Source organism: Pseudomonas sp. Larv2_ips, from assembly GCF_963879675.1.
Taxonomy (GTDB): domain Bacteria; phylum Pseudomonadota; class Gammaproteobacteria; order Pseudomonadales; family Pseudomonadaceae; genus Aquipseudomonas.
Genome location: NZ_CAWOAW010000014.1, coordinates 780,480 through 895,822, shown reverse-complemented (window position 1 = coordinate 895,822; position 115,343 = coordinate 780,480). Strand labels below are relative to the sequence as shown.

Annotated in this window: 102 protein-coding genes and 3 pseudogenes; 52 read left to right on the top strand and 53 right to left on the bottom strand. The window is 61.0% G+C overall.

All coding sequences use genetic code 11. The annotated features are described in order from the left end of the window. Positions 1-3: 3 nt before the first annotated feature. A complete protein-coding gene (gene greB / locus AACV02_RS10590; protein WP_083360479.1) occupies positions 4-477 on the bottom strand; it encodes a transcription elongation factor GreB in 474 nt (157 codons plus the stop codon). A 130-nt stretch (positions 478-607) separates the two neighbouring features. Then, a complete protein-coding gene (locus AACV02_RS10585) occupies positions 608-1,606 on the bottom strand; it encodes a hypothetical protein (protein ID WP_119739472.1) in 999 nt (332 codons plus the stop codon). Positions 1,607-1,846: 240 nt separating this feature from the next. Here AACV02_RS10585 and AACV02_RS10580 point away from each other — a divergent pair, with 240 nt between their 5' ends. Genes AACV02_RS10580 through AACV02_RS10570 form a run of 3 tightly spaced genes read left to right on the top strand, consistent with a single transcriptional unit; the run spans position 1,847 to position 5,256 of the window. Further along, positions 1,847-2,773 (top strand): ABC transporter ATP-binding protein, encoded by a 927-nt coding sequence (locus tag AACV02_RS10580; protein WP_119739470.1) that lies wholly within the window; start codon positions 1,847-1,849, stop codon positions 2,771-2,773. Further along, positions 2,770-3,495: an ABC transporter permease gene (locus tag AACV02_RS10575; RefSeq protein ID WP_119739468.1), complete on the top strand. Its 726-nt coding sequence runs from the start codon at positions 2,770-2,772 to the stop codon at positions 3,493-3,495. Before AACV02_RS10580 ends, AACV02_RS10575 begins: the two co-directional genes overlap by 4 nt. A 15-nt stretch (positions 3,496-3,510) precedes the next feature. Beyond that, positions 3,511-5,256, top strand: coding sequence for a Gldg family protein (locus tag AACV02_RS10570; protein ID WP_119739466.1), 1,746 nt, complete (start codon positions 3,511-3,513; stop codon positions 5,254-5,256). A 4-nt stretch (positions 5,257-5,260) separates the two neighbouring features. On the opposite strand, the gene AACV02_RS10565 is transcribed toward AACV02_RS10570, so the two are convergent. The 3 genes from AACV02_RS10565 to AACV02_RS10555 form a co-directional block, all read right to left on the bottom strand. After that, on the bottom strand, positions 5,261-5,569 hold the full coding sequence (locus tag AACV02_RS10565) for a hypothetical protein (protein ID WP_106576838.1): 309 nt from the start codon (positions 5,567-5,569) through the stop codon (positions 5,261-5,263). Positions 5,570-5,827: 258 nt separating this feature from the next. Further along, positions 5,828-6,262, bottom strand: coding sequence for a DoxX family protein (locus tag AACV02_RS10560; RefSeq protein WP_106576839.1), 435 nt, complete (start codon positions 6,260-6,262; stop codon positions 5,828-5,830). A gap of 103 nt (positions 6,263-6,365) precedes the next feature. Continuing rightward, positions 6,366-7,787 (bottom strand): transglycosylase SLT domain-containing protein, encoded by a 1,422-nt coding sequence (locus AACV02_RS10555; RefSeq protein ID WP_119739464.1) that lies wholly within the window; start codon positions 7,785-7,787, stop codon positions 6,366-6,368. Between the two features lie 236 nt (positions 7,788-8,023). Here AACV02_RS10555 and AACV02_RS10550 point away from each other — a divergent pair, with 236 nt between their 5' ends. The 4 genes from AACV02_RS10550 to AACV02_RS10535 all read left to right on the top strand — a co-directional run bounded on the left by AACV02_RS10550 (position 8,024) and on the right by AACV02_RS10535 (position 15,797). Next, positions 8,024-8,830, top strand: coding sequence for a TatD family hydrolase (locus AACV02_RS10550; RefSeq protein ID WP_119739462.1), 807 nt, complete (start codon positions 8,024-8,026; stop codon positions 8,828-8,830). Positions 8,831-8,926: 96 nt separating this feature from the next. Next, complete coding sequence (locus AACV02_RS10545) at positions 8,927-10,408, top strand: methyl-accepting chemotaxis protein (protein WP_119739460.1); 1,482 nt, start codon at positions 8,927-8,929, stop codon at positions 10,406-10,408. 234 nt (positions 10,409-10,642) lie between these two features. Then, positions 10,643-15,433: an RHS repeat-associated core domain-containing protein gene (locus tag AACV02_RS10540; protein ID WP_119739458.1), complete on the top strand. Its 4,791-nt coding sequence runs from the start codon at positions 10,643-10,645 to the stop codon at positions 15,431-15,433. A gap of 16 nt (positions 15,434-15,449) precedes the next feature. Beyond that, positions 15,450-15,797: a hypothetical protein gene (locus AACV02_RS10535; RefSeq protein WP_119740786.1), complete on the top strand. Its 348-nt coding sequence runs from the start codon at positions 15,450-15,452 to the stop codon at positions 15,795-15,797. Positions 15,798-15,924: 127 nt separating this feature from the next. Here the strand turns inward: AACV02_RS10535 and hemB are convergent, their stop codons facing one another. From hemB to AACV02_RS10520, 3 genes are all read right to left on the bottom strand, one after another. After that, positions 15,925-16,899, bottom strand: a complete 975-nt coding sequence (hemB, locus tag AACV02_RS10530) for a porphobilinogen synthase (protein ID WP_119739456.1) — start codon at positions 16,897-16,899, stop codon at positions 15,925-15,927. Positions 16,900-17,015: 116 nt separating this feature from the next. Further along, entirely contained in the window at positions 17,016-17,858 is an 843-nt protein-coding gene (locus tag AACV02_RS10525) for a PhzF family phenazine biosynthesis protein (RefSeq protein ID WP_119739454.1), read from the bottom strand. A gap of 17 nt (positions 17,859-17,875) precedes the next feature. Next, positions 17,876-18,574, bottom strand: coding sequence for a glutathione S-transferase N-terminal domain-containing protein (locus AACV02_RS10520; RefSeq protein ID WP_119739452.1), 699 nt, complete (start codon positions 18,572-18,574; stop codon positions 17,876-17,878). A 251-nt stretch (positions 18,575-18,825) separates the two neighbouring features. Here AACV02_RS10520 and AACV02_RS10515 point away from each other — a divergent pair, with 251 nt between their 5' ends. Then, positions 18,826-19,527 (top strand): histidine phosphatase family protein, encoded by a 702-nt coding sequence (locus AACV02_RS10515; protein ID WP_119739450.1) that lies wholly within the window; start codon positions 18,826-18,828, stop codon positions 19,525-19,527. A 58-nt stretch (positions 19,528-19,585) separates the two neighbouring features. Continuing rightward, complete coding sequence (locus AACV02_RS10510) at positions 19,586-20,641, top strand: permease (RefSeq protein WP_106580111.1); 1,056 nt, start codon at positions 19,586-19,588, stop codon at positions 20,639-20,641. Between the two features lie 129 nt (positions 20,642-20,770). Here AACV02_RS10510 and mnmH read toward each other — a convergent pair whose 3' ends face one another. The 4 genes from mnmH to AACV02_RS10490 form a co-directional block, all read right to left on the bottom strand. Further along, the gene (mnmH, locus tag AACV02_RS10505; RefSeq protein WP_119739448.1) at positions 20,771-21,874 is read right to left on the bottom strand and encodes a tRNA 2-selenouridine(34) synthase MnmH; all 1,104 of its coding nucleotides are present in this window, start codon (positions 21,872-21,874) and stop codon (positions 20,771-20,773) included. Next, positions 21,874-22,908 carry a selenide, water dikinase SelD gene (selD, locus tag AACV02_RS10500; protein ID WP_119739446.1) on the bottom strand — a complete coding sequence of 345 codons (1,035 nt, stop codon included), beginning with the start codon at positions 22,906-22,908 and terminating at the stop codon, positions 21,874-21,876. Before selD ends, mnmH begins: the two co-directional genes overlap by 1 nt. A 95-nt stretch (positions 22,909-23,003) precedes the next feature. Next, positions 23,004-23,753 carry a TerC family protein gene (locus AACV02_RS10495; protein ID WP_106580101.1) on the bottom strand — a complete coding sequence of 250 codons (750 nt, stop codon included), beginning with the start codon at positions 23,751-23,753 and terminating at the stop codon, positions 23,004-23,006. Positions 23,754-23,781: 28 nt separating this feature from the next. Further along, positions 23,782-24,033, bottom strand: a complete 252-nt coding sequence (locus tag AACV02_RS10490; protein ID WP_119739444.1) for a hypothetical protein — start codon at positions 24,031-24,033, stop codon at positions 23,782-23,784. 134 nt (positions 24,034-24,167) lie between these two features. Here AACV02_RS10490 and nhaR point away from each other — a divergent pair, with 134 nt between their 5' ends. Beyond that, entirely contained in the window at positions 24,168-25,070 is a 903-nt protein-coding gene (gene nhaR, locus AACV02_RS10485; RefSeq protein ID WP_119739441.1) for a transcriptional activator NhaR, read from the top strand. Between the two features lie 4 nt (positions 25,071-25,074). Here nhaR and AACV02_RS10480 read toward each other — a convergent pair whose 3' ends face one another. After that, positions 25,075-26,232, bottom strand: a complete 1,158-nt coding sequence (locus tag AACV02_RS10480; RefSeq protein WP_119739439.1) for an MFS transporter — start codon at positions 26,230-26,232, stop codon at positions 25,075-25,077. A gap of 239 nt (positions 26,233-26,471) precedes the next feature. Here AACV02_RS10480 and sstT point away from each other — a divergent pair, with 239 nt between their 5' ends. Beyond that, on the top strand, positions 26,472-27,692 hold the full coding sequence (sstT, locus tag AACV02_RS10475; RefSeq protein WP_106580097.1) for a serine/threonine transporter SstT: 1,221 nt from the start codon (positions 26,472-26,474) through the stop codon (positions 27,690-27,692). A gap of 63 nt (positions 27,693-27,755) precedes the next feature. Here sstT and AACV02_RS10470 read toward each other — a convergent pair whose 3' ends face one another. Then, on the bottom strand, positions 27,756-28,265 hold the full coding sequence (locus AACV02_RS10470) for a DUF1993 domain-containing protein (protein ID WP_053255427.1): 510 nt from the start codon (positions 28,263-28,265) through the stop codon (positions 27,756-27,758). Between the two features lie 125 nt (positions 28,266-28,390). On the opposite strand from AACV02_RS10470, the gene AACV02_RS10465 reads away from it, so the two are divergent. Continuing rightward, on the top strand, positions 28,391-29,041 hold the full coding sequence (locus AACV02_RS10465; protein ID WP_106580096.1) for a YceH family protein: 651 nt from the start codon (positions 28,391-28,393) through the stop codon (positions 29,039-29,041). 120 nt (positions 29,042-29,161) lie between these two features. Here AACV02_RS10465 and AACV02_RS10460 read toward each other — a convergent pair whose 3' ends face one another. Next, complete coding sequence (locus AACV02_RS10460) at positions 29,162-29,980, bottom strand: shikimate 5-dehydrogenase (protein ID WP_119739437.1); 819 nt, start codon at positions 29,978-29,980, stop codon at positions 29,162-29,164. Positions 29,981-30,136: 156 nt separating this feature from the next. Between AACV02_RS10460 and AACV02_RS10455 the strand changes: the two genes are divergently transcribed. The 3 genes from AACV02_RS10455 to AACV02_RS10445 all read left to right on the top strand — a co-directional run bounded on the left by AACV02_RS10455 (position 30,137) and on the right by AACV02_RS10445 (position 31,193). After that, complete coding sequence (locus AACV02_RS10455; RefSeq protein ID WP_053255424.1) at positions 30,137-30,490, top strand: hypothetical protein; 354 nt, start codon at positions 30,137-30,139, stop codon at positions 30,488-30,490. A 234-nt stretch (positions 30,491-30,724) separates the two neighbouring features. Next, positions 30,725-30,919, top strand: coding sequence for a hypothetical protein (locus AACV02_RS10450; protein ID WP_106580094.1), 195 nt, complete (start codon positions 30,725-30,727; stop codon positions 30,917-30,919). A gap of 91 nt (positions 30,920-31,010) precedes the next feature. Next, the gene (locus tag AACV02_RS10445; RefSeq protein WP_106580093.1) at positions 31,011-31,193 is read left to right on the top strand and encodes a hypothetical protein; all 183 of its coding nucleotides are present in this window, start codon (positions 31,011-31,013) and stop codon (positions 31,191-31,193) included. A 19-nt stretch (positions 31,194-31,212) separates the two neighbouring features. Here the strand turns inward: AACV02_RS10445 and AACV02_RS10440 are convergent, their stop codons facing one another. Both AACV02_RS10440 and AACV02_RS10435 read right to left on the bottom strand, forming a co-directional pair. Further along, complete coding sequence (locus AACV02_RS10440; RefSeq protein ID WP_106580092.1) at positions 31,213-32,280, bottom strand: AI-2E family transporter; 1,068 nt, start codon at positions 32,278-32,280, stop codon at positions 31,213-31,215. 107 nt (positions 32,281-32,387) lie between these two features. Then, a pseudogene (locus tag AACV02_RS10435) lies at positions 32,388-32,846 on the bottom strand (thioredoxin family protein); the annotation flags it as partial. Between the two features lie 262 nt (positions 32,847-33,108). Here AACV02_RS10435 and trhP point away from each other — a divergent pair. Continuing rightward, the gene (gene trhP / locus AACV02_RS10430; RefSeq protein ID WP_119739433.1) at positions 33,109-34,422 is read left to right on the top strand and encodes a prephenate-dependent tRNA uridine(34) hydroxylase TrhP; all 1,314 of its coding nucleotides are present in this window, start codon (positions 33,109-33,111) and stop codon (positions 34,420-34,422) included. On the opposite strand, the gene AACV02_RS10425 is transcribed toward trhP, so the two are convergent. From AACV02_RS10425 to AACV02_RS10405, 6 genes and pseudogenes are all read right to left on the bottom strand, one after another. After that, on the bottom strand, positions 34,419-35,627 hold the full coding sequence (locus AACV02_RS10425; protein WP_119739430.1) for a pyridoxal phosphate-dependent aminotransferase: 1,209 nt from the start codon (positions 35,625-35,627) through the stop codon (positions 34,419-34,421). The genes trhP and AACV02_RS10425 overlap by 4 nt on opposite strands. Further along, positions 35,624-36,283, bottom strand: coding sequence for an RraA family protein (locus AACV02_RS10420; RefSeq protein WP_119739428.1), 660 nt, complete (start codon positions 36,281-36,283; stop codon positions 35,624-35,626). Before AACV02_RS10420 ends, AACV02_RS10425 begins: the two co-directional genes overlap by 4 nt. After that, the gene (locus AACV02_RS10415; protein ID WP_119739426.1) at positions 36,280-36,948 is read right to left on the bottom strand and encodes an RraA family protein; all 669 of its coding nucleotides are present in this window, start codon (positions 36,946-36,948) and stop codon (positions 36,280-36,282) included. Before AACV02_RS10415 ends, AACV02_RS10420 begins: the two co-directional genes overlap by 4 nt. A 103-nt stretch (positions 36,949-37,051) precedes the next feature. Next, positions 37,052-37,807, bottom strand: a complete 756-nt coding sequence (locus AACV02_RS30915; RefSeq protein ID WP_370004746.1) for a methyl-accepting chemotaxis protein — start codon at positions 37,805-37,807, stop codon at positions 37,052-37,054. Positions 37,808-37,909: 102 nt separating this feature from the next. Next, positions 37,910-38,731, bottom strand: a pseudogene (locus AACV02_RS30910) (cache domain-containing protein); the annotation flags it as partial. A gap of 102 nt (positions 38,732-38,833) precedes the next feature. Next, entirely contained in the window at positions 38,834-40,153 is a 1,320-nt protein-coding gene (locus AACV02_RS10405) for a Na+/H+ antiporter family protein (protein WP_164487975.1), read from the bottom strand. A gap of 245 nt (positions 40,154-40,398) precedes the next feature. On the opposite strand from AACV02_RS10405, the pseudogene AACV02_RS30905 reads away from it, so the two are divergent. Both AACV02_RS30905 and AACV02_RS30900 read left to right on the top strand, forming a co-directional pair. Then, positions 40,399-41,688, top strand: a pseudogene (locus AACV02_RS30905) (HAMP domain-containing protein); the annotation flags it as partial. 102 nt (positions 41,689-41,790) lie between these two features. Further along, positions 41,791-42,546, top strand: coding sequence for a methyl-accepting chemotaxis protein (locus tag AACV02_RS30900; protein ID WP_370004744.1), 756 nt, complete (start codon positions 41,791-41,793; stop codon positions 42,544-42,546). Positions 42,547-42,693: 147 nt separating this feature from the next. Here the strand turns inward: AACV02_RS30900 and AACV02_RS10395 are convergent, their stop codons facing one another. The 4 genes from AACV02_RS10395 to AACV02_RS10380 are packed head-to-tail and all read right to left on the bottom strand — an operon-like array spanning position 42,694 to position 45,294. After that, complete coding sequence (locus AACV02_RS10395) at positions 42,694-44,013, bottom strand: sensor histidine kinase (protein ID WP_119739418.1); 1,320 nt, start codon at positions 44,011-44,013, stop codon at positions 42,694-42,696. Beyond that, positions 44,010-44,678, bottom strand: coding sequence for a response regulator transcription factor (locus tag AACV02_RS10390; protein ID WP_106580083.1), 669 nt, complete (start codon positions 44,676-44,678; stop codon positions 44,010-44,012). The genes AACV02_RS10395 and AACV02_RS10390 overlap by 4 nt, the downstream gene beginning before the upstream one ends. Then, complete coding sequence (locus AACV02_RS10385) at positions 44,678-44,992, bottom strand: PepSY domain-containing protein (RefSeq protein WP_106580082.1); 315 nt, start codon at positions 44,990-44,992, stop codon at positions 44,678-44,680. The genes AACV02_RS10390 and AACV02_RS10385 overlap by 1 nt, the downstream gene beginning before the upstream one ends. Next, a complete protein-coding gene (locus AACV02_RS10380; protein ID WP_119739416.1) occupies positions 44,992-45,294 on the bottom strand; it encodes a PepSY domain-containing protein in 303 nt (100 codons plus the stop codon). Before AACV02_RS10380 ends, AACV02_RS10385 begins: the two co-directional genes overlap by 1 nt. A 160-nt stretch (positions 45,295-45,454) precedes the next feature. Here AACV02_RS10380 and AACV02_RS10375 point away from each other — a divergent pair, with 160 nt between their 5' ends. From AACV02_RS10375 to codA, 8 genes are all read left to right on the top strand, one after another. Further along, positions 45,455-46,534 (top strand): hypothetical protein, encoded by a 1,080-nt coding sequence (locus tag AACV02_RS10375; protein WP_106580080.1) that lies wholly within the window; start codon positions 45,455-45,457, stop codon positions 46,532-46,534. A 76-nt stretch (positions 46,535-46,610) separates the two neighbouring features. Further along, positions 46,611-46,967, top strand: coding sequence for a 6-carboxytetrahydropterin synthase QueD (gene queD, locus AACV02_RS10370; protein ID WP_017736453.1), 357 nt, complete (start codon positions 46,611-46,613; stop codon positions 46,965-46,967). A 126-nt stretch (positions 46,968-47,093) separates the two neighbouring features. Next, positions 47,094-47,468: a hypothetical protein gene (locus tag AACV02_RS10365; RefSeq protein ID WP_106580079.1), complete on the top strand. Its 375-nt coding sequence runs from the start codon at positions 47,094-47,096 to the stop codon at positions 47,466-47,468. Further along, positions 47,465-47,662 (top strand): helix-turn-helix transcriptional regulator, encoded by a 198-nt coding sequence (locus AACV02_RS10360; RefSeq protein ID WP_106580078.1) that lies wholly within the window; start codon positions 47,465-47,467, stop codon positions 47,660-47,662. Before AACV02_RS10365 ends, AACV02_RS10360 begins: the two co-directional genes overlap by 4 nt. A 26-nt stretch (positions 47,663-47,688) precedes the next feature. Continuing rightward, positions 47,689-48,129, top strand: coding sequence for a GNAT family N-acetyltransferase (locus AACV02_RS10355; RefSeq protein WP_119739414.1), 441 nt, complete (start codon positions 47,689-47,691; stop codon positions 48,127-48,129). Between the two features lie 200 nt (positions 48,130-48,329). Further along, positions 48,330-49,598 (top strand): cytosine permease, encoded by a 1,269-nt coding sequence (gene codB, locus AACV02_RS10350; protein WP_106580076.1) that lies wholly within the window; start codon positions 48,330-48,332, stop codon positions 49,596-49,598. Next, positions 49,595-50,812, top strand: a complete 1,218-nt coding sequence (locus tag AACV02_RS10345; protein WP_119739412.1) for a PucR family transcriptional regulator — start codon at positions 49,595-49,597, stop codon at positions 50,810-50,812. Before codB ends, AACV02_RS10345 begins: the two co-directional genes overlap by 4 nt. A 27-nt stretch (positions 50,813-50,839) precedes the next feature. Continuing rightward, positions 50,840-52,075, top strand: coding sequence for a cytosine deaminase (codA, locus tag AACV02_RS10340; RefSeq protein WP_106580074.1), 1,236 nt, complete (start codon positions 50,840-50,842; stop codon positions 52,073-52,075). 9 nt (positions 52,076-52,084) lie between these two features. On the opposite strand, the gene AACV02_RS10335 is transcribed toward codA, so the two are convergent. From AACV02_RS10335 to AACV02_RS10315, 5 genes are all read right to left on the bottom strand, one after another. Beyond that, on the bottom strand, positions 52,085-54,241 hold the full coding sequence (locus AACV02_RS10335) for a lipase family protein (protein WP_119739410.1): 2,157 nt from the start codon (positions 54,239-54,241) through the stop codon (positions 52,085-52,087). Between the two features lie 14 nt (positions 54,242-54,255). Further along, positions 54,256-55,038 carry a hypothetical protein gene (locus AACV02_RS10330; RefSeq protein ID WP_119739408.1) on the bottom strand — a complete coding sequence of 261 codons (783 nt, stop codon included), beginning with the start codon at positions 55,036-55,038 and terminating at the stop codon, positions 54,256-54,258. Next, positions 55,031-55,867, bottom strand: coding sequence for a DUF4123 domain-containing protein (locus AACV02_RS10325; RefSeq protein ID WP_119739406.1), 837 nt, complete (start codon positions 55,865-55,867; stop codon positions 55,031-55,033). The genes AACV02_RS10330 and AACV02_RS10325 overlap by 8 nt, the downstream gene beginning before the upstream one ends. Then, positions 55,867-57,885 (bottom strand): type VI secretion system Vgr family protein, encoded by a 2,019-nt coding sequence (locus tag AACV02_RS10320; RefSeq protein ID WP_119739404.1) that lies wholly within the window; start codon positions 57,883-57,885, stop codon positions 55,867-55,869. The genes AACV02_RS10325 and AACV02_RS10320 overlap by 1 nt, the downstream gene beginning before the upstream one ends. A 301-nt stretch (positions 57,886-58,186) precedes the next feature. Further along, positions 58,187-59,173, bottom strand: a complete 987-nt coding sequence (locus tag AACV02_RS10315) for a diaminopimelate epimerase (RefSeq protein ID WP_119739401.1) — start codon at positions 59,171-59,173, stop codon at positions 58,187-58,189. Between the two features lie 182 nt (positions 59,174-59,355). Here AACV02_RS10315 and AACV02_RS10310 point away from each other — a divergent pair, with 182 nt between their 5' ends. After that, a complete protein-coding gene (locus AACV02_RS10310) occupies positions 59,356-60,507 on the top strand; it encodes an MFS transporter (RefSeq protein WP_119739399.1) in 1,152 nt (383 codons plus the stop codon). Positions 60,508-60,533: 26 nt separating this feature from the next. Here AACV02_RS10310 and AACV02_RS10305 read toward each other — a convergent pair whose 3' ends face one another. The 11 genes from AACV02_RS10305 to AACV02_RS10255 all read right to left on the bottom strand — a co-directional run bounded on the left by AACV02_RS10305 (position 60,534) and on the right by AACV02_RS10255 (position 72,185). Continuing rightward, complete coding sequence (locus tag AACV02_RS10305) at positions 60,534-61,079, bottom strand: type III secretion effector protein (RefSeq protein ID WP_119739397.1); 546 nt, start codon at positions 61,077-61,079, stop codon at positions 60,534-60,536. 1 nt (position 61,080) lies between these two features. Beyond that, positions 61,081-61,416: a hypothetical protein gene (locus tag AACV02_RS10300; RefSeq protein ID WP_119739395.1), complete on the bottom strand. Its 336-nt coding sequence runs from the start codon at positions 61,414-61,416 to the stop codon at positions 61,081-61,083. Positions 61,417-61,619: 203 nt separating this feature from the next. Beyond that, on the bottom strand, positions 61,620-62,027 hold the full coding sequence (locus tag AACV02_RS10295; RefSeq protein ID WP_119739393.1) for a type III secretion protein: 408 nt from the start codon (positions 62,025-62,027) through the stop codon (positions 61,620-61,622). A gap of 38 nt (positions 62,028-62,065) precedes the next feature. Further along, a complete protein-coding gene (locus AACV02_RS10290) occupies positions 62,066-63,007 on the bottom strand; it encodes a hypothetical protein (RefSeq protein ID WP_157986828.1) in 942 nt (313 codons plus the stop codon). 161 nt (positions 63,008-63,168) lie between these two features. After that, positions 63,169-65,574 (bottom strand): TonB-dependent siderophore receptor, encoded by a 2,406-nt coding sequence (locus AACV02_RS10285; RefSeq protein ID WP_119739389.1) that lies wholly within the window; start codon positions 65,572-65,574, stop codon positions 63,169-63,171. Between the two features lie 97 nt (positions 65,575-65,671). Continuing rightward, the gene (locus tag AACV02_RS10280; protein ID WP_119739387.1) at positions 65,672-66,625 is read right to left on the bottom strand and encodes a FecR family protein; all 954 of its coding nucleotides are present in this window, start codon (positions 66,623-66,625) and stop codon (positions 65,672-65,674) included. A 23-nt stretch (positions 66,626-66,648) separates the two neighbouring features. Further along, positions 66,649-67,149, bottom strand: a complete 501-nt coding sequence (locus tag AACV02_RS10275; protein WP_119739385.1) for a sigma-70 family RNA polymerase sigma factor — start codon at positions 67,147-67,149, stop codon at positions 66,649-66,651. Positions 67,150-67,241: 92 nt separating this feature from the next. Beyond that, a complete protein-coding gene (locus tag AACV02_RS10270; protein WP_106580061.1) occupies positions 67,242-68,762 on the bottom strand; it encodes a DHA2 family efflux MFS transporter permease subunit in 1,521 nt (506 codons plus the stop codon). Next, complete coding sequence (locus AACV02_RS10265; protein ID WP_119739383.1) at positions 68,752-69,879, bottom strand: HlyD family secretion protein; 1,128 nt, start codon at positions 69,877-69,879, stop codon at positions 68,752-68,754. Before AACV02_RS10265 ends, AACV02_RS10270 begins: the two co-directional genes overlap by 11 nt. Further along, entirely contained in the window at positions 69,876-71,327 is a 1,452-nt protein-coding gene (locus tag AACV02_RS10260; protein WP_119739381.1) for an efflux transporter outer membrane subunit, read from the bottom strand. The genes AACV02_RS10265 and AACV02_RS10260 overlap by 4 nt, the downstream gene beginning before the upstream one ends. Positions 71,328-71,435: 108 nt before the next feature. After that, positions 71,436-72,185 (bottom strand): AraC family transcriptional regulator, encoded by a 750-nt coding sequence (locus AACV02_RS10255; protein WP_119739379.1) that lies wholly within the window; start codon positions 72,183-72,185, stop codon positions 71,436-71,438. Between the two features lie 157 nt (positions 72,186-72,342). Here AACV02_RS10255 and AACV02_RS10250 point away from each other — a divergent pair, with 157 nt between their 5' ends. From AACV02_RS10250 to AACV02_RS10230, 5 genes are all read left to right on the top strand, one after another. Further along, positions 72,343-73,143, top strand: coding sequence for a glucose 1-dehydrogenase (locus AACV02_RS10250; RefSeq protein ID WP_119739377.1), 801 nt, complete (start codon positions 72,343-72,345; stop codon positions 73,141-73,143). Beyond that, positions 73,136-74,962 carry a glycoside hydrolase family 15 protein gene (locus tag AACV02_RS10245; protein ID WP_119739375.1) on the top strand — a complete coding sequence of 609 codons (1,827 nt, stop codon included), beginning with the start codon at positions 73,136-73,138 and terminating at the stop codon, positions 74,960-74,962. Before AACV02_RS10250 ends, AACV02_RS10245 begins: the two co-directional genes overlap by 8 nt. Positions 74,963-75,207: 245 nt before the next feature. Further along, on the top strand, positions 75,208-75,687 hold the full coding sequence (locus AACV02_RS10240; RefSeq protein ID WP_119739373.1) for a cysteine hydrolase family protein: 480 nt from the start codon (positions 75,208-75,210) through the stop codon (positions 75,685-75,687). Further along, entirely contained in the window at positions 75,684-76,244 is a 561-nt protein-coding gene (locus AACV02_RS10235; protein ID WP_119739371.1) for a GNAT family N-acetyltransferase, read from the top strand. The genes AACV02_RS10240 and AACV02_RS10235 overlap by 4 nt, the downstream gene beginning before the upstream one ends. A 308-nt stretch (positions 76,245-76,552) precedes the next feature. Further along, the gene (locus AACV02_RS10230; protein WP_119739369.1) at positions 76,553-77,458 is read left to right on the top strand and encodes an alpha/beta fold hydrolase; all 906 of its coding nucleotides are present in this window, start codon (positions 76,553-76,555) and stop codon (positions 77,456-77,458) included. Between the two features lie 3 nt (positions 77,459-77,461). On the opposite strand, the gene AACV02_RS10225 is transcribed toward AACV02_RS10230, so the two are convergent. Further along, positions 77,462-79,672 carry an ATP-binding protein gene (locus AACV02_RS10225; protein WP_119739367.1) on the bottom strand — a complete coding sequence of 737 codons (2,211 nt, stop codon included), beginning with the start codon at positions 79,670-79,672 and terminating at the stop codon, positions 77,462-77,464. Positions 79,673-79,782: 110 nt separating this feature from the next. Beyond that, positions 79,783-80,751: a GlxA family transcriptional regulator gene (locus AACV02_RS10220; protein ID WP_119739365.1), complete on the bottom strand. Its 969-nt coding sequence runs from the start codon at positions 80,749-80,751 to the stop codon at positions 79,783-79,785. A 90-nt stretch (positions 80,752-80,841) separates the two neighbouring features. On the opposite strand from AACV02_RS10220, the gene inhA reads away from it, so the two are divergent. Continuing rightward, on the top strand, positions 80,842-81,522 hold the full coding sequence (gene inhA / locus AACV02_RS10215; protein ID WP_119739363.1) for an isonitrile hydratase: 681 nt from the start codon (positions 80,842-80,844) through the stop codon (positions 81,520-81,522). A 9-nt stretch (positions 81,523-81,531) separates the two neighbouring features. Here inhA and AACV02_RS10210 read toward each other — a convergent pair whose 3' ends face one another. After that, positions 81,532-82,161, bottom strand: coding sequence for a LysE family translocator (locus tag AACV02_RS10210; RefSeq protein WP_119739361.1), 630 nt, complete (start codon positions 82,159-82,161; stop codon positions 81,532-81,534). Positions 82,162-82,333: 172 nt separating this feature from the next. Here AACV02_RS10210 and AACV02_RS10205 point away from each other — a divergent pair, with 172 nt between their 5' ends. The 15 genes from AACV02_RS10205 (at position 82,334) to AACV02_RS10135 (ending at position 102,186) form a co-directional block, all read left to right on the top strand. Then, positions 82,334-82,849 (top strand): sigma-70 family RNA polymerase sigma factor, encoded by a 516-nt coding sequence (locus AACV02_RS10205; protein ID WP_119739359.1) that lies wholly within the window; start codon positions 82,334-82,336, stop codon positions 82,847-82,849. Then, positions 82,836-83,786 carry a FecR domain-containing protein gene (locus AACV02_RS10200; protein WP_119739357.1) on the top strand — a complete coding sequence of 317 codons (951 nt, stop codon included), beginning with the start codon at positions 82,836-82,838 and terminating at the stop codon, positions 83,784-83,786. Before AACV02_RS10205 ends, AACV02_RS10200 begins: the two co-directional genes overlap by 14 nt. Positions 83,787-83,891: 105 nt before the next feature. Beyond that, entirely contained in the window at positions 83,892-86,378 is a 2,487-nt protein-coding gene (locus AACV02_RS10195; protein WP_119739355.1) for a TonB-dependent siderophore receptor, read from the top strand. Between the two features lie 435 nt (positions 86,379-86,813). After that, positions 86,814-88,253, top strand: a complete 1,440-nt coding sequence (locus AACV02_RS10190; RefSeq protein WP_106580043.1) for an undecaprenyl-phosphate glucose phosphotransferase — start codon at positions 86,814-86,816, stop codon at positions 88,251-88,253. Then, positions 88,253-89,713, top strand: a complete 1,461-nt coding sequence (locus tag AACV02_RS10185; RefSeq protein WP_119739353.1) for a mannose-1-phosphate guanylyltransferase/mannose-6-phosphate isomerase — start codon at positions 88,253-88,255, stop codon at positions 89,711-89,713. Before AACV02_RS10190 ends, AACV02_RS10185 begins: the two co-directional genes overlap by 1 nt. A gap of 1 nt (position 89,714) precedes the next feature. Next, complete coding sequence (locus tag AACV02_RS10180) at positions 89,715-90,626, top strand: glycosyltransferase family 2 protein (RefSeq protein ID WP_106580041.1); 912 nt, start codon at positions 89,715-89,717, stop codon at positions 90,624-90,626. A gap of 29 nt (positions 90,627-90,655) precedes the next feature. Next, entirely contained in the window at positions 90,656-91,432 is a 777-nt protein-coding gene (locus AACV02_RS10175; RefSeq protein ID WP_106580040.1) for a polysaccharide biosynthesis/export family protein, read from the top strand. A 14-nt stretch (positions 91,433-91,446) separates the two neighbouring features. Beyond that, complete coding sequence (locus AACV02_RS10170; RefSeq protein WP_119739351.1) at positions 91,447-93,438, top strand: GumC family protein; 1,992 nt, start codon at positions 91,447-91,449, stop codon at positions 93,436-93,438. After that, complete coding sequence (locus tag AACV02_RS10165) at positions 93,438-94,628, top strand: glycosyltransferase (protein ID WP_106580038.1); 1,191 nt, start codon at positions 93,438-93,440, stop codon at positions 94,626-94,628. The genes AACV02_RS10170 and AACV02_RS10165 overlap by 1 nt, the downstream gene beginning before the upstream one ends. Then, positions 94,618-95,946 carry a cellulase family glycosylhydrolase gene (locus AACV02_RS10160; protein WP_119739349.1) on the top strand — a complete coding sequence of 443 codons (1,329 nt, stop codon included), beginning with the start codon at positions 94,618-94,620 and terminating at the stop codon, positions 95,944-95,946. The genes AACV02_RS10165 and AACV02_RS10160 overlap by 11 nt, the downstream gene beginning before the upstream one ends. An 8-nt stretch (positions 95,947-95,954) precedes the next feature. Beyond that, positions 95,955-97,172, top strand: a complete 1,218-nt coding sequence (locus AACV02_RS10155; RefSeq protein ID WP_106580036.1) for a glycosyltransferase family 4 protein — start codon at positions 95,955-95,957, stop codon at positions 97,170-97,172. Then, positions 97,163-98,266 carry a glycosyltransferase family 4 protein gene (locus AACV02_RS10150; protein WP_119739347.1) on the top strand — a complete coding sequence of 368 codons (1,104 nt, stop codon included), beginning with the start codon at positions 97,163-97,165 and terminating at the stop codon, positions 98,264-98,266. Before AACV02_RS10155 ends, AACV02_RS10150 begins: the two co-directional genes overlap by 10 nt. Then, the gene (locus AACV02_RS10145) at positions 98,263-99,696 is read left to right on the top strand and encodes an O-antigen ligase family protein (protein ID WP_119739345.1); all 1,434 of its coding nucleotides are present in this window, start codon (positions 98,263-98,265) and stop codon (positions 99,694-99,696) included. Before AACV02_RS10150 ends, AACV02_RS10145 begins: the two co-directional genes overlap by 4 nt. 2 nt (positions 99,697-99,698) lie before the next feature. Continuing rightward, positions 99,699-101,108, top strand: coding sequence for a murein biosynthesis integral membrane protein MurJ (gene murJ, locus AACV02_RS10140; RefSeq protein ID WP_119739343.1), 1,410 nt, complete (start codon positions 99,699-99,701; stop codon positions 101,106-101,108). Positions 101,109-101,130: 22 nt separating this feature from the next. Beyond that, on the top strand, positions 101,131-102,186 hold the full coding sequence (locus tag AACV02_RS10135) for an acyltransferase family protein (RefSeq protein WP_119739340.1): 1,056 nt from the start codon (positions 101,131-101,133) through the stop codon (positions 102,184-102,186). Between the two features lie 108 nt (positions 102,187-102,294). Here AACV02_RS10135 and AACV02_RS10130 read toward each other — a convergent pair whose 3' ends face one another. The 4 genes from AACV02_RS10130 to AACV02_RS10115 all read right to left on the bottom strand — a co-directional run bounded on the left by AACV02_RS10130 (position 102,295) and on the right by AACV02_RS10115 (position 106,693). After that, on the bottom strand, positions 102,295-102,873 hold the full coding sequence (locus AACV02_RS10130; RefSeq protein ID WP_119739337.1) for a DUF4174 domain-containing protein: 579 nt from the start codon (positions 102,871-102,873) through the stop codon (positions 102,295-102,297). A gap of 164 nt (positions 102,874-103,037) precedes the next feature. Beyond that, positions 103,038-103,670: a glutathione S-transferase N-terminal domain-containing protein gene (locus AACV02_RS10125; protein ID WP_106580030.1), complete on the bottom strand. Its 633-nt coding sequence runs from the start codon at positions 103,668-103,670 to the stop codon at positions 103,038-103,040. Between the two features lie 13 nt (positions 103,671-103,683). Next, the gene (locus tag AACV02_RS10120; RefSeq protein WP_106580029.1) at positions 103,684-104,262 is read right to left on the bottom strand and encodes a GNAT family N-acetyltransferase; all 579 of its coding nucleotides are present in this window, start codon (positions 104,260-104,262) and stop codon (positions 103,684-103,686) included. A 73-nt stretch (positions 104,263-104,335) separates the two neighbouring features. Continuing rightward, entirely contained in the window at positions 104,336-106,693 is a 2,358-nt protein-coding gene (locus AACV02_RS10115) for a DNA polymerase II (RefSeq protein ID WP_119739334.1), read from the bottom strand. Between the two features lie 217 nt (positions 106,694-106,910). On the opposite strand from AACV02_RS10115, the gene AACV02_RS10110 reads away from it, so the two are divergent. After that, positions 106,911-109,148 (top strand): TonB-dependent receptor, encoded by a 2,238-nt coding sequence (locus AACV02_RS10110; RefSeq protein WP_119739332.1) that lies wholly within the window; start codon positions 106,911-106,913, stop codon positions 109,146-109,148. An 85-nt stretch (positions 109,149-109,233) separates the two neighbouring features. Further along, positions 109,234-109,821 (top strand): hypothetical protein, encoded by a 588-nt coding sequence (locus AACV02_RS10105; protein WP_119739330.1) that lies wholly within the window; start codon positions 109,234-109,236, stop codon positions 109,819-109,821. Between the two features lie 39 nt (positions 109,822-109,860). Here the strand turns inward: AACV02_RS10105 and AACV02_RS10100 are convergent, their stop codons facing one another. Next, entirely contained in the window at positions 109,861-110,328 is a 468-nt protein-coding gene (locus tag AACV02_RS10100) for an SRPBCC family protein (RefSeq protein WP_119739328.1), read from the bottom strand. A 100-nt stretch (positions 110,329-110,428) separates the two neighbouring features. Between AACV02_RS10100 and AACV02_RS10095 the strand changes: the two genes are divergently transcribed. Further along, positions 110,429-110,830: a GFA family protein gene (locus tag AACV02_RS10095; RefSeq protein WP_119739325.1), complete on the top strand. Its 402-nt coding sequence runs from the start codon at positions 110,429-110,431 to the stop codon at positions 110,828-110,830. A gap of 1 nt (position 110,831) precedes the next feature. Here AACV02_RS10095 and mrdA read toward each other — a convergent pair whose 3' ends face one another. Beyond that, positions 110,832-112,724 (bottom strand): penicillin-binding protein 2, encoded by a 1,893-nt coding sequence (gene mrdA / locus AACV02_RS10090; RefSeq protein WP_106580023.1) that lies wholly within the window; start codon positions 112,722-112,724, stop codon positions 110,832-110,834. A 134-nt stretch (positions 112,725-112,858) separates the two neighbouring features. Continuing rightward, positions 112,859-114,274 (bottom strand): aldehyde dehydrogenase family protein, encoded by a 1,416-nt coding sequence (locus AACV02_RS10085; protein WP_119739323.1) that lies wholly within the window; start codon positions 114,272-114,274, stop codon positions 112,859-112,861. Positions 114,275-114,377: 103 nt separating this feature from the next. Between AACV02_RS10085 and AACV02_RS10080 the strand changes: the two genes are divergently transcribed. Then, the gene (locus tag AACV02_RS10080; RefSeq protein ID WP_119739321.1) at positions 114,378-115,268 is read left to right on the top strand and encodes a LysR family transcriptional regulator; all 891 of its coding nucleotides are present in this window, start codon (positions 114,378-114,380) and stop codon (positions 115,266-115,268) included. Positions 115,269-115,343: the final 75 nt, after the last annotated feature.

Genomic DNA, 115,343 nt, shown 5'->3' with positions numbered 1-115,343 from the left:
CGTTTATTTCACATACTCGATACCGGTAATCCACCAGCACACCTCGCCGGTCGGGGTTTGCACGATGGCCTCATCGTCGACTTCCTTACGGAGCAACGCCCGGGCCATCGGTGAGTCGATGGAGATGTAGTCCATGCGCTCATAAATCTCGTCATAGCCAACGATACGAAAACGCTTGGTCTCGCCCTGCTCGTTTTCGATATCAACCCAGGCGCCGAAGAATACCTTGCCTTCCTGCTCAGGCATGTATTCCACCACGCGCATATCTTCCAGCCGCTTGCGCAAGTAGCGCACCCGCCGGTCAATTTCGCGCAGCAGCTTCTTGTTGTACTGGTAGTCCGCGTTTTCGCTGCGATCCCCCAGAGACGCCGCCCAGGTCACTTTACGCGTGGTGTCCGGACGTTTTTCACGCCACAGATAATCCAGCTCTTTTTTTAGCGCCTCATGACCTTCTTTGGTAATCAGCTTGGTACTCAAACGCTTGCATCCCCAGACAATGTCCAATGGTGCCGAAACGCCACAGCATCATGCCTTGGCGTCGACTGGCAGGGGTGATGATAAATGAACTATGAAAAGTAGCCAGATCAGCAAGCACATTGCTTCAACTCTAGCCTTCCAGGGTTTGATCCAGTTCAAGCAGCACACCCTGCAACCGCTGTCGCATACCCGACACCTGCGACATCGCCAGCGCCAGCTTCTGGGCTTTCTGGCTGACGTATGCTTGCTGCTCCTGCAATTGCGTCGCGTGCTGCTCCAGCTCACGATCCTTTTCATCCAGTTCGCCCTGCTTTTGTTGCAGCCGGGCCTGCCACTGCTCAAGCACTTTTTCTCGCTCAATGACCGCGTTTTTTTGTTGCGTCAGGTCCTGGGCGACCTTGGCAAGATTGGTCAGCGTGCTGTCCAGCTCAGGCATCAATGCATGTTCCATTTCAACGGAGCGCTGCACTGGCGCGGGTTCACTCGGTGCCAGTTGAGCCGGCTGCGCAACGGGCTCTGCCAGCGCTACCTTCTGCGCAGTTGCGACGGGGATATCCAACGCCTCAGCAACCACAGGCTCAAGCACCGGCGGCTCGACGGGCGTGGGTGGGCTTGAAGTTCTGGCGGGCGGGATCATTTGTGACGAGAAGCGAATGGACGGCACGATCAAGGAAGCACTTTCGATCGCAGGCAAGACAGGCGCAGACATGCCCAAGGTAATCACCTTCATTACCAATGCCTTCTTGATGATCATCGAATGATGATCCTCCGGTCTGGCCGGCGGTAATTTGCAGCCTTTCAAATCAATGAAATGGAAAGCGATCGAACTGTCGTTCACTGCGCTGGCTTTAGTGCCGGAGGCTGCCGCGGCCATCAGGATTTGCTTGAAGACTTGCATAGCCACTTGCAGGTCTTCCTTGGACTCGACACTGCCCAGAAAATGCCGGTCGAGTTTTTTCCGTAACGCGGCGATGTAAACCCTGGAGTTGCCCGGCTCAGTCTCTTCATCAAGGCTATAGACGAGAAAGTTGCAGTCGATCTGGGCAACAGCAAACCCGCAGAGCAGCGCACCGTTAACCGGCGCGTCCTGGCCACTGCGTTCTAGAACAAGAGTACGTAGAAGCATCATGATAATCAGGTCTCGTTACAAAAGAGCAAACCTTACATAAACGCCAGATAAAGAATCCGACCGTTAACCATTCTCGAAACAGCGCAATTGTTTCAGTAAGTTATCCGGCTTGACGTAGGACTTTTCTTATAACTTCGCCCGCGCGTTCCCAAGCGTATTGATTAAACGTAACCTTTTTAACGCTCAACTATCCACGACGCGCACGTCCCATACGCTCAGCCAAACTTAATCGGTAAAAAAATGCTCGAGATAAGCAGCCTGACTAAGCACTTGGGCAAAAGCAAAGTAATCAACAACTTCTCATTGTTTGCTCAGCGCCGGGAATGTATTGGTCTGTTCGGGGAAGACGGCGCCGGCAAAACAACCTTGCTGAACTTGATCGCCGGCATCGCCAATCCCTCCTCCGGGTCCATCACCGTCCATGGGTTCAACACCCAGACCCATCCACTTCAAGCACGCAAAGTCCTCGGCTATCAGCTCCAGGCCGGGCTCAGCCATCAGACGATGTCCGTTAAAGGCTTTCTCAACTTCATTGCCGACGTTCGAGGGTTCAGCGGCGCTGAAAAACGCAGCCGGGTGGATCGAGCAGCCATGCGCCTGGAATTGTCGCGTGTGCTCAACGTTCCTGTCGGTGCGCTTTGCGTAGGTTTGAAGCGCAAGGTAGCCATCGCGCAAGCCATCCTGCATACACCCAGCCTGCTTCTGCTGGATGAACCGACCGAGGGTCTGGCGCCGAATCAACGGATCAAATTCAGAACACTGGTCCAGTCCCTGACCGAAGAAATGGCGGTGATTATCGCCTCCCGGCATTGCGACGAGCTGGCCAGCCTATGCACGCGGGCACTGGTTATCGCGCGCGGCCAGTTGGTGGCTGACACGCCGCTGCCCGAGTTTCAGCGCAAATCCCGACACTACCGGGCCGTCACCCTGGCCGCAGAAACCCCGCTGGATTTACTCGCATTGGCCGTCTTACCCGGCGTCGCCGGCATAGAAGAAGACCGGCATACACCCGGCACCGTGACCGTTCTGGCCCTGCCCGGTCACAGCATCTATCCCCATATCAACGCACTTATCGCCCATCGCGGCTGGAACATCACGTCATTGAAACTGGAAACAGGGCGCCTGAACGAAGTCGTTCGCCATTTGAGTCATGAGGTATCTCTTTGAAACTGCTGCCGGTGATTTTCAAGCGTCAACTCGTCAGCTATGCCCGTACGCCAGGCACGTACCTGAGTGTTGCTGCGTTTGTACTGCTGTGCGCGGCACTGGGGTTGAATACGAGCCCATGGCTCGAAGAAGGCGGTGCTGATTTACAGGTGTTTTTCCAGTTACACCTTTGGCTCTACCTGCTGCTGATTCCAAGCTTGTCAACGCAGCTGTGGTCGGACGAACATAACCCTGGCATGCGCAACATGATGAAAACGCTGCCCATCACGACCGTCGAACGGGTGTTGGGGAAATTTCTGGCCGCATGGGTCGTGTGTGGCATTGCCTTGGCCCTGACTTTCCCTTTGGTGGTTGTCGCCAACTACCTGGGCGCTGCGGACAACGCCGTTATCACCTCACAATTTCTGGCGAGCGGGTTGCTCGCGGGAAGTTATCTATCGGTGGGATGCTTTATTTGCGCACTGACTCATCGGCGCATCGTTATTTTCCTACTTTCGCTCGGTTTGCTGCTTACAGTCAGCATGCTTTCTTCAGCACTGGATGCCCTTGAGCACCAGGCGCCTATTTGGGTGGTAGACAGTCTGATCGCGCTTGACCCGATCTTACGCTTCGGCACTCTCGACAACGGCAAACTGACACTCCATGACAGCCTGTACTTCGTCAGCATGATCCTTGCCTTTCTTGCGGCAACAGCAGTCACACTCAATTACAAAACCCGTTGAGAAGGAAAGCACCGCATGCGATCCGCTATTCGCACGGGTATGACACTTACGGTCATATCATTACTCTTTCTGGCCTTTAATCTGGTCTGGGTAAACAACCTTCCCGATATCCGTTGGGACTTTTCACAACACAAAATCCATACGTTGTCGCCGCAGGCCCGGCAACTGCTCGCCTCACTTGAGGAACCACTGGATTTGTATTACTTCAACTCACGCCATGATCCGCGAAAAAGCCAAGCGTTGAAACGCTATGGCGAACGGGTCGGAGACCTGCTTGAGGAGTTCGAAAAAGCCGCCAGGGGCAGGATTAACTTGCACGTTATTGATCCGGGGCCTTATTCAGAAGAGGCCTATAAAGCGGGCCTGTTCGGGCTGGACGACACACACGGGTTTCTCGGTCTGATAGGTGTGCGCGCAGGCCAGGCTGCACAACGTATCGACGCATTCAACCTGGATGACGAACCGATGCTCGAATATGAAATAAGCCACTTGATCTACACACTGGGGCACCCAGCGCCACCCGTTATTGGCGTGCTGACAGGGTTGGCGTTGAACGAGTCCGGCGGGCTGTTACTGGCGAAAATGCATCAGCACTTCACCCTCGAAAGCCTGGAAGCGAACATTCCCCAAGTGCCTGAATCGATCGGGACGCTGATGGTCGTCCACCCGCGCGCACTGCCAGAGCGAACCCTGTACGCGATCGAACAGTTTGTCCTCAGGGGCGGAAAACTGATGATCTTTCTCGACCCACTGAGCGAGAGCATGTCAGATGCCGCGCCGGCAAATCCCATGCTGGACGGCCTGCTTGCCGCATGGGGTGTACAGATGCCGGCGGACAAGCTGCTGATGGATAATCTCTACGCCTCGTCGGCGTCCCCCGGCGCTGGCAAGCCTACCGTCTTCCATCCGGCCAGGTTGAGCCTGCCGCGCCAGGCGATGACGGCGCACGACGTCAGCGCGTGGAAACTGGATACGGTGATTGTCTCGAGCAGTGGCGCACTTTCTCGCATCAGGAAAAGCCGCACGCTGCTCACCCCGCTGCTGCAAAGCTCCACGCAGTCTGCGCTATTGGACGCTGCGCGCTTTGCATCAACCACCGCACTCGACTCACTGATCGAACAACCGTCTGCTGTCGGCCAACGCCAGGTGATAGCGGCTCGCCTCAGCGGCCCCGCCTATTCCGCATTTCCAGACGGTGTCGACGGGCAGTCTGCTGGTTTGCAAAAGGCCGCAGACATTCAGGTGGTGGTGGTCGCCGACACTGATTTACTCATGGACTCTGTCATCAGCTCGGCCGCCAACAGCAACGTTACGTTTATCTTGAATACCTTGGATAACCTGGCGGCTCCTGATGTTCTCGCGAGCATTCAGCCCCGTGCAACGGCCAGCCAATCGCCCAACCCGCTTTCAGACATGCGCGAAGTCGCTGCACAGGCCTACGCCCAAAAGGCGGGGGAACTTGAACGACGGCTTGAGCGAACCGAGCACGAATGGCAACGCCTGAAACCGCCAGACACCGGCTTCGGCACCCAAGCGGTGAATACCAATGCCCAGCTGCAGGCACTGAACAAGGAACGCCTGCGACTGCCCATGGAGTTACAGGCGCTCAAGGTCGAGGCTTACGCATCGGTGCATAAAGTGGAGCTAACCCTGAAACTGCTGCTGATCAGCGCCGTACCGCTGCTGTTGTGCCTTATCGCGTGGATGGTGTCGCTTTACAACCGGCGACGTCGATCGGCCGTGACCGCCATCCAGCTCTAAGCCTTCAACGACGAGCGATCAGCCCTTGGCGGGCAATGCGCGTCAGCTGACGGATGACTTCATCGGCATCAGCGGCGCTAGGCGCCTGAATTACCGCAAGGTCGAAACTGTTGGTGGCAAATCGGGCCAGGGAGTCGCCATCTTCCACAAACTGGATCAGGAACGCCGAAGGCCGCCCGGTGCGACGCGGCCAGCCATCGAGGTAACGCAGCAGCGTAGGCTGGTGCTTGCCACCCAGGAGGATTTTCGGATTGCGCTGAGTCAGGTCCGCGGTGATCGGGGCCAGGCGTATGAGGGGGCGAAGTGCATTCATCGTGTCGTGTCTCTGCCTCAAAAGTCTGCGGGCAGGTGAGAGGCAACACCGAACCAGCGCTTTAGCGGTATTTCGAAGCCTGACTCTCGATGAGTGCATGCTTCTGTCGGGCTGTATCGAGCCCAGTGGCGCCCCGCAATTAGCTGTTTAAATCGGCGCATGAGCAGCATCCTAGAGAAGCCGGTGGGGCAGTGTCAAGAATCCCGAGCAACGAAAAAGCCCGCACAGGGCGGGCTTTTTCCGGGTTTTATCTGGGTATCAGCGGGCGATGGCGCGGTCGGCAGACAGTTTGCCCGCCCCTTCCAGCAGCACCGCCAAAGCGCCGCCGAGCAAGGCAAGGGCAAACTCATAACCGTTGTTGGCCATGAACAGACCGTTATGAATATGCACCGAGAAGATTGCCACCAGCGACAGGAAGGTCAGGCCCAAGGCCGCCGGGCGCGCCAGCAAACCGATGATCAATGCCAGGCCGGCGAAGAATTCCGTGCCGCCCGACAGCACCGCCATCAAGGTGCCGGGAGTCAGCCCAAGGCTTTCCATATACTGCGCAGTGCCCGCCAGGCCGTAGCCACCAAACCAGCCAAAGAGTTTTTGCGAACCATGGGCAGCGAAGATGATGCCAACAAAAATTCGCAGGATGGTCAGGCCATAACCAGCGCGGGTAGACAGGATACGGTTGATCAATGGGCTCATGGTGCTAATCCTTTTCCAGGTAGGGGGTGGTTGGCCGCTATATTAATCGGATAAGGCAATCATAAAAGCGCAAAAATCGCCTAATAATCATCTATAAATCCGATCATTTGCGCGAAGCAAGTTTTGGCGCTGACGGCTCCAGAGACTCTCGCTCTCGATCAAACGCCAGGTAGTACTTGTTCACGCTATTAACATAGCTGACGCCAGCCATGCCCACTTGCTCCATGGCAATACGCTCGACCTGGAAAAACCATTGATTGGGGTTCAGACCGCGGCGCCGAGCCTCGGCCCGCATGCCCTGCACCCGCTCCGGCCCCATGTTGTAAGCCGCCAGCACGAAGGCCATACGCTCGCGCTCGTTAAGCTTGGGGCTGGCGAAGAACTTGCGACGGATCATCGCCAGATACCGGGCGCCTGCTTGCACATTACTGTCCAGACTCTCGATATTGTTGACGCCCACCCGCTGCGCCGCCGAAGGCGTGATCTGCATCAGCCCGGTCGGGCCGCCATTGTTGCGCGCGCCGGGGTCCAGGGCCGACTCCTTGAACGCCAGCGCCGCCAGGTTCAACCAGTCCATGCCCTGCTCGCGGGCATGCTTTTGCAGGACCGGGCGCAGTTTTTCCAAGCGCTGGCGGTCAGCCCGAGCCAATGGATTGCGCACCTGATACAGGCGTCGGTAGATACGCTGGAACGCCACGTCCTGGTCGGAAGGGGTTCGGTAGGTCTTGAGGAAACGGTCAATACTGGCCCGCAGCATTGAGGCATCCTGGCGCACAAACCAGTACTCATCGCCCGGCTCGCTGATAGCCACTTGCCGATCAAAGCGCAACTTGGGCAGGATTTTCGACCAACGTTCGGCAATGGGTTTCTCGACGATGGTGAGATGGAAGATCCCGGCCTGGACCATCTCCAATACATCTTCCACCGCCAGGGTCGGATCGACCCATTCCACCTTCACCGGCGGTCGCTTGTGCAGGGCCAGTTGCTGGTTGACCTGATTGATCGCATCCGCCGCTGCACTGCCGGTCGTCAGGGCCAGCGTGCGCCCGGACAACTGCTCCAGCTTGGTAAAGCGTCGCTCGCCCTTCACGCCAACCAGCCACAACGGTACATCACTGGCAATGGGGTCGCTGGTGCTGATCTTGTGCGCAGCCTTCACATCAAGCAATTCACCGGGAGCCACCAGGTCGCCTTCACCCCGGGCCAACGCGCCAAGCAGTTGGTCCTTGGCTTTTGGAATAATTTTGAGAGTGATTTCTTCCCCGTCACGGGCGTGGCCGTTCAGGTACTGCTCGAAGGCGCGCAGGCGATGGTATTCAACACCGATCGCCTGGCCCTGGACCTCACCGGAACTGTTACGGCTCTGATTGACCAGCACACGCAGCGTGCGACTGGAGCGAATCTGCGCCAGGTCGCGTACCTTGCCGGGCTTGGTCACTTCCAGCGGCCCATCCAGACGTGCGACCGCCGCCATGGGCAGCAGCAACGTCAGGCACAACATAAGCAACGCCGAGGGTCGGATCATCCGCTCTCCGGAAAGAATACTGGCCAGCACCCTCGCGAAAGGCGAAAGGCTGGAGGTCAGAAACAGAGCGCTTTATGCGCTGGCAAGGCGCGCAACGGTGGCATGGAGGACGGCGTACGACCGACCACAATGTCACTTGCGACGTTCAAAGACAGCTATAACTCGTTGTAGTTCTTCGTTTTTCTTATAAATCTACAGCTCTGATATGCTTTCCGGCCGCAGGCGGAGATAGCACCATGCAACTCATTGATATCGGCGTCAACCTGACCAACCCCAGTTTCGACGAGAGGCACCAGGCCGTTCTCGACCGTGCCTATGCCGCCGGCGTGCAGCAATTGGTGCTCACCGGCACCAGTATCGAGGGCAGCGAGCAGGCTTTGGAACTCTGCATAAAACTCGATGAAAGCGGCCAGCGCCTGTTCAGCACCGCCGGCATTCATCCCCACTGCGCCAGCGATTGGAACGGCGACAGCGCGCGGCAATTGCGGGGTGTGCTCAGCGAAAGCTGCGTGCGTGCAGTGGGCGAATGCGGGTTGGATTTCAACCGCGATTTTTCCCCGCGCCCACAACAGGAAAAAGTCCTCGAAGAACACCTGGCACTCGCCGTCGAGTTGAAACTGCCAGTGTTTCTTCACGAGCGCGACGCCAACCAGCGCTTGCTGGAGATCCTCAAGGATTACCGCGACCACCTGAGCGCTGCCGTGGTGCATTGCTTCACCGGCGAACAATCGGCGCTGTTCAGCTACCTCGACCTCGACTTGCATATCGGCATCACCGGCTGGATCTGCGACGAGCGCCGTGGGACGCATCTGCACCCGCTGGTCAGGGAAATCCCACGTGGCCGTCTGATGCTGGAAAGCGACGCGCCCTACCTGCTGCCGCGCACGTTGCGACCCAAGCCGAAAAACGGCCGCAATGAACCGGCCTACCTGCCAGAAGTGCTGCGCGAAGTCGCCCTGCACCGCAACGAAACCCTGGAAGACTTGGCTGCACACAGCACCGCCTGTTCGCGCGCATTTTTTGGTTTGCCTGAAGTGGATTAATGCGGCGCATTGACCCATGTCAAAACCGGCTTCCTGAGTAGCGGCACAATAATGGCACCTTGCCAATGCTGTTTCCGCTATCAGAGAAAACCTTCCATGGGTGCCTGGCTTAGCAATATCTCGCTGAAATACAAGTTCTGGGCCGTCAACGCGGTCGCCTTCATCACCACCTTGTTGCTCGTGCTCTACGCCGTGCAACTCGAGCAACAGGCGCGCAGCGATGCCTCCCAGGCTGCGGCACAGGCGCAGGCGCGGTTGTTGAGTGCCTGGCCCGCCGACAAGCCATTGCCCAAGGGCGAGCATTGGCTGACGTTTACCCGTGGACAAGTCCCACAGCTGGCCAATCAGGATCTGTCAGCCTTGGGCATTGCCAGCGGTTGGGTCGAGCTTAATCACATGCCATTGTTCGGTGAAAACCCGCTGATCGGCGCCGAGTTGATCGCGCGTGACGACGGCCAGCAGGTCGCCGTGCTGGCCTACGGACGCAGCCTGAGCCAAGTGTTCGGCGAACGCTTCGCCAACTACGCGGTGGCGGTGTTGATTCTGATGCTGGCGATGCTCGGCGCCTCGCAACTGCTGATCCGCTTTCTGCTCAGCCAACTCAACACCCTCAAGGACGTGATGCTGCACGTCGAGAAAACCGGCGACCTGTCGGCCCGCGTACCCCTGGCCTGCAAGGACGAAGTCGGCCAGATGGCCAGCGCCTTCAACGCCATGCAAGCCGGCTACCAGCGGGTGGTCAGCACCGTGGCACGCACCGCGCAGCAATTGGATGATGGCGCCGCGCGCCTGGCCAGCAGCATGAACGAGGTGCAGCACGGCATGCTCGGCCAGCAGAGCGAAACCGATCAGGCCGCCACCGCGATCAATGAGATGACCGCCACCGTCTACCACATCGCCCAGCACGCCGGCGCCACTCGCGACCTGTCCCAAACCGCCGACACCCTCGCCGGCAGCGGCCAGGAAGTGGTCAGCCGGGTACAGCGTTCGATTGCCGGGCTTTCCACCGGCGTGCAACAGACTGCCGAGATGATCCAGAAGCTTGCCGAGGACAGCCAGAAAATCAACGGCGTGGTCGGCGTAATCCACAGCATCGCCGAACAGACCAACCTGCTCGCCCTCAACGCCGCCATCGAAGCCGCCCGCGCCGGCGAAATGGGCCGTGGTTTCGCCGTGGTCGCCGACGAAGTGCGCAACCTGGCCAAACGCGTGCAAAGCTCCACCGACGAAATCACCCGCATGGTCTCGGCGCTGCAGGCCGGCACCCGCGATGCGGTGGACTTCATGCAGGAAAGCTCGTTCAAGGCCGACGACTGCGTACATCAAGCCCAGGAAGCCGGCGCAGCCCTCGCCGAAATCACCGGCGCCGTGGCGCAGATGCGCGAAAGCAACACCCAGATCGCCGTGGCGGCCGAACAGCAAAGCCATGTCGCCGAAGAGATGAACCGCGCCGTGGTGAGCATTCGCGATGTGACCGAAAACACGGTGCAGCAGACCGTGGATTCAGCGACCACCAGCAATGAGCTGGCGACGCTGGCCGGGGAGTTGAGCAAGGCGATAGGGCAGTTGAAGCTATAGGACTTTTTAACCTGTAATCCGACTCCTACGATCGCCCTTGCGTTTACCCGAAATTTTGCCGAAACCTCCTAGCCTCCCCGGCGAATAGCGCCGACATATTTACCTGACGAACCTCTTCAAAGTCTCTCGCCTGACTATTCAGTGCGAGGGACCGCCGATGTATTTCTCAATGACTACCTGGGCTGAAAGGGCTGCCTTTTGAACCCGGCTATTGGCCGGCTGGCCTTGAGGCCCATGGACGTCAAAGCGCCGGATGTTGAAGGCGTCTTACGTGATTTCCGGGGCTGCCTGAACACCTTTGACGACTGGGCTTTAAGCTTCTGGAGCTTTTCGAAGCTGGATGTCGAGCAGGTGTTCAAGGTTGGCGATGAAGTGACGCTGGTCGCGCCCATAGCCCCCTCCATTTTTCCCAGCAGCACCGTCGCCACCTGCCAGGCCAACGGCACGTTGACCCTGGTGCACATGTTCCAAAGCACGCAGTTTGTGCCCATCGGCGATACGCCGGTGATACTGCAACGCGTCGACCCCAACGGTGGCCCACTGGGTGAGCCGATCCACAAGTCCATCGGCCCCAGCGGCATTCTTGAAATCACCGAGTGTGATCGCAACCAGCAGTACCGAATCAGTTTTTATCCCAACGTTTCCAAGGATCACGTCAAGGCGCTGTATGCGTCTTATCAGTCGGTGATCGCGGAACTGGAAGCGCGCCTGCGCGACGAATGGAACAGCACGCTTGAGGCACGTTGGAACGACTTTACGGACGCTATCCCGCAAGACCAGCGCAGGATGGTGGAAACGGCGTTTCTAAGTGGCATGGGCAAAGCGCTTTACAACCTGTGGGACAACATAACTCAACTGGTTGATTTACTGGCGGACATCAAGCCCAACAGCGAGAAGTTGCTGCACTACATCTCCCAAACTGAACTTGATGAGCTGCTGAAGCTCGGCAACGACGCGATCGCCGACGGCCTGCTGGTGCTCAGCGATGAGCCATTGTTGTTCATTTACGTGTCGGCAATGGTCAGCTGGATGCGCATGCTGCCGCCGAAAGAAATGCATGAATTGATGGGGGAAATCACTGGCGAGGTGTTGATCAACCTGCTGCTGATTTGGGCAACAGCAGGCGTGGGTGTGGCGTTGCGCCTGGGTACGAAGGTGCTGGGGCATATCAAGTCTGAGCGGACGTCGGAGTTGTTGGAGTTGCTGGCTAATAAGCTGGTGATGCCCCGGTTGGAGCCGCATGCCAAAGTGGTTAAGCCGTTGCTGGGGCGGAGTGCCGCAATCCCAATCAAGACGGTGCCGGTTGCACCGTTGAAGGCTGGGGATCAGTTGGTTTCCAACCCAGTGCCGGCGGTTCGTAGCAAGAAACAGCAGACCGCGTTGGTGCGCCAGGAACACGTCGATGATGTGCCTGTCGCTGCGAAAAATCCCCAGGGAGATGCCGCGGCACCTGCCGACAAAACCGCCACCAATGGCTGCCCGGTGTCGATGGTCACCGGGGAGGAATTGCTGACGCTTACCGATGGTGCGCTGGACGGGATTTTGCCGTTTGAGTGGACGCGGTTGTATCGCACCAGTGCGGTGGAAGTGGATTGTGGGTTGGGGTTTGGCTGGAGTCACTCGCTGGCGCAGCGGCTGGTGGTGACGGGTGATTCGGTGGTTTGGACGGATCATGAAAATCGATCGACTGCCCTGCCCTTGCCTACCGCCGCTCGACCGGCGATCACCAACAGCTTGGCTGAAGCGGCGATCTATTTGGGTGCCCTGCCCGATGAGTTGGTGCTGGCCCAGGCATCACGGTTTTACCACTTTCGCGATGGTGTACTGACGGCGATCAGTGATGCGTATGACAACCGACTGCGCATTTCTCGTGATCGTTTGGGGCGGATTGAGCGGCTGGATAGCGGTGTCGGCCGTTGTTTGTTTTTGCGTTACGAACTGGGCCGAATTGTGGCGGTGGACTATCAAGTTCATCGCGCCAAAGGCCGTGAGCCGTATGTTTGGGTGACGGAGCAGAACGTCGTTTCCTACGTCTATGACGACGCTGGGCGACTGGTTTCAGCGACCAATGCCGTAGGCGAACGCGAGGTTTATCGGTACGACGAGCGGCACGTCATTCTTGAGCGGCAATTGGCCGGTGGGGCGAGTTTCTTTTGGGAGTGGGAGCGTTCCGGCAAGGCGGCGCGCTGTGTTCGGCACTGGGCCAGTTTTTCGCAGATGGACACGCGGTATGCGTGGGAAGACGGCGGCAAAGTCACGGTTCACAACGCTGATGGTAGCCAGGAAGTGTATGTCCACGATCAGCGGGCGCGGCTGGTACAGCGGATTGATCCCGATGGCGCTGAGCATTTCAAATCCTACGATGACAAGGGCCGGCTGACGGTTGAGCAGGATCCGCTGGGGGCGGTGACGGCGTATCAGTACGACGAAGCCGGACGTTTGGTGGCGTTGTTTCCTGGGGATGATGAGCCGACTGCCTACGAGCATGACAACGGGTTCGTACGGGTCGTACGGCGGGGTGAGGCGGTTTGGAAGTATGAGCGTAACGAACAAGGCGACGTTACGCGTCAGACAGATCCTGACGGCCACATTACAGACTACACCTACGACAAACACGGGCAGCTGATTGGGGTTTGGTACCCGGATAACGGGTCTCATCGGCTGGTTTGGAATGAGCGTGGACAGCTCGTTGAGGAACAACTGCCGAATGGTGGGGTTAAGCGTTATCGCTATGACGATGTTGGACGACAAGTTGCGCGTGAGGATGAGCATGGCGCGCTGACGCAGTATCAATGGGACGCCGCAGGGCGCTTGTTGAAACTCACCAAGCCCAATGGAGCGACGCGAGAATTCAGCTACAACCCCTACGGAAAAATCACCTCCGAACGTGATGAACTGGGCCACGTCACTCGTTACGAATATGCCGACGGCCTGCACCTGATCAGCCGCCGCCTCAACGCCGATGGCACCCAGGTCAACTACCGCTACGACAACGTGCGGTTACTGCTGACCGAGATCGAAAACGAAGTCGGCGAGACCTACCGACTTGATTACCACCCAAACGGGCTGATCCAGCAGGAAATCGGCTTTGACGGTCAGCGCACGACTTACGTGTATGACCTCAGCGGCAACTTACTGGAGAAAACCGAACACGGCGATGACGGCAGTCAGCTAGTCACCCGCTACGAGCGAGACTTTTCCGGCCGCCTCGTACGAAAAACTCTTCCAGACGGTGGAGTGGTCGATTACGCCTACGACCGCCAAGGCAACCTCCTCAGCGTCGACGACGGCCACTGGGCGTTAGCCTACGAATACGACAGCCAAAACCGCCTCATCGCCGAGCACCAAGGCTGGGGCACCCTGCGCTACGGCTACGATGCCTGCGGCCAACTGAAAAACCTGCGCCTGCCGGACAACAACCGCCTCACCTTCAACCACGACAAAAGCGGCCACCTCGCCACCGTCGAGCTGAACGGCAAAACCCTCACCTCTCACCTGTTCAAAACCGGCAGAGAGCGCCAACGCCAACAAGGCCAACTGCTCAGCCATTACGACTACGACGACCAAAACCGCCTGCACGCCCACGCGGTGACGCAAGAGGAACACAAGCTCTACCGCCGCCACTACGACTACGACAAATCCGGCAACCTCACCCGCCTGCTCGATACGCGCAAAGGTGAACACCACTACCACTACGACCCCCTCGCCCGCCTGACTCGAGCGGATCACTCGCAAGACGTGCAAGAGCGCTTCGGCCACGACCCGGCCGGCAACCTGCTGATGCAGGACCGACCCGGTCCGGACATCGTGGCGGGGAATCGGTTGGTGATTCAGGGCGATCATCATTACGACTATGACGCGTTCGGCAATCTGATCCGCCAAAGACGCGGTAAGGGTCATCAACTCGTTACCGAGTACCGCTACGACTGCCAGCACCGCCTGATTGGTATCACCCAGCCGAACGGGAAAACAGCCAGCTATCGCTATGACCCGTTCGGTCGGCGTATCAGCAAAACCGTCGACGACCTAACCACGGAGTTTTTCTGGCAAGGCGACAAGCTGGTTGCGGAGCATTGCGCGGACAGGCATCGCAGTTATATCTACGAACCGGACAGCTTTCGGCCCTTAGCACTGCTGGAAGGTTTTGGCCCGAAAGACACCCAGCCCTTCCACTACCAGCTCGACCACCTAGGCACCCCGCAGGAACTCACCGCCCCCGACGGCGAAATCGTCTGGTCCGCGCACTACCGTGCCTATGGCCAGATCAGCCGCCTCGGCATAAACAAAGTCGACAACCCGCTGCGCTTCCAAGGCCAATACTTCGACGAGGAAAGCGGCCTGCACTACAACCGCCATCGCTACTACAATCCAGATATTGGTCGTTACCTGACGCCGGACCCGGTGAAGCTGGCGGGTGGGATCAACGCGTACCGGTACGCGCCCAATCCTACGGGGTGGGTCGATCCGCTGGGATTGAACACATGCCCCGGCGGCAATGGCTGCGCGCCAAGTATCATCGACAAAGAGCCGCCGGTAGGCGTTAACCACGCAGAGCCAGCTACACCACAAATGTCGCGTGCAGAGCGACAGGCGAGGATTGATGAACTTACAGAGGCAAACGCGTACAGGCGATTGGATGAGCTAGAAAAATTGACACCAGGCGCGCATTTCTTGGAAAAACACGGCGCCCAGACAACACTCGAATCTCAACTGGAAAGACTCCAAACAGCAAGGAACCCGACAACAGGAATTATCGAAGTCTATACATCAGGTCCGAATAGCGGTCAGCCTAAATACCCACCTGCCGCGACTCGATACCTCAATCATAAGGATCAATTGAACGCTATATTTAGAGCACAGCTCATTTTCAGAAGAAACGGTCATGCCGCATCATTGAGACCCATGAACATGGAGAGGGTAATTGGCGATGGATATTCCGCCGATGGCATGCAGTACGGCCAAAAGCGCAACGCCCGAGTAATACTCAACAGCCAAGGCAACCCTAAAACAGCATATACGGAGTGAGAAAACCATGAAAAGTATGAAAGAAGAACCCAGCATGTCAATAATTCGCGGTTTATTATTCACCTATGATATTGAAAATACTGACGATCTAGATAGAGAAAAGCTGATTGCATCAAAAGATATAAATAATGAAAAGGAGCTTTCAGAGCTTTTTGATGAGTTGACCAAACCTGAGTTTTTGTCATATACAAATATTGAACAGGAGTGGTTTATCGATTCGATCGACCACTATTTATCTATCAACGACAGCTTCGATTCTGTATTTAAAACGATGGCAACTTACTTCAGCACACCTGTATACGATCAAAGAGCGTTCATGCAGATACTCTTGAACCGTCTTACGGACTACAGAAGCACACATTGAAAGCCTCGATTGTTTTTTATAACCTCAACGTCATCTCGCAACGTTCATTGTTTGCCAGCGCAGTGCTTTACAGCAATCCCAGCCCCGTGACGAACAAGCCCGCTCGCCACAGGGTCACCGACCGGAATTAAATCCCCGCCAACGCCAAATCCATCGCAAAGTAAGTAAAAATCAAATCCGCACCCGCACGCTTGATCGACCCCAACGTTTCGCGCACCACCCGCGCCTCATCAATCGCCCCTGCCTGGGCACCAAACTTGATCATCGCGTACTCACCACTCACCTGATACGCCGCCACCGGCAAACGCGAGGTTTCGCGGATGTCGCGGATGATGTCGAGGTAGGCACCGGCTGGCTTGACCATCAGCGCGTCTGCGCCTTCCTGTTCATCGAGCAGCGATTCGCGCACGGCTTCGCGGCGGTTCATGGGGTTCATCTGGTAGCTTTTGCGGTCGCCTTTGAGCGCGCTGCCGCCGGCTTCGCGGAACGGGCCGTAGAGGGCCGAAGCGAATTTGGTGGAGTAGGCCATGATCGGAATATGCGTGAAGCCGGCATCGTCCAGGGCGCGGCGGATCGCTTGGACTTGACCGTCCATGGCGGCGGACGGTGCGATCACATCAGCACCGGCGCGGGCGGCGGCCACGGCTTGCTTGCCGAGGTTGACCAGGGTCGCGTCGTTGTCGACGTGGGCGCCGTGCATCACGCCGCAATGGCCGTGGTCGGTGTATTCGCAGAAGCAGGTGTCGGACATCACGATCATTTCCGGCACGGCGTCCTTGATGATCGAGGACATGCGCGAGACCAGGCCGCGTTCTTTCCAGGTGTCGCTGCCGTTGGCGTCCAGGTGGTGGGACACGCCGAACGTCATTACTGACTTGATCCCGGCGCGGGCATAGCGCTCGATCTCAGCGGCCAATTTCTTTTCAGGAATACGCTGCACACCCGGCATGCTGGTGATCGGCACAAAGTCGTCGATTTCTTCTTCGACGAAAATCGGCAGTACCAAATCGTTGAGGGTGAATTCGGTTTCCTGGAACAAGCCACGCAGCTCCGGAGAGCGGCGCAGGCGGCGTGGACGGGCTTGGGGGAACTGGCTGGTCATGGCTGTCCTGAATAGCGGCAGAAATAGTTGGGGCGAAAGCTTATGCCCCTTGGCCCCGGCAGCACAAACGCCAAGGGGCCAACAGTGTATTGCGCAGCTCGTAACAATTCATTGATCTAGAGCTGTACTCGCCCTTCGATGCACACCGCAACCGCACCACCGACCCAGATTTCATCGCCATGGCGCTCCACGCGTATACGCCCGGCGCGCCCCATGGCCGTGCCTTGGCTGACCACGTAACAGTCGGGCGCCAGCCCCTCGCTCAACAGCCATTGGGCGATACCGGCATTCAGGCTGCCAGTGGCGGGGTCTTCCTGAGCGCCGTCGCCGGCGATAAAGCCGCGGACTTCGAAGTGCGTGTCCACGGCGTCCCGCGCCGGGTCACAAGCTGCAATGACGCCAATCGCCAGACCGTGCAGTTGCGAGTAGTCCGGGCGCAAAGCAAGCACTTGGTCACGATCGGCCAACATCACCGCCAGCCAGCCCGCGCCATTGTCGACCCATCGACTGCTCACGATGGCTTCGGGCGCCAGGCCCAAACCCAGGCGCACGCGCTCAAGCAGCGGTGCATCCAGCGGGCCGGTGCGCAACAACGGCGGCGCAATGAACGCCAACTCGCCGCCTTCACGACGGACACGCACCAGGCCGATTTCGCACTCCTGGATAATCTCATCGCCCTTCGGCACGCCGCCCGCCTGCAACCAGGCATGGCAACTGCCCAGCGTCGGGTGCCCGGCGAACGGCAGCTCTGTGAGCGTGGTAAAAATTCTTACCCGATAGTCAGCCCGAGGATCACGCGGCGTCAGCAAAAACGTGGTCTCACTCAGGTTGGTCCAGTTAGCAAAATCGGCCATCTGCTGGTCAGTGAGGCTGTCAGCGCCCAGCACCACTGCCAGTGGGTTGCCCTTGAGCGAAACGCTGCTGAATACATCCAGTTGCTTGAAATCAAAAGTCGGCATGCTTCAACGCTCTCGGGTCACGCAGGTATGTTCAAGCCACGAATTACCGCCGGACGTGCGACAAAGCCGTCCAGCGCGCGCAGCACATTGGGAAAGTCGGCGATGCCAACCAGATCGCCGGACTCATAAAAGCCGATCAGATTGCGAATCCACGGAAAGGTGGCGATGTCGGCGATGCTGTACTCGTCACCCATGATCCAGGTGCGGCCCAGCAGGCGTTTTTCCAGCACTTCCAGTAATCGCCGGGACTCGGCGACATAGCGATCACGCGGTCGTTTATCTTCGTACGCCTTGCCGGCAAATTTGTTGAAGAACCCGACCTGGCCGAACATCGGGCCGATACCGGCCATCTGGAACATCAGCCATTGAAGGGTTTCATAGCGGGTGGCCGGGTCTTCGGAAAGCAGCTGGCTGGTTTTTTCCGCCAGGTAAATCAGGATCGCACCGGATTCGAACAACGCCAGCGGCTGACCGCTCGGGCCGTTGGGGTCGATGATCGCGGGAATCTTGTTATTGGGGTTCAGCGACAGAAATTCCGGGGACAACTGGTCCTGGGTCTCGAAACTGACCTTGTGCGCTTCGTAGGGCAGGCCCAGTTCTTCAAGCATGATCGACACTTTGACGCCGTTGGGCGTGGGCAGCGAATAGAGCTGCAAACGCTCCGGATGCTGAGCGGGCCATTTGCTGTTGATCGGGAAAGCGGCGAGTGCATTCATCGGGAAATCCCCAGGCGGAAAGTCCCCATGATAGCCACCCCACCGCCGTCCTGCATGGGTCATCATTGCGCAACATAACCACGCTATCGTGCGCGCAGGCGAACCAAAATGCCGATATGCACTCTTAAGTGCGCCATTACGGTGAAAGGAGACACCCTGTTACATCGACACGGAAAAACCGCAGGACGCCGGATGCGTCGCTGGGTCCCGGCTTGTCCGCCTTAATCCGATGCACTGAAGACTCGAACCTAATGACAATCAAGCCTCTGTGCCTTGCGCAACGCCTTAAACGTTATTCATACATCGTGTTGCCGCTGCTTTTGGCAGGCGGCGCCATCGGCCTGAGCCTGGAGTCGCGCATCAGCAGCGCGGGCCCGGTGGATGGCGTGCAAACCCTGGTATTCCTGCGCCACGGCGAAAAACCCGTCGGCGGCCTCGGCCAGCTCAATTGCCAGGGTCTGAACCGCGCAATGAACCTGGCCACCGTGCTGCCGGAGAAATTCGGCAAAGCCAATTTCGTGTTTGCGCCCAACCCGACGCGTAATGTCGAAGAAGGCGAGCACGATAATTCCTACAGCTACATTCGACCGCTGATGACCATCAGCCCCAGCGCGATCAAGCTGGGCCTGCCGGTAAACATCAAATTCTCGGCCAACGACACCAGCGCTCTCGCCGACGAACTGGTGGAAGACAAGTATCACAACGCGATCATCTATACCGCCTGGTCGCACGGCTACCTGCCGGAGCTGATCAACAAAGTCGCCAGTGAGGCTTCGGGTGAAAAACACACCATCACCGACGATTGGTCGGGCAGTGACTTCGACACGCTGTATGTGCTGACGCTGACCTGGCACAACGGCAAGGCGTCGCTGCTGAGCCGCAACTACAAGCAAGGCCTGGATAACGGCCAGCAGACATGCCCGGATGCAACTCAGGTCAGCGCAGATATCTGAAGCCGGCGCGGCACAAGCGTATGATGCGTCGCTATTGAATCATCTGCGGATCAGCACCATGCCCAACCTCCTCTCCACCCAGCCCAACCGGGGCTGGTCGTTCTGGTGGAAACCAGCGCTGTTCCTGCTGGTGGCCTGCATCGGCCTCTACTACGTGAAATGGTCGCCCTACTACCTCAAGGCATTCGTCGCGGCGGATAACCACAGCATCGGCGCCTCGATTCTCAATGACCAGCAAACCGCGCCCCTGACCGCCGCGCTGGCCTACGCCCAGGTGTATTTCCTGGCAATCTGGAAAGCTGCCGTGCTGGCGGTGATTCTGGGTTCGCTGCTGCAAGTGTTGATTCCCCGCGACTGGCTGCTGCGCCTGTTTGGCCGTGCCGGGCTGGGTTCGACCCTGCGCGGTGGGCTGTTCGCCCTGCCGGGGATGATGTGCAGTTGCTGCGCGGCACCTGTGGCGGCGGGCATGCGCCGTCAAAACGTGTCGGTGGGTGCGGCGTTGGCGTTCTGGATCGCTAACCCGGTGTTGAATCCGGCGACGCTGGTGTTCATGGGCTTTGTATTGGGCTGGGGCTTTACCGCATTGCGGCTGGTGGCGGGGATTGTGCTGGTGGTCGGGGTGTCGTTGGTGGCACAGCGGATTGCCCGGCCCGATCAGGTGCCCGAAGCCGCATTGAACGCGGTCGCCGACGCCAGCCTGAGCGAATCGCAACCGTTCCTGAGCCGCTGGTTGCGCACCTTGTGGCAGCTGTTCTGGAGCACGATCCCGATCTACATCATTGCCGTGCTGGTACTGGGCGCCGCGCGGGTCTGGCTGTTTCCCCATGTCGATGGGGCCATGGCCAACAGCCTGATGTGGCTGGTGCCACTGGCAATCGTCGGCACGCTGTTCGTGATTCCTACAGCCGCCGAAATCCCTATCGTACAAACCATGATGACCCTGGGCATGGGCACCGGCCCGGCCGTGGCCTTACTGATGACCCTACCGAGCGTGAGCCTGCCGTCACTGTTGATGCTGCGCAAGGATTTCGATGCGCGGGTGCTGGTGACGGTGGCCGTGCTGACCATGGTGGTGGGCGTGGTGTGCGGGTTGATCGGGGCGGTCATCCTGTAGATTTCGGGTGAGGTTCAAGGCGCTTCCGCGAGCAAGCCCGCTCCCACATTTAACCGCGTTTATCCAATAGGAACGTGATCGAAATGCCGGGGCGGGCTTGCTCGCAAAGAGGCCCTTAACCACCGCTGATTATTCTGACTTGCCACTGCGCTCGCGCAAGTACTCCACCACGGCGCCCTGCTCGCCCGCAAACTCGATCCGCGCACCTTTGCGTTCTCGCTGAAAGGCATACATCGGGTCGTAGTACTCACGCAGCAAACCTTCGATCCACACCCGGTGCAGGTCCACGGCACCACTGCGGGCCTGCTCCGCCAGGGCATCTTGCAAGATCGCCTGCAGCCGCTGGAAGCGCTCGCCACCCAGGCGTTTATGGATATTGGCCAGGCTCTGCGTCAAGCGCTCGGCGAACAGTGCCTGACCGCTTTCGCCAAACACCTGAATGAACTCGGCGCAGAGGTCGACCACATAATCCCGCAGGATTCGTTCTACGCGGCCTTCAACGCTGTCTTCCAACCACACCATCGAAAACGCCTGCATGCTCTGGTGCAAGGGTAACGGCAGCGCACAGCTGCCGATCATGCGGCTTTCGTCCTCGACCACGAATTGCTCGATACCACCCGCGCGTTTTTTTAGCAGGTCCACAGCCAAACGGTTTTCGAAGTCGATGTTGGACGGCTGCGCGGTGGCGCGCTTGCCAAAGCTGGAGCCGCGATGGTTGGCGTGGCCTTCCAGGTCCAATGCGTTGCGCAATTGGCCGAGCACTTCGGTCTTGCCGGTGCCGGTCATGCCGCCAAGCAGCACAAACTCACACTGCGCAGTCGCCTGCTCCAGCGTTTCCAGCAGGAAAGTACGCATGGCCTTGTAGCCACCGCCGACTCGCGGGTACTCGATACCGGCTTCGGTCTTCAACCATTGCTGCACGATCTGCGAACGCAGCCCACCGCGGAAGCAGTACAAGTAGCCCTCAGGGTGGGCCTCGGCAAACTGCGCCCACTGTTCAATACGCTCGGCCTTGATCGCGCCGGACACCAGTTCATGCCCCAGCACGATAGCGGCTTGCTGGCCTTGCTGTTTGTAACAGGTACCGACCCGCTGGCGCTCGTCGTCGGTCATCAGCGGCAGGTTGACCACACCGGGGAATGCGCCTTTGGTGAACTCGATCGGCGCGCGGGTATCCATCATCGGCCGGTCATTGAGGAAGATGTCGCGGTAGTCGGTGATGTCAGTTGCCATCAAACCACCTCTACCGCGTGGGTCTGTCGCTCAACCAGTTCGCCGATGGGCTCAAGGCTCAGGCCCAGTTCGGCGGCCACGGTGTGGAATTCGGCGTCGCCTTCCGGGGTAACGGCGATCAGCAGGCCGCCGCTGGTTTGCGGGTCACAGAGCACGCGCTTGTGCAGCTCTTGCAGGCGCCCAAGCTTGCTCGAATAACTGTCGAAGTTGCGCAAGGTGCCACCCGGCATGCAGCCCTGATCAAGGTAGTCCTCGATCCCGGCCAGGCGTGGGACCTTTTGGTATTCGATGCGCGCCGTGAGACCACTGCCGTCAGCCATTTCCACCAGGTGACCCAACAGACCGAAACCAGTGACATCGGTCATGGCGGTTACGCCGGCCAACTTGCCGAAACGGCTACCAGGTTTGTTGAGCGTGCACATCCAGTCTCGGGCCAGGCCGATATCCGCTTCGCGCAGTTTGCCCTTCTTCTCGGCAGTGGTAAGGATACCGATGCCCAGAGGCTTGGTCAGGTACAGTTTGCAGCCGGCAGTGGCGGTGTCGTTACGCTTCATGTGGCGTTTTTGCACGATGCCGGTGACGGCCAGACCAAAGATCGGCTCTGGCGCATCAATGGAGTGCCCACCGGCCAACGGAATGCCGGCGGCGTCGCACACCGAACGGCCGCCACGGATGACTTCGCGGGCAACTTCCGGCGCCAGTACATTCACTGGCCAACCCAGAATGGCGATGGCCATCAACGGGTCGCCGCCCATGGCGTAGATGTCGCTGATTGCGTTGGTGGCGGCAATACGGCCGAAGTCGAAGGGATCATCGACAATCGGCATGAAAAAATCGGTGGTGGAGACCACACCGCGCTCGTCATCGATGGCGTACACCGCCGCGTCGTCGCGTGAGGCGTTGCCGACCCAAAGGTTGGGGTCGAGGTTCTGTGCGCCGCTGCCGGCAAGAATCACTTCCAGCACTTGCGGTGAAATCTTGCAGCCGCAACCCGCGCCGTGGCTGTACTGGGTGAGGCGAATCGGCTCGTTCATGGTGGACCTCAAGGTAACAAGTGCGCAGATTCTATCAGACAGCAAAAAGCCGGCTGGGCGCTTGTGAGCTCAGCCGGCTTTTTGTGTTTCTGGCGTTACTGCCTCGCGGCGAGCAAACGCTGGTGGCGATTACGTCGTGCGATGTTCAAGCACTCAATCGCTGCCGAGAACGCCATGGCCGCATACACGTAGCCTTTTGGCACATGGGCGCCGAAGCCTTCGGCGATCAGCGTCATGCCGATCATGATCAAAAAGCCCAGGGCCAGCATGACCACGGTCGGGTTGTCGTTGATGAACTTGGCCAGCGGTTCAGCCGCTACCAGCATCACGATCACCGAAACCACCACAGCAATGATCATGATCGGCAAGTGCTCGGTCATGCCCACGGCGGTGATGATGCTGTCGATGGAGAACACCAGGTCGAGCAGCAGGATCTGGCCGATGGCCGCGGCGAAGCCAATGGTCACGGCATTGCTGACGGTTTCTTTCGCCTCCGGCTCGGGGTCCATGCTGTGATGGATTTCGGTGGTCGCCTTCCACACCAGGAACAGGCCACCGGCGATCAGGATCATGTCCTTCCACGAAAACGCCTGGCCGAAGATTTCGAACACCGGCGCCGTCAACTGCACGATAAACGCGATGGTACTCAACAGGCCCAGGCGCAATACCAACGCCATGCTGATACCAATGCGGCGTGCCTTGGCCCGATGCTTCTCGGGTAATTTGTTGGTGAGAATCGAGATAAAGATCAGGTTGTCGATGCCCAGCACGATTTCCATCACGATCAAGGTGGCCAGTGCGATCCAGGCGGTGGGGCTGGCGGCCAGTTGTAAAAGGTAATCCATAGGTCAGTCCTGACGTTGTGCTGGGAAGTTAGGCTTCTTTGCTGTTCGATTCGGGTTCTTTTTCTTCCTGATCATCCTTTTTTTGCGGGCTGATCAAGCCTTGTGTCGCTTCACAAAATGCCTGCTCGGCGGCCTTATGGGTGTCATCGATGGCTTGCTTGGCGGAATCAGTGGCCTTGCCGAGCACTTGCTGGGCGCTTTTTTCCACCTGATCACAGCCGCTGACCACTATCAATGAAAGCGCAAGCAAAGACGCGGCGCCCAGGGAATTGAGTTTCATGATGTATTCCTCGTTAGAACCAGCGGGTCCAAATAGTGGCCCCTCGATAGCGAGGCATTCTATGCAGGCGAACAGTTCAGGAAAATTCGTATTTTTCTGACGTATACTTCGTTTTTTACGAAGTGTAGACCGTGATGCTCAATTACCGACAACTGCATTACTTCTGGGTAGTGGCCAAGACCGGCAGCATCGTGCGCGCCTGTGAGCAATTGAACCTCACGCCGCAGACCATCAGCGGTCAGATCAGTCTGCTTGAGCAAACCTTTGGTATCGCGCTGTTTCAACGCGTCGGGCGCCAGTTGGAACTGACTGAGGCCGGGCGCCGCGCCCTGCCCTACGCCGAGCAGATGTTCCAGACCGGTAATGAGCTGGAGGCGTTGCTGCGCGCAGAGCCAAACGAACAGCAGATCCTGTTCCGGGTCGGCGTCGCGGACGTGGTGCCTAAATCCATCGTGTACCGGCTGATCGCGCCGACCATGGAGCTGAGCGAACCGATCCGCATCACCTGCCGCGAAGATAAACTCGACCGCCTGCTGGCCGACCTGGCGATCCAGCGCCTGGACTTGGTGATTTCCGACAGCCCCATGCCCACACACCTGGACATCAAGGGCTACAGCCAGAAGCTGGGTGAATGCGGTATCAGTTTTTTCGCCACCCAGGCATTGGCTGACAGGTATGGCGGCGATTTCCCACAATGCTTGCAGGGCGCACCGCTGTTGATTCCGGGAGCCGAGACGGTGGTGCGCAGCCGCTTGCAGCGCTGGTTTGCCGAGCAGAAGATCCAACCGAAGATCATCGGCGAGTTCGACGACAGCGCCTTGATGCAGGCATTCGGGCAATCCGGCAGCGGCATTTTTATTGCCCCCAGCGTGATTGCCGATGAGGTGCTGCGCCAGTATGGCGTGGCACTGATGGGCCAGACCGATGCGGTCACCGAGTCGTTTTACGCGATCTCGGTGGAACGCAAAATCAAGCACCCCGGCATTGTGGCGATTACCGAAGGGGCAAGGCGCGAGCTGTTTACCGCCCTGCCCTGAGGGTTCAGGCGTGGGATGCGACCGGTTGCCTGGCGGTCATCAGCCACAGCGCCAGCAAGATCGACACCAGGATAAAACCGGACGCCGCAAAACCCAGGCTGCCAAGGCCGAGGGTGTCGATCACATGCCCGCCGACCATTGCGCCCAAGCCGATCCCAAGGTTAGCGCCAGCAATATTCAACGAAGCGGCAAACGCCGGGGCATGGGGCGCGGCCTTCATCAACCGCACATGGCTGACCAGGAACATCGCCGCCTGGGTCACGCCCCACACGGCCATCGCCGCCGCCAGGCCAATCGTTGAGTGAATTGCCGGAACCAAGGCCACCATGCCTGCGATCATGAACCCGCAGAACACCATGGAGGCGATCAAGGGGTGGCGATCCACTGCGCGCCCGCCCAGGGAGTTGCCGAGCAGGCCGACCGCGCCAAAGCCCATCAGGCACCAGCCCACCAGGGTGCCGTCGAACCCGGCCAGGCTCTCGAGGATGTCGGCCAGGTAGGTGTAAGCGGTGAACATGCCGCTGAACACCAGGATCGACAGCAGAATATGGCCTTGCATCACCGGGTTGCGCAGGATCTTGAACTGCGAGCGCAGGGTGACTTGATCGTTCTTCGGCTTAGTCACCGGCAGGTAGATAAACAGCAGCAACGCCTTGGCCAACGCCACCACGGCGAGGATCGCGAACGCGGTGCGCCAGCCGAACATGTCCGAAATCAATGTGCCCACTGGAATGCCGAACACGGTGGCGCAGACGATGCCAAAGCCAATCTTTTCGATGGCGCGCCCGGCGTATTCAGGGCCAACGATATCCACTGCGGTTTCACTGGCCAAGGCCCAGAACACCGGCAGCCCCAACGCGGGGATCAACCGTGCCACTGCCATCACCCAAATATTCGGCGCCAGCGCGGCCACCGTATTGGCCACGCCAAACATGATCAGAATGCTGATGAACAAACGCTTGCGCCTAAAGCGCGCGAAGTACGCCGTGAGAAACGGGCCAAACGCCGCCACGGTAAAGGCAAACAAGGTCACCAGCAGCCCGGCCTGGGACACGGTGACATCCAAGTCCCGGGCAATGGACGGCAACAGGCCGACGATGATGAATTCTGTGGTCAGCACGGTGAAGCCGGCGGCCGACAGCAGCAGGATGGGAAACAGCATGAAAACTCCAGAAACGACGACATCAACGACAGCCCGAGGGGCTCGCTGACGGATAGGAAAGGTGAGAGGCGAGAATGTTAACAGAGTATGTCGGGATTTGGCCAAGGCCCGCAGGCGCGGGTGACCGAATGCCGCATCGCACGGAACACTTTGTACAGCGTGCTAGACTCCGCGCCCCGCGTCCTACAGCCCGTTATGCGTGCGCCGCTGTGCCTTCAAAAAAATAGAGACATGTGTTTATGACTGCTGCCCCTTCCCTCCTGCAACGACTGGCTCGCGTCAGCCTGGTCACGCAAATCATCCTCGGCCTGGTCGCCGGCATCCTTCTCGCGTTGTTCGCGCCAGAGGCGGCCAAGGCCACCGGTTTTATCGGCAAGGTGTTTGTCGCCGCGCTCAAGGCCGTGGCGCCGATTCTGGTCTTCGTGTTGGTGATGGCATCGATTGCCAGTCATAAACACGGCCAGGAAACCCATATCAAGCCGATCCTGTTTCTGTACCTGCTGGGCACATTCGCTGCCGCCGTGGTCGCAGTGATTGCCAGCACGTTGTTCCCCTCGATGCTGGTGCTCGCCACCCACGATGCCAGCGTCAGTGCGCCCGGCGGCATCGGCGAGGTGCTGCAAAGCCTGTTGCTCAGTGTGGTGGATAACCCGGTCAGCGCACTGATGAACGCCAACTTCATCGGCATTTTGGCCTGGGCCATCGGCATGGGCATCGCGATTCGTCACGCGGGTGAAACCACCCGCACCGTGCTGGAGGATTTGTCCAACGGCGTGACACTGATCGTGCGCATGGTGATTCGCTTCGCACCGCTTGGCATCTTTGGCCTGGTGGCCTCAACCCTGGCCACTTCCGGCTTCGGCGCCCTGCTCGGCTACGTTCACCTGCTGATGGTGCTGATCGGCTGCATGCTGTTCGTGGCGCTGGTGGTCAACCCGGCCATCGTGTTCTGGAAACTGCGCCGCAACCCGTACCCGCTGGTGCTGATGTGCCTGCGTGAGAGCGGCATCACCGCTTTCTTCACCCGCAGTTCGGCGGCGAATATTCCGGTGAACCTGGCGCTGAGCAAACGCCTGGGCCTGCATGAAGACACCTACTCGGTGTCGATTCCGCTGGGCGCCACCATCAATATGGCCGGTGCGGCCATCACCATCACCGTGCTGACACTCGCAGCGGTTCACACCCTCGGCATTGCCGTCGACCTGCCGACCGCCGTGCTGCTCAGCGTAGTCGCGGCGATCTGTGCGTGTGGTGCGTCGGGTGTGGCCGGTGGCTCGCTGCTGTTGATTCCACTGGCGTGCAGCCTGTTTGGTATTCCCAGCGAAGTCGCCATGCAGGTGGTGGCCGTCGGTTTCATCATCGGCGTGCTGCAGGATTCGGCGGAAACCGCGCTCAACTCGTCCACCGATGTGCTGTTTACTGCTGCGGCGTGCCTGGGCAAGGATGAGCAATTGGCTTAACCGTCAGGCATGAAAAAGCCCGGGGCGTTCGATCAAGAACAACCCCGGGCTTTTTTTATGGGCTTAGAAAGCGCCCATGTAATCACGCTTGCCCACTTCCACACCGTTGTGACGCAGCAGAGCGTAGGCGGTAGTGACGTGGAAGAAGAACTGCGGCAGGCCGTAGGTCAGCAGGTAGGACTGGCCGCTGAAGCGCTTTTCTTTCGGCGTGCCTGGGCGGGTGATGATCTCGATGCCTTCCTTGCCGTCGATTTGCTCAGGCTTGATGGTGTCGACAAATGCCAGCACCTTGGCGATCAGTGCTTGCAGGTCGGCGAAGGTCACTTCGCTGTCTTCGTACTTCGGCACTTCGATCTCGGCCAGGCGCGCGGAAACGCCTTTGGCGAAGTCGACAGCGATCTGGACCTGGCGCACCAGCTGGAACATGTCCGGAAACAGACGCGCCTGCAGCAAGGCGTTTGGCTCGATGTTCTTGGCGGTGGCGTGGGCTTCGGCTTTGTTCAGCACATCGCTCAGGGCGTTGAGCATTTGCTTGAAGACCGGGATGGAGGCGGCGTACAGGGAAATAGTCATGAGAGTCTCACGGTAATGGCAGGGTTTGGAACCAGCGGCGATTATAGACATGCCAGCCGCGCGTGCCGCTTGTCTTTTATTTTTTCAGGATTAGGCTAGTGGGTTCACTGCATAGGGAAAGCGCGATGACCGCCGAGCACGACACCGAGACCCCTGAGCCGCGCCTGAACAGCACGGAAATCCGCATCCTGGGCTGCCTGATCGAGAAACAGGCGACCAACCCGGAAACCTACCCGCTGACCCTTAACGCCCTGGTGCTGGCGTGCAACCAGAAGACCAGCCGCGAACCGGTGACGAACCTCAGCCAGGGCCAGGTCGGCCAAAGCCTGCGCGCGCTGGAAGGCCAGGGTTTTACCCGCCTGGTGATGGGGAGCCGCGCCGACCGCTGGGAACATCGCGTGGACAAGGCGCTGGAGCTGGTGCCGGCCCAGGTGATCCTGATCGGGCTGCTGTTTCTGCGCGGGCCACAGACGGTCAATGAACTGCTGACTCGCAGCGGGCGCATGCATGATTTTGAAGACGCCGAGCAAGTTGTACACCAGCTGGAGCGTTTGATTGCGCGCGGGCTGGCGGTGCTGGTGCCGCGTCAGGCCGGGCAGCGCGAAGACCGTTATACCCATGCGCTGGGGGACCCGGCGGATATCGAGGTGATTCTGGCGGCACGGGGGAATCCGGTGGAGCGGTCGACGGGGGCGGTTTCTCTGGATCGTATCGAAGAGCTTGAATCCCGAATCGCAGCGCTTGAAGAACGCCTGGCACACCTGGAACAGGCATAACTCGATCAACAATGTGGGAGCGGGCTTGCTCGCGAAGGCGGTGGTTCAGTGGGCACATTCGTCGACTGACACACCGTATTCGCGAGCAAGCCCGCTCCCACATTTGGATCTGCGCAGGCGTTAATTTCGGGCGAAGGCCACTGCGGCCTGAAACTGTTCATCCGTTGGCCGCACGCCGGTGTACAGCACAAATTGCTCCAACGCCTGGATCGCGATCACTTCGAGCCCGGTAATCACCCGCTTGCCTTTGGCCCGCCCGCGCACGATCAGCGGCGTTTCGGCGGGAATCGCCACGACATCGAAGACGGTATCGGCGGCATCCACAGCTTCTGCTTCAAACGCCAGTTGATCCGCCTCTGCCCCACCGGTCATGCCGATCGGTGTCACGTTGACCAACATCTGCGGGCGCAAGTCCCCCAGCTCTGCGTGCCATTCGTAGCCCAGGCTGTGAGCCAAGGCCCGACCGGCCACTTCGTTACGCGCCACAATCACGCCATGGGCGTAACCACCGTCGCGCAAGGCACTGGCCACGGCCTTGGCCATTCCGCCGCTGCCGCGCAGGGCAAAGGTGGATTGCTTCGGTACCGCGTGCTTTTTCAGCAGTTGCTCGACGGCGATGTAGTCGGTGTTGTAGGCCTTGAGATGGCCGTTGGTGTTGACGATGGTGTTGAGGGAGGCAATGGCCTTGACCGAGTCGTCCAGCTCATCGACCAACGCAATGCTGGCTTCCTTGAATGGCATGGAAACGCCGCAACCGCGAACGCCCAGTGCGCGTATACCGCCGATCGCGCCGGGTAAATCCTGGCTGCTGAAGGCTTTATAGTAGAAGTTCAGACCCAACTGTTCATACAGATGGTTATGGAAACGCAAGCCAAAATTCCCGGGGCGCGCCGACAATGACATACACAGCTGGGTGTCCTTGTTGGGGTGCATCTGCATGTAAAACTCCTTTGAGTAAGCAATTGGGTACAGACCTTACACAACCTTTACCTATCGGCTGTGCTGTTTTTCAGAAATACGTTGTCTTAAAAGTATCCCCGCGACAATCCTTGAGTCTATTGATTGCAGACCACAAGCGCAGGGGCTAACCGAGGAATGACCATGATTCGTAAAATCCCCAAAATCGCCTTGCTTATCGGCGCACTCGCTATGGCAGGCCAAGCCTCCGCCCACGGTGGTGGTTGGGGTGGCCCGGCCGTGTTGGGTGCTTTAGTCGGCGCAGCCGTTGTCGGCTCGGTGGTTGCCAGCCAATCCCAGCCGGTCTACGTGCAGCAACCGGTCTACGTTCAGCCGCAACCGGTATATGCCGCGCCTCCTCCGGTCTACTACGCGCCGCCACCACCGGTGTATGTGCAACAGCAGGTTTATTATCGCCCGGCGCCGGTTTATTACGGCCCACCACGTGGTTACTACGGCCCTCCCCATGGCTATTACGGCCGCGGCTGGTAACACGCAATTGACATCACAGGATCAGGCCCCGCTTACACGCGGGGCCTTTTTTTTGCCTTAAAGGTCCGGATTTACCCTGCAAAGGTCGCTGTGAGGACAATGCTCGAGGCGTAATCGCACATGATTATGGCTAATGTCTACTTGCTCGAACGAGGCTTGCGCTGTCATGTTTGTGTCACGAAACCCTCTCACTATTGATTCTGTCCAGCCAATAACAATTAAGGACGACTGACCATGCCCACGCAAAACCCGCACCGCACCGCCGGCCTGTGCACGTCCAGTAAGGTCTACAGTGCACTCACAGAGCTCAAGCACCTTGAAGGCCATCGCAGCGCGAAGTTCCTGGCGTTGTTGGCGCAAAACCTGGTGCACAAGGGGCTGCTCAGTGAGCAGGAAGTGGTGATCATGCTTGATCAAGTGGTGGATTGACGTCTTGTGTTGATGACGACTATCGAGCCGGTTGATTTTTCCTTCGGCCCGCAGCGCCGTAAGGTGGCCTCCATAGCAATTGGAGGCCTCTATGCCCACTGTTCAGATCATGTCCGTTATCGGCAGCGCCGTTCCCGCCCCTCTTCGCAAGCTGGGGCTGCTGGCTTGCTGGTATTTGGTACGCGATGGCGAGCCCATCAGCGGCCCACTCACGTCGTTATCGGCCGCCGAAAAGCAGCTTCAACAAGCGTCGAGCTTCAGACTGCACGCCTGAAGCTCGCCTTCTGTAACCGCTAAGGCAGCGGCAGCTTGACCCGCGGTTTGCTTTCGACAAACAGCGCCCAGCTCGACATAAACAACGCCGCCACCAGCGGCCCGATCACAAACCCGTTCAGGCCAAACACCGACAGCCCGCCCAGGGTCGAGATCAGGATCAGGTAATCCGGCATCTTGGTGTCCTTGCCCACCAGGATCGGGCGCAGTACGTTGTCCACCAAGCCGATCACGAATACGCCGAACACCGCCAGCACCACGCCCTGCCAGATCGAACCGCTCAACAGGAAATAGATGGCCACCGGGCCCCACACAATCCCCGCGCCCACGGCTGGCAGCAGCGACAGAAACGCCATCAACACCGCCCAGAGCAACGCGCTCGGGATATCCAGAAACCAGAAAATCAAACCACCCAGCGCGCCTTGAGTGACGGCCACCAGCACGTTGCCTTTGACCGTGGCCCGCACCACACGATTGAACTTGAGCTGCAAACGGCGCTTTTGCGGCTCGGCCAACGGCACCGCCGTGCGCACTTTGCGCACCAGTTCCGGACCGTCGCGCAGCAGAAAAAACAGCAGATACAGCATGATGAAGAAGCTCACCAGGAAATCAAACGTGCCCTGGCCAAAGCTGAACGCCTGGGTCGCAAAGAACTGGCTGCCCTGCATTGCACTCTTGACGATCTTTTCCCGCAGGCCTTCCAGGTTGCCCATGCCAAAGCGGTCCAGCAGGTGCTGGAAGTATGGCGGCAGGACATTCTTGAATTGCTCGATATACCCCGCCACGTCCAACTTGCCGCTCTCAATATTTTTGTACAGGGTCGCGCCCTCTTGCACCAGCAACACACTGGTAATGATCACCGGCAAAATCGCAATGATCAGGCACACCGTCAGCGTCGCCAGGGACGTGAGGTTGCGGTTCCAGCCGAACCGCTGTTGCAGGCGCCGCTGCATCGGGGCAAAGATAATGCCGAGAATCACCGCCCAGAACACCGCGCCGTAAAACGGCAGCAATATCCAGATAAAGGCGATGGTCACCAGGGCCAGCAGCAACAGCAGGGTTTTGAATTGCAGGTTGGTTTGATTCATGTCCGGTCCATGTCAGAAAAGCCAAGGCCCTGTGCAGGCCCTGTTGCTTAGTCCGCTGCGAATGCTGGGAGTGCCATCGTTTATCGCACAAGCATAGACCGCATCACTTATTGCCCGGAAGCCTGCGCCTTTGCCTCGCTCAACAGCGTCTGAATCATCTGCTCCTGAGCGTCATAGCGGCCTTCGCCGAAGTGGCTGTAACGCACCTGCCCCTTGGCGTCGATCAGGTAATGGGCGGGCCAGTACTGGTTATCGAAACTGCGCCAGATCGCGTAGTTGTTGTCGACGGCCACCGGGTAAGTGATACCGAGTTTGCGCACCTGGTCCCTGACATTGCCGGTGATGTGCTCGTAGGCGTATTCCGGGGTGTGCACGCCGATAACCACCAGCCCGTCTTGTTCGTACTGCCTGGCCCAGGCTTGCACATAGGGAAGTGCGCGGCGGCAATTGACGCAATCGTAGGTCCAGAAATCAACCAGCACCACTTTGCCTTTGAGCGCGTCGGTGCTCAGCGGTGGCGAGTTGAGCCACTCGACCGCGCCCGCCAGTGAGGGCATCGCACCCTGGGTGGTTTGGGTCTCTTGGCTGGCCACCTGGTTGGACACCAGGGCAAAGGCTAACAGCAGGCCGGCGAACAGCACCGAGATAAGTCGCATGGCAATTACCTTGTGGCGAGGGGGATGCCCCATTGGAAACCGCCGACGTATCGCGCCTATGTCGAAACCTGCCTGCCGATACACCACGATACAAAATCAACAAAGGGCGATCTGGATCAATAAATCCGAGATCAAGCTCCACTACCCTCGCGACCTTTTGCGACGCAAACCCATGCCATCTGTCATCGCCCCCGAACTGCTCGCCCCCGCTGGCACCCTGAAAAACATGCGCTACGCCTTCGCTTACGGCGCCGATGCGGTCTACGCCGGCCAGCCGCGTTACAGCCTGCGTGTACGCAACAATGAATTTGACCACGCCAACCTGGCGCTTGGTATCCAGGAAGCCCACGCGCAGGGCAAACGTTTCTACGTGGTGGTGAACATCGCGCCGCACAACGCCAAGCTGAAAACCTTCCTCAAGGACCTGGCGCCAGTGATCGACATGGGCCCGGATGCGCTGATCATGTCCGATCCGGGGCTGATCATGCTGGTGCGCCACCATTTTCCGCAGATGCCCATCCATCTGTCGGTGCAGGCCAACACGGTGAACTGGGCCAGCGTCGAGTTCTGGCAGCAACAAGGCATCGGCCGGGTGATTCTGTCGCGCGAGCTGTCACTGGAAGAGATCGAGGAAATCCGCCAACACGTGCCGACCATGGAACTGGAAGTGTTCGTGCACGGCGCCCTGTGCATGGCCTATTCCGGACGCTGCCTGCTGTCGGGCTACCTGAACAAGCGCGATGCCAACCAAGGCACCTGCACCAACGCGTGTCGCTGGAAGTATCAGGCCACGCCGGCGGTGGAAAACGCCATGGGCGACATCGTCCAAACGTGTCAGCCAACCCTGGGCATCGGCGCGCCGACCGATCAAGTGTTCCTGCTGCAGGAAGCCAATCGCCCGGATGAGCAAATGCCCGCGTTCGAGGATGAACACGGCACGTACATCATGAACGCCAAGGACCTGCGCGCGGTGCAGCACGTGGAGCGCCTGACCCACATGGGCGTGCATTCGCTGAAGATTGAAGGCCGCACCAAATCGCACTTCTACTGCGCACGCACCACCCAGGTGTATCGCCAGGCCATCGACGATGCGGTGGCCGGGCGCGCGTTCGACCGCAGGCTGATGAGCGATTTGGAATCACTCGCCCAGCGCGGCTACACCGAAGGTTTCCTGCGCCGCCACGTGCATGACGAGTACCAGAATTACCAGCACGGCAGCTCGGTGTCGCAACGTCAGCAGTTTGTCGGGGAGTTGACCGGCGAGCGCCGTGGGGAGCTGGCCGAGGTCAAGGTGAAGAACCGCTTTGCCGTGGGCAATCATCTGGAATTGATGACGCCCGCCGGGAATTTTCACTTCGACCTGGCCGTGCTGCACAACGCCAAGGGTGACGCCATTGAGGTCGCGCCGGGCGACGGGCACACCGTGTATGTGCCGCTCCCGGCCGCAATGGACCTGCGCTTCGGCCTGCTGATGCGCGACCTCTAACGCGTCGCCGCGCAGAACCGGCGGATGGCCTCGCACGCCTGCAGCAACGCGTCATCGTCCAGGGCGTAAGCGATGCGCAGGTACGGCGCCAGGCCGAATGCGCTGCCGTGCACGACGGCAACGTTGGCTTCATCGAGCAAGGCATGCGCTACGTCTTCGTCGGTTTGCAGCCGCGTGCCGGCAGGCGTGGTGCGCCCCAGCAAACCGGCGCAGGAGGCAAACGCGTAAAACGCGCCGCACGGGCGCGCGCATTCCAGGCCCGGCGTGTTGTTTAGAAAGGACACAACCAGGTCACGCCGACGCTCAAACACGGCCCGCGACTGCTGGATAAACGCCTGCGGCCCGTTCAAGGCAGCAATCGCCGCGTGCTGTGAAATCGCGCTGGCGCCTGAGGTCTGTTGGCCCTGAAGCTTTTCCATCGCCGCCAACAACCAACGCGGCCCAGTGGCGAAACCAATGCGCCAACCGGTCATGGCGTATGCCTTGGACACGCCGTTCATGGTCAAAACCCGCGGCGCCAACTCGGGTTCAACCTCAGCCAGGGTGTGGAAGGTTTGCCCGTCGAACAGCAAGTGTTCGTAGATATCGTCCGCCAGCACCAGCACATGCGGATGCGCCAACAGCACGTCGGCCAGGGCGCGCAGCTCCTGCTGGCTGTACACCGCGCCGGTGGGGTTGGAGGGCGAGTTGAGGATCAGCCAGCGCGTCGCGGGGTTGATCGCCGCGTCCAGCGTCGCTGGCGTCAACTTGAACCCATCCTCGCCGCTGCACGGCACAATCCTGGCAGTGCCGCCGCATAGCTCGACCATTTCCGGGTAGCTGACCCAGTAAGGCGCGGGCACGATCACTTCATCCCCGTCGTTCAACGTGGCGGCGAGAGCGTTGTAGATCACGTGCTTGCCGCCACTGCTGACGATCGTGTCCTGCCAGGTGACAGCCAGGCCATTTTCACGGCGGAATTTTTGCGCGACCGCTTCACGCAAGGCACGCACACCGGCCACTTGGGTGTAGCGCGTGTGGCCATTGCGGATCGCGTCGATACCGGCCTGGCGGATGTGTTCCGGGGTGTCGAAATCCGGCTCGCCGGCGCACAGCGAAATGATCTGCGCCCCTTCGGCGCGGCGGGCGGCGACGCGGTCGATGATGCGGTAGGTGGCAGACGGCTGGGCGTGAGCCAGGCGCGCGTTCAGACGTTCGAGGGTCACGAGTCTTTCCTCTGCAACTGGTGATAACCCAGGGCTTCGCGCGCTTGCTTGAGGGTCTTGCCCGCCTCGAGCTGCGCCCGAATCTGCGACTCCGCGTGTTCAATCTGCCGCGCGGTGCGCGCCACGGCTTCGGCACGGTCGCGGGGCACCACCAGCACGCCATTCGCATCGGCCACCACGATGTCCCGGGCACACACACGGGCACCGCCGATGGCCACCGGCTGGTTTACCGACGCCACTTGCACTCGGTCCTTGCCGGTACGCATGTAGCGGCCTCTGGTGAACATCGGATAACCATCGCCCAACGCTTTGCTGACGTCCCTGCACACGCCATCGATCACCGTGGCGGCAACCCCGCGACTGCCGGCGTATTGGGTCATGATGTCGCCCCACACGGTGCAGTCGGTGCGACCGGCGTTGGCCAGCACCACCACGTCTCCTGGCCGCACGTCTTCGATAAAGTCGCCCACCGAACCCGGCGGTGTGGCGGCTGGCACGTACTGCACGGTAAAGGCTGGGCCGACGACAGTGCCACGGTAGTTATCCAGCGGTGCGATGCCCAGGCATTGGCCGCAAATGCCGAGTTTATCCATGGCATCCGAGACGCCGGGCGTGTCGAGCCCTTCAAAAAGCGCGACCAGCTGTTGGTCATTCATTGGGCGGGCTCCACACGGATGGCGTCGAATTGGCTGTCGTGCATCACATCGGCCACCGAACGGCCGCTGCGTACTGCGTCGACCATACCGGCTTCACGGGCGGCGATGCGCTCGCCCAAATCCAGTACCTGTTCAATCACTGCGGCGGGGACGAAGACGCTGCCGCAGCGGTCGGCAATGACGAAATCGTTTTCCGACACATCCACGCCACCGACGCTGATCGTCACGCCAGCGCCCACCTGCACCACGCGGTGTCGCGCACTGACCATGGTCACGCCACGGCCGTACACCGGGAATCCAATGGACGCGCTGCCGTCGATATCCCGGCTGAACCCGTCGATCACCGCACCGCGAATACTCTTGGCCACGGCGGCATTGGCAATGATGTCGCCCCAGCACGAAACGCCGTCGATGCCTCCGGCGATGACCAGCACGCGGTCATCGCCGGTAATGGCGTCGATCACCGGGGAAATCAGGTGCACGCCGGGAGCGGCGTCGGTCTTGGGCGCCAGCTTGACCGTGCTGGCGCGGCCGACCACCGTGGGGCAGTCCCACAACGGCCGGATGCCCACCACGGCGCCGGGCAGTTGCAGGACATCCAGTGCGTTCGAAACCGTGTTGGTGTCGAGTTCAGCCAAGCGCTGAAGCGGGTCGGGATGCGGCATTGAGGTGAGCCCCTGTTGTGGTTGGGGCTCAAGTCTTACCGAGGGGCGGTGAGCGGTATATTCGTATGTACGTTAGTTAAACATAGGTTAAACCTATGAAAGATCAGATCCTGAACTGACCCACCAACTGCCCCAGGCGCTGGCCCAAATCCGCCAGGCTGCGAGAGGTCTGGGCGCCCAGCTGGGTTTCATCAGCCACACTGTCCACCGCCACGGCGATCTGATGCACGCTGCGGTTGATCTCTTCGGCCACGGCAGTTTGCTCTTCGGCGGCGCTGGCAATCTGCGCGTTCATCGAGTTGATGGTGCCGATCAGCTGCGCCATGGTGTCCAGTGAGGCGCCGGCCTGGTTGGCCTGGGCCGAGGTGCCGTCGCCGGCATCGCTGGAACGGCGCATCGCGTCCACGGCGGCTTCGGTGCCTTTTTGCAGGCGGTCGATCATGCCCTGGATTTCCTGGGTGCTGGTTTGAGTGCGGCTGGCCAACGCTCGCACTTCATCGGCCACCACCGCAAAACCACGGCCGGCCTCGCCTGCTCGCGCGGCTTCGATGGCGGCGTTGAGCGCCAGCAGGTTGGTCTGTTCGGCGATCGAACGGATCACCCCCAGCACGCTGACAATCGACGACACGTCCTGTTGCAGGCTGTCGAGGGACACGCCACTGCTGCGGATGTCATTCACCAGCGCATGAATCTGCGCAATGCTGCCGTCCACCACGCGCTTGGCGGCCTGGCCCTCGGCGTCGGTCTGTTGCGCGGCGACGGCGGCGCCCTGGGCGCTGCGCGCGACTTCATGGGCGGCGGAGGACATTTGATTAATGGCGGTGGCCACTTGGTCCGTTTCGTGACGTTGGCGCTCCATCGCGGTTTCCGAGCGCTGGGCTTGCTCGGACACCTGCCCGACCAACCCGGTGAGTTGCGAGGTCATCTCGGTGATCTGCCGCACCAGGCCGTGGATCTTGTCGACAAAGCGGTTGAACGCACCCGCCAGATCGCCCAGTTCATCCTGGCTGGTGATGGCCAGGCGGCGGGTCAAGTCGCCCTCGCCCGCCGCGATATCGTCGAGGTTGGCTTTCATCAAGTTCAACGGCCGCAGGATGGTATTGGCGGTCACCATGCCCACGGCGGCAATCACCAGCAACACCACCACGGCCACACCGAGGATGCTCAGCAGCACGCCTTCCATGCGTTTCTCGACCTTGGCCTCAACCACCGCCACCTGGGCTTCGATGCCGTCGAGGTTGACCGAGGTACCAATCACCATGTCCCACTTGGGCAGGTATTCGGTGTAGCCAAGCTTGGGCACCAACTCGGTCTGCCCCGGTTGGGTCGAGCTGTATTGCAGGTAGTGGGTGCCGTCCTTGCCGACCTTGACCAGGTCGCGGTTGACGTAGACGCCGTTGGGGTCGCGGTTGTCCTTGAAGCTCTTGCCCACGCCGTCGGGGCTGTTGCCCTTGAACAGGCGGATGGTCTCGGAGTCGTAGCCGAAGAAGTAGCCGTCCTTGCCGTAGTGGGTGTTGGACAGCAACTTGACCACCTCGGCCCGCGCGGCGGTGTCGCCAGGGGCGGCGGCGTCGTAGAGCGGTTTGATGGTGGTCATGGCCACCTCGACGTAACTTTGCAGGGTGGCCTTGGCGTCGTTGAGCAGGCGCTGGCGGGTTTCATCCACCTCGTTGCGCGCCTGGCCCTGGAGGATCCACACGGTGGTCAGGCTGATGACCACGGCAAACAGCAATACCGGCACTACGGCGAGGGACAGGACTTTGGCCTTCAGACTCAGACGCATGGCTTTTCTCTCTTATTAGTGGCGACTTGGAGAGGCTATCGGCCAACTGCAACGGATCTGTAGGCCACTCGTTACCCGTGGCGCGGGAGGTGTTTCACATCATTAAAGGGTCATCGCAGCGAGCCAGCCGAATGCAAGCAACGGGATGTTGTAGTGCAGGAACGTCGGCACCACGGTGTCCCAGATATGGTGGTGCTGGCCGTCGATGTTCAGGCCGGAGGTCGGGCCGAGGGTCGAGTCCGACGCCGGTGAGCCGGCGTCGCCCAGGGCGCCTGCGGTGCCGACGATGCACACAATCGCCAACGGGCTGAAACCCAGTTGCACACACAGCGGCACAAAAATCGCGGCGAGGATCGGCACCGTGGAAAACGACGAGCCAATGCCCATGGTCACCAGCAGCCCCACCAGCAACATCAGCAGCGCGCCCACGCCACGGCTATGGCCGATGAATGCCGCCGAGGTTTCTACCAGCGAACGCACGTCACCCGTGGCCTTGAGCACTTCGGCAAACCCCGAGGAAGCGATCATGATGAAGCCGATCATCGCCATCATCTTCATGCCTTCGGTGAACAGGTCGTCGGTTTCGCGCCAGCGCACGATGCCCGACACCGAAAAGATCAGGAACCCGGCCAGGGCGCCAATGATCATCGAGTCCAGCCACAGTTGAATGATGAACGCCGAGGCAATCGCCAGCCCGGCCACCAGCAGGGTCAGCGGGTTGTACTGCACGGCCACTTGCTCGACGCGCTCGATTTTCTCCAGGTCGTACACGCGCTTTTTGCGATAACTGACAAACACTGCCACCAGCAGGCCAACCACCATGCCCAGCGCCGGCAAGCCCATGGCGTGGGTGACGTTGACCTGGCTGATGTCGACGCCGCTCTTGGCCACGTTGGCCAGCAGGATCTGGTTGAGGAAGATGTTGCCGAAGCCCACCGGCAGGAACATGTACGGCGTGATCAGGCCGAAGGTCATCACACAGGCGATCAGGCGACGGTCCAATTGCAGCTTGGTCAGCACATACAAAAGCGGCGGCACCAGCAGCGGAATAAACGCGATATGGATCGGCAGGATGTTCTGCGAGGCAATTGCCACGACCCACAGCAGACCGATCAGCAACCATTTGACGTGACTGCCGCCCGTGGCTTCCTGGCGATCGACCAGCATCAGCGCCTTGTCTGCCAGGGCATGGGCCAGACCGGACTTGGCAATCGCCACCGCGAAAGCGCCGAGCAAGGCGTAGGACAACGCCACGGTCGCCCCGCCGCCCAAGCCGCCGTTGAAGGCTTTGAGCGTGGCCTCGATGCCCAGGCCACCGGTCAAGCCACCCACCAGGGCGCCGACAATGATGGCGATGACCACATGCACGCGGGACAAGCTGAGCACCAGCATGGTGCCGACCGCGGCGATGACTGCGTTAATCATGGTTACCTCAAGACAGAAACATAAAAAACAGGCATGCCCGCGCCCGGGCGGCCATGGGGTTGGCCGCCGGCGTGCAGGCTTTGGGAGGTCTTATTAGAGGGCGCGCACTTTGCAGCAGGCGGGCGCGCATGTCAAAAAACGGCGTCGTTTTCAGCGTTCAATTGAACGTTTAAATAATAAAGAACGGCAAAACGCGGCCGATAGCCTGACTCTCTGTGTTTTCAGGTTAAGGATGCTCCTCGATGTTCCTCAGACAGCTCTCCATTCAATGGAAAATCACCCTGCTCGCCGGCCTGTGCCTGCTGGGGATCGTGACCCTGCTGGTGGGTCTGTCGCTGTATCGCATGGAGCACAGCTCGCAGCAGGTCAAAGCCTCGAGCATGCAGATGCTCGACGAGTCCGCCCAGGCACGCATCGAGGCCCAGGGTGAGGTGCAGGCGCTGGGCATTCGCCAGCAGTTCATGGACGCCTACCAGTACGGCCATGGTTTTGCCCGTCAGGTACTGTTTTTGCGCGAACAGGCGGAAAAACGCTTCCTCGACGCCTTCGACACCCGCGAAGACCTGACCCGCCAGGTCAAGGCCGCGCTCCAGGCCAACCCGGACCTGCTCGGGTTGTCGCTGGTGTTTGAAGCCAATGCGCTGGACGGCAAGGATGAGCTGTTCGCCAATCAGGCGGAACTGGGCAGTAACGACAAAGGCCGTTTTGCCCTGTACTGGTCGCAACCGACGCCCGGCAAATTGACCTCCATGTCACTGCCCGAAAGCGACATGTCCGACACCCGCATTGGGCCCAGCGGCGAGAAAGCCAATGCCTGGTTCACCTGCCCGCGCACAACCTTGAAACCCTGCGTGATCGAGCCGTACTTTTATGTGATCGACGGGCAAAACGTGCTGATGACCAGCATCGTGTTTCCGCTGATGGTCAACGGTAAAGTCATCGCCTCGCTGTCGGTGGACATCAACCTCAACAGCTTGCAGGCCGTGAGCCAACAGGCCAGCCAGAAGCTGTATGACGGCCAGACGCAAGTCAGCATCCTCAGCCCCACCGGTTTGCTCGCCGGCTACAGCCCGGATGCGAGCAAACTCAGCCAGCGCCTGGATAAAGTCGACACGGCCAGCGGCGCGCAATTGATCAACGCACTGGCGGCCAGCACGCAGATCCGCAGCGTGCGCACCGACCATCAACTCAAGGTACTGGCGCCGTTCGCACCGATTCCCGGCGGCAAGCCGTGGGGTGTGTTGCTGGATGTGCCGGAAAAAGTCCTGGTGGGCCCCGCCGAGGCACTCAAGGCGCAACTGGATGCCGATAACACGCGCGGCACCCTGCTGGAACTGAGCCTGGGCCTGCTCGCGGCCGTGGTCGGCCTGGTACTGGTGTGGCTGATGGCTCGCAGCGTGACCCGACCCATCCTTGGCGTGGCTCGCATGCTGGAAGACATCGCCAGCGGCGAAGGCGACCTGACCCGTCGCCTGGCCTACGACAAGCAGGACGAACTGGGCCAACTGGCTGGCTGGTTCAACCGCTTCCTCGACAAACTGCAACCGATCATTGCCCAGGTCAAACGCTCAGTGCAGGACGCCCGCGGCACGGCCGACCAATCCGCCGCAATTGCCACTGAGACCAGCGCCGGCATGGAACAGCAGTACCGCCAGGTGGATCAGGTGGCCACCGCCTCCCACGAAATGAGCGCCACCGCCCAGGACGTGGCCCGCAGCGCCGCCCAAGCCGCACAAGCCGCGCGCGACGCCGACCAGGCCACCCGCGAGGGCTTGACCGTGATCGACCGCACCACCACCAACATCGGGCACTTGGCGGCGGACATGAGCACCGCCATGGCTCAGGTCGAAGGCCTGGCGGCCAATAGCGAGAAAATCGGTTCGGTGCTGGAAGTGATTCGAGGCATTGCCGAGCAAACCAACCTACTGGCACTCAACGCCGCCATCGAAGCCGCCCGCGCGGGTGAGGCCGGCCGTGGATTTGCCGTGGTCGCCGACGAAGTACGCAACCTGGCACGGCGCACCCAGGAATCGGTGGAAGAAACCCGCGTGGTGATCGAACTGCTGCAAAACGGCACCACCGATGTGGTCGGCTCCATGGGCAACAGCTATCGCCAGGCCCAGGGCAGTGTCGAGCAGGTCGGCCAGGCGGTCACCGCCCTGCGCCAGATTGGCGAGGCGGTCACGGTGATCAGCGACATGAACCTGCAAATCGCCAGCGCCGCCGAAGAGCAAAGCGCAGTGGCCGAAGAGATCAACAGCAACGTGGCGACGATCCGCGATGTGACCGAGTCGCTGTCGGAGCAGGCGAATGAATCGGCGCGGGTGAGCCAAGCGCTGAATAGCCTGGCGAATCAGCAGCAGGGGTTGATGGATCAGTTTCGCGTGTGAGTGAGTTGCAAAGATTCTGACCCTTGAGCAGGTCCAATGTGGGAGCGGGCTTGCTCGCGAATGCAGTGTGTCAGTTGCCGAATTTGCTGGCTGACACTCCGTCTTCGCGAGCAAGCCCGCTCCCACATTTTTATATTTTGTGGTGTATCAGGCCTGGCGCTTGGGCAATTCGATTAGCACCCTCAAGCCACCCAACTCACTCTCCTGCAACTGCAACACTCCGCCCCACACCTCGACGATATCGCGCACAATCCCCAGCCCCAAACCATGGCCGTCGATCTGTTCATCCAGGCGCGTACCCCGGCTGAACACCTGGTCGCGCTGACTCTGCGGAATGCCCGGCCCGTCATCTTCAACGGCCAGTAAATAGCTGTGCGGCGTTTCGCTGATGCTCAAGCGTATTTCCGCATCTGCCCATTTGCAGGCGTTGTCCAGCAGGTTGCCCAACAGCTCCAGCAAGTCTTCACGGTCCCAGGGCAATTGCAGGCCGGGCGTGACGTGGTAACTCAAATCCAGGTGTTCACCGTGGATCATGTTCAGCGTGGCCAGCAGGCCGGGCAGCTCTTTTTCGCAATCAAACAAGGCACCTGGCAGGGTTTCGCCGGCAAGGCGCGCGCGGTTGAGTTCGCGATTCAGGCGTTGCTGCACTTGCTCCAGCTGGTCGCGCAAAAGCTTGACCAGTTCGGGATGGGCCTTGAGCTGCTCACTGGAGGCCACGCTCAAGAGCACGGCCAACGGCGTTTTCAGCGCATGCCCCAAGTTGCCCAACGCGTTGCGCGAGCGCTTGAGGCTGTCTTCGGTGTGAGCCAGCAGGTGGTTGATCTGCGCCACCAGGGGTTCCAGTTCCAGCGGCACTTGAGTGTCGAGTTGTGAGCGCTGGCCTTGTTGCAGTTGAGCGATCTGTTCGCGGGCGGTTTCCAGCGGGCGCAAGGCGCGGCGCACCGTGACCCGTTGCAGGATCAGCACCAGCAGCAATGCCGCAAGGCCCATCACCAGGCCGATCTGACGCATCAGACGGAAACTTTCCCGCACCGGCGTGTAGTCCTGGGCCACGCTGATGGAAATCGATTGGCCAAAACGCTTGTAGTCCGAGCGCAACACCAGCAGTTGCTGGCCTTCCGGGCCCAGTTGCAGGTTGCCCTTGAGCCCGGCTTCCGGCAGCCGGGGCAATTCCTGGTCCCACAACGAACGGGATCGCCAATGGATGTCGGCAAAATCAATACGGAAATAATGCCCGGAAAACGGCCGCTGATAGGCCGGCGACAAACGTTGTTCATCCAGTTGCACACCGTTCGGGCCGCGCACCAGCGCCACCAGCAGGTTTTCACTGTCGTTGCGCAAGCCCGCTTCCAGGTAGCGCTGCAATCCGGCCTCGAACAACCACAGGCTGGTTTGCGCCAATACCACGCCGACGATCACCATCACGCTGATCAGCCCCAGGCTCAGGCGCCGCTGAATCGACCTCATGCAGGGCTGGCGCCAAAGCGGTAACCCTGGCCGCGCCGAGTCTCAATCACGCTACGGCCCAGCTTGCGACGCAGGTGGTTGACGTGAACTTCCAGCACGTTGGAGTCGCGCTCGGTCTCGCCATCATAAAGATGCTCGGCCAAGTGGCTTTTCGACAGGATCTGTTCCGGGTGCAGCATGAAGTAGCGCAGCAGGCGGAATTCGGCGGCGGTCAGCTGGATCTCTTCGCCGTCGCGCAGTACACACTGGCGGCCTTCATCCAGGTGCAACCCGGCAGCTTGCAAGGTGGGCTGGTTGGCGTGGCCATGGGAGCGGCGCAACAACGCCTGGACACGCAAGTGCAGTTCTTCGGGGTGAAAGGGTTTGCTCAGGTAATCGTCGGCACCGGCCTTGAGCCCTTCGATGCGCTCGGCCCAGGAGTCGCGCGCGGTGAGAACCAGCACTGGCGTGGCCAGGGCGGCTGCGCGCCATTGCGCCAACACGTCCAACCCCGGCAGGCCGGGCAAGCCCAGGTCGAGAATGATCAGGTCATAGGGTTCGCTGCGGCCCTGATAGGCGGCATCGCGCCCATCGGCCAGCCAGTCGACGGCATAGCCCTGGCGCTGCAGGCCGGCCAGCAGTTCATCGGCCAAGGGAACGTTGTCTTCCACCAGAAGCAGGCGCATCAGTCGTCTTCCTTATCTTTGAGCAGCACGCCGGTGGTCGCATCCAGCTTGATCTCGCGCACCACGCCTTCGGTGGTCACCAGCTCCACCTCATAAGCATATTGGCCGTGTTTTTTTTCAAGCTCGGCTTCCAACAACCGAGAGCCGGGGTAGCGCGCCATGGCCTGTTGCAACAGTTGCTCGAGCGGCAGGATCACGCCCTGCTGGCGCAGTGCCAAAGCTTCATCCTGGTTGAGGTCGCGGGCCGCCAGGCTGGAACAAAAAGCCAGGAGCACCAGCACCATCAAACCACTGGCGCGTCGATATACCTTCATTACGTTTCCTGATGATTCTTGAGCACGTGCCCGCTGAGCGCGTCCAATTCGACTTCCCACTCGATGCCGTCGGCATCTTCCAGTTCGACTTGGTACAAGTACTTGCCGTAGGCCTCGTCGAGGTCGGTGTCCAGCAGGGTCGAACCTGGGTGAAGTGCCAGGGCCGTGGCTTCCAGCTGATCAAAGGCGACGATTGTAACAGTGCCAGGCAATGTCAGTGGTTTGTCAGGGTTCACTGCCCAGGCCTGTGCCGAGGTGCAGGCGATGATACCGGCGGCGACCAGCGCTGTGAGGCGCTTCATGGCAAATCTCCGTTTCAGGATGTTTTTCCTACGCAGGCCAACGTACCCGCTGCAACTTAACTGAAACTGAATTGCCACCATGGCATTTTTCAATCGCCCTCTTTTACCCATCACCCGCGAGTTTTCCTATACTGCTCCGCTCGCTTGAACAGAGACTGGTATGACAGCCATCCACATCAAATTTCCCGCGTTGACGCTCAAGGCCGGTAAACGCGCCTTTGCGCGCATTCGCGAACAGGGCCTCAAACCTGCGGATGTCGGTATCCTGCCCGGCGCGGCCGGCGGCCCCAAGGCATTGGGCATCCAGGGGCTGGACCTGGCCTTGTTCGGCGACTGGTTGCCGCGCGCCCCACGCGAGCGTGCGCTGATCGGCGCCTCCATCGGCTCCTGGCGGTTTGCCAGCGCCTGCCTGCCCGACCCGGTGCAAGGCCTGCTCGACCTCGGCCGCCTGTACAACGAACAACGCTTTGCCAAGGGCGTGACCATGGCCGAGGTCAGCCGTAGCTGCCAGCGCATGCTCGATGACCTGCTCGCAGGCCGTGATGCACGGGTGCTGGACAACCCCGACTATCGCCTGAACATCATGGTGGTCAAAAGCCACGGCCTGCTCGCCGATGACCATCGCGGTCGGCTCGGTCTGGGCTTGTCGTCGGTCATTGCCGACAACCTGCGCGGCCGTGCGCGGCTGGCGCGGCACTTCGAACGGCTGATCATCCACGACCCGCGCCAGGCGCCGCCGGTGCATCCGCTGAAGGACTTCCCTTCGCGCTTCCTCGACCTGGACCTGCGCAACTTGCGCCAGGCACTGCTGGCGTCCGGCTCGATCCCCATGGTGATGCAAGGCGTACGCGACCTGCCCGGCGCGGGCGCCGGCACTTACCGCGATGGCGGCCTGCTCGATTATCACCTCGACCTGCCCTACCACGGCGATGACATCGTGCTGTACCCGCACTTCACCGACCGGGTCATCCCCGGCTGGTTCGACAAGGGCCTGCCGTGGCGGCGCAGTAATCAACAGGGCTTGCAGGACGTGTTGCTGCTGGCTCCGTCCAGGGACTACCTGGCCCGCCTGCCCCACGGCAAATTGCCGGACCGCAGCGACTTCAAGCGCTTCATGGGCGATGACCCGAGCCGCAACAAGTACTGGCAAACCGCAATGAGCGAGAGCCGACGGTTGGGCGATGAGTTCCTGGAACTGGCAGATAACGGCACATTGGGCGAGCACTTGCTGGCGCTATGACCAAGCGGTATGCGCGGCGAAGGATCAAGCTGTTAAACTCGCCGCCTGCCAGATACCTGACCGAGCTGAAAATACTGTGGAAATCTTCAAAGAATTTACCTTCGAGTCCGCCCACCGCCTGCCCCACGTGCCGGACGGCCATAAATGCGGACGCCTGCATGGGCATTCGTTCAAGGTGGCGATCCACCTGAGCGGCGACCTCGATCCGCATACCGGCTGGATTCGCGACTTCTCGGAGATCAAGGCGATTTTCAAGCCGCTCTACGAGCGCCTCGACCACAACTACCTCAATGACATCCCAGGTCTGGAAAACCCGACCAGCGAGGTGCTGGCCAAATGGATCTGGACTGAGCTCAAACCGCTGCTGCCGGAACTCAGTGCGATTCGCATCCACGAGACCTGCACCAGCGGCTGCATCTATCGCGGCGAGTAAGCGATGGCACGTTGAAGAACCACCTGCGGGTGGTTTTTTATGCCTGGAAAACCTCAGTGTAAAGCAGCCTTGACATGGTAATTGATCATACCTAACGTAAAGCACACTTTACGTATGGAGAGAGTCATGTCGCCCAAACGCTTTCTGATGGAATTCGCAGTCGTCATGGTGGTGTACATTTTGTGCGTCGTGGTTTCCAGCTCGCTCGTTCGATCCATGCCTGACGGGGTCGCCAAAATCGCCCTGGCGTTGCTGCCGGTGATTCCCATGATCGCGATGGCGGTTTCGATCGTCCGCCGCGTGAACGCCATGGATGAAATGGGCCGCAAGATCCAACTGGATGCTCTCGCTGTGGCGTTTGTCTGCACCGCACTCACGACGTTCAGCTACGGCTTTCTGGAAACCGCCGGTTTTCCACGCCTGTCGGCTTTCATGGTGTGGCCGATCATGGGCGGCGTCTGGTGCGTGGCCACGATCGTCGGCACAAGGCGCTACCAGTGAATAATCAGCTACGCCAGTTGCGGGCCGAACGGGGTTGGTCCCAGGCCGACCTTGCACAGCGCCTGGAGGTTTCGCGCCAGACCGTCAATGCCATCGAAACCGGCCGCTATGATCCGAGCTTGCCGTTGGCGTTCAAGATCGCCAAGGTGTTCGAGCGCAGTATCGAAGCGATCTTCGAAGCACCAGCAGACTGAGTCATTTGTTACAGGAGCACACTGCAATGATGCGCCCCGCCACCCCTGATGACGTTGCTGCCATCGAGGCCATTGTCGAAGCCGCCTACTCGCCCTACATCGAGCGGATCGGCCGCAAGCCCGGGCCGATGCTTGAGGACTATCAGCTGTTGGTCGAGGCCGGCGGCGTTTACGTGCTGGACAACGCCGGGAAGGTTCAGGGGTTCACTATCCTGCTCAAGGGCGAAGGCGCTTTGCTGCTGGACAACCTCGCTGTAGCACCTGACGCCCAGGGCTTGGGATTCGGACGACTGCTGATGGATTTTGCCGAACGACGCGCCATCGACGCCGGCTACGCAGCGATTTACCTGTACACCCATGAAACCATGACCGAGAACATCGCGTTGTACACACGCCGTGGCTACGTGCAAACCCATCGCGCCGTGGAACAGGGTCTGCGCCGCGTGTACATGACCAAACGCCTTTAGCAGCAGCTGATCCAATTTGTATCACCGCTGCACCGCTTTCGTGCCCGACTGGGCACAAAGACCACTGTTCCCTGCGACTCTCCCCAATGTGGCTATAAATACTGGGCACGGTGCACAGCATCTTGCGTGCGCCTGTCACTTCTGCCGATCTGGCACGCGCGGTGCAACAGGCCTGCGTCACTCATTCAGGGAGCAGGGCCATGACTCAGCAAGAACCGGGCAACGATTACCCCCTCAGCGAAGTGCCGATGCATGCGCGCAAGGGCCTGGCATCCACCGCCATGGTGCTGCTGGGGTTCACGTTTTTCACCGCGACCATGTTTGCCGGCGGCAAGCTGGGCGTAGCGTTCAGTTTTACCGACATGCTCGGCGTTGTGGCCCTGGGTAACCTGTTGCTGGGCATTTACGCCGCGGGCCTGGGTTACATCGCGTTCAAGAGTGGCTTGAATTCAGTGTTGATGGGCCGCTTCTGCTTTGGCGAGGTCGGCAGCAAACTCAGCGACTTGATCCTCGGCTTTACCCAGATCGGCTGGTACGCCTGGGGCACGGCCACCGCCGCCGTGGTGCTGGGCAAGTATTTCGAGCTGAGCCAGGGCAGCGTGTTGGGCCTGATGGTGCTGTTCGGCATGGTGTTCTGCGCCACGGCGTATGTGGGATATCGCGGGCTGGAGGTGCTGTCCTACATCGCGGTGCCGGCCATGGGTATCTTGCTGTTTCTGTCGATGTGGGTCGCCACGGTAAAAGTCGGCGGGCTGGACGGCCTGCTGGCAGTCGTGCCGACGGGCGAGCTGGATTTGTCCACCGCGATCACACTGGTGTTTGGCACTTTTGTCAGCGGTGCGACCCAGGCTACCAACTGGACGCGGTTTTCCCGTTCGGCCAAGGTCGCGGTGCTGGCCAGCCTGATCGGATTTTTTATCGGCAATGGTTTGATGGTACTGATCGGGGCCTATGGCGCCATCGTCTACCAGCAGCCAGACGTGGTGGAAGTGTTGTTGCTGCAAGGCTTCGCGATGGCGGCCATGGCCATGTTGTTGCTCAATATCTGGAGCACCCAGGACAACACCATTTACAACTTTGCCGTCGCCGGCTGCAACTTGCTGCGGACCCGTCGCCGCAAGACCGTGACCCTGGCCGGTGCGGTGATCGGCACCCTGCTGGCGCTGCTCGGCATGTACGACATGCTGGTGCCCTACCTGATTTTGCTGGGCACAGTGATCCCACCGATTGGCGGCGTGATAATGGCAGACTTCTTCTACCGCTATCGCGGCCAGTACCCGCGCCTGGCCGAGACGCGCCTGCCGGCATTTAATTGGCCTGGGCTGGTGGCGTACGCGGTGGGCACGGTGCTGGCGTTCCACTCGCCCTGGGTGGCGCCACTGGTGGGGATTGTTGCCGCGTCGCTGACCTACGTCGTGCTGACCGCCGTGCTGCGTGTGCGTGCGCCGCTGGCTGATGCCCCGGCATGAGCCTCACCGTCGCCGATGTACTGGCCCTGCCCGGCCTTGAATCGATGCGCCTGCGCGCAGGTGACAGCGGTCTGGATAACGCCGTGCGCTGGCCGTATGTCGCGGAAAACAGCGGAATTGCCGAGTGGGTACTGGGCGGCGAGTTGGTGTTCGTCACCGGCATCAATCACCCACGCGATGAACCCAACCTCCTGCGTTTGCTGGAAGAAGCGTGCCAGCGTCAGGTTGCCGGTCTGGTGATCCTCACCGGGCCGGCCTATATCCAGACAATCCCCCAGCGCCTGTTGAGCGCCGCCGAAGCGGCCGGCATGCCGCTGATCGAGCAGCCTTACTCGCTGAAAATGGTGCTGGTGACACAGGCGATTGGTTCGGCGCTGATCCAGTCCGAGCAACTGGGCCGTTCGCGACACGACGTGCTGGAACGCTTGCTCGCCGGTGATTATCAGTCCCTTGAGGTGTTACTGAATCGGGCAGCGCAGCTGGGCATGTCGCTGGCCGGGCATTGGCAGGTTGTCCAGTTGCAACTGGAGGGTGGCGAGGCATTATTTGCCCAGGGTGATACTGCGCAGACGGAGGCGCAATTGGCCCGGCAGCACGACAGTATCGCGCGTCGATTGCGCCAGTTTTCGGCGCGGCATCATGCAGCATTGCCGATTGTGGGCAGGGCTGGCCACTGGACATTGTTGCTGCCGGCCACCGATGCCGTGCAAGCGTTGGCCAATCGCCAACAATGGGTTGCCTGGCTTAACCCCTTGAACCTGCGGCTGGCCCCTTTGAAACTGTTTATCGGCCTGAGCGCCGCTGCCCACCCACCCGCGAGCCTGGCTCAGGCGCAGGATGAGGCACGCCAGGCCTTGGCGGCGGCGCGACGTTTCAGCGACCGCGCCGGGCTTTGCGTGTATGACGAACTCGGCGTATTGAAGCTGCTCAGTGGCGTGCGTGATCGCGCCCTGCTCGACCAGTTTCTCAATGAGCGCCTGGGCCCGTTGTTGCGCCACGACCGCCACCATGGCCCTTGCCTGATGCCGACCCTGGAAGCCTGGTTTCACGAGAATGGTAACCTTGTGGCCGCCGCGCAGCGCCTGGCCCTGCACCGCAACACGGTGACGCACCGCGTCCAGCGTATCGAAGCCCTGAGCGGGCTGACGCTGGGCAACTCATACGACCGCCTGGACATCGGAATAGCCCTGATGATCTGGCGGCTGACTGCCTGATTGTCTTTAGCCAAGAGGAACTTGCCCATGCATATCATCAACGCCCGCCTGCGCAACCGTGAAGGCCTGCATGATCTGCACCTGGAACACGGCCGGATCGCCAGCATCACTTCGCAAACCGAGGTACCTGCTTTAAGGGCCGGTGATTTGGACGCCGCTGGCAACCTGGTCATACCGCCTTTTGTTGAACCCCACATTCACCTCGACGCCACCCTTACGGCTGGCGAACCGCGCTGGAACATGAGCGGCACGTTGTTCGAAGGCATCGAATGCTGGGGCGAGCGTAAAGCCACGATCACCCAGGAAGACACCAAGACTCGCGCCAAAAAAACCATCCAAACCCTGGCAGCCCACGGCATTCAGCATGTCCGCACCCACGTCGACGTCACTGACCCCGAGCTCACGGCACTCAAAGCCATGCTTGAGGTACGCGAAGACAGCTCGCACCTGATCGACTTGCAAATCGTCGCCTTCCCCCAGGAAGGCATCGAGTCCTACCGCAATGGCCGCGAGTTGATGGCCGAGGCCATTCGCCTGGGCGCCGACGTCGTCGGCGGCATTCCCCACTTTGAGTACACCCGTGACCAAGGCGTCAGCTCGGTGAAATTCCTCATGGACCTGGCCGAACGCACGGGTTGCCTGGTGGACGTGCACTGCGACGAAACCGATGACCCTCACTCGCGCTTTCTCGAAGTGCTGGCCGAAGAAGCCCGCAGCCGCGACATGGGCGCACGCGTCACCGCCAGCCACACCACGGCCATGGGCTCCTACGACAATGCGTATTGCGCCAAACTGTTTCGCCTGCTGGGGCACTCAGGAATCAGCTTCGTCTCCTGCCCCACCGAAAGCATTCATCTGCAAGGCCGCTTCGACAGCTTCCCGAAACGCCGCGGCGTGACCCGCGTCAACGAACTGCTCGAAGCCGGCATGAACGTATGCTTTGGCCAGGATTCGATCGTCGACCCTTGGTACCCCTTGGGCAACGGCAACATCCTGCGGGTCCTGGAAGCCGGTTTGCACATTTGCCATATGCTCGGCTATCGCAATCTGCAAAGTGCTCTGGACCTGGTCACCGACAACAGCGCCAAGGCCATGGCCCTGGGCGAGCGTTATGGCCTGGAGCCGGGGCGCCCGGCCAACTTGCTGATCTTGTCGGCAAACAGCGACTACGAAGTTATTCGCAGCCAGGGCCTGCCGCTGTACTCAATCCGCAATGGCAAAGTGCTGATGAAACGGCAACCGGCGCAGGTGGAGTTTTTGTAACCGGCCTGTCTACACAATGGCGTCGAGGTCGAGCGGATGCACCTTGCCTGAACCGTCATGAATCGGCGCAGGAATACTGGCAACCTGCGCCAACTCACGGTTTTCACGGTGGCTGAACCAACGCTTCAGGCTGGGTTGCAGGTGCGCGCGATCGGCGTGACTGCCATACACGTCGCGGGCGTCCAGGCGCCGCCAGCGCAGGGACTCCAAGCGTTGGCGACTGGTGCGCAACCGGTCAATTTCTGCGTTCAACGCCTGGCTATGTTCGTGCCCATAGCCACGCTGGTTTGAGGGGCGGCGACGGTCCAGCTCACGGTTCTTGTCGCGCAACTGCGCAGTCATGCTCTCAAGGGCACGGTCCAGCAGCTCAAATTCTCTCTGCGTGACCAGAGGCCCTTGGCTATCAACGGTTTGTTGCCAGCGACGCAACGTGGCCCAGGCCGCCGGGATGTAACTGGCCGTCATGAAGTGCTGGCTGGCCTGAAACAATTGTTTCAGCACGTTGGCGCGGTTGGGCATGTCACCTTGAAGTTGCAAGGCACGGTTACAACCGGCCTGCAGAATAGACTCACAACCGGGCGTCCATAACACCGAGGAATGCGTGCCATCGGCCAGTTTGATCGGCATGAAGTGCTGCTGTTCGCCGTGATGCTGGTAGGGACTGCCACCCACACGCACCAGGCCGGCGGCAAACAGAAGCCCACCCGGACCGGGTGCACTGAACAACGCCACTACACCCGGAACCCAGAGTTTTGCGGTGGTGTTCATCCACGTGGCCGGAACGCTGGGCACCGGGTCGTTGTGGTTGACGATGCGATGGTGGACCAGCGCTGAGGCGCCTTCGGTGAACTCGGCGTCGGCGGCGCGGGGTGCGCCATAGGTGTAGAGGAGAATGTTGTACTGAGTGTCGGGGATTCGTCGCAATCCTTCTGCCAGGAGCAAGGCGATGGCACCGCCGAGGCTGTGGCCGCAGATTACAATGCGCTGGCCGCTGTGAAACTGCTCGAGGTATCGCAGAATAAAATCGCGCATCGCTAGATACGCCTGATAGAAGCCCTTATGGGCTTTGCCCACGCCGTCAGAAAACGGCACTTGGTGGGCGTCGGCGTCTCGCAGTGCATCGGCGCCGCTGGCGGTGCCTCGCACAGCGATCAGGATGACTTCAGCGTGATGAGTGATGAACGCCTGAGTGTCCGTTCCGAACTGCTCATCGTTGAAAAAATGCACCAGAGCAGGATGCTCCTGTTTTGCGCCAAGCTCAGAGCGGTTCTGTGGGTACACGTCAGGGTCGAAGGGCACGATCTCAAAACGCTGGGAGTATGGGACTTCCTCATAGAGCGGGTAAAAGCGCTGCACCTGCTCGCGATCAACATTCCAGGCTTCTTGATAGGCCGAAAGCTTTTCGACGAACAGATTCCCTATGCCGGGATCCAGAGGAAAGCTGACTTGATCCACCGGATTCGTTGGAGGCTGCTGGCCAAAATCGCAGTAACTCAAGGTAGCCATCAACGCCAATTGGTAGAGGTTCAAGGCGCAGAAACGATCCTCTGTGGATAGCATCGGGCGCAGGGCTCGCAAAGGTCGTACCTCCAGCACGGTATGCAGGTTGGGGAACAACACCACACCTGACAAAGTCGGCTGAGGCGGACCGAAGCCCAACTCAGCCATCATTCTTAACGCATGGCGTTGAGGTGGGTAAGTGCGGGGCGCCAACGGCGGTAAGTGAGCAACATGCCGGACCAGGTCGCGCACTTCTACCTGATAAAACCGGTCCGCTTTGCGCTGTGCAGGATTTCTCTCGATACGCTGGCCGTCAGCAGTGCAAAAGCGGGTTTGTTCGGCCCGTGCCTGGAGTTCGGTGATGGGCAATTTGTAAGTCTTGCGCGTACTCAATTCAAAATACGGCTGCTCATTTCCAGCGTACAGCCCCTCCAGAATAAGCACGACGGGACCGCAGTAAAACCCTTGTAGCTTGGCAAACCCCTCCCCAGTCAGCCTGCCATTGTACGAGTGGCCCGTACTGTCATAGACAGTGTAAGCAAGCCCGCCGTAGGCCTTCCCACTGCCCGTTTCATCAACCAGACAAAAGCTTGCCCAATGCCCTTTCAATGCACATGCAGGCATGTTGCTGCTGAAAAAAGCTTGCTTGCGCGCTTCTTGATTCATGACTCGACTCCTTGTCAATTACAGGTGGGATAGACATCACAGGTGCGTCCATCCGGCATCTTTATAGGTTTGAAGTCCTTGTTATCGGGCTCGCAAGCTCCCTGCTGATCCTCAAAGCTTTTACCCCTGCAGCGTTTCCAACCTCCCGGTACAGCTATCCACCGCCGGTCAAAAGCCGGTTCTTCCTGATCTGAAAGCGCCAGTTCCAGCCTGACTTTTTTTCCAGGTAACAGCTCTCGCTGCACGACACCGCCCGCTCGAACTTTCTGCCGCTGCCCTCCTGCGTCCAACGCTCTGCACTCCAGAATTTTTCTGATTGCATGCAAGGGCCCCACCGTGCGAAAAAACCACCTGCATTGACCGGCCAGCTCCTGCACACCTGAGCCGGGCATCCCTGCTACGCGCTCAGATTCGACAGGATCTGCGAAATAGATAGCGGCTGAATCTCCACCGACATCTGCGTCGCGCTCGCCCCATTTCGCATAAATGTCGAACTCCACGCTCTTCAACACCGATGGGCATCCCTCGATGGTTTCAGTCAGCGGCAGGTCATAGCTCACTCGTTCGGCCACCGGTTTGTAATCAGCAATAAAGATCTTCCGCTCTGGCCTCTTGCCTCGACGTCGCGGCAAGGTACACAACTGGTCCCTTGCAGGACCGTAGTTAGCCGCCCCTGTAAACCGAAACTCCGCAGGCAAATCCACCTCCAACGTGAAGTGATTGACCGGCCCCACCGCACATCCCGAAAGCCATCCCGCACCCAGCGCGACCAATGCACCACGCAGCCGCTTATCCATGCTTGCCTCCCAGCCTGCGCCACTGCGCCGATACTCGTTCGAAGTGGTCCCCAGGCGTTTCTCCTTGCATTGGCTGCCACTGAATGACGCTGGTACGCGTTGCCTCTTCCAGCCTGCGCACCACCAGGAACTCAAGCTGTTGCGGCGCACGCCATTGCCACGCACGAGCCTGTTCCAATACCTGAGATAACCAGATTCGAGGGTCCTGGAATTCAACCAGTGCGGCGAGGTCTTCGCTGTGCTCGGTCAGCAGGTAACGCAGGACATTGGCGTGCAGGATGGCCGCCGTATGGGGGTTGGGGGTGTTGAGCCAGGGTGCCGGAACTGGCACCGGATACTCACCCGGGGCCGGATTATCGCCGTGGTGCCAATGGCCCTCGTGCCAGTAGCACACGCTGATCAGCGGGCCGAGGAACACCGGCCAGTGCTCGCTCGGCAGATGAGCCAACACGCGAGCCAGGGTTCGATTGTCATGAAAGCGATACAACGCCTGGCTGCCCTCGAGCCCTACCAGCATGCGCTCGCGCCAATGTCGGGCCGCACCGGCCAGGTCGTCGTCGGGCAGGCTTGCCAACCAACCCCAGTCAGATTGCGGGTGCTGCAGCAGGTCGAACAGCGCAGGCTCACTTGCCTGCTCCAATAGCAGGATCACCGGACCAACCGCTGCCAGTTCGGCCACAGCGCTCTCACCGTAAAGACTGCAATATTGCGACAGATTACGGGCTGCCAGCAGCGGCTGGCGTGCGTCATGGTTGCCGTCAAGGATCAGACACAGTCGGCGGCCCGCTTGTTGCTGTTGGGCCATCCAGCGGCCAGGCGTGCTCTGCATCAAGCAGCCCTCCGCTTGATAGCGCACTGGCCTTCGCGGCATTGCTCGCACACAGGACAAAAATCAGCCCCCAATTGCCGGGCCAACGCCATGACGAGGCCTTGTGCAGCCGCCATTTTCGGACCGATTGCTGCTGAAAAGGGGCTCGTTGATGAATTCGGGGGTGGCAAGCCGCCGACGGTAATGGGTTTACTGGTAAAAATACCGCCGGCCTGAACCAGCACATACTCACCCCCAGCCCTGAGGCTCAGTTGCGCGCCCGCATCGATGACCAGGCTGGCACCTGCCTTGAGATGGATTTGTTGCCCGGCTTCTATGACCAGCAAACGCCCTACCCGTGTCTGACTGTCGCCCTGCACGTCCAGGTGATCATGCGCTTTGAGCTCGACATTGCGATCACCCCCGATATGACGACGCTCGCCGCTTTGCAGGTGAGCCGTGCTCAGTCCCCGGATGATTTCGTGGCGCTCTCCGACGACCTCCAAGCGACTGTCGTGCCCCACTTTCTGCTCCAGATCACGCTGAGCGCGCAAGTAGATGAGTTCCTCGCCACGGCGATCTTCAAGGTGCAGTTCGTTGGCTCCCCCGCCGCCCGGCGAACTGCGGCTGCGCAAGACACTGCGGGTACCGTGCTGCGGCAAAGGATAGGTCGGCATGTGCAACGCATTGGGCAGGCAGCCGTTGATCAATGGCCGGTCGGGATCGCCCTCCAGGAAGGTCACCAGCACCTCCATGCCCACGCGCGGAATCATCATTGCGCCAAAGCCATCCCCCGCCCAACCGGACGCTACCCGTACCCAGCAGCTGCTTTTGTCATCGGCGTTTTCCAGGCGATCCCAATGAAACCGTACCTTCACCCGGCCATAAGCATCGCAATACACCTCCTCGCCCGCAGGCCCTGTCACCGTGGCGGTTTGACTGCCATTGATGGTCGGCTTCGGGTGCTTCAGACGAGGCCGATAAGGCGCGCGCCAGGGTGTGGCGATGAACCGGTTGCGGTAGCCCTGGAATACGTCCGTCTCAACCACCGCTTCCTCAAGTACCTGCGGTTGATAACCCTCATGACGCACTGATGTGATCAACCAAAGGTCGTTGCAGGCCGGATCGGGGTGATCGCGCAGTTCGAGGAAATGGCCGCAGCTCAACGCAGCTTGATCACTGCTGCCCAGCGCGTGATGACGGTCGCTCTGATGGCGCTCCAGGCTTCGGCGCGCCAATTGTTTGCCCCGTGCAGGGTCAAAGAAGCCACCAGGGTAGCGATAATCCTCCAAAGGTTGCGCCCAGGCAGTGCCTGCCGTGTCGTGCAAGCGCAACAACGGGTGCTCGAAATCATGATCGCGGCGAGCCGTATGCCGAGTGCGGGTTTCCAGGCGCACCTCGAAACCCTGGATCACCCCCGATTCGTCGACATAGTCATGCACCGGACAGTAGCGCTGCGCAGGCAAGCGCCGAAACACCGTCTGGTCGTCACCAAACACCAGCACGTGATTGTTCGTGCTGTGGCGGAAATGGTAGTGAATGCCCTCCTCTTCACACAGGCGCTGGATGAAGTGCAGGTCGGTTTCAGCGTACTGCACGCAGAACGTGCGTGGCGGATAGACCACCGGGCCGAGTTCGAAGCAATAGGCGTCGGCAAGGATACCGTGATGCTCAAGCACCGCAGCGATGATCTGCGGCACACTGCGCTGCTGGAAAATCCGCTGGTCGCGCCTGTGGGCCAAGCACGCCAGCCGGGGGGCCAGGGTGAGGTGATAACGGGTCAGCCGTGCGCCCGGATCATCACGGCCGATGGCGTGGATTTGCCCATGCAGCCCTGCGTCCGCCGCGCCGAAGTCAAGATAGGCAGGCTGATGGAGCAGTGCCTCAAGGTCCAGCGAGGCGTTTTCACTGACTACCTGCAGTTGAATGAAATAAGGCTGATCAATGACTTCATTGCCTTCAAAAGCGAGCACTTGAAAGTCGCTGGCAACTTCTGGAAGTATCAATTTGAAACGTGTTGACATTAACGCACTCACCATCCGTAGTTACCCATCATCAAATAGTTGACTGAAAGGCTTTCTCCCGTCGGATGTTGATCGAACAGCTGGGAAAAAGCGCCTTAACGCAGTGAAGCTTAGCGATTTCAGGCGACATTCGGCTCTTCAAAAACAAAAAAGAAGTTTCGTACATTGGGGTCGGAAGTGTCTTTTACGAAACATTACAGCGCATTAATAAAGAAACTAAGAACAACAAGAAATTTCCCACACTAACTTCACAAACCTAACTAACCAATAAAGAAACAGCTGACACTAACCCACGCCATCAGCTGCTCTGTCACGATCAGGCTTGAGCCCTGGCAGTCCCGAACAGGCTGACGTTCAGCAGTGTTTTACCCTGGCTCTGCAACCGTATGGGCGCAGTGCCACCTGGCATGACCACGGTTACCACGCCGTCCGTGACCCAACCTGCTCGCCATGCCGCGCAGGCCACTGCACTGGCGCTGGTCCCTGAGGACGCGGTGGGACCCTCTCCCCGCTCAAACACCCGCGCGATCAGGTGATTGTCCGAAGATCGGGCAGCCCATTGCAGATTGATTCCGGCACCACAAGGTTGACCACGCCCGAGCGGCGGTGCGAAGGCAATCGCCTGCAACAACCCGAACAGTTCAGGCTGTTGCATCGACCGATTGTCGGGTAACGCGCTGGCGTGCTCAACGAGCGTCACGCAATGAGGGTTGCCCACGCGTACAAACTGACTGCAGGCCCAGTGCGGGTTGATTGCCGCCAACGCGGCCACGTGACTGAACTCACGCTCCCTGACCGCAACCGCATTAACACCCGCAGCAGCCACTGCGCCGGGGCCGAACATCGGTAGCCCCAATGCCAGCCAGAAACCTGCCACCTGTTCGTACAACGCCGGCTCCACGCGGGTGGCAACAGGCGACGCCGTGGCCGGCTGGTCATGGTGCACGCGCAATTCACACGTCTGAACCATCAAGCCCTGATCGGCCAACGCCTGGGCAAAGATAGTCAGACCGTTGCCGCTGCGTTCGGCGAGGGAGCCATCCGTATTGACGATCAGCAGGTCGAACGGCGGCGCGGATTGAAATGGCCCGACCAGCAAACCATCGCAACGGTGCGCCTTCGCATTGGCGGGTCGAGGCAACGCGCCCCAGCCGCACTCGGAGGAGATTGCCGATGCTGCCCAGTCCTTGCGAGTGTGCGCCGCCAAGTCAGCGCGCTCGGGCACATCGACACCACGGCTGCGCAGATAGGCCGGGCTGACCACCGCGTAGATATTGCCCCGCGCATCATAGAACTGGGTCATATTGCCACCCGCTTGAAAATCTTCATCGGCGTGTCCGTCCAATTGCCTGCACACTAGACGGCAGCGTATTACAGAACTGTCGATCGGGTCATCCGAAGGGAACCCGGCTCGCTCGAGAGCGCCTGATATGCAAGGATGTCGCGCCGGACATCGTTCGCTGAACGCAAAACCAAGGATTTTTCATGACTGCCATTCCCACTCCAGCGCCCGTGGTTCCCGGGCGACTGGAACAAATGTCGACCCGTATCGCTTTTTTCATCGCCGGCTTCGGCATCGCCGCCTGGGCGCCGCTGGTGCCGTATGCCAAGGCTCGCGCGCAACTCAACGAGGGCACGCTGGGTCTGCTGCTGTTGTGCCTGGGAGTGGGTTCGATCATCGCCATGCCGGTGGCCGGTGCGCTGGCCTCACGTTTCGGCTGCCGACGCGTGCTGACGGGCGGCACTATCATGATCTGCCTGGCCCTGCCGATGCTCGCGACGGTCAGCTCGATCCCACTGCTGATGGCCGGGCTGTTTCTGTTCGGCGCAGGCCTGGGCACCGTGGATTCGACGGTCAACCTGCAAGCCGTCATCGTTGAGCGTGCCAGCGGTAAAACCATGATGTCGGGCTTTCACGGCCTGTTCAGCCTCGGCGGCATTGTCGGTGCGGCGGGAGTCTCCGGGTTGCTCGGCCTGGGCCTGTCGCCGTTGCAGGCGACCCTGGTGGTGATCGTGATCGTGGCGGTCGCGCTGCTCAAGGCCGGGCCACATCTGTTGCCCTACGGCAGTGAAAGCTCGGGCCCGGCGTTTGCAGTGCCTCACGGTGTGGTGCTGTTTATTGGCTGCCTGTGTTTCATCGTATTTTTGGCTGAGGGCGCGGTGCTGGATTGGAGTGCCGTATTCCTCAGCGCCGAGCGTGGCCTGGATGAGGCTTACGCCGGCCTCGGCTATGCGGCATTTGCCTTGACCATGACTGCGGGACGCCTGACCGGCGATGCCATTGTGCGACGGCTGGGCGCCACCCGTGTGATTGTTATCGGCGGCTCGCTGGCCACCGCCGGCATGCTGCTCGCCACGCTGTTCCCGGCCTGGGAAACCGCGCTGCTGGGGTATGCATTGGTGGGCGCTGGTTGCTCGAACATCGTGCCGGTGCTGTACACCGCCGTCGGCAAGCAAAAAGTCATGCCGGAGCACATTGCGGTACCGGCCATTACGACCCTGGGCTATGCCGGCATTCTTGCCGGCCCGGCCATGATCGGCTTTATCGCTCACGGCAGCAGCTTGAGCATCGCCTTCGTGCTGGTCGCGATGCTGCTGGCCGGGGTGGCCATCAGCGGCAAAATCCTCAAGGTGTAAATTGCCTGCCGCACACGGCCTGGACGCTACCGGGCCTTGTGCATCTGGTGCTGTTCCAGCCAGCGCTCCAGGCTTTTGTTGCACAGCCAGCCCTCGTGCCTGGAGCGACCAAACAAGCGCTGGGTATTGGCGCGCTCCAGCGAGCGCAATAATCCTGGGCGCTCGATGATGTTTTTTGCCGTGTACACACAGTGTTCGCTGTATTTCTTCCTGGGCAATCCGGTGGTGGGTTCAAGAATCGGCCTGCCCAGTGAGTCGCTGTCATCGGGGTCATTCATAACCACTTTGAGCAGCGAAATATCCACGTACTCAAAGGTTTCAAAGAACACGGTACGGTCCTTGAGCGTGTCCCTCAGCTGTTTGAAGTGACCTTGCAACGCCTGCACGACGCTGGCATTGCCCTGGCCATGGAAAGGGTCCTGGCTGAAGGCGTTGGGTGAACTGTTGCCGCGCAATGCGCAAGCGGCTTCCAGGCTGTCGCGGGTGATATAGCCGTCGCAATCGATGATTGCGTCGCTCAGCAGCGGGCGCTTGAGAATTTCCCTGACCACCAGGATCATGCGGTCGCGCACGTTATTCACCCTCACGCTTTTCGGCTGCAAATTGGCGCAGCGAGGACGGCGTCACACAGCCCCCCTCGCTGTAGTTTTCAAACACGTCAAAGTTCTTTCGCAACTCGAGCGCCAGTTGCCTATCGGTGAAGCTCGGGCCCGGAAGCGTGGTGTCTGCGCGAGCCGTTGGCGCGTTCTGCAGCGCCTGGTGCCGCAACGACGGCACGGTAGCGCGCAAGCCGTGCCGCCGCGGCGGCGGCAGGTCTTGCGCAACAGATTGATCCTCGCAAAACGGCTGTGCCACAGGCGGCGGCGAAGGCCAGCGAACCTGCGGGCCGCCCATGGCCGTTGGCAGCATGCGCGGTAATGCACCCTCAATTGTCATACGTCATCTCCCGACCTTTTGCTGATCTGTGCTTGCCTGAAATTCAACACCGAGGTGCTCCGGATCAGTGGTTGATTGCGTAGGAGCAAGCAACCGATGTGTGGCGAGTTGGGCACGATAGTTCCGGGCAGTGGCTGAATACCAATAACAGCATGTAAAAACCATGAGGCCCTGGGTCAATCCGACTTTCTCCCACGCCAGACAGTTTTCAGGCCATGGATCAATACAGCCCAGGCGCCCGCCCCTTTGCTTTCGTTGCGGCTCGCCTCCCCAGGCGCAAGCATGCCGCGGGCGAAATCATCGGCGACCGGTGCCCGGAACTTGCACTGCCCCGCGAGCGCTTTCATGCGCTGCACTTCTGCCGCGTACCCATTCGGCGAGGCCGCAGGCAGAAGGTCATTCGGCAGCTCTTGCCCTGTCACCGCTGTTGAGCGCTCAACGTCGACGCCATGGGCGAAGGTGTCGAGGCCTCCCCTTGGGCAGGGTTGAAACGAAGTTGAAGTCATATCCAGGCCCTGATTCACGTTCTGAAAGACTACCGAGTGCGCTAAGCCGTTGGGCCCATCCAGCGCAGCAAGCGCCACGAAGCGTTCGCCGCGCCGATTGCATCGCGCGTACTCAATCAGCGGGTCAGTGCGACCAGGATTTCAAACACGTTGATCCGGCCATCCGCGTCTGCGTCCATTTTCTTCAGCGAATCGCCGCGGCCGGTAAACGCTTTACTCAGCTGGATTAAATGGTCGATCGACGGAATGCCCGTCATGGGTGTTTTGCCCAGCGCCTGAAGGTCTCTGACGTTGATTTCGTGCCCAACGTAATCTTTCAATTGATTGAAATGGTTGAGCATTTCCTGGGCTATTTGTTTGTCATCCTTGTATTTGAAGGGGTTGTCGTCACGGATGAGTTTAGCCAGGGCGTGCAGGTCGGTTCGACTGCCAAGGGCGTCCATCATGCCGGTACGCCGCAATACCTCTCGGGCGGTGCGAATGTTTTCATTCACGTTGGGATCACTGCCCAGCTGTTTTGCCGCCATGTCTCTAAGGGTGCGAGCACTCAGGGTCTTGGAGTGACTTGATCCGGTGAACGCAGCGAAGTTGTTCAACAGCAACTGCGCCAGTTGGTCATTACTTTTGTGGGAGTAGACGAGGTCTGGTTTACCCGACCCAACCGGCACCAGCGTTGGCGGTACGCCGTTGTGATGAGCATGCGCGTGGGGTCGCTGACTACCAAACCAATGGCCCATTGCGTGTTGAAACTGCTGCATGAAACCCTGTTGCGAGGCCGAGTGATTCATCGCCGGCGCCCAATGATGATGATCACTGTGACCCTGGGCTGTTTGCTGATGAGCGCCAAACACCGGCCCGGAGACGTTGACCGACAGGTTATAACTCACGTTCCCGGCGCTGTGGCTGTCGTAGGACGGCGCGACAGAAAACGCACGGCTGGCCTTGGCTTCGGGCTTTGAATCAGCCAGCGCCGTGTCAGCGGTTGATGAAACAGAAACAGACGTATCGAGAGCCGATACCGACATAAGTGCCTCCAGTGCAAGGGGATCGATTACCAACCTGCCACGCCAGCGTGACGTCGAAGTCGTTCAGGTTTCCCCTGTGTGGCGCATCTGTCGGAATAGGTTCCTGACCCGGCAGCAGGTCGCTTAAAAACCTGTAGGAAAGGCGCAAAAAAAATCGCAGCCCCAGGGCTGCGATTTTTCGTGTCAACGGCAGGTCAGAACCCGACGCTTGCCTGTACGAAGAAGGTACGTGGCTCGCCAAGGTACAAACCCGCGTTGTTGTCGCTCGAGCGCGTGTAATGTTGTTGGTCGAAGACGTTTTTCACGCCCACGCCCAGTTTCAGGTTCGACAGTTGCGCACCAAAGTCATAGCCGCTGCGCACGTTGACCGAGACATAACCAGGAATATCGCCGTACTGACCATCGGCAGTGCCCTGGGTGATGTAAGTGGTGCCAGTGCCCGGCGCGCGTTGCCCGGACTGGGCATAGACGTCCAGGTTATGGGTCCAGTGATTGATGTCGTAACGCAGGCCCGCCGTTGCCACTTCACGCGAATACAGCGGCAAGTCGCGGCCCTTGAACGGTACATCGCCTTCTGAAGTGGCCTTGGTGTACGTGAAACCGGCGCTGGCGGTCAGGCCGTCCAGGCGCGGGTCGAGGTTCGACAGGTCGTAGTGGGCCGAGGCTTCGACGCCCTGGTGCTTGGTGGCGCCCAGGTTGGTCCAGCCCACGTCGTTGCTGACGTATTGCAACTCGTCCGAAAAGTCGATGTAGAACAATGTCACTTCGCCGCCCCACACGCTGTCGTTGTAGCGCGTGCCGACCTCGTAGGTCTTGGCCTTTTCCGGGTTCAGGCCATCGGCCGTCTGGTTGACCCGGCCACCCTGCCCGATCTGCGCATACTGCAGGCTGCCGAACGAAGTTTCGTAGTTGGCGAACAGCTTCCAGGCATCAGAGATGTGGTACATCACGCTCAACGCCGGCAAGGGCTCGTTGCTCTCGATCTTGCGATTTTTCTCCACGGTGCGCACGCCGTTCAGGGCGACCACCGGGCGATCATGCCAGCGGGTTTCGATGTTTTCGAAGCGGATACCCGGGGTGACGGTCCATTTGCCGATATCGATTTTGTTATCGAGATAGAACGCATTGGCGACGGTGCCGCCGGTGCGGTCCTGGTAAACATGTCCATCGTTTTGGCCACCCGGCGTCGGTACATTGTCGACCAGGTTCAGGCTGCTGGCTTGCTCATGCATGCCTTCTTTCAGGTAGCGGTAACCGAGACTGACTTCCTGAGTGCTGGGGCCCACGTCGAACACATGCGACACACGTGGCTCGATGCCAAAGGTGTAGTAGGTGCGCGGGTAGGAACCGATGGTCTTCAGGTCACGGTTGGCGATGTTGCTGCCCCGGAAACTGTCGGTGTAGTAGGTCAGCACTTCGGCCTGGGTACGGTCATCGATCTGCCGGATGTACTTGAACGACACGTCCTTGCGGCGACCGCTGAAGTTGTCGTAGTCGCGCACCGACTGGTACGGATTGGCGTCAAATTGCTTCTGGGTCAAGCCCCCGGGCATGTCGGCGCTGGCGTCGTAGTAGTGGAAATTAAGCGAGAAATCGTCTTGATCGGTCGGCGCCCAGTGAGTCTTGAGAATCACGTCGTCGATGTCATTGGAGTTGTTGCTGTCGCGGTAACCATTGCCGTTGACGCCGGTATAGAGCAACGCAACGCCAATACCGTTGTCGGCGGTGCCACCCACAAAGGCGTTGTCGACGTGTTTCCAGCCACCGTGTTCAGCCGTCTGCAAGGTGGTGCCGACTTCACCGGAGAATGTCTCGGGAATGGCGCGGGTCACGAAGTTGATCACACCGCCGACGTTCTGTGGCCCATACCGCACGGAACCGGCGCCGCGCACCACGTCGATGCTGTCCAGGTTGCCGGCGGAAATCGGCGCCATCGACAGTTGAGGCTGGCCATACGGGGCGAACGCCGCCGGCACGCCGTCGATCAGCACGGTGGAGCGTGGCGACAGGCGCGATGTGAGGCCACGAACGCCGACGTTCAGGGAAATATCACTGCCTCCGGTGCCGTTGGATTCCTGCACCTGCACGCCAGGGATACGGCGCAGCACGTCACCGACGTTCATTGCGCCCTGCTCCACCATGGCTTCACGGCGCACCACCGTGCGCGCGCCAGGGTGGTTCTGCACGACGGCAGCGTTCGCATCACCCAACCAGTCGCCGACCACCTTGATGTCGGTGACGCCCAGCTCCAGCGGCGAACCGGCTTCACCGGTGCCGGTGCTTTGCGGGCGCAGGGTCACAGAACCGGCGTCGATCTGGTAATCCAGGCCGCTGCCTTGCAGCAGCTGGCGCAGGGCCTGTTCGGGTGAGAGGTTACCGTCCACCGCAGGCGCTTGCTTGCCGGCGACCATGTCCGGGTTGAAAAACACTTGCAGGGAAGTCTGCTGGCCCAACTGGCTCAACGCTGCGCCCAAAGGCTGAGCGCGGATGTGGATGCCGTCGCCAGCATAGGCCGCAGGCAGCGCGGCACTGACGGCGAGCGCCAGCGCCAGAGGCGCCCAGCGGGAAATTTTATTGTTGTAGACGGTAAGTTTTTTCACGTCGAACCTAGTCCTGTGATCGCAAGAGTGTGCGGCTGTTAATGCAAACCAGTTGCAGTTGCAGGAGAAGACGAAGAACTCGGAAAAAACCTGAATTTCAGCGAGAAATAATTTCCTGGCTGCCATCGGGCAAGCTGCGCAGGGCGACCGGCAGTATGTGCGGCAAGGCTTTGAGCAAGGCGTCGGTGTCGCGGGCGTTGAACACACTGGTCAAGCGCAGGTTGCTCACCGCCGCCGTGCTGACCCGCAAGGGCTGCTCACGATAGCGCGATACTTCACGGGCCACTTGGCCGAGGGTGGCGTTGTTGAACACCAGTTTCCCGCTGCGCCAGGCGGTCAGTTCATCAGCATTCACCGCATAAGCCGCTGCGACCTGTCCCTGGGAATCGACATGCGTGCCGCGGCCTGCCGTGAGCGTGACCCTCTGATCCGTCGAGCGCCCCTGTACCTTGACAGTGCCGGCCTCGACCACCACGCGGGTCTGATCGTCGTCACGGCGCACATCGAACCGTGTGCCGGTGACCGTCACCTGCCCTGCCCCAGCGACCACGATGAACGGGCGGCTGGTGTCATGCTCGACGCTGAACATCGCTTCGCCTTCCTTGATCTCGACTCCGCGCCGGCCCTTTTCGTAGTGCACCGCGACCACGCTGCGGCTGTTCAGGTCCATGACCGAGCCGTCCGGCAAGGCCACTTGGCGATGCTCACCCACGCGCGTACTGAATTGCGCACTGTAAGGCTTGGGCTGATCCAGCCCGCTGAACAGCCCAAGGCCCAGGGCAATCGCCACCACACTGGCGGCGACGGCGTAACGCACAACGGCACGGCGTCGAGGGCGCTCGACCGGCGCCTCACACAACGCCTGCAAACGCGCCTTGGGCAGCAGGTCTGCGGCGCTCCACATTCCTTGCAGCACATCGAATTCGTATTGGTGCTCGGGACGCTCATTGCGCCAGGCGTCGAAGCGCTGGCGTTCTGCGCTGCTCAAGTCGGCCTCTTGCAGGCGTACAAACCATTGCGCGGCTTCGTCGCGAGCGCGGCTATCCATCATGGAAGGTCCTGTTTCAAAGCGGGTCATGGGGCCATCGCATCCAGGCGGTCACGCAGATGCCGCAAGGTGCGGATCATATACTTTTCCACCATGTTTTTTGACAGGCCCAGGCGCACGGCGATTTCCTGCTGGGTCAGGCCCTCGATTTTCTGCCAGATAAATACCTTGCGACAGTTGAGCGGCAACTCGGCCAGGGCCCGCTCAATGGAGTCCGCCAACTGGATGGCGTGCATGAAATGCTCCGGGTCGCCGCCGTGGGGCGAACGCTGGTCAAATGCTTCCAGCGCCAGCGCCTCACGCCGGTCTTCGCGGCGATAGGCGTCAACGGCGATGTTGCGCGCGGTTTGATGCAAATAGGCGCGCGGTTGCTCAACCTCACTGGCGCGCGACTCAAGCACCCGCACGAAGGTGTCGTGGGCCAGGTCCTCGGCCTGCTGACGGTTTCTCAGGCGGCGTGTCCAGGTTCCGATCAACTCTTCGTAGTGCTCGAAAAAGCCTGTTCTGCGGGGCGGCTGAGGAGTCATCGAGTGAGCACTGGGGAGGCGGGGCGTGAATAGTAATGCTTCCTATTAAGTGGAGCAATTGCTTCCCGTCGTCCCGCGCCGTTCTCGGCACGTCACCCGCGCCGCAGCATCAGCGCGGCAAGCGCACACAACGCCAATGCCACACAGGCCAGATAAAACGCATCGCTGTAGGCCATCAGAAACGCCTGGTGATGGATGCTCTGGTCGAGCAGTTGCAACGTCGCTTGATGGTCCGGCAACTGCGCCTGCAACACGCCCGCGTCCGGCAGGCGTTGTTGCAGGGCCGAGTCGAACAGCGTCACCGACTCATTGATCCGCGCTGAATGCACACGCTCGCGCACCACCACCAGTTGCGCCAACAACGCCGTGCCGACGGCGCCGCCCAGGTTGCGCAGCATCGAAAACACCGCCGAGGCCGACCCCGCCTCGGCCTTCGCCAGCCCCTGCACGGCCAGCACCGACAAAGCCACCATGATCAGCGGCTGACCGACCCCGCGCACCACAATCGACGGCACGATCACATTGCTCGCGCTGTCGGCGGACAAGTGCGCGCCCATCCAGCACCCCAGCGCCATGATCGCGAAGCCCGACGCTACCAGCAGCTTGGCGCTCAACCCCCTCATCAATCGCGGCAAAAACGGCGCCATCACCAGTTGCACCAGCCCGTAGAGGATCAGGCTCAGCCCAATCTCCCGTGCGTTGTAGCCCTGCAATTGCGACAGGTAATTGGGCACCAGAAACACCAGGCCGAATGTGCTTGCGCCGAACACACACATCGCCACACTGGCCACGCCAAAGTTGTAATGCCCCAACAGGCGCAGGTTGATAAAGGCATGCGCGCCCCACAGTTGGCGCGCGATAAACCCGAGCAGCCCGACCACGGCCAATACACTCATCCACACAATAAACGGCGAACCGAACCAGTCCTTGCGCCCGCCCTCCTCCAGCACGATTTGCAGCGCACCCAGGCCCATCACCATGCAGGCGATGCCCCACCAGTCGCCCTGGCGCAACAGCTTGAGGTGCATGGGCTGGCGATCAATCGACCAGGCCACCGCGGCGAGCAACGCAATGCCGGGGAACAATTGCAGGTAGAAGATCCAGCGCCACGAGTACACGTCCGTCAGCCAACCGCCCATCGACGGGCCCGCAGCCTGGGCCACGCTATTGGCCAGGCTGAACAGGGCCATGCCCAGTGGCACTTTGCTGGGCGGCAGCTCGGTAATGATCAGTTGGAAAGACAATGGGATCAGCACCGCGCCGGCCGCGCCCTGTATCACCCGAATGATGATCATGGCTTGCAGGTTCGGCGCCAGCGAGCACGCCACCGAGGCCAGCAAAAACACGCCCGAGCCTAAAAGCATCACGCGGCGCAATGAAAACACCTGCACCAGCCACGCGGTGAGCGGGATCATGATGATTTCCGCCACCAGGTACGCGGTGGAGATCCAGGAACCCTCCTCGAACGTGGCGCCCAAGGCGCCTTCGATTTCCGGCAGCGCGGCGCTGGTGACGTGCACGTTCATCCCGGCCATGAAGCAGCCGAAGAGCCCGCCGATCACCGCCACCCACGCGCGCAACGACACCTGGGGTGAGCGCGCATCAACCGCCATGAGCAGGCGCCCCACGCGTGTCGACCGTGGCAATCACCGACATGCCCGGCAGGATGCGTGGGCCGTCACCTTCCTGCGCCAGCAGGCGGATCCGTACGGGAAAACGCTGGACGATCTTGGTGAAGTTGCCCGTGGCATTGTCGGGCGGCAATAACGCAAACACTGCGCCGGAGCCTGGGGCGATACTTTCCACCTCGCCCCGCCAGTGCCGGCCGGCGAAGCTGTCCACCGCAATGTCCACCGACTGCCCGGGCGCCATGCGCTGCAACTGGGTTTCCTTGAAGTTGGCGCTCACATACGCCTGCGCGACCGGCACCACGGCCAGCAGCGGCAGACCAGGCAGTGCGTATTGCTGGCGGCGCGCTTTGCGCTGGCCCACCACGCCGTCAAACGGCGCACGAATCGCCGTGTCCTCCAGCGCGTTACGCGCCAAGCCCACGGCGGTGCGAACTTCGCCGACATGGGCCTGACGTTCTTGCAGTTGGGCCTGGGCCTGTTGGCGGCGCGCCTTCAGCACCTGCAACTGCGCCTGCTGACGCAGCACCTGCGCACGTGCCTGGGCCAGCGCCGCCTGCGCCTGGGCCTGGCTGGCACTTACCGTTTCCAGGTGTTGGGCACTGGCGACCTGCTGCGCCACCAGGTCGCGATAGCGCTGGTAATCAAGGCGCGCGCGTTGTGCTTCAGCCTCACCGCTGGCCAGCGCGGCCTGGGCCTGAACAATACGTTGTTGTTGCTCGCCGGATTGCGCGTCGAGGGTCTGCAGGTTGGCCTGTTGCGCGGTGACCGCCGCTTCAGCTTGCTGCAGCTGCGCCTGGGCACTGTTGAGACGCTCGATAAAATCGCGCTCATCGATACGCACCAACACGTCTCCGGCCTTGACCCACTGGTTGTCGTCCACCAGCACCTGGCTTATATAGCCTGCAACCCGGGGGCTGACGGCGACCCAATCGGCACGCACATAGGCATCGTCGGTCTCTTCCAGGAACTGCCCCGTTTTCCACCAATAGCTGCCAAACAGGGCGATGCCCAGTAACGCAGCCACCGACGCCGTCACCACCAACGTGCGGCGGTGACGTTGCATCAACGTGGGTGCAATGACTTCAACGGCCTGATTCATCGGCGGGCTCCAAGGGTGGCTACGGGTAAGGAAGGTGATGGATCAGGGCGCTGCCAACCGCCGCCCAGCGCCTGGAACAGGTCGATCTGGCGGTTGATCAGGTGCAGGTCGGCCTGAGCCAGGCGTGTTTCGAGGCTGACGCGGTTGCGCTCGCTGTCCAGCAGCGCCAGCGCATCCAGGCCACCGGCCAGGAAGCTGCGGTTGGCCAGGTCGAACGCTCGGCGGCTATGCGCCAGGGCGGCGACCAAGGCTTGGCGGCGCTGCTGTTCGCCTTGGTAAAGCACCAACGCTTGCTCCACCTGCTTGAGCGCGTCGAGCACGGTGGCGTCGAATTGCGCCAGCGCCTGATGCGCTTCGGCCCGCCGTTGGGTGACCTGCGCAAGGGCGATCTGCCGGTTGGGAAACTGCCAGGACAGCAAGGGGCCGATGCCATACACCACGGCGTTGGCGTCCCCCAGTTTGCCCAGGCTGGCGGCCGACGAGCCGAGCATCGCGCCGAAGGTAATCTGTGGATACACCTGCGCGCGGGCCAAGCCGATGGCCGCGGTGGCCGCACGCACCTGTGCCTGGGCGCGGCGGATATCGGGACGGCGTTGCACCAGCGCCCAGCCTTCGCCGACCGGCAATGGCGCCTGCAATCGCGGGCCTTGCTGACAGCTGTGAGCGCTCACTTGTTCCGGCGGCTGACCACTGAGCACCGCCAGTTCATACAGCGCGCTCTGGCGGCGCGCAGCGAACAGCGCCAACGGCGCGCGGGTTTCCTCCAGCAGGCCTTGCAGGCGTGCCACCTCCAGTTCATTGGCGGCGCCGGCCTTTTGCAAACGCTGAGTGACGTCAAGGCTGCGCGCCAACAGGCGCACCGCATCACGCTGCACCTGGGCCTGATGCGCGTAGACGCAGGCCTGCGCATAGGCCCGTGCGGTCTGCGCCGCCACGGTCACTCGCAATTCATCCTCCACGGCGCGTGCGGCTTGCGCATCGGCATGGGCCGCAGCAATGCGGTAGCGCACGGCGCCCCACAGGTCCAGCGTATAGCTCAAGGCAAACTCAGGGGTGTGGCTCCACTGCCCGCCCGCCGACTGGCCCGTCGCCTGGGCCAAGGTCTGGTCATCGCGGCTGCGGCCATACGCCAGGCCATAAGACAACTCAGTGGACGGGCGGCGCTGACCTTCGACCTGCTGCAACAGCGCCAGCATCGCATCGACATGCGCGCCAGCAGCCTCAAGGTGTTTGTTCTCGCGCAGTGCCCGTTCCACCAAGGCATCCAGTTGCGGGTCACGGTACAACTGCCACCAACGCGCCGGCAGCGGTTCGGCGGTTTCCAGGGATAAGATCGCTGCAGGCTGCGCCGTAACCCGCGTCGTAGGCGCGTTGCTGCACCCGGCCAGCGCGCTGATCACACCCACAATGGCCAAGCGGTGGAAGCGGTCAAAAACAGAGCTGGGCATCACAAGGCTCGTTCAGGAAAGGGCCTTGCAGCGTAAAGGTCTCACCTTGGGGATTCGCGCGCGCCCAGGCCATCTATCGTCGCTGAACGGACAACTGCGCAGCGTGGCTCAAGGCCCTGGCCGAAAATGGCTCGGCGGGTAACCCATGGCACGGCGAAACATCGCGCTGAACGCGCTCGGGCTCTGGTAACCGTGCTCCAGCGCCACCTCCAGAATGGGCACGCCCTGGGCCAACAGTTTGAGGCTCAGGGCGAGCCGCGCACGCTGGCGCCACTCGCCAAAGCTCATGCCCAGTTCACGCTGGAAAATCCGACTCAGGGTACGCGCGCTCATGTTCAGCAGGTCGGCCCACGACTCCAGGCTGCTGTCATCGGCTGGGTGGCGGATAAAATGCGTGCACAGCCTGGCCAGGCGCGCCTCCGCCGGCACCGGCACATGCATGGCCACCACGGGCGCGCTGAGCAACTCCATGCGAATCAGCTCGATCAACGCGAGCATGCGCGGGGTGTTCTGCCCTGCAATCAAGGCCGCCGCGACGATCAATTCGCGCAGCAGCGCAGACACTTCAATCACCTGGCACACCCGACCCAATCCGGGCTCCGCATCCGGCGCCAGGAACAGCGTGCGCATGTGCACGTCACCGGCCATGCGGATTTCATGCGACGTACCGGCCGGCACCCACAGCGCATGCCCGGACGGCACCAGCCAACTGCCCTGCGCAGTACTGACCACCATCACCCCCGCCACGCCATGAATCAGTTGCGCCTGGGCATGGCAATGCGGGAGCACCACCTCATCATTACGGTAATTGTCGGCATAGGCTTCAAGCCACGGCCTGGGCGGCGATTGGGCAGTCATAGGCGGGGCTCGCATCAACGGGCCTTGAGTCTAGCGAAAAGCGCACTGGCAAAAACGAGCGAAACAGACAGCCATCGTCGCATTTGAGACAACCGGTGAACTTCCGCCCCGCGCCGCCAGTCAGCTGCAAAGACTCTCTTAAAACGGTGGGTGGGCTATGCAGATCTCGTTGCAGCAACAAGTGGCCCTGGTCACCGGCGCCAGTTCCGGCATTGGTGCAGGCGCCGCCAAGGCATTGGCCGAGGCCGGTGCGGCCGTGGTGCTCAATTACAACTCGCAGGCGGCGCCGGCCGAAACCCTTGCCGCGCAGATCAACGCCAACGGCGGCCAGGCGATTGCCATCGGTGGCGATGTGTCCAAAGAAGCCGACGTAGAACGATTATTCGCCCGGACCCTCGATGCCTTCGGCCACCTGGACATTCTGGTGGCCAATTCCGGCCTGCAAAAAGACGCCAACCTGGTCGACATGACCCTCGAGGACTGGAACACCGTGATCGGCGTCAACCTTACCGGCCAGTTCCTGTGTGCCCGCGCCGCCGTGCGGATTTTCAATCGCCAGGGCGTGCGCGAGGGCGTGTCGCGTGCCGCCGGCAAAATCATCCACATGAGTTCGGTGCACCAGATCATTCCCTGGGCCGGGCATGTGAATTACGCCGCCTCCAAGGGCGGCGTGGAGATGCTGATGCGCACCCTCGCCCAGGAAGTCAGCGAACAACGCATCCGCATCAATGGCATTGCGCCGGGCGCCATTCGTACGGCGATCAACCGCGCCGCCACCGAAGGCGCGGCGGAAAAAGAGCTGTTGAAGTTGATTCCCTATGGCCGCGTCGGCGACGTCGAAGACGTGGCCAACGCGGTGGTGTGGCTGGCGAGCGACGCGTCCGACTACGTGGTCGGCAGCACCCTGTTCATTGACGGTGGCATGAGCCTTTATCCGGAGTTTCGTGGCAATGGTTGATTTCAAGAACGAACCCCAAAGCGCCATCGATGCCCACGGCATTATTGGCGATATGCGCAGCGCGGCCTTGATAAATGACCGCGGCAGCATCGACTTTTTCTGCTGGCCGGAATTCGACAGCCCGTCGATCTTCTGTTCGCTGCTCGACACGCCTGAGGCGGGTGTTTTTCAACTCTCTCCCGAACTGACAAACGCACGGCGTGAGCAAATCTACCTGCCCGATACCAACGTGCTGCAAACCCGCTGGCTGAGCGATGAAGCCGTGGTGGAAATCACCGACCTGCTGGTCATCAGTGAAGAAATCGACGACCTGCCGCTGCTGATTCGCCGCGTGCGCGTGGTCAGCGGCAGCGCAAAAATCCAGCTGCGCTGCGCCGTGCGCCACGACTATGCGCGCACGCCGACCCACGCCAGCCTCGCCGACGGTATCGTGTCGTTCACCGCCGAGGGCCTGCCTGGCCTGCGGCTGGCGGGCAGCCACGCGATGCAGATCGAAGACGATGCCGCCGTGGCCAGCTTCACCCTGGGCCAGGAAGAAGGCGCTGAGTTCGTGCTCGGCGGCCAGGACGACCCCCGCGTCAACAACGGCTGCACCGACCTGGCGCTGGCGCACACCTTGAAATTCTGGCGCGGCTGGATCGCGCAGTCGAATTACCGCGGGCGCTGGCGCGAAATGGTCAACCGCTCGGCACTCGCCTTGAAGCTGCTGACCTCGCGCAAGCACGGCGCAATCATCGCCGCCGCGACATTTGGCCTGCCGGAAACCCCCGGCGGCGAACGCAACTGGGACTACCGCTACACGTGGATCCGCGACGCCTCGTTTACCGTCTACGCCTTCATGCGTCTGGGGTTCATCGAAGAGGCCAACGCTTACATGCGCTGGCTTAAAGGCCGCGTCAGCGACTGCTGCGGTCAGGCGACCAAAATCAATATTCTTTACGGTATCGATGGGCGCCAGGAACTGCCGGAAGCCACGCTTGATCACCTCAGCGGCCACGGCGGCGCCAAACCGGTGCGCATCGGCAATGAAGCGTTTGACCAGGTCCAGCTGGATATCTACGGCGAACTGATGGACGCGGTGTACCTGGTCAACAAATACGGCGAAGCGATTTCCCATGAAGGCTGGAAACACACCGTGGAAGTGGCAGATCAGGTGTGCGAAATCTGGAACCAGCAAGACGTGGGCATCTGGGAAATGCGCGGTGAGGAGCATCACTTCCTGCATTCGCGCCTGATGTGCTGGGTGGCGCTGGACCGCGCAATCCGGTTGGCCTCCAAGCGCTCGCTGCCCGCGCCGTTTGCGCGCTGGGACCAGACACGCCAGGCGATCTACGCGGATATCTGGAGCAACTTCTGGAATGAAGAGCGCGGGCACTTCGTGCAGCACATCGGCAGTACTGCGCTGGATGGTTCGATGCTGCTGATGCCGCTGGTGCGCTTTGTCGCGGCGACCGACCCACGCTGGCTGTCGACGCTCGAAGCAATCCAGAAAAGCCTGGTGCGTGACGGCATGGTCTACCGCTACCGCAACGACGACAGCCAGATCGACGGGCTGCAAGGCACCGAAGGCGCATTCGCCGCGTGTTCGTTCTGGTACGTCGAATGCCTGGCGCGCGCCGGGCAAGTGGAGAAGGCCCACCTGGAATTCGAACAACTGCTGCGCTACGCCAACCCGTTGGGCTTGTACGCCGAAGAGTTCGACAGCCAGGCGCATCACTTGGGCAATACGCCGCAGGCGTTGAGCCATTTGGCGCTGATCAGCGCGGCGACCTTTCTGGACCGCAAGCTCAGCGGCGAAAAGACCACCTGGCAACCTTGAGCAGGCCCGACGCACAGCCGCGGCATTTCCACCTCAAATACTGAGGGCCGCCTGTGGGAGCAGGTTTGCTCGCGAAGCGGCAGTGTCAGTGACTGCCTGCAGAGGCTGACACATTGCATTCGCGAGCAAGCCCGCTCCCACAGGTGATCGGGTTCAGCTTCCTGCTGTTGATTTTGACCTGAGGCGCCCCGCTGAACCCCGCAGCGTGCACAATGGGCAGCCCCCGAGCTGCCATCAGGAACCTCATGCGCCAGGTATTGTTGATCATCGACGTGCAACCCTCTTTCAACCCACCCGCATGGCTGGTCGATGGCATCAACGCCCTGCTCGGGCGCCTGCCATCGGTGGCCACCGTGGAGCGCCATGACGAAAGCATCACCCCCTTCACCCGCCAACTGGGCTGGCAACCCGCGCCGGATGACGACAGCCTGATCGCAGCCGAGCGCGTCTTCATCAAACACGGCTATGCGCCGACACCCGAAACCCTGGACTACCTGAAAAGCCTGGCGCCGGATCGCGTGCTGGTGTGTGGCATTCAAACCGATACGTGCGTGCTGGCGGCCGGGTTCGCGTTATTTGATGCCGGCCTGCAGCCGACGCTGATCAGCGATTTGACCGTGGGCTCGTCGCTGGACCGGTCGGGAACACTGGGCGTGGATTTGTGGCGGCACCATTTTGGATGCGTGATTGATCGGGCTCAGGTGATGGCGACGACCGGCTCATGAACCCATTCCCGACGCTTGCCACCCAGCGCCTGCGCCTGCGCGAACTGCGCGCGACGGACGCCCCGGCCCTGTTCGCCATCCACCGCGACGCTGCCAACATGCGCTGGTTTGGCGCCGCCCCGATGACCGACCTCGCCCAGGCCCACGCGCTGATCGACACCTTCGCCCAATGGCGCACCCAGCCCAACCCCGGCACACGCTGGGGGATTGAACGGGACGGCGAACTGATCGGCGGCTGCGGCCTGTTCAAATGGAATCGCGCCTGGCACAGCTGCGCCCTGTCCTGTGAACTGGCGCCCGCCGCCCGTGGCCAAGGCTTGATGAGCGAAGCGTTGCGGGCGATGCTCGATTGGGGCATCGCGCACATGCACTTGCATCGGGTTGAAGCCATGGTGCATCCGCAAAACACCGCGTCACTGGCATTGTTGGAACGCCTGGGCTTCATCGCCGAAGGAACGTTGCGAGAAGCCGGGTTCTGGAATGGCCAACGGCATGATCTGATGGTGTTGGGGTTATTGACGCAGGCTTGGCCCGAGCATTCACTGAAAAACCGCTGACTTGCTAAACAGCCCAAACCTCAAGGCAATCATCCGTGAAACCCTCGCGCAAAAGGCGTGGCTCATTTGAACCCCATCGTCTGCGCCTCATGCGCCTGCTGGAGGCATCGGGCGCAAGACTGTATCGCGGGCCTTTGGCGATTGAGGGCGGGCAGTGGATGGCTCAGGTGCGCGATCCGTGGGGCAATTGCATCGGGTTGCGTCAGGTCGGGCTAGACAAGTCAAACGACTGACTTGATTTACACTCCGTGCCGTCACGGGTTTGAGCTAGAGTTGCAGCTACTTTGGCCAGTCGATAAGCGCCCCTCATGACTACGCTCGCCCCGCTGCTATACGTCCGTACGCCGATGCTGGAAATCGCCTACGAAGCCCACGGCCCCGAAGACGGCGAACCGGTGATCCTGCTGCATGGTTTCCCCTACGACCCGCGTGGCTACGATGAGATCGCGCCGGCCCTGGCCGATCGCGGTTGCCGGGTGTTGGTGCCCTACCTGCGTGGCTATGGCCCAACACGGTTTATCAACGCGCAAGTGATGCGCTCCGGCCAACAGGCGGCGTTGGCCAAGGACCTGCTGGATTTCATGGATGCCCTCGGCATCGCGCAGGCCACGCTCGCCGGTTACGACTGGGGCGGACGCGCCGCGTGTATCGTCGCCGCTCTATGGCCGCAACGGGTACGCGGGTTGGTGACCGGGGATGGCTACAACATCCAGGACATTGCCAAGTCGCTTGAGCCACGCGCGCCGGAAAAGGAGCATCGGTTGTGGTATCAGTTTTACTTTCACACCCAGCGTGGCGTCGACGGTCTGAGCGCCAATCGCCGTGAGTTCTGCCAGTTGTTGTGGCGGCTATGGTCGCCGACCTGGGCTGAGGGACCGGGGCTGTATGGCCGCACGGCGCCGTCATTTGATAACCCGGACTTTGTCGACGTGGTGATTCACTCCTATCGCCACCGGTTCATGTACGCGCCGGGCGACCCGGCGCTGGAGGCGATCGAGCAGGCACTGGCCGCGCAGCCGCCGATTCCGGTGCCGACCATTTCGCTGTGCGGCGCTGATGACGGCCTAGGCCCGGCCCCGGCGGTGGATGACGACGAGGAACATTTCAGCGGTTTTTACCGACGTGAAGTCTTGCCCGGTGTGGGTCACAACATTCCTCAGGAAGCGCCACAGTCCACGCTCAGGGCGATCTGCGAATTGCTGGATCGGGCCTGAACGTTACCGGGCAGCTTTGATCCTGAAACTGAACACGCTGCCCTGCCCCTCCACGCTTTCTGCCCAGATCGTGCCGCCGTGGGCTTCGATGATGCCGTGGGAAATGTACAGGCCCAATCCGCTGCCTGTGGGGTTACCCTCGCGCGACGTCCAGTAGCGCTCAAAGATGAAGGGCAATTGCGCCGCGCCGATCCCTGCGCCGTTGTCGCACACGCGAAACAGCACTTCATCGCCGGCCGCCTGGGCAATCACCTCGATCGTCCCGCCGACGTCGGTGAACTTCAAGGCATTGCCAAGCAGGTTGGAAAACACCTGGAACAGACGCTCCGAGTCGGCCTGGATCAACAACCCAGGCTGAGCATGCCACGTCAGGTTGACGCCTTTGGCCGCCGCCAGCGGATGCCACATCAACCCCAGCTGTTCCAGGCTCGCACTCACCTCCAGCGGTTGCAGGGTTACCCGGTAACGCCCGGCTTCTATGCGTGAAATGTCGATCAAGTCTTCCAGCAAGGTGTTCATGCGCGCCGTCGCGGTTTGCATGGTTTGAATGGCCGTGTTCAGCCGCAGGGTTGCGCGAGTATCGTCGACCGGCACCATTTTGCGCATCATGCCGCATTGCATCAGCAGGATGGTCAGCGGGCTGCGCAAGTCGTGAGAGACCACTGCGACCAGTTCGTCCCGCGCACGCACGGCGGCATGCTCGCGCTGCACCTGCCGGCCCAGGTCATGCTCAAGAGCGTGACGGCGCAAGGCCTCTACGGCTTGCAGCTCCGAGGCAGACCACTGCAGCGCCTTGCCGTCGACCTGCTGTTTCCAGCGCTCGAATGACAGCCTCGGGCTCAACCCGGCCGTTTGCGCGTCGCGGTGTTTGACCGGTTCGCCGCTCCAGTGCACCGACGTCTGGACCTCGGGACGAAACCATATCACCGCGTTGTCCACCGGCTTGGGCAGGCGAAAGGCCAACAGGCCGCTGGCATAGGTTTGATAGGCAGCCGCTGGCGCAAACTGCGCAGACACCTGGTGAGTGGCCACCACGCCTTTGCCCTGCTGCTCGATCCAGGGGTACAACGCGCGTATCTGGGTTTCATTGGGGCAAACGCCAAAGCGATGCAGGCGCTTCTCCACCAGAATCGCCAAGCCATCGGCGGCAGCCAGGTTCAACAGGGTTTGCGCATAGGGCAACAGGCTCTCCATGACGTCGCCCGTGTCCGCCGCCATGGCGGTGACCAGCGCGTCGATCATGCTGGCTTTTTCCTGTTGTTGGAGGCGCGCGTCCTGGTCTTGCAATGCGTTGATCTGCATCGACAATAACTGACCGATGCTGGTACACGCGGTGCGCAACTCATGAGGCACGCGCAGGGGTTCGCGATGGCCGCAGGTGATCAGCCCCCAGAGCTGATCATCCTTGAGCAAAGAGATGCTCATCGACGAGCGCACGCCCATGTTTTTCAGATAATGGCAGTGCACCGGCGAGACGCTGCGCAACACCGCAAAACTCAGGTCCAGCGCTTGACCCGTGTCGGGACGCAGGGCCGGCAGGATCGGCACCGGCGTGTACGTCGCGTCGGGGATCACCCGGATCCAGTTCAGGCGGTAGAGTTCGCGGGCTTGCGGCGGGATATCCGAAGCCGGAAAGCACAGCCCCAGATAAGGTTGCATGCCGTCGCTGAGGGATTCGCCGATGACTTTGCCGTGGCCTTCCTGCTCGAAGCGGTACAGGGTGACGCGGTCGTAGCCGGTCAAGGCACGAATCTCGGTGACGCAGGTTTGGTACAGCCCCTCGAGGGTCTTTGCCGACTGCAGGCGCCGCAGGGTGCGAGCCACGTGCAGCGCGGCGGAATGTCCGGGCATTACGGAGCGCTCCAGCTCCAGAAACAACAAGCCCTGGTGGCGGTGCAGCAACGCGTCAAACAGGCTGCCATTGAGCGTGACCTGATGCAGCTCGTCCTCATCGGCGTCCAGGTCGGTGAGCGCATGATGAACCCGGGCCAGCGCGTCATCGCCGATCAGGCTGCCCAAGGCCTGCCCGGACAACGGGCCCGGCCCCAGGCCCAGCTCGGCATTCAGGTTGGCGCTGGCTTGCAGCACCACCAGCGTCGGCTCGCTCAAGGTCAACAGCACGCCGTGGGGCTGGATTGTCCCGGGAATATGAATCGGCTCGCTCGCGCAATCATCCGGCGAGGGACTGGCGCTGATCGCAGACACTGGTTTCATGAGAGACGTCACGCCGGGGGGCGGAGGGAGTAACGGCGCAGAGGCAGGCGCCTACTGCGGAAGGTAATCGCGTCAACATAGCACCTTGATACAAATGTGTACGTTTTCGTTCAAGTCGGTGCGCAGAAGCGCTCGCGGTAAGCCTGGGGCGTGACCTCCAGCGCCCGCAGGAAACTGCGCCGCAGGGTTTCCTCGCAGCCAAAACCGCACTGCACGGCGATACGTTTGATCGACGCCGTGCTGTCGGCCAACTGCCGACGCGCGGTTTCAACGCGGATCAGCTCGACTGCGCGCGCCGGGGTCTGGCCGGTTTCGGCGCGGTAGTGCCGCACGAAGCTGCGTTCGCTCATGCCGGCCTGGGCGGCCAAGGTGGGAATATTCAGATCGAGGGTGAGGTTTTCGGCCACCCAGGCATGCAAATCGGCAAAGCGCCCGTCGCCCTTTTGCAGGGACAACGCCACGCTGTATTGCGCTTGCCCACCGGGGCGCTTAAGAAACACTACCAAGTGCCGCGCCGCTTCCAGGGCCACGGCGCGGCCCAGGTCTTCTTCCACCAGCGCCAGGCACAGGTCGATGCCCGCCGTCACGCCAGCGGACGTCCATACCGAGCCTTGCTGGATGAAAATTGGATTGGCCTCAACCGTCAGCGACGGAAATTTGCGCGCCAGTTCCTCGCAGCGTGTCCAGTGGGTGGCCACGCGGCAACCATCGAGCAAACCGCTGGCGGCGAGCAGAAACGCGCCGGTGCACACCGAGGTCATGCGTCGAGTGTGCCGGGCTTTTTGCGTGACCCAATCGACCAGTGCGGCATCTTCGGCGGCGCCATACACGCCCCAGCCGCCAGCGATCACCAGCGTGTCGCACGGCGTATCGGCCGCAGGCAACGGCTCGGCCACCAAGGCCAGCCCCGCGGAGGTCATCACCGGTGCCGCCTGGGCGGCAACCACCGACACCGCGTAAGGCAACGGCTGGCCGCGCTGGCGCGCCAGGTCATTGGTGGTGGCGAACACCTGTAACGGCCCGGTCACGTCGAGCACTTGGGCGTTATTGAAGGCGAGTACGTGAATGGTCCGGGTCATGTTTGGCGTAATGTGTGGGCTCAATGGCGTATGCGCCAAAGCCTAGGCCTCTAGAGTGAGGCCGTCTACCCCTTTATCGGAGCTTCATCGATGACCTTGCAGATTGGCTTTGTGTTGTTCCCCGGTATCCAGCAATTGGACCTCACCGGCCCCTACGACGTGCTGGGTTCACTGCCGGATGTGCAACTGCATCTGGTGTGGAAAGACCTGGCACCGGTCACCTCCAGCACCGGCATGGTGTTTACGCCGACCATGACGTACGCCGACTGCCCGCGCCTGGACGTGATTTGCGTGCCCGGCGGTGCCGGCGTGGGTGCCTTGATGGAAGACTCGCACACCCTGGAGTTTCTCAAGGCCCAGGCACAGACCGCACGCTACGTGACCTCGGTGTGCACCGGTTCGTTGGTTCTCGGCGCGGCGGGTTTACTGCGCGGCCGCAGGGCCACCACGCACTGGGCCTATCACGACCTGCTCGCCCCACTCGGCGCCATTGCGGTGCAAGCGCGCGTGGTGCGTGATGGCAACCTGCTGACCGGCGGCGGAATTACGGCAGGAATCGACTTTGCCCTGACCCTGGCCGCCGAGCTCTACAGCGAGGCCGCGGCGCAACTGGTGCAGTTGCAGATCGAATACGCGCCCGCCCCGCCGTTCGATTCGGGCAGCCCGCAGACCGCGCCCGCGCACGTACTGGAAGAAGCCAGAAAGCGTACGGCCGAATCGCGGCGCGTGCGCGGCGAGATCGTGGCCCGGGCAGCAGCCCGGTTGGGTTGAGCTGCCCTGTCACGCTGGCCGAGACATCAGCGCCAGCCGCGCGGCCAGCAGCATGAGCACCGTCGCCAGGCCCCATTTCTGGAGCCTGGCGCTGTGTGCGCGGCCGGCAAAAAAACGGCTGAGCGCGCCGCCAAACATTCCCAGCAACGCGTGAAATACACCGGCAATCAGGGTCAGAACGCCGCCCAGCATCAGCAATTGCAGCGTGATGGAACCGGCCTGCGGATTGACGAACTGAGGCAAAAACACCATGAAAAACAACAGTGCCTTAGGGTTGAGCAGGCTATTGAGCATCGCCTGCGCAAACACACGGCCCAGGCGCACGCGCTTCACCTGGGCAGCCTCCAGGCGCGGGCTTTTCTGCAAGGTCTTGAACACCAGCCACAGCAGGTAAATGACGCCGGCATAACGAATCACATCAAACGACGGCGGCCAACTGGCGACCAGTGCCGTGACACCGGTGGCGGTCAACGCGGTCAGCAGCAGGTCCGCGACGCAGATCCCCAGGCTCGAGGCCACGCCACCGCGCCAGCCATAACTCAGGCCATGGCTGATAACAAATGCCATGTTCGGCCCTGGCGATAGCAGCAGCAACACCACCGCCCCTGAAAAAACCAACAAGGTTGAAAGATCGATCATGCTCAAGCCCTGCGCCGTAAAAGCCTGCAGGCTAAATCGGCCGGCCGTGTGCGCACAAAAAATTGTGCTGGATACATTCTTTGCGCATGACGGCACCGGGCGATTGCTCGTGACCACAACCAGCGTCTAGAATGCGAAACATTATCAATTAAGACCGCTGCGCAGGATGCCCATGTCGAGCGACCCACCTCTGGACCCTGCCACCCTCGGCCAGCTCTACCAGGCTCATCACTCGTGGCTGCGCGGCTGGTTAAGCCGGCGCACCGGCTGCCGTGAACACGCTGCCGACCTGGCACAGGAAACTTTCATGCGCCTGCTCATCGCGCGCAAACAGCAAACCTTGCAGCAGCCGCGCGCTTACCTGAGCAGCATCGCGCGCAGTCTGATGATCGACCAGTATCGGCGCCGCGAACTGGAACGCGCCTACCTTGAAAGCCTCGCGCACTTCCCGCAACTGCAAGTGCCGTCGGAGGAGACCCGGCTGCTGATCCTCGACAGCCTGGAGCGCATCGATCGCTTGCTCGACCAGCTCAAACCACGCGTACGCGAAGCCTTTTTGCTCGCGCAACTGGATGGCCTGACGTGTGCGCAAATCGCCTTGTGCCTGGGCGTGTCCAAAGCCACCGTCGAGCGAGACCTGTCCAAGGCGCTGCACGCCTGCTACCGGTTGCGGTATGCCGAACGTTGACCCGCGCCTGCTCGACCAGGCTATCCAGTGGATGATACAGCTGCGTTTCAACGTCGCCGATGACGCCAGCACCGCCGCGTTCGAGCAGTGGTTGCAGACCAGCGCCGAGCATCAGCGGGTGTGGCAACGCGTAGCGAGCATGCATGATGAGTTTGCCCAGGTTCCCGCTCGCATCGGCCACCATGCCCTGGATGGCGCGCGCCGCCGCATCAGCCGGCGTGAAGGTTTGAAGGTGTTGGGGCTGCTGGCCGGCGCCGCCGGGCTGACCTGGCTCGGTCGCGACTACACGCCCCTGCCCGCCTTGCTGGCCGACTACCGCACGGCCACTGGCGAACGGCGCTGGGTAACGTTGAGCGACGGCAGCCAGGTGCAGCTCAACAGCGCCAGCGCGATCGACACCGCCTTCACTACCGAGCGGCGCCAGGTGCAGCTGCTTCAGGGCGAGATCCGGGTCAATAGCAGTGCCGACAGCCGACCGTTGTGGGTGCAGACTCGCGATGGTTTTTTGCGCGCCCTCGACACGCGGTTTCTGCTGCGCGAAGCCTCTCAAGGCACTTTGCTCGATGTGCAGCAAGGCACCGTGGCGGTGTATGTCGACAAGCATTCATCCAACGCCCGACACATCGTCAAGGCAGGTGAACACATACTGTTCGACCGCCACGGCATTCGCCCATCGATTGCCAACGGCCTGGATCCCTGGGCCTGGAGCGAAGGTGTGATCAGCGCCCACAACATGCGCCTGGACGACTTCCTCACCGAACTGAACCGCTACCGCAACGGGCTGGTGCGTTGCAGCGAAGCGGTGGCCAGCCTGCGCGTGTCGGGCACGTACCAACTGGACGACACCGATCAGGTGTTGAGCCTGGTGGCGCAATCGTTGCCGGTGAGCATTCAGTACCGCAGCCGCTACTGGGTCACCGTTACCCCTCGCGTGTAAGTGCTGAAAAATAAATGAGGTGAATGCACATTGCCGCTCGACCTGTAAGGAAAGGCCGATCAACAGGCCGGTTCTGTCCACTTCCTTCAGGAGCATTTCGCGGTCATGCAAGCGTTTCCTTCCCAACGTTCTTCCCTCAAGCGCGCGGTGCAGGCCGCCGCGCTCGGCGCCTGCCTCAGCGGGGGCGGCCTGCCCTCGGCCGTGCTGGCCGACACAGCTGCCGTCGATAATCAGGTGCGCGATTGGCACATCGCGCCAGGCGCCCTGGCCAACGCGTTGGACCAGTTCGCTCGCCAGGCCGGCATCAGCCTGTCGTACGACGCCACCAGTGTCGCCGGCAAGTCCAGCCAGGGCCTGACCGGCAGCCTTGACCGCGAGCAAGCGTTGCACCAGCTGCTGCGCGGGCAACACCTGCAAGCCCAGCGTCAGGGTGCAAGCACCTGGCTGTTGCTGCCGCAAACGGCCGAATCCGGCGCGCTCAATTTGAGCGCCACCACCGTCACCGGCGCCCGTGCAGGGGCCACCACCGACGGCACCGGCGCCTACACCACCGGCGCGGTGACGATCGGCAAAGGTGAACACAGCCTGCGGGAAACCCCGCAATCGGTCAGCGTGATGACCCGACAATTGATGGACGATCAGAACGTCACCACCATCGATGACGTCATGGAGCGCACGCCGGGCATCACCACCTATGAGTCACCCATGGGCGGCAAGTATTTCTACTCCCGGGGTTTCAAGATGCTCGGCCAGTACCAGTACGACGGCGTGCCTCTGGACATGGGCAAGGACTACGTACAGGCCGACAGTTTTACCGCCAACATGGCGATTTACGATCGGGTGGAAGTGCTCAAGGGTGCAGCCGGCATGCTCAAGGGCGCCGGCACCGCCAGCGGCGCAGTGAATTTTGTACGCAAGCGGCCCCAAGCCAAACCCACCACCAGCCTGTCGCTGTCTGCCGGCACCTGGGACAACTACCGCGCCGACCTCGACACCGGCGGCGCGCTGAATGACAGCGGCACCGTGCGCGGCCGCGCGGCCGTCAGCCAGCAAACGCGCGGGTCGTATATGGATATCGCCAAGCGCGAGGACCAGGCGGCCTACGCGGCACTGGATTTCGACCTCGACGCCGACACCACCCTGGGCGTCGGCGCCAGCTATGAAGACGTTGATGCCTCGCCCTGCTGGGGCGGCTTGCCGCGCTACAGCGACGGCAAAAGCGCCAAGCTCAGCCGCTCCACCTGCCTGGGCCAATCCTGGAACGACTGGCAAAGCCAGCGCGCCACGTTCTTCGCCGACCTCACCCACCACTTCAGCGATGACTGGAAACTCAACGTGGCGGCCGTGCACAGCCGCAACCTGCAAGACATCAAATACGCCGCCAGCGAAGGCACCATCGTCTATGGCAACCCGGCACCGACGGCCAACTCCTACGCGGCCTTGATGGATTACGACCACCGGGACTTCGGCGTCGACGCCTACCTGGACGGCAAGTTCGAAGCCTTCGGCCTCGAACACGAACTGATCATCGGCGCCAACGGTAGCCGGGGCACCCAGGATGATGTGTATGCAATCCAGAACCTGCCGACGCGCGTGAACATCTACCAGCCTGATCACCACCTGCCGGAACCCGCCAACGATACCTTCTGGCCCAACATGTACCGTGGCGGCACGGTCAAGGAAACCGCCACCCAATACGGCACCTACGCCACGTTGCGCCTGCGCCTGGCCGAACCGTTGCTGTTTATCGTCGGCAGCCGCGTGAGCTGGTATGAGAACCGCCGCCAGTCCAACAACCTGGCCTGGGGCGAATGGGCCGTGCAGGATGCGCGCACCCGGGAAACCGGCGAAGTCACACCGTTTGCCGCACTGATTTATGACCTCGACGAAAACCTCTCGGTGTACGCCAGCTACGCCGATATCTTCCAGCCACAAAGCTCCTACGCCACGATCGACGGCGCCGCACTCAAGCCGCAGATCGGTGACAACTACGAGCTGGGGATCAAGGGCGAATGGTTCGAGGGGCGCCTCAACAGCTCCCTTGCGCTGTTTCGCGCGGTGCAGAAAAACACGGCTGAAACCGATTACCTCAGCGTCTGCCCGACGTCCTCCGACGGCTATTGCTACAGCGACACCGGCAAGACCCGCGCCCAGGGTGTAGAAGCCGAAGTCAGCGGTGAATTGCTCGAGCGCTTGCAGGTGTTTGGCGGCTACACCTATACCCAGACCAAAACCCTGAAGAACATCGACAGCGCCGTGGAAGGTGGCGTGTCCAACAGCTACGTGCCGCGGCATATGCTGCGCATGTGGGGTGACTACCAACTGGATGGCGCGCTGTCGAAATGGAGCGTGGGCACCGGCGTCAACGCCCAGAGCAGCAACTATCGCGTGCAGGGCATCAAGCTCGAACAGGCCGGTTACGCGGTGTGGAATGCGCGACTGGCGTATCGCTTGGACGACACCTGGACCGTGGCGCTCAACGGCAACAATGTTTTCGACAAACACTATTATCAAACCGTGGGCACCGCCGCCTGGGGCAACTTTTATGGCGAACCACGCAATTTTACCGTGAGTGTGAAAGGCAACTTCTAATCCCGCGATGTCCCCGGTGGCAGGGCATTTGGTGCGCCCTGCCACCGCCTCCTTGTCCCCTTTTCCTACCTCTATTCGAAAAAGGTTTGCCCATCTGGCAGGAAAATTCTCACATTTGTTCCTACACTCAAAATCACACCCCTTCACCGCGTGTTCGAACAAGGAAAGTCAATAAAATGCCACGAAATTTCCAGCTTAAAGCGTCTAGCACGCAACCTCCGCACCATAGTCAACAAATTGACTAAGCAACTGAAAAGGAACACTCCTTAAGCCACTACCCCGCAAGTTTCCTTCATTTGGATGGCTTCACTTGGATGAAGAAATAGTTGCGTTTTACCCAGAGTAGCCGTCGTTCGTCTTGCCTCCTTCGCGCAGCCTGCTGCGGACGGACCAACAGGCGAACAGTAAGTCTGGAGTGCAATGAGGGATGTTTTTATGCGAGAAAAGTCGTCAGTCGATAGCCTGTTTCTGACCCGCGCTGGTTTTGTTGAATTCTTTGTTGTTTTCGTCAAGTTGATCCATGGCCTGACTGCCATCTTGCCGCCATTGGTGTTGGTGTTGTTCCTCGACCCACTGGCTCCCGAGCTGCGTTCCCACTTCCTCGGTCTGCTGCTGTTTTTTGCGATCATGACCATCATTCTGTTCCAGGCTTTGGGTATCTATTCCGAAGAGCTGTTCAGCAATCGCCTGCGCCTGAGAGCCAAGATAGTCGCCTGGTCGGCGGCGTTCTGCATCTTGCTGTTCATGTACCAGATCCTGCAGTTCTTCCCGCAATTGACGCCACGCAACCTGGTGGCGTGGTACTTCGCCAGCCTGGGGCTGTTCTGCATTGAACGCCTGGTGATGCTGCGCCTTTACCGCAACCTGATGCGCAAGGGCAAATACCTGCAGCGCACAGTGATCCTGGGCTTCACCGACACCGCCGTGCACGTCGCCGATCACCTGCAACGCAATGGCGATATCCGTTCCGGCCTGATCGGTTTTATCGACGACCGCACCGAGCGCATCCCCAAGGAATTGAGCAGCCTGCCCTTGCTGGGCAACACCCGCGACCTGGAAAAACTGATCCGCGCCGAGCAGGTCAACCAAGTGATGATCTGCCTACCCTGGGCTGCCGAGCAGCGTATCCACGGGCTGGTCAATCGCCTGCGCCAGATGTCGGTGAACGTCATGCTGGTGCCGGACATGGCCGCGCTGCGCTACGGCCACAGCCGCATCACGGACGTGGGCGGCATCCTGATGTTCAACACCTCGCAGTTGCCATTGCGCGGTTGGTCGCCGGTGATCAAGCGCTGTGAAGATTTGCTGCTGGCGAGCATGGCCCTGGTGGCGCTGTCACCGGTGATGCTGGCGACGGCGATTGCGATCAAGCTCGACTCCAAAGGGCCGGTGCTGTTTCGCCAGAACCGTTATGGCTACAACGACAACGAGATTCGCGTGTTCAAGTTCCGCTCGATGTTCACCGACCAGAGCGACTTCACCGCCGAACAACAGACCACCCGCAAGGACCCGCGCATCACGCGCGTGGGCCGCATCATTCGCAAGACCAGCATCGACGAACTGCCGCAGTTGTTCAACGTGCTGCTGGGCAACATGTCGATGGTGGGCCCGCGCCCACACGCCACCGCGACCAAGGCTGCCGGCATTCCGTTCGAGGTGGCGGTGAGCGAGTACAGTTCGCGGCATCGGGTCAAGCCGGGCATCACCGGGTGGGCGCAGATCAACGGCTACCGGGGTGAAACCGACACCCTGTACAAGATCCAGAAACGTGTCGAGTACGACCTGGAGTACATCTCCAAGTGGTCGGTGTGGTTTGACTTGTACATCGTCTTCATGACGGTCCCAGCCGTCCTCTCCACCAAGGAAGTCTATTGATGAATACCCTCAACGGATTAATCCCCTGCATTATTTCCGGTGGTTCGGGCACGCGGCTGTGGCCGGTGTCGCGCCAGAACATGCCCAAACCTTTCATGCGCATGCGTGACGGTCAGAGCCTGCTGCAAAAAACCTTTCAGCGCGCCGCCAAACTGCCCGGCGTGGAAAGCGTGCTGACGGTGACCAACCGCGACCTGCTGTTTCGCACCCTGGATGACTACCGCGTGGTCAACAAGGCCCATTTGCCTCTGGACCTTCTGCTGGAGCCGTTCGGGCGCAATACAGCGGCGGCCATTGCGGTGGCGGCGCTGCATGTGCAGGAACATTTCGGTGATGAGGCGCAACTGTTGGTGATGCCCGCCGACCATCTGATCCTCAATGAAGTCGCGTTTGCCGAGGCCGTCACCCAGGCCCGCGACCTGGCCGAAGCCGGTTATCTGGTGACCTTCGGCATCCAGCCCGACCATCCGGAAACCGGCTTTGGCTACATCGAAAAAGGCGACGCGCTGGGCACCGGCAACCGGGTCAAACGCTTTGTCGAAAAACCCGACCTGGCCACCGCCCAAGCCTACCTCGACGGCGGCAAACACCTGTGGAACGCCGGCATGTTCTGCTTCAAGGCCAGCACCCTGGTGGAGGAACTCGCCGCCCATGCCCCCGACGTGCTGACGGCGGCCAAAGCCGCACTGGACCACAGCCAGAGCCTGCAAAACAAAACCTCGCGCCAGCGCGAACTGGACTCGGACGCCTTCGGCAGCGCCCCGGACATTTCCATCGACGTGGCCCTGATGGAAAAGTCCCAAAAGGTCGCCGTGGTGCCCTGCGACATCGGCTGGAGCGACATCGGTTCCTGGGAAGCGCTGCGCCAGCTCACGCCCAGCGACGCCCACGGCAACCAGGTCAATGGCGAAGCGATTTTGCATGACGTGCACAACTGCTACATCGACTCGCCCAAGCGCGTGCTCGGCGCCGTTGGCGTACACGACCTGATCATCGTCGACACCCCGGATGCGCTGCTGATCGCTGATGCCAACCGCAGCCAGGATGTGCGTTACATCGTCGCCGAACTCAAGCGCCAGAATCATCCGGCGTACAGCCTGCACCGCACCGTCACCCGGCCGTGGGGCACCTACACGGTGCTGGAGGAAAGCAGCCGCTTCAAGATCAAGCGCATCGTGGTCAAACCCCAGGCGTCACTGTCGTTGCAGATGCACCACCACCGCAGCGAACACTGGGTGGTGGTCAGCGGCGCGGCGCAGATCACCAATGGCGAGCGCGAATTCCTGATCAACGCCAACGAGTCCACCTACATTCCGGCCGGGCACAAACACCGCCTGACCAACCCCGGCATCATCGACCTGGTGATGATCGAGGTGCAGAGCGGCGAGTACCTGGGCGAAGACGACATTGTGCGCTTTGACGACATCTACGGGCGTGCCCCGGCAGAAGTGAAAAAGTGACATGCGCACCTCGTTGATCATCCCGACCCGCAACGCGTCCAGTCACCTGGCGCGGCTGCTGCCTGCGCTGAAAATGCAGACGCTGCAACCGGACGAAATGCTGGTGGTCGACAGCGCCTCCAGCGATGACACCGTGGCGCGCTTTCGCGAGTTCGGCGCCCGGGTCGAGGTGATCGACGCCCGCGACTTCAACCACGGCGGCACACGGCGCTGGGCCAGTGAACAAGTGAGCGGCGAGGCGCTGATCGTGATGACCCAGGACGCGATTCCCGCAGACCCGGAGACCTTCGCCAATTTGCTCGATGAGCTGCAGCAAGACCCGCTCAACGGCGTTGCCTACGGCCGCCAATTGCCGCACCCCGGCGCCGGCGTGCTGGGCGCGCAGTCGCGGCACTTCAACTACCCGCAACACAGCCGCAGCAAGCGCCTGGCCGATGCGCCGCAGCTGGGGATCAAGACCTGCTTCAGCTCCGACTCGTTTTGCGTGTACCGGCGCAGCGCCCTGCAGGCGGTCGGCGGTTTTCCCGCCGATGTGATCGGCAGCGAAGACGCCTACGTCGCTGCGCGCATGCTGCTTGAAGGCTACACAGTGCGCTACGCCGCCACGGCGCGGGTGTACCACTCCCACGATTACCGACTCATGGATGAGTTTCACCGCTACTTCGACATTGGCGTGTTCTACGGTCGCGAGCCATGGATTCGCCAGGCGTTTGGCGATGCCGGCGGTGAAGGTAAACGCTATGTACTGGCTGAGCTCGCGGCATTGCGCGCAGCCGGTGCATTGCACCGCGTACCCGAAGTACTGGTGCGCAGCGCGTTCAAGTTGCTCGGCTATCGGCTGGGCCAACAGGAACGCCGGCTCCCCCTCGCCCTCAAGCGGCGCATCAGCATGTTCCCCGGTTATTGGAGGTGAGCAGCATGACTAACAGGAAGTCCGCCCTTATGAAAAAAACCGTGCTCCTCCTGGCCATGATGGCCTTGGCCGCCTGCAATACGCCGGCACGCATTGTCCCGCCGGATGACAAGACCGTTGAGGACGGCAAGCGCGCCCTCGACCAGCTGGCGCAGTTGCCGCCGGCCGTGGAACGCATCCGCATCGGCGATCAGTTGCGGATCGTGCGCGATGCCGGCGAGATGCCGACGCTGTCGGCGTTCAACGTCAGCACCATCTATGAGCTGACGCTGTACACGGTGCAGACCGACGGCAAGATCAACTACCCGTTCCTGGGGCCGATTCAGGTCGCCGGGCGTCAGCCATCGGAACTGGCTGCGGAGCTGAGCAACAAGCTCGCACCGGTGTACCGCGAGCCGCGGGTGACAGTGAACATCAACCAGGCGCCGGGCAATTCGGTGATCGTCGGAGGCGCGGTGAATAACCCGACCGCGGTGCAACTCGGCACGGCCAACACCCTGGAGCAAGCGATTGTCGGCGCCGGCGGGGTGAACCCTTCGGGCAATGCCAGCATGGTCGCGCTGCTGCGCGAAGATGCCCAGGGCGCCTACCACGCCTACTTCCTGGACTTCAGCCAATACCTCAAGCCCGGCCCGAACGGGCGTAAACCGGTGCACCTGCAACGCGGGGATGTGGTGTTCGTGCCCAAATCCAACGTCGGCGAGCGCATCCAAGGGGTGGATACCTACTTGAACCAACTGATCCCGTTCACCAAGTCCATTGGGGTTGGCTACAACTACACCAAAACCAGCGGCGGCAATAACTGAAGGAGCGACATCCCATGATCGAGATCCGTTCTTTTCGTGATCTTCTGCGCCTGTTTTTCATCTTCCGGCATGAGTTCAAACTGGCAGCCATCGCGGCGCTGGTGATCATCTTGCTGGGGGCCTTTTTGCTGCCGGCCAAGTACGAATCCACCGCGCGCCTGTTGGTCAAGCCGGGGCGCGATTCGACCTTGCCCATCGAGATCAGCAACCGTCAGGCGCTGGTCATGCCCAGCACCCAGCGTGACCCGATTGTCGATGAAGAGCGCTTGCTGACCGGTCGCCCGATCGTGCGCACGGTGGCCGAGCACTACCTGGAAGTCATCGCCAACGCGCCGCCGCCGGAAGGCTTCTGGAAGCGCAGCAAGTATTACGTCAAGGAAGGCGTGGGCGCGGTGTTCGACGGTATTCGCGTGGTGCTGGAAACTGTCGGCATCCTCGAAAAAACCACGCCGGTGGAACGCCTGGCAGCGAGCCTGGAGAAAAACTTCGAGGTCAGCCATGCCGTGGGCTCCACGGTGATGGACATCAGCTTTACCTGGGGCGACCCGCAAATCGCCCAGCAAGTGGTCAAGGATTGGGTCGACACGTACATCACCGAACGCACCCAGGCCCTGGGGCGCAAGAGCCTCTACGCTTTCTATGAAGGTCAGGTGAACACCAGCGCCACCGAGATCAAGAGCTACAAGGAGCAAATCCTCAAGCACTTGAACGAAATCGGCGCGGCAAGCATCACCGATCGCCTGGAAGACTTGTCGGAGCGCATCAACGTGTTGCGCGGCGAGACCTTCAACACCACGCGCCTGATTGCGTCTTCCGACAGCGCCATCCAGAGCACCCGCGACCAGCTCAAGGGGCAGCCCAAGGAAGTCACCACGGTGCGCCAGATCGCACTGAACCCGCAGCAGCAGGATTTGCGTCGCCTGCTTAACCAGAAGCTGCTGGAAAAGGCCGACATGATGCGCACCTACACCGACAACGCGCCGCCCGTCAAAGCCCTGGACGCGTCGATTCGGGCGATGCAGGCCCAGGTTGCGAATGAAAGCAACACGGTGCAGGCCTCGGAAAACCGCGCACCGAACACCTTGGAAATTCACTTGCAGCGCGTGCTGCTGGACGAGTCGAGCAACAACCTGGCCCTGCGCACTCAGCTTGTGCAACAGCAGAAACAACTGGTGAACCTCGAAGCCCAGCGCAAGCAGGCCCTGGAGATTGAACCGGAGCTGGCGCGTCTTTCGCGCGAGCTGAGCGCCACCGAGCGCAATTACGCGCTGTATGTGGACAACCTGGAAAAATCGCGCATCGACCGTGAGCTGGACAACAGCCAGATCAGCAACATCGCGGTGATCGAAGAAGCCACCCTCAACCCCGGCCGCATCTTCCCGAAAACCCTGCTGATGCTGATGTTGGCGATCCCGTTTGCCATCGTCGTCGGTTTGCTGGTGATCTACCTGTGCTACCTGCTGGACCAGCGCATTCACGATGGCGGGCTGGTGGAACGCAAGTTCGGCCTCCCCCTGTGGACGACCTTGCCGGAACTGGACACCAGCACCGCGCAGAGCACCAACGCGTTCAATGCGAGCATTTACCGCCTGTACGGCTTGCTGCAATTGGACCGCGTGGCCGAGCAAGGCCTGACACTGGGGTTGACCTCGGCGCGCCACGGCGAAGGGGTGACCTTTGTGGTGGAGCAACTGCGCCACTTGCTGCAGGAGAACGGCATTTCGGTGCGGGTTGGCGGCGTCGAACCGGCCGCTCCGGGCGAAGTGGTGCTGCTGGATGCATCTGCGCTGCTGGACAACCGCGATGCCTTTATCAACCTGCGCCGCGCCGACCTGATTGCCCTGGTGGTGGAAGCGCAGAAAAGCACAGTGCCGGTGGTGGAGCACGCGCTGTCGATCCTCAACACCGCGTTTGGCAAGGTGGACGGCATCATCATCAACCGGCGCAAATTCGAAGTGCCGGCCAGGGTGCTTAAAACCATCGCCAAATACCGGGGGGCGTTCTGATGCACATCGCCCTGCTCGCCCCTTTGCCGCCGGAGAAAAACGGGATCGCCGACTACGCGAACCACTTCAAGACGGCCCTGGAGCAGCTGGGCGTGACGGTGGCGACACCATTGAGCGGCGTGGAAGGCAACAGCGAAGCCATCCGGCAGGCCATCGCCGCCTTCGACTGGCGCAGTGTGGACCTGGTGCACGCCGAACTGGGCGGCGGCCGGCTGGGGGAGTTCCTGGCCCTGCGCGAGCTGCGCAAGGCTTACCCCGAATTGCCGCTGACGGCGACGGTGCATGACCCTGAACGTATCGTCTGGCGACGCGAGCAGTTGCCTTTTCCGCTGAACCTGCTGGAACGTTTGCCCAGCCCATTGCCGCAAGCGGCGGTGGTGCTGGCCGACCCGCTGACCTTGCGTGAAGAACGCCATGTGGCCCAAGGCCTGACGCGGCTGATTACCCTCACGCGCCTGGGCGCCGATTGCCTGAGCCAGCGCATGCAACTGCCGGCCGGCAAAGTGGCGGTGATCAACCACGCCAACCTGGCTATCGCTCCCGCGCCGTTACCGGCGCTGGACACCCTGCACCTGCTGTACTTCGGTTTTATCTACCGTGGCAAAGGCATTGAAGACCTGCTGCAAGCGCTGGCGGACGTCTTCAAGCAAGCCCCCGAATTGCGTGACCGTGTGCGCCTGACCCTGGCCGGTGGCACTGCCGCCGAAATGGCGTTTGGTGCGGGCGGCAACTACCTTGAGCAGCTCAACAGCCAGATCGCCGAACTCGGCCTGGCGGGCGCCATCGACTGGCGGCTGAACTTGCCGGCCAGCGAGATTGCACAGACGATCCAGGCGCACCACGTGATGGTGCTGCCGTATCGCGAATCAAAAAAACTCGGCTTGCTGGGGCGCCAGCGCGGCACCAGCGGCGCGCTGTCCTGGGCCGCTGCGTGTGGCCGCGGGGCGATCACCTCGGATGCGCGCGCGTTTGCCGAAGAAGTCGCCAGCGGCAACGGCGCGATCTATCCCCAGGGCGATGTGGCGGCGTTGAGCCAACAATTGCTGCGCCTGGCGCGCACGCCGTCGCTGGCCCGCGACTGGGCCGAACGTGCCGGTGAAATTGGCCGCGAACGCCTGTGGCCGTTGACCGCGCAGAAGTTCAAGCACCTCTTCGAGCAGGCGATTGCGGGAGCCCCTTATGCCGCGTAAACGGACCTACCTTGCGACCCTTGCGGTCATTGCCGCACTGGGTCTGACGGCCTTCCTGTGGGGCCGCCAGGCCGACGCCGAAAACCATGTGCTCAAGGGCAACAAGGTGGTGGTGTGGAAGGATTTTCTGGGCGTGAACGCGCAGTTCCTGTGGTTCAGCCCGACGCTGTATCAACAGCAGATCGACCGCCTCAAGGCACTCGGCCTGGAATGGGTACGCCTGGATTTGCACTGGGACCAGTTGGAGCCGGTCGAGGGCCAGTATCAGGTCGCAACCCTGGATCAACTGGTCGGCAACCTGCAGGCCAATCAGCTCAAGTCGGTGTTCTACCTCGTCGGTTCGGCGCCCTTCGCGACCACCGCGCCAGCCGGTGCGCCCTATCAGGACCAGTACCCGCCCAAAGATCCGAACGTGTTCGCCAACCGCATGGCGCTGTTGTCGCAACGCTACCCCAGTGTCAACGCGTGGCAGGTGTGGAACGAGCCTAATTTGCTCGGTTTCTGGCGCCCGGTGGCCGACCCCGCGGGCTACGCCGCCTTGCTGACAGCCACCGCATCCGCTTTGCGCGCGGTGGACGCGAACAAACCGGTGGTGGCTGCCGGCATGGCGTTTTTCAGCGAAATGCCCAACGGCCAGACCATGCTTGACGCCCTCGGCGCCCTGGGGGTGGCCAGCCTGAACACGGTGATTTCCTACCATCCCTATACGCAATTGCCCGAGGGCAACGATCCGTCCAACCTGGACTTCATCGCCAAAACCACCGCGCTCAACCAGGCGCTGCGCAATAGCGGCGTGCAAACGCTGTGGAGCACCGAGTGGGGCTGGTCAACCTACCCCGGGCCAAAAGACGCCCAGGACCTGATCACCTTGCAGGGCCAGGCTGATTATGTGGTACGCCGGGTAGCACTGATGAGCGCGATGGATTACGACCGGATCTTTCTGTTCACCTTGAGCGACCTCGACCAGCGTGCCAGTGTGCGTGACCAGTTCTACGGCCTGCTCGACATCGACGCCAACCCCAAGCCGGTCTATACCGCCTTGAAAAACTTCCTCGATGTGAGCGGGCCGCAGCTCACGCCCGGCGATCCGCCCGCCGCCGACCAATTGCCCGACGGCTTGTTCAGCATTGGCTGGACCCGCGCCGACGGCCACAAACTGTGGTTCTTCTGGTCGGCCGAAGGCGGCAACGCACACTTGCCTAGCCTCACCAGCGCCACCCTGTACGACCCGCTGCGCGGGACGCAAACCCCGGTAAGCGGCACCAATGGGCTGACCGTCCCGGTCAAGTCGAACCTGCAAATTCTGTTATGGGATTGAAGCCCGCCATGCGCATTTTATGGATCCTGCCCTACTCGCCCTGGCCCGCCACCAGCGGCGGCAAGACGCGCCAGTTCCATCTGCTGCGCAGCCTGGCCGCGCGTGGGCATCGAATCACCTTGCTGCTGCACGATAAAAACCCGGTGTCGCTGACCGATCGCCAAGTGCTGGAGGCCTTCCTCGAGCAGGTGATCGTGCTGCCGCGCCGCCCACTGCGCAGCGTCAAAACCCTGGTGGCCGGCCTGTTTGCACCGTACCCGCTGCTGGCCAGCGTCAACGGCCTGTCGGGCGCGCTGCAGGACACATTCAATCAGTTGCTCAAAGAGCATTGGGATGTGGTGCAGATCGAGCACACCTACACGTTCCAACCTTATGAAGATGCCCTGGCGCGCCAATCGCAGCCGTTCGTGCTGACCGAACATAACGTTGAGTCGGCGCTGGGTGCGGCCACCTACGACCGCCTGCCGCGCTGGGCGCTGCCATTTATTCGCTACGACCAATGGCGCTACAGCCGGTGGGAACACCGCGTGATGCGCCAGGCCGCGCAGGTGGTGGCGGTGACCGACAGCGACGCGCAGGTGCTGGCCAGGATCGCCGGCAAACCGGTGCCGGTGGTGGTCAACGGTGTGGACTGCGATCACTTCGCCGCCGCCCGGCCCGACCCCTCCACGCGCCGCGTGCTGTTTCTGGGCAACTATGAATACGCGCCCAACGTGGACGCCATCGAGTGGGCCCTGGATGAAATCCTGCCCAAGGTCTGGGCGCGCTGCCCGGATGCGCGCATGAGCGTGTGCGGGTTTGGCATGCCCGGCAGTTGGCGTGAGCGTTGGAAGGACCCGCGTATCGAGTGGCAAGGGTTTGTACCGAACCTGTTGAACCTGCAATCAAGTTGTTCGGTGTTTCTGGCGCCGTTGCGCCACGGCGGCGGTTCCAAGCTCAAGGTGCTCGAAGCCCTGGCTGCCGGGTTGCCCTTGGCGAGTACCGAACAAGGCGTGTCGGGCCTGGACCTGATTGAAGGCCTGGATTACCTCGGTGGGCAAACCGCCGACAGCCTGGCGGACGCCGTGGTACGCCTGCTGCAGTTTCCCGACGCCGCCGCGCCCATGGGCGAAGCGGGCCGCGCCTATGTACGCCGCGCGCATGACTGGAGCGTGGCCGCCAGCCAGTTGGAACAGGTATACGCGACGCTCGCGCCGCTCAATCAAAAGGAACCCGCATGCGTATAGGCCTGGATTACCGCACCGTCGGCACCTCGCCGCAATCGGGGATCAGCCGCCAGGTGTACGCCCTGGAAAATGCCCTGCGCACGCTGCCGGGTGTGGAACTGGCGCGGTTTACCGTGGCACCGCTGGGCGATGAAACCCGCTTGCAGGCGCACTGCCCGGCCTGGGGCTGCGCGAAAACCGCGATGCACCAGCCACACAATCGTCTGCGCTTTGAGGCCGGTTTTTTGCCGGCAGCCTTGCGCGAGCAGCAGATCGACCTGTACATCAGCACGTTCAATATGGGCCTGCCGTTGCCGCCCAAGCCCAAAGGTTTGCGCACCGTCGTGCTGCTGCATGACCTGTTCCAGATCACGTTGAACAACTATCACGCCAACCGCCTCAAAGCGCTGATCTACAAGACCAGCGATCGGCTTTCGATTGCGTACGCGGTGCACAGCGCCGACCGCGTGTGGACGCCCTCACAGTACAGCGCCGATGAAACCGCGCGGCTGTTTCCCAAGGCGGCGGGCAAGATTCGGGTGCTGCCCAATCAAGTCGACAGTTTTGTCGAGCTGGCGGCAGACCTGACGGCGCGTAACATGCCCGAGCATTACTGGCTGCTGGTGGGCACGCGTGAGTTGCGCAAGAACGTGCCGTTTCTGGTCGACGCCTGGCAGCAGGCCCGCAGCCTGTCACCCGCCGTGCCGGCGTTGGTGCTGGTGGGCAGCCTTGAGCATTTGCCCGAAACCCAGCGCAACCTGCCGGGCATTCGCGCCCTGAGCGGCGTCTCGGATGCCGAGCTGCACGCGCTGTACCGCCAGGCCTCGCGCCTGTGGCAGCCGTCGTATGCGGAAGGTTTTGGTCTACCCGTCATCGAAGCCCTGAGCGTCGGCACCCCAGTGGCCGTGGCCAGCGGCACCTCGCTGGATGAAATCACCCCGCCGTCTGCACCTCGCTTCTCGCCCACCGACGGCCCGGCGCTGGTGCAATTGATGCTGGCGCTGGCGGACCGCCCGGCTGAAGAATCACCCGAACAACGCCGGCAATGGGCGCAACGCTTCAACCATCAGGCCTATCGCCGGCGCCTGGCTGAACTGATCGAGGAATTGAAATGAGACTCTCCCTGGCAAGCCTCGTCGCGATCCTGTTCGGCCTGTTGTTCGGCGCGCTGGCCCTGATGCTCTCTCCAGCCAAGGCGTTTCTCGCCGTGATCGGCCTGGCCGCGGCGGTGACCATCCTGCGCTTCCCGTTCTGGGGTTTGCTGCTGTTCGCCGGCGTCGCGACCTTCATGCCGTACTCGACCGTCAACCTGGGCATTCGCAGTACGGTGAGTGAGGCGATCCTGGCGCTGACCTGGGGCGCGGTGCTGTGGCACAGCTTTCTGTCGCGCGTAGCCGACACGCCGAGCCTGTCACGTCGCCCCACCGACCAGATGCTGCTGTGGCTGATGCTGTTCAGTGTGTTCCCGTTTATCGTCGGCCAGGTCACGATCCACGCCGACACCAGCGGCGTGGCCAATTGGCTGCGCTGGTTGCTGAGCCTGTCGGCGGTGTACCTCTGCGCCAAGTTGCTGACCGACTACAAACACCGCGAATCACTGGTGATCGCCCTGCTGCTGGGCACGCTGGCGATGCTGGTGTTGTCGATTGCGGTGTTTGTGCGTACCCGGTCGGGGGCGGGAATTGCGCCGATCCTGGCGCTGTTCAACTACGGCAACTTCGACATGTTGAAATTCGGCCTGGAGGCGATGTCATCGCGCATGGGCTCGCCGTGGATGCACCCGAATGCCATCGGCGGGATCATGGCGTTGCTGCTGCCGTTGGCGTTCTGCTACGGCATGACCGAACAAGGCTGGAAGCGTGGACTGGGCCTGGGCGTGGCGTGCCTGGGCGCCGCCGCATTGCTGTTGGCCAGTAGCCGTGGCGCGATGGTCAGCCTGGCGCTGGTGCTGATCTGGATGGCGACGCGGCGTGTGCCCTACACCGGCAGGCTGTTGATGATCGGTGCGGCGCTGACGGTCGCGCTGGTGATGGCCTATCCGCCGTTGCAGGACCGCCTGGCGACGATTTTTTCGTCGGACAACGCCAGTACCGAAATACGTTTCGACGAATACCGCATGTTCCCGCAGGCGGTGGCTTCGTACCCGTTCGGCATCGGCTTCAAGGTCGACCCGCCAGTGCCAGGCACGCATTTGCTGGGCATCTCCAACCTGTGGCTGAACTTCATCTACAAGACCGGCATTGTCGGCATGCTGTTGTTTGTCGCCGTGACCGTGCGCTGGTGGCGTGAAGCACGCCCGCAGAAAGGCCCGATTCGTCTGACCAAAGACAACGCGCTGTGGCTGGGCAGCACTGCCGGGATTCTGTCGGCACTGGTCAGCGGGTTGTTTGACCACTACTTCAGCTTTGCCGTGGTGATGGTGGCGCTGTTCTGGCTGATGGTTGGCCTCAATGTACTGGAGGCACGCCGGCTGTTCCCGGCGCGTCTGCCGCAGGTCAAGACAGTGGCTTACCGCAAGCCGGCCCTTGACGGCGCGCGGCTTTAATCATGCTCGGCTCCGCCGTCTGGCTGACGCTTGCGACCCTGCTGGGCCTGTGCCTGGGGTTCGCCCGCGAGTGGCTGCTGGTGGCCGCCTGGGGCGCGGGCGAGCGCAGTGATGCGTTCCTGATCGCGCTGTTTTTGCCGGAGGCGTTGCGCATGTCGCTGGCCGGTGGCGTATTGAGCGCCGCCGCGCTGCCGCTGTACCTGCAACGCAAGGACGACGATCGCCTGGATTGGCTGGCGGTGCTGTTTCCGGCCCTGATGCTGATTGCGTTGGTCACCAGCCTGCTGCTGACGCTGCTGGCGCCGTGGCTGGTGCAGTTGCTCGGCCCGGGGCTGGCGGCCAGCGCCACGGCACTGGCGGCCAGCAACCTGCAGATCGTTGCCTGGTGCGTGCCGGGTTTGATGTTGCATGCGCTGTTCAGTATTCCGTTGCAGGCCAGCGAACGTTTTGTGCTGGCGGGGCTGGGTTCGCTGCTGTTCAACCTGCCGCCGGTGACCTACCTCGCCGTGGCGGGCACGGCCACCCAACCCCATTCTCTGGCGCTCGCCTGCCTGGCCGGCAGCCTGTTGATGCCGTTGGCGTTGCTGCCCTCGATCTGGCGCCAGGGCTGGCGGCCGTGGCGCTGGCAACTGAGCTTTACGCCGCTGCGCGAACTGGGCCAGCGCATCGGCCCACTGCTGTTGAGCAATGGCGCCAGCCAGGGGTTGGCGCTGATCGAGCGACTGGTGGCGTCGCTGCTCGGCGAAGGGGCGGTGACCTGGGTCAACCTCGCCCGCAAGCTGATGAACCTGCCGTTGATTGCGCTGATGAGCCTCAACCAGGTGCTGCTGGGCATGATGAGCCGGCGCCAGGGCGATGAGCGCCTGGCGCTGCTCAAGCGCGGCCTGGAGACCGCCAGCGTGCTGACACTGCCGGCAGGCGTCGGCCTGGTGGCCGCGGCCCCCAGCCTGGTGGCGTTACTGCTGCCCAAGCAATCGGCGGATTCGCCACTGCCGTTGCTGCTGGCGTGGTTTGCCGTGCCGCTGGTGTTCGGTGCCTGGAACGCCCTGCTCGCACGCTATGCCTACGCGGCCGGCGACACGCGCCAGCCGTTGCGTTGTGAATTGCTCGGCAGCCTGGTCAATGTGCTGCTGCTGGGCGCCCTGCCCTTTGTGTTCGGCCTGGCGGGTATACCGCTGGCCGCGCTGGCCGGGGTGATCTGCACGGCCTTGCTGCTGATGCAGCGCCAGGGTTTGCTCGACGCCCTGGCGTGGGCGCGGCATTGGCTGCTCAGTGCGGTGGTGATGGGCGTGGCGGCGTGGGTGTTGTTTCCAATTCAAGGCGTATGGCTGCAGTTGGGGCTCAGTACCCTGGCGGGCATGGTGATGTTGCTGGGCATGGGGCTGTGGCTGAAGCCGTGGCGCAAGGCGTGAATGACCGATCGGGAATAGTCAGATGAAGCATCGTTGGATTCAGATGGATATCGCCAAGGGCATCGGCATCCTGGTGATCGTGTTTGCCCACAGTTGGTTCGTCGCCACCTCGCCGGACCTGCTGTATCCGATCCTCGCTTCGTTCATCCTGCCGTTGTTCTTTTTCCTGTCCGGCGTGTTCTTCAAACCCGAGCAACCGTTCGTGGAGATGGCGGTGCGCAAGGCTGACGGGCTGCTCAAGCCGTTTTTCTTCACCATGCTGGCGTACGTCATCGTGCGCGCCCTGCTGCGCGGCCAGCCGCTGCTGCCGGATATTGGCGGCGTGCTGTATGCCTCGGTGGACACCATTCCGTGGCAGGCCATGTGGTTTCTGCCGCACTTCTGGGTGGCGATTCTGTTCAGTTGGGTGATGCTGCGGTTGATCCAGCGCCTGAAGCTGTCGTTGTGGGTGACCTGCGTGCTGATCACGGCGCAGCTGCTTCTCGGAATTTGGCTGCTGCCAGTGTTCTGGCAATTGCCGGTGACGCTGGGCGGCCACAACTGGGTGTTGCCGGGGCTGCCGTTCAGCCTGGATATCACCTTGATCAGCAGCACCTACTTCATCGCCGGCTACCTGGCACGCGATTGGTTGCGTACACATTCGGGATCGTGGCTGACATGCCTGGTCTCAATCCTGTTATTTGCCGCGGTGTTCATTGCTACCTGGGACACCATGGACCTGGCGCAACGTCGCTACGACAGCTGGCTGTGGACCAGCGTGCTGGCGGTGATCGGCGTGTACGCATGCTGGGCACTGGCGCGGGTAATGATGGTGTCGGCACCGCTGACCCGGGCGATGACCTATATCGGTCAGTCGACCCTGATCCTGTTGATCTTCCATGGCGAAATCCAGCACAAGACTGTCGACCTGCTCGAACGCCTGGGCCTGCATTCGTTTCTGGCGGCGTGTGTGGGCCTGGTGGTGGCGGTGGTGGTGCCGTTGATGATCGGGGAAGTGATCAAGCGGGTGGCGTTCCTGCGGTTTTTCTACTTTCCGTTTCCGGTGCGCAAAGCCGTCAAACCTTCAGAAAACCATTAAACCCCTGTGGGAGGGGGTTTGCTCGCGATAGCGGTGGGTCATTCAAAGGTGTTTTGACTGACATTCCGTCATCGCGGGCAAGCCCGCTCCCACAGGGGTTATGTAGGTTCAATCATCAAGCTGTGGCGCGGCGGCCTTGCTGCCGGCTTTTGCGGGCTTGGCCGCTTTTGCGCCTTTGGCGGGCGCGGCGGGTTCTGGCTCGGCAGGCGCGGCGAGTTCTTTTTCAGCCATGGGCATCTGGTCGATGGCGCTGAAGAATTCCTTCACGTCGAGGGTATCCGGTGGCACGGTTTTTTCGAGTTTCTTCTCGCCGTCCTTGCCGACCAAAATCACTTTGGTGCCACTGCCGGCGCCTAACTTGAGGGCACGGATCAGCGCGTTGGTTTCAGGCGGCGTGAGCTTTTTGTTGTCCTTGGCGTCCTTGGCAAATTTCTCGCCTTCGGCACCGATGCTGCCGAACTTCACGGTGTAGAACACCATGCTGCGCTCTTCAAAGGACTGCTTGTTGGCAGGCTCATCCAGCTGTTTTTTCAGGTTCGCCAATGCTTCGTTACCGGAGTCAAGTTCCACCACCACCAGCGGACGCGACTTGCCCAAGTCCTGCTTGAGCGGGTTGATATCATCCGCGGCCAACAGCGGCCCCGTAAAAGCCATCAAGGTAGCCAGGGTCAGCGACCGGATGAGCATGCGCACCTCCTTTGAATTCCATGCAGGGTTCTTGAGTTTCATGTCTGCGACAGTCAATTTCAAGGATGATTCCTACACCTCGTTAAGAAGCGTAGGTCAGGAAGCCTGCTACGCAAGGGGTTGGGCGCGCGCTACGGTGATTGTTTCTTCTGATTGCGGAAACATCAAGAGACGCCCCATTCCGGCCAATGCCTCGCAAACACGGGCGCCACGACAGGGTCGGCATCCACCTGCGCCAACGCCTGCGCAAAGCTGGGCGCCAGGTTGCTCAACACCTCGCGCGCCGCGTCCCAACGCGACACGGCTGCGGCCATGATGCCCAGTGCATTCGGCACCTGATTGGGGGCGAACAGCTGGTCGGCGAACTGCTGGGCGAACACCACCCACGCATGGTGCAGATAGCGCCGCGTGCCGGTGGTCAATTGCGTCTGCGCCGCTTCATCCGCGTTGCCCAGCCAGCGTTGCGGGTAGTCAATGATGCCGATGGCCGAGTAGCAATTGGCAGCGATGTACACCAGGCCGCGCAGGATCTGTGCGCGGTTGCCGGCAAGCAGGTCCGAGGCGGGAAATTCCAGGCCCAGGTGGATCAGGATGGCGGCGCTTTCGGTCAGCACCTGGCCATCAGGCGTGACCAGCGTGGGGATTTGTTTGAGCGGGTTGATGCGCGCGAGGGCTTCACTGCCCTCGCCATCTGCCCAGGAACTGGCGTCGATGCGACGCCACGGCACCGCGCAACGTTGCAGGGCAATTTCGATCATGCAGGAGCCGGATTCATCAATGCCGTAAAGCGTGTACATGGGCGTTTCCTCCTTAGCGCAGCAATTTGGCCTGCAAGTTGGCCTTCACCTGCGGCCATTCCGAATCGATGATGCTAAAGCGCACCGAGTTGCGCTTGCGCCCGTCGGGCATGATGCGTTCGTGGCGCACGATGCCTTCTTGTACGGCGCCGAGGCGCAGGATCGCGGCACGGGATTTTTCGTTGAGTTCGTCGGTGGTGAATTGCACACGCACGCAGTCGAGGACTTCGAAGGCGTAGGTCAGCAGCAACAGTTTGGCTTCGGTGTTGATCGCAGATTTTTGCGTCGATTGCGCCAACCAGGTGTGGCCGATTTCCAGTTTGCGATTGGCCCGGTCGACCTTCCAGAATCGTGTGCTGCCGACCACTTCACCCGTGCTTTTGCGCACGATGGTGAAAGGAATCACACTGCCCGCATTGCGCCCGGCCAAGGCGGTGTCGATGTACGTCTCGACGGTGTCCGGGCCGGGCACGTTAGTGACTTTCAGGTTCCACAGCTCGCCGTCGGCGGCGGCGTCGAGCAAGGCACTCGCGTGCTCTCGCTGCAAGGGTTGGAGTTCGACGTGAGTGCCGGTCAAGGTGATCTGGGTCATGAAAAGCTGCGCCGTCTGCGGGTGGTCGTCAGAGGCCAAGAGTGCAGGCTCTGATCCCATCCAGGCAAGCGTTTTAGAACAGGCCCATCTGCCCGCCGACCGGGGTGCCAAAATCATCGTTCACGAACGGCAGAATCGCGTCGGCCACCGGCTGCAATTGCCGCGTGACGTAGTGGTCGTAGTCGATTGGCGCCTGCCGCACTTCGAGCGGTTCCGGGCCGTTGACGCTGATCACGTAGCTGATCCAACCGCCGCGCTGGTACTGGCGCGGGCGTCCCAGGCGGTCGTTGTATTCATCTGCCAGGCGGGCGGCGCGCACATGCGGGGGGACGTTGCGCTCGTAGTCGTCCAACTGGCGGCGCAGCCGTTTGCGGTAGATCAGCAGGTCATCGAGTTCGCCGCTCAGGGTACGGCGCACGTACTCACGCACGTAGTCCTGATGGGGCTGGCGGTGGAAGATGCGCTGGTAAAGCTCCTGCTGAAATTGCCGGGCCAGCGGTGACCAGTCGCTGCGCACGGTTTCGAGGCCTTTGTAGACCATGTCTTCGCGGCCATCGGCGTGCACGACCAGGCCGGCGTAACGCTTTTTGCTGCCCTCCTCCGCGCCGCGGATGGTCGGCATGAGGAAGCGGCTGAAGTGGGTTTCGTATTGCAGTTCCAAGACGCTTTGCAGGCCGTATTCGCTGTGCAAATGCGCACGCCACCAGTCGTTGACGTGCTGCACCAATTGCCGACCGATGCGGCTGGCGTCGTCCGCAGAATGCGCGCTGCCGAGCCAGACGAAGGTGGAGTCGGTGTCGCCGTAGATCACTTCATAGCCCTTGGCCTCAACCAGTCCGCGGGTCTGGCGCATGATCTGGTGCCCGCGCATCGTGATCGAGGACGCCAGGCGCGTGTCGAAGAAGCGGCACCCGCTGGAGCCGAGCACACCGTAAAAGGCGTTCATGATGATTTTCAGCGCCTGGGACAGCGGCGCGTTGTGCTCGCGTTTGGCCGCTTCACGGCCTTCGGAGACACGCGTGACGATGGCGGGCAGGCAGTGCCGGGTTCGCGAGAACCGCGCGCCGCGAAAGCCTTCCACCGACTCGCTCGCTTCGGGGTGCTTGAGGCCTTCGATCAGGCCCACCGGGTCAATGAGAAAGCTGCGGATGATCGACGGGTAAAGGCTTTTGTAGTCGAGCACCAACACCGACTCATACAGGCCGGGACGCGAGTCCATGACAAAACCGCCGGGGCTGGCCTGTGGTGGCTTGTCGCCCAGGTTCGGCGCGACGAAGCCCTGGCGGTGCATCAGCGGCATGTACAGGTGGGTAAACGCGGCGACCGAACCGCCGTTGCGGTCGGCCGGCAGTCCGGTGACGCTGGCCCGCTCCAGCAGGAACTTGAGCAACTCGGTCTTCTCGAAAATGCGCGTGACCAGCTCGCAGTCCTTGAGGTTGTAGCGCGCAAGCGCAGGCTTGTCCTCGGCGAACATGCGGTTGATTTCGTCCATGCGCTGGTACGGCGTGGAGATGTCCTTGCCTTCGCCGAGCAGGGTTTGCGCGACGTTTTCCAGGCTGAAGGATTCAAAGCTCCAGGTGGCCGAACGCAGGGCTTCAATGCCGTCGATAATCAACCGCCCCGCTGCCGCCGCGAAGTAGTGATTGCGGCTGCCGTGTTCGCGCCAGGCCATGGCTTCACCGCCACGGCCAAGCAGCAGCGGCACATTGAGGCGCTGGGCATGTTCGTGGAGCACGCGCAGGTCGAACTGCACCACGTTCCAGCCGATGATCGCATCGGGGTCGTGGGTGGCGAGCCATTGGTTGAGGCGCTCGAGCAGTTGCGCGCGGGTGTCGCAATAGTCGAGCTTGAAGTCCACCGCGTCGGTTTTATTCGGCGGGCCGAGCATGTACACCTGGCGCTCGCCGCAGCCTTCGAGGGCGATGGAATAAAGATCGCCCTGGGCAGTGGTCTCGATGTCCAGGGACACCAGTTTCAGCGGCGGGCGGTAGTCGGGGTCGGGTTTCATCTGCGCGTCGATCAGCACGTCGTTGGCGTCTGGTGTGCCGCCGAACCACACGGGAGCGGTGATGAAGCGCTCCATCATGTAGCGCTCGGGCGGGCGAACGTCGCCTTCGTAGACATCGACACCGGCGGCGCGCAGGCGTTTTTCCAGGTCCATCAGCTGGCGGTGTTGGCGCGTGTAGAGGCCCAACACCGGGCGGTGATGGAAATCACACAGCTGCAGCGGGCGCAGTTCGATATCGCGCTCGCCCTTGAGCAACCAGTCGAGCTGTTTGCGATAGGCCTCGGGGATAAACATCACCGAGGTTTGCATGGGTAGGCGCACGCACCGAGGGCCTTGGTCGGTGGCCAGCCAGAAACTGACCTCCGTACCCGCCGCCGTGTCGCGCCAATGCCGGGTCAGGACAAAACCCTGCTGTAAATCCACCGTGCCGCACCTCAGGAATCGCTTTCAGGGCGTGATTCTACTCGGCATCCGCGTAAACGCGGCACGTTAACGCGCACGCAGACCGCAATCTCATAAATTTGTTGCAGAACATTAATAACAATCACTATCATTCGCACCGGAGTCGTATCCGCGCAGCGAGGACGCGCAACGTTGTTGCCCTTTTCCTCACATTGACGGTTCGCCGTCAGGATCGACCATGCCCTCCCGTACCCGACTTCGTGTGCCGTTTCGCCCTACCCTGCTCGCCCTTTGCTGCTCCGCGAGCCTTGCTGCTCATGCTGCAGCCCCAGTCACCCCGCAGGATGCGAATAACCATCAGGACGGCAACACACTGGAACTGGGTGCCACCAACATCAACGCCGACGCGCCCGCGCCAAACGCGTTACCGCCGGTTTACGCCGGTGGCCAGGTTGCACGCGGCGGGCAACTGGGTGTGCTGGGCAACCAGGACATCATGGACGTGCCATTCAGCATGTCCTCCTACACCGAGAAATTGATTCGCGACCAGCAGGCGCAAACCGTCGGCGATGTGCTGCTCAACGACTCGTCGGTGCGTCAGGCATCGGGCTATGCGAACCAGGCCCAGGCTTTTGTGATTCGCGGCCTGCCGCTCAATGGCGACGACATTTCCTTCAACGGTTTGTACGGCATCCTGCCGCGCCAGATCATGTCCACCGACGCCCTGGAACGGGTTGAAGTGTTCAAGGGGCCCAACGCGTTCATCAACGGTGTAACGCCCGGCGGCTCCGGCATTGGCGGTGGCGTGAACCTGCAGCCCAAGCGCGCCGAAGATGTACCGTTGCGCCGTTTCAGCACCGACATCAGCAGTGATGGCCGAGTGGGTGAACACCTCGACATCGGCCAGCGCTTTGGCGAGGACAACCGCTTTGGTGCGCGGGTAAACCTGTCCCAGCGTGAAGGCGATACGGCCGTTGACGACGAGAACCAGCGCTCGAAACTGTTCTCGGTCGGCCTGGATTACCGCGGTGATGCGTTGCGCCTGTCGGGTGACTTTGTTTATCAGAAGCAGCAAGTGAACGGCGGGCGCAATACGGTGTTGCTCGGCAGTGGCCTGACCCACATCCCCAACGCCCCGTCTGCCGACACCAACTACGCGCCGAACTGGGGCACCACCAGCCTCGAAGACACGTTCGGCATGTTGCGGGGCGAGTACGACCTCAACGACAACTGGACCGCCTACATTGCCGGCGGTGCCAAGCACACCAACGAACTGGGGCGCTACTCGTCGGTCACCCTGAACGACGCGTTGGGGAATGCCACGGTCAGCGGCTCGAACATCGCGCACCAAGAAGACAACACCAGCCTGATGGCCGGCCTGAACGGCAAGTTCCAGACCGGCGCTGTCAGCCACAAGTTGAACCTGGGCCTGACCGGCATCTGGACCCAGACCCGCAACGCCTTCGACTTTGCCGCCGGCAGCCAGCCAACCAATATCTACAATCCGGCCGACGTGTCTGCACCGGCCAAAGGCGGTTTCACTTCCGGCAGCGACCTGAACGACCCAGGCATCACCGCCAAGACCTTCGCCCGCAGCGCAGCGGTGTCGGACACCTTCGGCTTTATGGATGACCGCCTGCTGTTCACGGCAGGTCTGCGCCGCCAGGAACTGGTGGTTCAAGGCTATGCGTACGGCACCGGCACGCGCACTGCCAATTACGCCAAGGGCATCACCACACCGGTGTATGGCTTGGTGTTCAAGCCTTGGGACCATGTGTCGCTGTATGCCAACCACATTGAAGGCCTGGCGTCGGGGCCGACCGCTCCGAGCACGTTTGGCAGCGCCACCAGCGTGACCAACGCCAACCAGACCTTCGCACCGGCCCGCTCGAAACAGACCGAAGCGGGCGTCAAGGTTGATATGGGCACCTACGGAGCGACACTGGGCGTGTACCGCATTGAACAGCCGACTCAAGGTTACTCCCAGCTGAATGCGGACGGCACCGCCACCTATGTCTTCCAGGGCGAGCAAGTCAACAAGGGCGTTGAGCTGAACGTCTTCGGTGAACCGGTCAGCGGCCTGCGCCTGCTGGGCGGCGCAACGATTATTCACACCGAAGTCAACGGCACGGCAAACGGCGCCAACGACGGCAACCGCGCGATTGGCGTGCCGTCGTTCCAGCTCAACGCCGGGGTGGAGTGGGATGTGCCGGGCCTGCAAGGCGTAAGCGTCAACGGCCGGATGCTGCGCACCGGCGGCCAGTACGCCGATGCAGCAAACAACCTGAGCCTGCCAGCCTGGAATCGCTTCGATGTGGGTGCGCGCTACAACTTCAAAGTGGCTCAGCGCGATGTGACGTTGGGCGCGACCGTGGAGAACGTGGCCAATACCAAGTATTGGGAATCTGCGCTGGGTGGCTATTTGACCCAGGGCGATCCGCGGGTGGCGAAGCTGTCGGCGACGGTGGATTTCTAAAGTTACAACGTGGCGGGTCAGCGAATTTGCGCATCGCTGACTCGTCACTAGACTCAAGGGTTTCTCACACATGGAAGTCCCTTCAATGAATGTACCTCGCTCCGTGCGCCGGGCCCTTGCTCTGGTCACCCTGGTGTGCGCCGGCAACCTTGCCGCTTACGCCGCCGACATCCCGCTGTCCAAATCCCTTGAAGCCGATGTAGTGACCACCAAGGTGCTGTCGGTCGATGCCGCCACCCAGCAGGTGGTGTTGGAAGGTGCCGAGGGTAACCCGGTGCATGTGCAACTCAGTGATGACGCCAAAGACTTGGCCAATCTCAAGGTTGGCGATCAAGTAAAAGTGCTGACCACCCATTCGGTGGCTGCGGTACTCGACACCGACGTAGATAAAAGTGCCCCGGACTCAAGCGAAAGTACCGGCGTGGTGCGTGCCACGGCCAGTAACCCGCACCCTGGCGGTGCGGCTTTCCGTCAGATCCAGGTACAGCTGAAGATTACCCATATCGACCTGAACAAAAACCAAGTGACCCTGGAAAACCCCACCGGTGCGACGAAAGTGCTGAACGTTGAAAAACCGGAGATCCGCGCCGGCCTCAAGGACCTCAAGGTCGGGCAACGTGTGCTGGTGACCTTCACCGACACCCTGGAAATCACCACAACTCACGAAGGCTGACAGCGATGAACACGGGCATCATCAAGATGCCCGGTTAAGTCAGGCGCGACGCGCCTGGGCCAGATAGGTTTCGATGTTGTTCATTTGCTCATCCCAGCCACGGGAATTCATCTTGAAGGCCTTCTGGCGTCGGGCCTCGGGCACCGCATCAAACCCGGATTCAACCACCCTCAGTAAAATGCCTGGCGCACGATCTTCGATGGTGAACTCCACCAGAGTAGGCGTTTCACTGTCGTAGTCGACACCCTCCTCGACCGCATAAGGATGCCACCAGAAGGAAAACAGGGTTTGTGGCAAGACCCTTTCGATTTTGGCCTTCCACACCACATGTTCATAGCCTGGGTAGGTAATGGGGGCTTCGAGGGTTTCCCCGGCAGCAAAGGTTTTGCCCTTCAGGGCAATACCGAACCAGTTGCCGAATTGCTCGGCATCTGTGAGGGCTTCCCACACCTGTTTACGTGGAGCGTTGAGCAGGACTTTTCGTTCGATGCGATCTAATACGTGCATAAGTCACCTCCTCCATTGACAGTAGGCGACATCGACCAATGCGCAACCTTGGCGTGTGCGCGCGATGACGATGACCCCATCCTTGATCAGGTAATACGTTATGACTGACCCGTTGAATGGAAGTTGCTTCTGCAAAGCCGTGTGCTACCAAGTGGACAGCCTGGACATGCCCATCAGCCACTGCCACTGCGACAGCTGCCGCAAGGTGCATGCAGCAGCGTTCGTGGCCACGGCCGGGGTGATGCGCGAACATTTCCGTTGGACGCAGGGCGAAGCGCTGCTGTCATCGCTTGAATCGTCGCCGGGCAAATTCAGGCATTTCTGCTCGCGATGTGGCTCACATCTGATGGCGGAGCGTAAGCATCAGCCCCACGTGATTGTGCGAGTGGCGACGCTGGATGATGATCCGGGCGTGCGGCCCACCTCGCACATCTGGACGGCCCATGATGTGCCCTGGCTCGCCTATCAAGGTATAGAGCACTGGGACGAGTGGAAGGTCTGAGTCAGACGTGCGGGTCACCCGGGGCTTTGGCCGGCGTCGCGTATTGCGGCTTGAGGTGGCCTTCCTGGTCGAGCAGCCAGGCATCCATGATTTGACGCACCACAGGGCCCGCCACACGGCCGCCGGCTTCACCGTTTTCGATCATTACCGAGATCACGATTTTCGGGTGTTCGGCCGGCGCGAAGCCGACAAACAAAGCGTTATCGCGATGGCGTTCCAGGGTCTTGTTGCGGTTGTAACGCTCGCCCTGTTTAATCGCGACCACCTGCGCGGTACCACTCTTGCCGGCGATGCGATACTGGGCGCCGACTGCCGCAGCCCGGGCGATACCGCGCGGGTCGTGCATCACCAGTTGCATGCCATGGTTGACCTGTTCCCAATCACGCGGGTCCTTGAGGACCACGTTGGGCATCGGGTTCTCATCCACCGGCGGCACGCCATTGATGGTCTTGGCCAGATGCGGCCGGTTCCATACGCCTTTGTTGGCAATCAAGGCAGTGGCCTGGGCCAGCTGCAATGGCGTGACTTGCATATAGCCCTGGCCGATGCCGAGAATCACCGTTTCACCCGGGAACCACGGCTGGCGTCGTGTCGCACGTTTCCAGGCCTGGGAAGGCATCAGGCCGGCTGACTCTTCGAACATGTCGAGAGAGACTTTCTGTCCCAGCCCGAATTCGGCCAAATAATCGTGCAGACGGTCGATGCCCAGCTTGTGGGCAAGGTCGTAAAAGTAGGTGTCGTTAGAGCGCATGATCGCCGCGTCCATGTCCACCCAGCCGTCGCCGCTGTGGTTCCAGTTGCGGTATTTGTGGTCAAAGTCGGGCAACTGGTAGTAACCGGGGTCGAACACGCGGGTTTGTGCGGTAACCACGCCACTGTCGAGACCGGCGATGGCCACTTCCGGTTTGATGGTCGAACCGGGCGCATAAAGCCCGCGCAGCACACGGTTGAACAGCGGCCGATCAATGGAGTCGTGCAGCGCCGCATACTCCTTGAAGCTGATGCCGGTCACGAACAGATTAGGGTCAAAGCTCGGCTTACTGACCATCGCCAGTACTTCGCCCGTTTGCGGATCGAGGGCGACAACCGAACCACGGCGATCGCCCAAGGCTTCTTCCGCCGCTTCCTGAAGTTTGACGTCGAGGCTCAGAACGATGTTTTTGCCGGGGATCGGGTCGGTGTGCTTGAGCACGCGCAGTACGCGGCCCTGCGCATTGGTCTCGACCTCTTCATAGCCGACATGGCCGTGCAATTCGGACTCGTAGAACCGCTCGATACCGGTCTTGCCGATGGACTGCGTACCTCGGTACTCCACCGAATCAAGGGCCTTGGATTCTTTTTCATTGATTCGGCCCACGTAACCAATCGAGTGAGCAAAATGCGCGCCCAGCGGGTAATGACGGACAAATTGCGGCTCGACATCCACGCCAGGCAAACGGAATTCGTTAACGGCCAGTACGGCGATCTGTTCTTCAGTCAATTCGTAAAACAGCGTCACGGGCACAAAAGGATGACGAGCCTGCTTCAGCGCCTTGTCGAACACCGCACGGTCTTCGGCGGGCAGGTGCAGCAGGTTGACGATGGCATCCAGCTCACCCTTGAGGTCGGTTGTGCGTTCACGGGTAATCGTCAGGTTGTAGCTGGGACGGTTGTCGGCCAAAACCACGCCGTTGCGGTCATAGATCAACCCGCGCGTGGGCGTAATCGGCAGCACATGGACCCGGTTGTTTTCGGAAATAGTGGAGTGGTAGTCGTACTGCACCACTTGCAGGAAATACATGCGGCCCACCAGGGCGCAGGTGATGCCGATGACCAATAACGCACAGGCAAGCAGGCGCTTGTTGACCAGACGGTTTTCTTTTTCGTGATCCTTGATCGGTATCGGTTCAGGCATTTCTACAGCATCTCGTTGAAGAAGGTCGACGCCGCGTCCTGCGGATGAAAAATCAATCCTTGTGAAAATGTGCTGCACCATACCAAAAATGCAGAAACACTTTGCATCGATTTCCCCAACGGCATGCTGTTTTGTCAGGAGAGCACGGATTTAGGCTCCAGAAAGGCCTCCAATCCGAAGGTGCCGTACTCGCGACCTATGCCTGATTGTTTGAAGCCGCCAAAGGGTGCACGCGGCTCGTGGGCCAGGGTATTGATCAACACGCGACCGGCGTCGATACGGGAGGCCAGTGCGTGCGCCCTTTGCAGGTCTGAGGACAGAATGTAAGCCTGGAGGCCGTAGGGCGTATCGTTGGCGATTGTCAGCGCTTGCTCCTCGTCATCGTAGGGGATGATCGACAGAACAGGCCCGAAGATCTCCTCACGAGCGATGGTCATCTGGTTGGTAACGCGACTGAAGACGGTGGGCCTGATGAACCAGCCGGCGTCGATGCCATCAGGCAAGCCGGGGCCACCCGCCAATAGGTAAGCGCCCTCCTCGATGCCGATCTGAATGTATCGCTGCACCCGCTGCCACTGCTTGAAGCTGACCATAGGACCGATGCTGGTGGCAGGATCATTAGGGTTGCCGGCCCGGATACCGGCGACCTGCTCGGTTACCAGCGCTTCTACTTCAGCCAAGCGTTGGGCGGGCACAAGCATGCGGGTGCCGGCAATGCACGCCTGGCCGCTGTTCATGAACCCGGCCTGAAGCGCCATCGGTATAGCCGTTTTCAAGTCCGCATCTTCGAGAATCAATACCGGCGACTTCCCGCCTAATTCCAGCGTGATGCGCTTGAGCGTTTCAGCGCCTGCGCGCAGGATCTGTTTGCCTACAGCGGTAGAGCCGGTGAACGAGACTTTGGCTATATCCGGATGTGTACTCAATACAGCACCGACGGTTTCACCACGGCCGGTAACAATGTTGAACACTCCAGGCGGCAGGCCCACCTCATGAAGGGCGCGTGTAACGATTGAGGTCTGGGTGGCGCTCATTTCACTCGGTTTGATCACGGCAGTGCAGCCAGCGGCCAATGCAGCAGCGAGTTTGCCGCAGATGAAGCCGGCGTTGCTGTTCCAGGGCGTTATCAGTGCGGCCACACCGATGGGCTGCATCGTCACCTCTGCGATACCCAGGTGCTGGGTGAAATCGTAGTCCTCCAGCACGGTCGCCGCGTCAAGCAAGACGCTGGCGGCATGCTTGGCCATCCACGATGCACGGGATACCGGGGCGCCATATTCTTCGATGATTGTCTCGGTCAGCTCTGCTTCTACGCAAACAATGGCGGCGTGCATACGCTTGAGATAGTCGACACGCACGGCTTTTGTGGTGCGCGAAAACTCGGTGAACGCCTGCTTTGCCGCGCTGACGGCATTCATAGCGTCGCGTTCGTCTGCCAGGCGAACCTGACCAATACATTGGGCGTTGGCGGGGTTGAACAGGTCAAAAAGCTCTTCACCGTGAGGCGTTACAAATTGGCCATTGATATAGATCTGGTGGATCTGATGCATGGGAATCTCCGAAGTCACCGAATTGGTATGCCTCACGGTAAGCCACTATCATTGACCTGATAATTCGTATAAATCGGCATGACTTGATGAGCAACTCAGGACAATGAACACCTCAGGATTGAACGAATTGGAGGCGGTGCTGGCAGTCGCCCGGCATCGCAGCTTTCGCGCAGCGGCGACGGAACTGAATGTCTCGACATCAGCGCTGAGCCATTCAATCGCTGCACTTGAGGCACGGATGGGCGTTCGCTTGTTCAACCGTACGACACGCAGCGTGTCACTGTCGGAAATCGGTGCGGAGTTTGTCAGCACCATTACGCCAGCCCTTTCGACTATTCGCGTGGCGCTTGAACAAGCGGGAAATAGCCAGTCGGCACCGAGTGGCACCTTGCGGCTTAATACCTCAGCAGGCGCCGCCAAGCAGGTGATGCCGTTATTGCTGGAGTACATGCGGCGCTATCCGCAGATGAAGCTGGATATCGTCACTGAAGGTCGACTGGTCGACATTGTGGCTCAAGGGTTCGATGCAGGTATCCGTCTTGGCGACAGCGTCCCACAAGACATGATCGCCGTCGATATCAGCCCACCTCAGCGATTTGCCGTACTGGGCAGCCCAGCCTATTTTGCCAGCCACCCTACCCCTTTAAGCCCGCTGGACTTGAGCGCCCATGAATGCATTCGCAGCCGCATGCCGAGCGGCTCGATCTATCGCTGGGAGTTTGAGCGTCACGGCGAGTCCATTGCCGTAGATGTAAACGGTGCGTTGACGCTGGACAATCCGACATTAATGCTTCAAGCAGCCAGAGCGGGGATGGGATTGACCTATTTGACAGAGTGGAATGCTGCTGCAGACCTGGCTGCGGGGGCGCTGATACGCGTGCTTGAAGAGTGGACACCAACGTTTGACTCGTTGCGTCTCTACTACCCTGGAAGGCGGCATGTACCGGCCGGCTTGAGGGCGCTGATTGAGCTGATCAAGGAGCGAGGGTTCTGATACACAAGTTCTGTATCAGCTAGCACGCGTTATGGTCGACGCCCATTGGCAGCACGCTTGCACTTGTTCTTTTCA

Coding starts and splice junctions, on each gene's coding strand:
- AACV02_RS10525 (WP_119739454.1), bottom strand. CDS start 17,858: ATGCCGACTTTTGATTTCAAGCAACTGGATGTATTCAGCAGCGTTTCG.
- AACV02_RS10310 (WP_119739399.1), top strand. CDS start 59,356: ATGACTGCCATTCCCACTCCAGCGCCCGTGGTTCCCGGGCGACTGGAA.
- AACV02_RS10420 (WP_119739428.1), bottom strand. CDS start 36,283: ATGAATGACCAACAGCTGGTCGCGCTTTTTGAAGGGCTCGACACGCCC.
- AACV02_RS10170 (WP_119739351.1), top strand. CDS start 91,447: ATGATCGAGATCCGTTCTTTTCGTGATCTTCTGCGCCTGTTTTTCATC.
- AACV02_RS10245 (WP_119739375.1), top strand. CDS start 73,136: ATGGTTGATTTCAAGAACGAACCCCAAAGCGCCATCGATGCCCACGGC.
- AACV02_RS10545 (WP_119739460.1), top strand. CDS start 8,927: ATGGGTGCCTGGCTTAGCAATATCTCGCTGAAATACAAGTTCTGGGCC.
- AACV02_RS10130 (WP_119739337.1), bottom strand. CDS start 102,873: ATGCTCATCCGGTCGCTGACCCTGGCTACCTTGATGGCTTTTACGGGG.
- AACV02_RS10560 (WP_106576839.1), bottom strand. CDS start 6,262: ATGAGCCCATTGATCAACCGTATCCTGTCTACCCGCGCTGGTTATGGC.
- AACV02_RS10080 (WP_119739321.1), top strand. CDS start 114,378: ATGAACACCTCAGGATTGAACGAATTGGAGGCGGTGCTGGCAGTCGCC.
- AACV02_RS10175 (WP_106580040.1), top strand. CDS start 90,656: ATGAAAAAAACCGTGCTCCTCCTGGCCATGATGGCCTTGGCCGCCTGC.
- AACV02_RS30915 (WP_370004746.1), bottom strand. CDS start 37,807: ATGGAGCGCCAACGTCACGAAACGGACCAAGTGGCCACCGCCATTAAT.
- AACV02_RS10395 (WP_119739418.1), bottom strand. CDS start 44,013: ATGAGGTCGATTCAGCGGCGCCTGAGCCTGGGGCTGATCAGCGTGATG.
- AACV02_RS10160 (WP_119739349.1), top strand. CDS start 94,618: ATGCCGCGTAAACGGACCTACCTTGCGACCCTTGCGGTCATTGCCGCA.
- AACV02_RS10490 (WP_119739444.1), bottom strand. CDS start 24,033: ATGAAACTCAATTCCCTGGGCGCCGCGTCTTTGCTTGCGCTTTCATTG.
- AACV02_RS10455 (WP_053255424.1), top strand. CDS start 30,137: ATGACCATGATTCGTAAAATCCCCAAAATCGCCTTGCTTATCGGCGCA.
- AACV02_RS10520 (WP_119739452.1), bottom strand. CDS start 18,574: ATGAATGCACTCGCCGCTTTCCCGATCAACAGCAAATGGCCCGCTCAG.
- AACV02_RS10240 (WP_119739373.1), top strand. CDS start 75,208: ATGCGCCAGGTATTGTTGATCATCGACGTGCAACCCTCTTTCAACCCA.
- AACV02_RS10300 (WP_119739395.1), bottom strand. CDS start 61,416: ATGCTGCCAACGGCCATGGGCGGCCCGCAGGTTCGCTGGCCTTCGCCG.
- AACV02_RS10135 (WP_119739340.1), top strand. CDS start 101,131: ATGAAGCATCGTTGGATTCAGATGGATATCGCCAAGGGCATCGGCATC.
- trhP (WP_119739433.1), top strand. CDS start 33,109: ATGCCATCTGTCATCGCCCCCGAACTGCTCGCCCCCGCTGGCACCCTG.
- AACV02_RS10255 (WP_119739379.1), bottom strand. CDS start 72,185: ATGACTGCCCAATCGCCGCCCAGGCCGTGGCTTGAAGCCTATGCCGAC.
- AACV02_RS10450 (WP_106580094.1), top strand. CDS start 30,725: ATGCCCACGCAAAACCCGCACCGCACCGCCGGCCTGTGCACGTCCAGT.
- AACV02_RS10345 (WP_119739412.1), top strand. CDS start 49,595: ATGAGCCTCACCGTCGCCGATGTACTGGCCCTGCCCGGCCTTGAATCG.
- AACV02_RS10110 (WP_119739332.1), top strand. CDS start 106,911: ATGCCCTCCCGTACCCGACTTCGTGTGCCGTTTCGCCCTACCCTGCTC.
- AACV02_RS10085 (WP_119739323.1), bottom strand. CDS start 114,274: ATGCATCAGATCCACCAGATCTATATCAATGGCCAATTTGTAACGCCT.
- AACV02_RS10220 (WP_119739365.1), bottom strand. CDS start 80,751: ATGACCCGGACCATTCACGTACTCGCCTTCAATAACGCCCAAGTGCTC.
- hemB (WP_119739456.1), bottom strand. CDS start 16,899: ATGACCAGCCAGTTCCCCCAAGCCCGTCCACGCCGCCTGCGCCGCTCT.
- AACV02_RS10325 (WP_119739406.1), bottom strand. CDS start 55,867: ATGCAGAGCACGCCTGGCCGCTGGATGGCCCAACAGCAACAAGCGGGC.
- AACV02_RS10510 (WP_106580111.1), top strand. CDS start 19,586: ATGCCCAACCTCCTCTCCACCCAGCCCAACCGGGGCTGGTCGTTCTGG.
- AACV02_RS10580 (WP_119739470.1), top strand. CDS start 1,847: ATGCTCGAGATAAGCAGCCTGACTAAGCACTTGGGCAAAAGCAAAGTA.
- AACV02_RS10100 (WP_119739328.1), bottom strand. CDS start 110,328: ATGCACGTATTAGATCGCATCGAACGAAAAGTCCTGCTCAACGCTCCA.
- AACV02_RS10280 (WP_119739387.1), bottom strand. CDS start 66,625: ATGATGGATAGCCGCGCTCGCGACGAAGCCGCGCAATGGTTTGTACGC.
- AACV02_RS10355 (WP_119739414.1), top strand. CDS start 47,689: ATGATGCGCCCCGCCACCCCTGATGACGTTGCTGCCATCGAGGCCATT.
- AACV02_RS30900 (WP_370004744.1), top strand. CDS start 41,791: ATGGAACAGCAGTACCGCCAGGTGGATCAGGTGGCCACCGCCTCCCAC.
- AACV02_RS10375 (WP_106580080.1), top strand. CDS start 45,455: ATGACAGCCATCCACATCAAATTTCCCGCGTTGACGCTCAAGGCCGGT.
- AACV02_RS10190 (WP_106580043.1), top strand. CDS start 86,814: ATGCGAGAAAAGTCGTCAGTCGATAGCCTGTTTCTGACCCGCGCTGGT.
- AACV02_RS10275 (WP_119739385.1), bottom strand. CDS start 67,149: ATGACTCCTCAGCCGCCCCGCAGAACAGGCTTTTTCGAGCACTACGAA.
- AACV02_RS10120 (WP_106580029.1), bottom strand. CDS start 104,262: ATGACCCAGATCACCTTGACCGGCACTCACGTCGAACTCCAACCCTTG.
- AACV02_RS10105 (WP_119739330.1), top strand. CDS start 109,234: ATGAATGTACCTCGCTCCGTGCGCCGGGCCCTTGCTCTGGTCACCCTG.
- AACV02_RS10390 (WP_106580083.1), bottom strand. CDS start 44,678: ATGCGCCTGCTTCTGGTGGAAGACAACGTTCCCTTGGCCGATGAACTG.
- mrdA (WP_106580023.1), bottom strand. CDS start 112,724: ATGCCTGAACCGATACCGATCAAGGATCACGAAAAAGAAAACCGTCTG.
- AACV02_RS10535 (WP_119740786.1), top strand. CDS start 15,450: ATGAAAGAAGAACCCAGCATGTCAATAATTCGCGGTTTATTATTCACC.
- AACV02_RS10095 (WP_119739325.1), top strand. CDS start 110,429: ATGACTGACCCGTTGAATGGAAGTTGCTTCTGCAAAGCCGTGTGCTAC.
- AACV02_RS10165 (WP_106580038.1), top strand. CDS start 93,438: ATGCACATCGCCCTGCTCGCCCCTTTGCCGCCGGAGAAAAACGGGATC.
- AACV02_RS10385 (WP_106580082.1), bottom strand. CDS start 44,992: ATGAAGGTATATCGACGCGCCAGTGGTTTGATGGTGCTGGTGCTCCTG.
- AACV02_RS10230 (WP_119739369.1), top strand. CDS start 76,553: ATGACTACGCTCGCCCCGCTGCTATACGTCCGTACGCCGATGCTGGAA.
- AACV02_RS10335 (WP_119739410.1), bottom strand. CDS start 54,241: ATGAATCAAGAAGCGCGCAAGCAAGCTTTTTTCAGCAGCAACATGCCT.
- AACV02_RS10445 (WP_106580093.1), top strand. CDS start 31,011: ATGCCCACTGTTCAGATCATGTCCGTTATCGGCAGCGCCGTTCCCGCC.
- AACV02_RS10195 (WP_119739355.1), top strand. CDS start 83,892: ATGCAAGCGTTTCCTTCCCAACGTTCTTCCCTCAAGCGCGCGGTGCAG.
- AACV02_RS10125 (WP_106580030.1), bottom strand. CDS start 103,670: ATGTACACGCTTTACGGCATTGATGAATCCGGCTCCTGCATGATCGAA.
- codB (WP_106580076.1), top strand. CDS start 48,330: ATGACTCAGCAAGAACCGGGCAACGATTACCCCCTCAGCGAAGTGCCG.
- AACV02_RS10570 (WP_119739466.1), top strand. CDS start 3,511: ATGCGATCCGCTATTCGCACGGGTATGACACTTACGGTCATATCATTA.
- mnmH (WP_119739448.1), bottom strand. CDS start 21,874: ATGGCAACTGACATCACCGACTACCGCGACATCTTCCTCAATGACCGG.
- AACV02_RS10330 (WP_119739408.1), bottom strand. CDS start 55,038: ATGGATAAGCGGCTGCGTGGTGCATTGGTCGCGCTGGGTGCGGGATGG.
- AACV02_RS10180 (WP_106580041.1), top strand. CDS start 89,715: ATGCGCACCTCGTTGATCATCCCGACCCGCAACGCGTCCAGTCACCTG.
- AACV02_RS10585 (WP_119739472.1), bottom strand. CDS start 1,606: ATGATGCTTCTACGTACTCTTGTTCTAGAACGCAGTGGCCAGGACGCG.
- AACV02_RS10465 (WP_106580096.1), top strand. CDS start 28,391: ATGACCGCCGAGCACGACACCGAGACCCCTGAGCCGCGCCTGAACAGC.
- AACV02_RS10365 (WP_106580079.1), top strand. CDS start 47,094: ATGTCGCCCAAACGCTTTCTGATGGAATTCGCAGTCGTCATGGTGGTG.
- AACV02_RS10440 (WP_106580092.1), bottom strand. CDS start 32,280: ATGAATCAAACCAACCTGCAATTCAAAACCCTGCTGTTGCTGCTGGCC.
- AACV02_RS10265 (WP_119739383.1), bottom strand. CDS start 69,879: ATGAATCAGGCCGTTGAAGTCATTGCACCCACGTTGATGCAACGTCAC.
- AACV02_RS10200 (WP_119739357.1), top strand. CDS start 82,836: ATGCCGAACGTTGACCCGCGCCTGCTCGACCAGGCTATCCAGTGGATG.
- AACV02_RS10550 (WP_119739462.1), top strand. CDS start 8,024: ATGCAACTCATTGATATCGGCGTCAACCTGACCAACCCCAGTTTCGAC.
- AACV02_RS10380 (WP_119739416.1), bottom strand. CDS start 45,294: ATGAAGCGCCTCACAGCGCTGGTCGCCGCCGGTATCATCGCCTGCACC.
- AACV02_RS10150 (WP_119739347.1), top strand. CDS start 97,163: ATGCGTATAGGCCTGGATTACCGCACCGTCGGCACCTCGCCGCAATCG.
- murJ (WP_119739343.1), top strand. CDS start 99,699: ATGCTCGGCTCCGCCGTCTGGCTGACGCTTGCGACCCTGCTGGGCCTG.
- codA (WP_106580074.1), top strand. CDS start 50,840: ATGCATATCATCAACGCCCGCCTGCGCAACCGTGAAGGCCTGCATGAT.
- AACV02_RS10270 (WP_106580061.1), bottom strand. CDS start 68,762: ATGGCGGTTGATGCGCGCTCACCCCAGGTGTCGTTGCGCGCGTGGGTG.
- AACV02_RS10210 (WP_119739361.1), bottom strand. CDS start 82,161: ATGATCGATCTTTCAACCTTGTTGGTTTTTTCAGGGGCGGTGGTGTTG.
- AACV02_RS10480 (WP_119739439.1), bottom strand. CDS start 26,232: ATGCTGTTTCCCATCCTGCTGCTGTCGGCCGCCGGCTTCACCGTGCTG.
- AACV02_RS10320 (WP_119739404.1), bottom strand. CDS start 57,885: ATGGTGAGTGCGTTAATGTCAACACGTTTCAAATTGATACTTCCAGAA.
- selD (WP_119739446.1), bottom strand. CDS start 22,908: ATGAACGAGCCGATTCGCCTCACCCAGTACAGCCACGGCGCGGGTTGC.
- AACV02_RS10515 (WP_119739450.1), top strand. CDS start 18,826: ATGACAATCAAGCCTCTGTGCCTTGCGCAACGCCTTAAACGTTATTCA.
- AACV02_RS10205 (WP_119739359.1), top strand. CDS start 82,334: ATGTCGAGCGACCCACCTCTGGACCCTGCCACCCTCGGCCAGCTCTAC.
- AACV02_RS10555 (WP_119739464.1), bottom strand. CDS start 7,787: ATGATCCGACCCTCGGCGTTGCTTATGTTGTGCCTGACGTTGCTGCTG.
- AACV02_RS10250 (WP_119739377.1), top strand. CDS start 72,343: ATGCAGATCTCGTTGCAGCAACAAGTGGCCCTGGTCACCGGCGCCAGT.
- AACV02_RS10155 (WP_106580036.1), top strand. CDS start 95,955: ATGCGCATTTTATGGATCCTGCCCTACTCGCCCTGGCCCGCCACCAGC.
- nhaR (WP_119739441.1), top strand. CDS start 24,168: ATGCTCAATTACCGACAACTGCATTACTTCTGGGTAGTGGCCAAGACC.
- AACV02_RS10145 (WP_119739345.1), top strand. CDS start 98,263: ATGAGACTCTCCCTGGCAAGCCTCGTCGCGATCCTGTTCGGCCTGTTG.
- AACV02_RS10235 (WP_119739371.1), top strand. CDS start 75,684: ATGAACCCATTCCCGACGCTTGCCACCCAGCGCCTGCGCCTGCGCGAA.
- sstT (WP_106580097.1), top strand. CDS start 26,472: ATGACTGCTGCCCCTTCCCTCCTGCAACGACTGGCTCGCGTCAGCCTG.
- AACV02_RS10460 (WP_119739437.1), bottom strand. CDS start 29,980: ATGCAGATGCACCCCAACAAGGACACCCAGCTGTGTATGTCATTGTCG.
- AACV02_RS10225 (WP_119739367.1), bottom strand. CDS start 79,672: ATGAAACCAGTGTCTGCGATCAGCGCCAGTCCCTCGCCGGATGATTGC.
- AACV02_RS10495 (WP_106580101.1), bottom strand. CDS start 23,753: ATGGATTACCTTTTACAACTGGCCGCCAGCCCCACCGCCTGGATCGCA.
- AACV02_RS10260 (WP_119739381.1), bottom strand. CDS start 71,327: ATGCCCAGCTCTGTTTTTGACCGCTTCCACCGCTTGGCCATTGTGGGT.
- AACV02_RS10470 (WP_053255427.1), bottom strand. CDS start 28,265: ATGACTATTTCCCTGTACGCCGCCTCCATCCCGGTCTTCAAGCAAATG.
- AACV02_RS10185 (WP_119739353.1), top strand. CDS start 88,253: ATGAATACCCTCAACGGATTAATCCCCTGCATTATTTCCGGTGGTTCG.
- inhA (WP_119739363.1), top strand. CDS start 80,842: ATGACCTTGCAGATTGGCTTTGTGTTGTTCCCCGGTATCCAGCAATTG.
- AACV02_RS10540 (WP_119739458.1), top strand. CDS start 10,643: ATGGACGTCAAAGCGCCGGATGTTGAAGGCGTCTTACGTGATTTCCGG.
- AACV02_RS10565 (WP_106576838.1), bottom strand. CDS start 5,569: ATGAATGCACTTCGCCCCCTCATACGCCTGGCCCCGATCACCGCGGAC.
- AACV02_RS10315 (WP_119739401.1), bottom strand. CDS start 59,173: ATGACCCAGTTCTATGATGCGCGGGGCAATATCTACGCGGTGGTCAGC.
- AACV02_RS10415 (WP_119739426.1), bottom strand. CDS start 36,948: ATGCCGCATCCCGACCCGCTTCAGCGCTTGGCTGAACTCGACACCAAC.